This window comes from Thalassospira lucentensis, assembly GCF_050516545.1.
GTDB classification, from domain to species: Bacteria; Pseudomonadota; Alphaproteobacteria; order Rhodospirillales; family Thalassospiraceae; genus Thalassospira; species Thalassospira lucentensis_C.
Genome location: NZ_CP191544.1, coordinates 1,079,214 through 1,194,556, shown reverse-complemented (window position 1 = coordinate 1,194,556; position 115,343 = coordinate 1,079,214). Strand labels below are relative to the sequence as shown.

Here is a 115,343-nt window from a genome sequence, read left to right as displayed (position 1 = left end):
TCACGGTTGATGTCACCGAAATGATCAACGAGTTGGTGAAATAGGTCAGCACAGGAACACTGCCCTCGCCAATCCCGCCAAACATAGCACGATAATGATCAAGATTAAGATCATTGGGAATCCAGACCGGTGGCTTTGCCATGATTTCCACAGTCGGGCGGAATGAGTTCAAAACGACCCACAGACCGGGAACACATAGCACCATCATGGCCAGAAACAGACCAACGGAATGCATCCATTTAAGGGCAACACGGCGCGTTTGATGACTGGTATTGGTTGCCATGGCTTACACCCCCATCCCAAGCTCTTTGCGAGCTGCGGTCAGTTTCTTGAAAAAATAGATGGTGAAGAAAATCGCCAGAAAGATGGAGATATAACCCATCGCATTGGCATACCCCATGCGTGCATCGACATAGCCGGTTCGTCCGATCAACGTCCAAAGAAGTTCCGTCCGTCGCGCCGGACCACCGTTGGTCATGATCTGCACGATGTCATATGCACGTGCGACATCCAGCGAACGAATAGCCATCGCGATGTAGATAAACGGCATCAGGAACGGCAGGGTGACGAACCGAAAGGATTGGAACGGTGTGCATCCATCGACCTTTGCAGCCTCCAGCGGGTCACGCGGGATCGCATACAGACCAGCCAGGATAAGAATCCCGAAAACGGATGTGGACGTCCAAACCTCTGCAAAGATAATTGAAAACATTGCAAGGTTCCCGTCCACCAGCCACGGAATGGCGGTATCGGTAATGCCCAGTGACTGCAACGCATTGTTCACCAGACCGACATTGTCGTTAAAGATGAACTTGAACTGGAAACCGACAAGGATTGGTGAAAACATCATCGGGAACATCATCATCGTGCGCAATGCACGTTGCCCGCGTGTCACCTTTGAAATCATCACTGCCAGACCAAGACCAAACAGCATTTCCAGATTAAGGGCCACGGCAAGCAACAGAACCGTCCGTCCGAATGCGGCCCAGAACTTCACATCGGTTACAGCTTTTTCATAGTTAAACAATCCGACCCAGTTAAACAGGCTGTCAGGCCGGGTCAATCTGTAGGATGTGAAACTGGAATACAGTGACAATAACAGCGGAATCAGCACGACGGCCGATAGGATGATAATGGCAGGCATCAACAGAACCAGCCATGGCGGCAGCTTCAAACGCTTCATCAGAATGTCCCGTGGATCGGCATGGAGGACCCCATGCAGTGCGTTCTGATTGGATGGATCGGATGGCGCAAATCCCTGTTTGCACCATCCGTTTGCGATGAAGAGGCGTTTTAATAAACGCCTTCTTCCTGCATCAGTTCGTCAACTGCTTCTGCCGCGTCGCTCAGAGCTTCATCAACAGTCTTGTCACCAAGAATTGCAGCCTGCAGTTCCGGATAGATCAGGTTGGTCGACTCAATCCAATAGGGTGTCGGCGGCACGGCAAAGGCTGTTGCTGCCGTTTCCTTGAAGGCGGCAAGCACCTCGCTGCGATACGCATCACCTTTCGCCTGCTCAGAGACATGATCCCAAACCGCGGTGCGCGATGGCAGCGGCCCGGCAGAACTTTCAAGCTTTTGGCTGTCTTCATTGGTCAGGAAATCGACCAGGGATGCTGCGGCTTCTTTGTTTTCGCAGTCCTCTGTCACAGAAAAGCCGTGAAAACCGGACCAACCGGTACGGACACCTGCGGACCCTTTTGGTGCCGGTGCGACACCGACATTACCCGCAACTTTTGATGACGACGGGTCGTTAAAGAACCCGGCCCAACCCGGCCAATCCAGATTAAGTGCAATCGTACCGGACGCAAACCCGTTGCCAAGATCATCCCAAAGATAGTTGGTCGTCCCGGCCGGCACAGCATCGGCCTGATAAAGATCTACAAACCACTGAAGCGCTCGTTTGCCGGCATCGGAATTGAACGCCGGGGAGAAATTATCGTTAAACAGCGCACCGCCTTCAGCGACGACCATCTCGTAAAAACGACCGACGATGGCTTCATCCTTGCCCGCATATTGGGTGCCATAGAAGTTCGGCGGATCAGCAAAGAACACCGACTGATCTTTTACCTGTTCCCAGGTTTCCGGCACGGCAAGCGCATAGCCATATTCTGCTTCAAACGCCTTGGCGTTCTCAGGGTCGTCATAAAGATCTTTCTGATAATACAATGCAGAAACGTCAAACTGTGCACGCGGCAACATGACAAGTCTGCCATCAAAAGTCGCAGCCTTGATATTGGCCTGAACAAACTCATCAACAACATCCTGACCGATCAGCCCTGTCAGGTCCGTGTAAAGCGACGGATACTGTGACGCAAAGGATGAATGGTTCGATCCGACACACCAGTCGGTTGTCCCTGCAGCAATGTCAGACTTGAATTCCTTATCAAGTTCGAAGTGATTCTTTTTCGAAATGACTTCAACGCTTGCCCCGGTTGCCTCTTCCCATTCCGGAATACGGGCATAAAGCGCCTCATACTGCTGACCACCAATAAGCTTGGCCTCAATGGTGACACCGTCAAATTCACCTGCCTTCACTGCATCTGGCAAGGCAAGGACTGTTGTCGAAGCAAGGGCTGCGACAAGTACGGCACAAGATGCACCGCTCAACAACGTTTTCATTCTATCCTCCCTGAATGAAAGGCCACTTTCGGCCGATTGCTATTTCCGGTGCCATTTCGATAAGCTTTTATATCCGGAATCATCTTTTATATTTAAACTTGACTTGATCGATGAGTCAAGGTGAACTCCAAAAGAAATCAATCGCAACGCGAAAACAGGTATGCAATTCCAATTGCACCGCCGTCGTCAGCCACCTAATCAGGCGTGATAACGTAAAAGGAGGAAGCCCATGTTCATCGACACTCATCTCCATCTGGTCGCACGCAAACGTATCCCGTACCCGTGGCTCAAGGACGTTCCGGCACTGAATCGCGACTGGTCCTATGAAGATTACGAAGTTTCTGCCCGACGCATCGGCATTACGGGCGTGCTGCATATGGAAGTCGATTGCGCACCGGAATATATTGCAACGGAAAACACGTGGGTTTCCGAACTGATGTCGCACCCCGACAGTCTGATGCGCGGCGCCATTTCATCAGCACGCCCCGAAGACGAGAATTTCGACGCTTTTCTCGATACGCTTGACCTTTCAATCGTCAAAGGCATCCGGCGCGTTCTGCACGTTGTGCCCGATGACGTCTCGCAGACGGACCGGTTTCGCGAAAATGTCCGTAAAATCGGGAAAAAAGGCCTACCCTTTGACATCTGTGTGCTGCAAAGGCAGCTCGACATTGCCACTGCTCTGGTCGATGCCTGCCCTGATACTGTCTTTGTACTTGATCATTGCGGGGTACCGGACATTGCCAGGGATGGATTTGCCGATTGGTCAAAATCCATAACCGACCTCGCCAAACGCCAAAACGTGAATGCCAAGATTTCCGGTATTTCGGCCTATGCAAAACCGGATTGGACGCTTGACACTCTTCGTCCCTATGTCGAACACATTATCGAAAACTTCGGCTGGAAACGTGTCGTCTGGGGATCGGACAGCCCGGTCTGCACTTTGAATTCTTCGCTTGATCAATGGATGGCCGCAACACAGGCCCTGATCGCAAACGTTTCAGAAACAGAAAAGGCAGCTTTTGCGTCTGAGAATGCCAAACGGATATGGTCTTTGCAGTGACCTGAGATACCTCGGTACACACGTCTTGCGAACTGATGTGATGCTGTTCCTCCTTCCCGATGACGATAAAGGTCATTCGAGCGTTTCGACTGTGATAGCATTTCCCGGGCGGTCCGTTCGGAGGCATGCTCTTCAATGCACTTCACAATTTCGCTGTGCTCCCGGAGGGGTACATCTTCCTTGACCTGACCAGATCAACAAGTCGGTATGGTAATTGAACATCCAGTTCAGCATCGCTTCACTGACGACTTGAAAAATCGGGTTGCCGAGATGCTCAATGTCATGATGTGAAAGACCATATTTCTCTTGATAGAGGCCGCCGCACCTCCAAGCTTTTCGCGCTGTGCTTCAACCAAATCTTTTAGATCTTCAACGTCATCCGCCGTCGTATAGCGCGCAGCAGGTTTACCCGAAGACTTTACTCGATACGCAGCGGCAACGCGCCTTAAAGAACTCGGCCTTTCATGAGAAGAGATTGCATACATCGTTGCTGACGAAACAGCGTCGATGGTCCAGAAATATACACGCCAGCACTGAAACGCGAGAATGGCCATTGACAAAATCAACTGCGCCGATCAAGGCGGACAAGTTACTAACTCTGGCTTCGAAAATCAGCGCCCACACAACAACTTATTGTTTTTATTAAAGAAAAATGGCGATCCCTGCAGGACTCGAACCTGCAACCTACAGATTAGAAGTCTGTTGCTCTATCCAGTTGAGCTAAGGGACCGCTGGGTGGGGTGGTTTGCTGTACCCCGGGGCATGGCATTGGACGCCTGCCCGATATGAAGTCAGAGTTTAACGTCCCCTGTCAGACGAAACGGGGCGGAAATCCGCCCCGGTGGTAGGTCAAGCCATCAGGCAATCAACAGATCAGACGACGCGTTTAAACGCGAAGTTATCAGCATATGCTTTGATCTGGATTTTACGTGGCTTGGGCATTTCGATATCCGCAATCAGCTTATGCTTCGCAGCAAAGGCCTGTGCTTCTTCGAGGGTTTCGAAATACATGCGTACCTGACCACGGGTATCGGTAGACCCGATCCATCCCATCAGCTGATCTGCGACTTTTTTCGCACCCGGTTCAAATTCCATAACCCAGTGCTTGGTCGCAGCCTGACCGGACTGCATGGCGTTCTTGGCAGGTTTATAAACACGGACCTTCATCGGGACCCTCGCCTTGATCGTCGGGATAAGATGGTGATGGCAGTGAATTGGGTTTCTTTACCCCCTGCAATCAAATCATCTTTTACACCTTTTGTCGTGAATTGGAAATCCCGTTGGATAACCGGTCGAACAACAAAAGGGGAAGATGGTCGGGAAGGCGAGATTCGAACTCGCGACCCCCTGCTCCCAAAGCAGGTACGCTACCAGGCTGCGCTACTCCCCGAACGAGGGAGGGTTTAGCACCACACTCTCGACTGGGCAAGCCTGTATTGTGCCTTTTTGCAGAAAAAATTGCAGAAAAACCAAAGGCCGCAGATATCCTCTGCGGCCTTGCTATTCCTGATTGATCTTTTGCGCCCCAAAGGCGGCCTGATATCGCGCCTAACGCGGCAGGCCTTCTACCTTTTCACCGACTTCAAAGCCCATTTTGTCCGACGCACCACCATTTAGCTCCAAAACAAAGCGAACAGGCTTGGGCGATGCGATGATGGCTTCTGATTGCGGGACGGTGCGTTTTTCAATGCCAATAATCATGCCGTTGGAATCGATGAACAGCATATCAAGCGAGATAAAGGTGTTCTTCATCCACATTGAAATATCGCGTGGCCCGCCGAAATCAAACAGCATTCCGGCATCATTGGCCATTTCAGTGCGGAACATCAATCCGCGCGACCGTTCTTCGGGCGAGATGGCCAGTTCGACATTATATACTTCGCCATCGACCAGAATGCGCGATCGTTCAAACCCGGTTGCCTTCGCGTTCAGCCCCGCAACAACTGCTGCGCTGATAAAGCAAACAACCAAAGCCATCTGAAAGAACGACTTCATACCCCATACCCCTTTAGTCTTTTGACGCGTTCCCGAACCTCGTTCCGGATTGCGCCACCGCGCCATGGATCCGCCAATGTCGTAAACAACGTGTCTGCGGGTTTTCTTCCACGGCTATGCGTCCATCTTATGACACGCAGGATATTTTCCGCTGTGATAGGTAACACAGGGGGTATTTCGATCCCGTTAATGGTCGCCCACACCCCGGACCAACAGCGTGCCACCCCAAATGGACTATATCCTCCGCCACCCAAAACCAGACATCTTGGCGCCAACTGGCTCATCGTCCCCACGACTTCCCAGATTGATTGGTTGCCCAAAAGCTGTTTTGACAGTGGATCTTCCAAAAGTGTATCACAACCACATTGTAAAACAATAGCTTGCGGCTCAAAAGTTAATGCAAGATTAATCAAATATTCATTCAGGACATAGCACATCTCATCATCATGCATCCCGGCAGGGATCGGCAGGTTCCGCGCCATACCGCCCGCAATGTCATCAATTGCGCCGGTCTTGGGCCACAGGTCTTCCTGGTGCATCGAAAACGTCAGAACCCGGTCATCATCGGCAAAAGCAATTTGAACCCCGTCGCCGTGATGGGCGTCAATATCGACATAAAGCACGCGATCCAGCCCCGAATCGAGCAACGCATAGATCCCCAGAACCGGATCATTAAAATAACAGAACCCGGATGCCCGGTTGCGCAACCCGTGATGTGTCCCGCCGGCAGGATGATGAATAATCCCGCCATCGGCGATAAGCTGTGCGGCCTTGATCGACGATCCGGCAGCGGTCGCCGGTCGCCGGAAAATTTCCGGGTAAATCGGATTGCCGTTTTTGCCCAACCCGAATTTGACCATCATCTCTTCGGGTAAAATCTGATCGCGCTCGGCCTGTATGACGGCATTGATATAATCAGGATCATGGAAACGGGCCAATTGATCGGGCGTTGCCACCGGCCCGGTCAGATAGGTTTCTTCATCCACCCACCCCATCGCATGGACCATATCGACCACCAGCGACACACGCGGGATCGCAAGCGGATGTTTCGGGCCATAACTGGACCCACGATAAATCTCGGCCGCGATCATGCGCGGGTTTATGGCTGGAGCACGGCAATCAGGAAGTGTCACTATAAACGCCAGACGGAATGTGGTGGATAAAACGGCTCAAAGAATTGACCGTTTCATCCAGGGCTTTCAAGTTCTGATTTGAATGACACGTTGTCGCAGCAAAGATCAAAAGCCAACGCCACGTGACGAGCATGTGATTACGACAAGATCAAACGGTGTCTCATCACATAGCGACAGGACGCAGCGGATTGACCAGACTTGTGACTTGCCGCACTCTTTGACTGTCAATTCACGCCCTCATGCCGAAACCGGAAAGCTCCAAACGTGCGCCAACAACACAGCCCCGACCAACGTCGCAAACGCATTGTGATGCTGATCGTCCTTGCCATCGGCATCGCCTTTCCAGTTGGTTTTGCCTTGAATGGACTGAACGATTTCGATTTATCTGATCGCCATGTCACAGAACTCGGCTTTGTCCATGATCAGGATAGACTTTTCGGCAGTCTTGTTCTTCCCGATGAAAGTCATGACGGCCCAGTTGCCCTGATTGTGCACGGTGATGGTCCACAAAATCGATTTTCAAATGATACATATCTGCCGCTGATCAATACTCTGCTTGATCGCGGGATTGGCATCTATAGCTGGGACAAACCAGGGATAGAGCAAAGTTCGGGGAACTGGCTTGATCAATCAATGTCAGATCGGGCTTCCGAAGCCTTGGCAGCATATGCGAAAGTCACGGATCAATACCCAGCCTTACGTGACAAGACCGGTTTCATCGGGTTCTCTCAAGCCGGGTGGGTTGTTCCAAAAGTTCTGGGCGACCATGATGATGTTGCTTTTGGCGTAATGATCGGTGGCGCGATCAATTGGCAGGATCAGGGAGCCTATTACACACGCAAACGCATGCAACGCGACGGCATCCCAGAAGATGAGATCGTCCGTACCATCACCAAAGATCAATCACGCGACGCTAAAACATTCGCGCCCGACGCGCTGTATGAAGACTATCTGGCGGCCATCCAACATGAAAACATCCCCGTAATGAGTGCCGCGCGCTTTGGCTTTGTGAAGCGTAATATCACCTCGGACGCACAGTCCGGTTTGCAAAAGATCGACCAACCATTTCTCGCTCTTTTTGGCGAAGATGACCTCAATGTTGATGCCCGAAAAGATTCCGAGGTTTACCGAGAAAACCTCAATACCCGTCATCAACAAACACAAGTCACCCTGATCCCCGATGCCACGCACGGCCTCTTGCGAAGTGGTTTGTTTAACTATCAGCGTGCATCTGAAATGCCCGTCACCCGCCAGTTGTTATTTACCATCATGGGCCGATACGCCTATGCGCCCGATGCAATTGAAGTTTTGGCAAACTGGATCCTGCAAACCACCACAAATCGCTAAGACCCTGCCTTGCCTGCCCGAGGATTCTCGGAGCGCAAATCAAGGTGCATCGTCGCGAACGATTGAAATCCGAATACATGTTTGAACAGGCCGATATGTTGCGTATCCACAGCATGAAATCCGTTGCGTTCATACAATTCTCTGGCGCGTGTATTGGTGTTAATCACATCCAATCGGACTTTGGCCAGTCCATGCTCCAAAGCCCTACACGCAACAGCATCCAGAAGGGCAGTTCCAATCCCCTGCCCGCGCGCATCCGGATCAACAAAAATGCCATCCATCAGCAAGGTATTGTCTTCTAGGTCGCGTTCCAAAACCTCTAGCACGACACCGCGCCACAGCCCGCCCCAAAAACCATAGACCGAAAATAGATCGGACAATCCACCACCTACAAAAGCACCGTCCGCCGTTTTAAAACCGGCAATGCCGAGCAACCTTCCATCACTGGAAACTGCGCTGATGGCATGATCGGATTTCATCACGCGTGCTAAAAAAGCCAATACCTTGTCGCGTGGGTTCATAACCGGGGCAAGCTTTTGGCGGAAGGCCTCCCAAAACAGGAGACAGGCCGCATCCCGATGGGAATCGCTTAAACCCGGCAGAATTTGAAAATTTTGCTCTGTCATGATTTGGGCCGGATGTTGAGAATGAGTGACCAATCAAAATAGGCCTTAAAAAAGAATAGACTACAAGTGATGTAGCTCACCGAGGCAATTTCATCACGCCGCAACACATGGCAATACACAAAAATCAAAGCCAACATCTTGCGATCTGAAAAGTGTGATCAATTGTTACAAAACTTGACGCAGGCAAAATGTCTGCGCATAGTCCCGTCATCTCCGGGGGGGCCGATCGTAAATCGGCTGAGAGGTTTGGTGTTGCCAAACGACCCTTTGAACCTGAACCGGTTAAGACCGGCGTAGGAAGGATCGTATGACTAACACCAAACAACCGACCCGTTCGGCATCCAATCCCACCCAGTTCGATATTCACCTGCGCGGTGCCCGTGTGGCATTTGGCGGTGCTGATATTTTCCATGACCTTGACCTGACCTTACAAGCGGGAAGTTTTACCTGCTTGCTGGGCCCCAGTGGCGTTGGAAAAAGCACGCTTTTGCGATATCTCGCAGGGCTGGAACAAGGCGATGTTAGCGGTAACATCACCTGTTCAGATGGCTTTCCCTTGGCCGGGCGGGTCGCCTATATGGCCCAGCAGGACTTATTGCTGCCATGGCGCAGTATGCGTGAAAATGTTGAACTTGGTGCGGTCCTCCGCGGCGAACGCCCGGATCATGAACGGTCTGAACGGCTCATTGCCGATGTCGGCTTAACCGATGCTGCACATCTGCGCCCGGCCAAACTTTCTGGCGGCATGAAACAACGCGCAGCCCTTGCCCGAACCCTGATGGAAGACCGCCCGATTGTCCTGATGGATGAACCGTTTTCGGCCCTTGATCCGATCAATCGTCTGCGTCTCCAGGAACTTGCCGCCAAGGTCTTGCGTGGTAAAACGGTCTTGCTGGTCACCCATGACCCGTTAGAAGCCCTTCGTCTTGGCGATCATGTCCATGTGTTATCGGGCACCCCGGCAAACTTGCGAAATGCGGTAACCCCAACGGGCCAAAGCCCGCGCAACATCGCCGACCCGGCGATATTGGCACAGCAGGCAGAATTGCTGCGTCAACTGGGTGCGGACATGGCGGAGGCCGCGATATGAGCCCGCTTTTAAATCCTCATACAAAATCAAAACCGCTTTCCGAACGGCGCTGGCTTAAGCTTGCCCGACCGTTCATCATTATCTTTGCGTTGATTGCAACTTGGCAGTTGATCGTTACCCTTACGGGGGCGCCAAAATACATGCTGCCAACCCCGGCGGATGTTTGGGTCACCTTGATCAAACGCCATGCGGTTCTGTTTGATCATGCGCAATATACCATTGCCGAAACCGTGATTGGCCTGTTTGCCGGGGCGGCCCTAGGCACCTTGGCCGCCATTCCCATGGCGCTGTTTACGCCGGTTCGGTTCTGGTTAATGCCGATCTTGCTGGTATCCCAGGCCATTCCGTTCTTTGCCCTAGCACCGCTTTTAGTACTTTGGCTTGGCTTTGGGTTGGCATCCAAAATCGCCATGGCCGCCCTGATCATATTCTTTCCCGTCACCGTCGCCTTTTTTGATGGCTTGGCCCGGACGGAACCGGGCTGGATTGATCTCGCACGGACCATGGGGGCAAGTCGCTGGCGGCTTTTAACCCACATTCGTCTTCCCGCCGCCTTGCCTGCCTTTGCATCGGGTTTTCGCGTTGCTACCGCCGTTGCCCCGATCGGGGCTGTGATTGGCGAATGGGTCGGGTCAAGTCACGGGCTTGGATATTTGATGCTGCACGCCAATGCCCGGGTTCAGATTGATATGGTTTTTGCCTGTCTTTTGATCCTGTGTGCGTTTTCGATCACGCAATATTTCATTGTCGATCGTGTGTTGCGTGCGGCACTTCCTTGGCAACCCGACAGCTTGAAACCTGTTCGATAAACACAATCGTCCTGCCAATCTGGCAGCGAAATAAATCCTCATACAAATACCAAAGTAACGCAGTCATACGGAGCTTCATTGATGTTACCCCTGAAATCCATGATCAAAGCAGCAACCCTCGGTGCCGCAATGACGGCAAGCCTTATCGGTACGGCAACCCCGGCCTTTGCCGCGGACAAGCTGGTCATTCTTCTGGACTGGTTTGTGAACCCCGACCATGCGCCATTGATTGTCGCTAAGGAAAAGGGCTTCTTTGCCAAGCATGATCTGGATGTTGAATTGATCGAACCATCTGATCCGTCCGCCCCACCGCGCCTTGTTGCCGCCGGTCAGGGTGATGTTGCGGTGAATTATCAGCCACAGCTTCATGTTCAAGCCGCCCAAGGCCTGCCCTTGACCCGGATCGGAACATTGGTGGCGACTCCGCTTAACAGCCTGATTGTTCTTCAAGACGGCCCGATCAAGGAAATTGCCGATCTTAAGGGCAAGAAAATCGGCTATTCACTGGCCGGTTTTGAAGATGCGCTTTTGGGTACCATGCTGGCCAATCACGGGGTGTCGATTGACGAGGTAGAGCTGATCAATGTGAACTTCTCGCTCTCGCCATCACTTTATTCCGGTCAGGTCGATGCCATCATTGGCGGCTATCGCAATTTTGAACTGAACCAGATGGAAATCGAAGGCAAACCGGGCAAGGCATTCTTCGTCGAAGAAGAAGGTGTGCCGCCTTATGACGAACTGATCCTGACAGTGCGCAATGACAAAACAGATGACCCGCGCTTTGCCCGCATGATGGAAGCCCTTGAAGAAGGCGTTCAGTATCTGATCAACCATCCTGATGACAGCTGGAAATCCTTTATCGCGGCTTACCCAAACCTTGATGACGAACTAAACATCAAGGCATGGGCAGATACCCTGCCGCGCTTTGCCCTGCGCCCGGCTGCCCTTGATAAGAAACGCTATGAACGCTTTGCCGATTACATGGTCAAACAAGGGTTGATCGAAGAAAGCCCGGCCCTGGAAACTTATGCCACGGTCATCGACTAACCCAAAGTTCCCCCTGCTTTCGCACCCCCTGTCCCGGTGGATGCGAAAGTATTGGTCTGTATCCCCATGGATACAGACCGGCCCCGAAGGCCGGAACGTGTAATGCGTTCCGGCCTTTTTCTTGTTTACTAACAAGAAAAAATTCGACCAACTCACGGCTCAGTTAAAATTTTGATTTGCCTAGTCCGCTCCCATTTAAGGGCCTGACTGAATTCCTCGCATGAATTTACAATTGTAGTCAGATTAGACACTGCATGCTCGTGGCGGTGAGCATCGAAATCACCTGATCGGTCATTATTCAGCCGGATAGTTATTCTTTTAAATGCATCAGCAATATTGCTCAAAGCCAGCCAGCAGTCATAGGGAATTTCTCTCTTTAGCTGCAGTTTTTCCTCAACATATCCTTTGTCATAGTGCTCTAGATCACTTTGCGCTCTGTTTGCTGCTTCCCGCATCGTCGGTCCGTTGCCAGAAATGATCGACCACACGTTTATTCCATTAACGGCCTCAACCTTGCTTTCTCCTAACAACTCCAAAACACTCAGATTGTTTGATGCGACAGCTTTGAGGCCGAACAAATAATGATCGACCTCAAAGGCAACAGCAAGATCGCTATCCACTCTTTGCCGTATGCTGTGCCTAATTTGCGTTTTTGCGGACGAAAACACTGCCAAACCTGCGGTTAGACCGAAGAGCCCTGCGGTTACTGTTTCCCACTCAAACCCATTGACGAAATTTGCAAAACCAACCCCCATTGTGGTGCCGACTAACCCCGTTGACGCGTATACACCTGCAAACAGGCATACAAGCGCGACCAGCAACGAGATCCAGAACACTGCGTATTCCCAGTCTTTGAACATGTATTCCCCTCTACAAAACAGTTACCTTGCGGTTACCTTGGATTATGCCACATCTCATTGGCATATTCACAATCAGCGTCAGGAAGCCACGTGCAGATCAAAAACAAACCAGCGCACCACACCGAAACCGGGTTTGAAAACCGCCATCCTTTGCCCGATCCGGTCAAACGGTCGTTCTGGCGTTTTTTGAAACGGCGCTATTTTGGCGATGACAACTGGCCCAAGGCCAGCAAGCAGGCTGGCAAAACCCCGACCGAAACGCCCGATCATGACGCGATCCACAACCCTGATCCGACCCGGCTTCAGGTCACATGGGTTGGACATGCCACGGTTCTGGTGCAATATGGCGGATTGAACATCCTGACCGATCCCGTCTTTTCCAAGCGCGTATCGCCGTTTAAACGCATCGGCCCAAAGCGCTATAGCCAGCCTGGCTTGACCATGGATCAGTTGCCAAAGCTTGATCTGGTGTTGCTGTCACACAATCATTACGATCATTTCGATCTGGAAAGCTTGGCCATTCTTGGCAATGCACCGCGCTATGTCCTGCCGCTTAAAAACGGGGTTTTGTTGGAAAAGGCCGGAATTACGCCGGATCGCTATGACGAAATGGATTGGGATGATCAGCTTTCCCATCCCGGCGTGACCATAACCCATGTCCCATCCAACCATTGGTCAAGCCGTACGACCAAGGACCGCAAGGAAATGCTTTGGGGTGGCTATATCCTTGAATTTTCAGATGGTTACCGGTTCTATTTTGTTGGCGATACCGGCTGGAACGAGGCACTGTTTAATGAACTTGGCGCACAGCATGGCGGGATTGATTTCGGCCTGATCCCGATCGGGGCATATGATCCACGCGATTTCATGCGCAACGCCCATTGCAATCCCGAAGAAGCCGTTCAGATCATGCAGGTGATGGGCGTGAAACAGGCCCTTGCTATTCATTGGGGAACGTTTGTTTTAACGGCTGAACCGGTTGATGAACCACCAATCCGATTGGCATCGGCCTGCAAGGATAGCGGCATCGGGTCGGATGACTTCATCGCCCCGCCAATTGGTGCAACCCGGTTCTTTGAGCGTAAAGCAAAACCCCAACAGACAACATCGCCAAACATCCAGCATACCCCGTCCCCGGCATAGCTGCCCCCATCAGATCAGTTTGGTCGTTTTTCAAACCGCGTGCTAAACATCCGTGATCGCATCACAAAACCGTAACATCTTTCACGGATGCCCCACGATGAGTTTGACCGTCTTTCTTGCCGTAATGGGTGCTGCCCTGATGCATGCCGTTTGGAATGCATTGGTCAAGGGTGGCCCGGACAAATTGATGAGCATGACGGCCATCGTGCTGGGCCATGTGCCAATTGTTCTGATCTTACTTCCATTTGTCGATGTGCCTGCGCGTGAAAGCTGGCCCTATCTGATCGGCTCCATCGGACTTCATATTGGCTATCAGCTGTTTTTAATTCTGGCTTATCGGCTGGGTGATCTTAGTCAGGTCTATCCGATTGCCCGTGGATCATCGCCGTTGATTGTTGCGGCGGTTTCAGTGCTGGTTCTCGGTGTCACGCTGCAAGTCAGTGAATGGATGGCGATTTTCGTGATCGGTGTCGGGATCTTAAGCATGTGCATTACCCGTCAAGCCGATGGTATGCGCAATCGCAATGCGGCGATTGCCGCGATCATCACGGGTTGTTTTATCAGCAGTTATTCACTGGTGGATGGAACCGGTGCGCGACTGGCCGGAAGTGCGCTTGATTACTATGCCTATCAGACCATCGGCGATGTTGTGATCTTTGCCATCATTGCCTGCGTCATGCGCCCGCGCATCATGTTGGATATCGCCAAAAAGGGCAAAAAGGTCTTCTTTGTTGGCGGCACAGCATCCTTTGTTGCCTATGCCACCGTCATGTGGGCCTTTACCCAGGCCCCGATCCCGCTTGTTGTTGCCTTACGCGAAACCGGCATCGTATTTGCCCTGTTGATCGGGGTGTTTTTCATGGGCGAGAAGCTGAACCTTGTGAAGGTGTCCTCAACCATGATGACCTTGGGCGGGGCGATTATCCTGCGTATGAGCCGCAGCCTCTAACCGCCCCTGCCAAAGCCATCCTCAGCCGACCGTCAAACCCGCGTGCGTGGCCGTCTTACAGACCCGTCTTCAAACCGCGACAGCTCCATCCCAGCAAGGCTGATCGATGGTTGTCCGGTTGTGATCCAGTCCGCCAGCACTTTACCAACCACCGGTCCCATAGCAAAACCGTGCCCGGAAAAACCGGTCGCAACAAAGAAATGCTTGGGGTTGTCGAACTGATCAATCACCGGCACGGCATCCGGGGTGACATCAATATCACCCGCCCATTTATCAACGATGCCGACTTTCTTGATTTGCGGGAAAACCTTTTGCAGGTTGGTCATCGCATTGCTGACCCGCACTTCATAGGGTTCCGCCTGATTGGTCCGTCGTCCAATCAAAGGCTGTTTTGCTGCGTCTGATCCCGGCAGGCGATCAACGATATCGTCAAGGAAGCGCTTGTTCAGGTGAAACTTGAACGTCGCCCAATTGTCAAACAGCCCCGGCGCAAACGCCTTGGCATATTTAAACCGCCCCAAGGTCAGATCAATATCGGTCATGAATTCATCGGCGATGTTCATTGACCCGTCGGTCCGTTGCCGAAACGCAAGGCCCGAGGCCAATGTGCCCGCGGCGGAAATGTCGGGGACCGGCGTTGTTCGAATAACCGTGCCACGTGTGGTTTGCTGTGGCAAACGGCGGCCAAGTTGGGCGACGAATTTATGGGTGGCAGCCCCGGCCGCACAAATCACGTATTTGCATTTAATCTCGCCGCGTTCAGACACGACCGAGCTGATTGCGCCCGCCTCTGTTTCAATTGAAAGCGCACCGCATCCCTCGGCAATAACAGCCCCCAATTCACGGGCACGTTTGGCAATCGCCGGTGCGGCCTTTTTCGGTTCTGCCTGACCATCTGATGGGGTGTAAATCCCGCCAACGCCCGGTTTGGTAATGCCCGGCGTAATTTTTGCGACCCCTTTTGGATCAAGAACCTGGGTTTCGATGCCAAATCCCTTGGTTTCTTCGATCCAGTGTTCGAAATCGGACATTTCAGAATCATCACGGGCAACAAACAAAACCCCGCCCTGACGCCATTCTAGGTCGGCATTCAGTTCCTTTTCCAGCCCCTGCCAGATGCGGTTACATTCCATCATCAAGGGCAGTTCGACCGGATCACGGCCTTGTTGGCGCACGAACCCCCATGCGCGACCAGACTGTTGCGAAGCAACGGTGTCCTTTTCCAAAAGAACGACCTTCATGCCCGCCTTGGTCAGGTAATAGGCACTTGAAGCGCCATGAATGCCGCCGCCAATAACAACAACGTCACATTCGCTTGGCAGGGTAATTTCAGGGTAATTCGTCATGTGGGGACTTTCAGAAGCTTGGATATGCGGTTTTCGATTTGGCGTGTGGCGCGAACCAAGTTATGTTGCGCGCCAACAAATCTCAACATAATCAGGTGCCACCATGTCTGATCAGACACAAAAACAATCCCCGGCTACACTTACCGCACAGGCCCTTGGTTGGGTCGATGACGCAACCCGTTCGGTTACACCGCCGCTTTATCCATCGACGACGTTCGAACGCAATACAGACCTTAGCTACCATGACGGGCGTTGCTATACCCGTGCGGACAACCCGACCTATGATCAAACCTGCGAAGTTCTGAATGCCCTTGAAGGCGGGGTTGAAACCCGCCTGTTCGCATCAGGCATGGCAGCCGCCGTTGCCGTTTTGCATGCGCTGAACCCTGGCGATCATGTGGTCGCGCCCAAGGTGATGTATTGGGCGCTGCGCAGCTTCATGCTTGATAGTGGTGTGCGGGCCGGTCTTTTGTTTGATTTTGTCGATAATGGCGATATCGATCAGTGGGATCAGCATATTAAACCCGGCAAGACCAAGATGGTCTGGCTTGAAACCCCGGCCAATCCCGATTGGCAGATCACCGACATTGCCGCAGTTGCCGCCATTGCCCGTAAGGCCGGCGCACAGGTTGTCGTTGATAACACGGTTGCGACCCCGCTTTTGACCCGCCCGATTGATTTTGGTGCTGATATCGTCATGCATTCGGCCACCAAATACCTTAATGGCCACAGTGATGTATTGGCAGGGTCATTGACCACTGCCAAGGATAGCGAATTCTGGCAACGTGTTTGTAAACAGCACGCATCAGGCGGTGCTGTTTTGGGTGTATTTGAAACATGGCTTTTGCTGCGCGGGATGCGCACACTTTCAGTCCGTGTTGAACGCGCCTGTGCGACCGCAATGACGATTGCCAGGCATTTTGAAAACCACCCCGAAATCGAACAGATCCAGTATCCCGGACTTGAAAGCCATGTCGGTCATGACATTGCGAAAAAACAAATGCGTGGTGGATTTGGTGGCATGTTGTCGATCCGGGTTAAAGGCGGTGAAAAACGCGCCGTTGATTTCCATAACCAATGCAAACTGTTCAAACGCGCGACATCGCTTGGCGGGGTTGAAAGCCTGATTGAGCATCGATCCTCCGTCGAAGGGCCAACAAGCCCTGTTCCGGCTGACTTGCTGCGACTGTCTGTGGGCATCGAAGATGTAAATGATCTTGTTAACGACCTGGAAACAGCCCTGCAGTTAAGCAAGTAGCTTACACCTATAAGCAGTCAGGAATTAAACAGTCGATGCCAAAGCAACCTAGCGCGTGGTTCCTTACACGATCATTGCCCTGCAATGTCGGTGTTTGGGTTGTGGCCTCGACTGTCCTTCTGGCGGGAATCCCGCATTTATCCCATGCGGATGAGGTCAAAAGCACAGACCGCGAGATACTGGATTTCAATGCCCTACCCCCGGCACCGGGACTGATTTTTGATGTGCAGGCAGGCGAATACATTCTGTTTGATGAATTTGTCCGCCGCCTGATGGATCGGAAATACATTCTGATCGGAGAAAAGCATGACAACCCGATCCATCATCATCATCAAGCCCAGTTGGTCGCGGCCCTAAGTCAGGCTGATCAACGTCATCGGGCGGTGATCTGGGAAATGTTCACCCGTGATCAGCAAGAGTCCCTTGATCAGAACTGGCAGGAACTTCCGGCATCCGACCTTGGCCCGGCACTTGATTGGGATAATCGCGGATGGCCATTATGGCATGACTACGCCCCAATTGCCCAGGCAGCCAAAGACAACAATCTGCCGATGATTGCCGGAAACCTGCCCGAAGACGTTCTGCGCCCGATGATTTCAGACGGCGTTTCCGCCCTGCCCGATGATCTTTCAAATCAACTGGCTTTGCCGAAAGTCCCCAAGGACATTCTTGAACGCTTTAACGTCGAGATTGCCGAAAATCATTGCAATATGCTGCCCGAAAGCATGCTGGGCGGATTTTCAACCGTGCAATTCGCCCGTGATGCGTCGCTTGCCCGTGCCATGTATGATGCAAGCGAAGTTGAAAACACACAGGGTGCGTTTCTGATTGCCGGGGCCATGCATGTCCGAAATACAATTGCCGTCCCGTGGCACTTGCAACGATTTGATGCGGACCTTGATGACCAAGACATCGCGGTCATCAGCCTGATCGAGGCCGACGACCCAAGCGATACACCATCTAGCATTTCAGATTATGCCATGCGGTTCGGTGCCATTGATGACATTGATTTTATGTGGTTTACCAACGATATTGTGCGCGGTGATCCCTGCACTGACATGACCATCGGGCAATAAACCCCGTTCTTGCGCCACGTTGGGGCACGCAAAACGGTTTTCGGTTTTTCGGAAAGTTTCAGATCTTAAATGCAACATGCTTTAGTTGATCTTATTTGATCCGGCGCGGCAGCCAGTCGGTTGTTGCAACGGGCTTTCCGCTGTGCGAACGCATCACACGTGGGCGCACGACTTCTTTTGCTTCGGGTGTGTTTGCGGTCTTGCGGACCGAGGCATAGAAATCAACCAGTTCGTCATAGGGAATAATCGTTCCCAGCCCTTCTTTATAGGCCTTGGTAAATGGCGGGTGATTGCGCACGGTCATGCTGAGATGTTCGACAGTATGGTGACCAAACTGCGACCAGATGCTTTCAAGGAAGTGGGTGGTTTTCGGATCAATCGCCTTGAGACGGACATCAGGACGGCATTCTTCCATCACCGCATACAGATTGGGTTCAACCGGCCCGAATTCTTCGGCAACAAAAATGGCCGGCATCAGCATATTGCTGTGGTAATTCGCCCCGTAATAGGCTTGGGCAAGATACAACAAACGGTGCAGCTTCTGCGGCTGCAGATATTCGTTGTCGTTCAGGGCAAGGTCGATAAATCTGAAAGCGGCTTCGAATACCGTGTGAAGGACCGGCTTGTTCTGCATGCTATGCCTGATGGTCTGACGTGACGATGATCAGCAATCATACGGCCTATGGCAAATACCAACAAGCATCACAGATAATTTTTCAGAAATTTCGGGATCAGGAACAGCCCGGATGGCGCAGACAAAATGCGCTAGACGCTGGCGTCAAGCTGTGTGCCGCGTATGCCCAAACCATGAGTCACAGCATTCACCACTGCGTAGAACGACGCCCCGCTATTGACCGACAAATTAAACGGGATTGACGGATCAAGCATGCTGGCAAAATCTTCGCCACTTGTTGCCTCGACCGCCCCGTCGCGATCACTTGACCGACGCGCAGCAGACAGATTTCGCTGTTCTGCACGCTGATCTTTCTGATCACCATGATTGCCTTGACCGGGTTGGCGTTTGTTCTTGCCATCGATATAGGCGTTGAACAAAATCCCGTCTTCATCAGGATTATAGGTATAGTGCTGAGAAGATGCTTCGACCGGGCTGTTGCGATCAACCGTCGCCACACCGCGCGCACCAGCAGCCGCAAGACGGCCATACTGGCTGACTTGGGAAACATTCTGTGTGGTCTGGATCGGTGCAATCATCTTTCTCTGCCTTGCCGCCGGGCGGCAAACGGTGAAACCCAATTCAACTCAGGGATTATACATCAAAATCGCACAAAACGGCAGTAAATTCGAAAAACACCAATTTTATGCTGTGATTAATCGCCTTCGAATTCAACCAGATGGAATTCATCAACACCACGATCGCGGATTTTTTTGGCACCACCAAGGTCGGGTAAATCAATGATAAAGGCGCAGCCAGCGACTTCTGCGCCGACTTTTTCAATCAGCTCAATCGCGGCAAGTGCTGTTCCGCCAGTTGCAATCAGGTCATCCATGATTAAAACACGGCTTCCCAGTTTGATCGCATCCTTGTGGATTTCAATGACGTCTGATCCGTATTCCAGATCGTACTCGACACCAATGGTTTCGCCGGGCAATTTGCCCTTTTTGCGGATGGTGACAAACCCGATACCAAGGGCAAGGGCGACTGCCGGACCAATGACAAAGCCACGGGCTTCGATCCCGGCAATCATATCGATCTTCTGGTCCTGAAATTCGGAGGCAAAGCTGTCGATCACGTCCCGCAGACCTTCGGGGTCTTCGAACAGGGTCGTGATATCGCGAAACATGATTCCCTTTTTCGGGTAATCAGGAATGGTACGGATCAACGACTTAATCGACATGGGATACTCCGGCCAGATTTCAGGTGCACACCCGATGCAATCACAAGCCAGCGCTGAGCACAGCCTGCTTACATTCGGCGACACTTGAATGCCTGAAACCGCTCAAGTTGGCAAGGCACATCCGCGTTGGATGCCTTGCTAGACATCCCGATTGAGTTTAAGCCGCGTATAGTGTTGTCCCGCGAACGATTGCCGTTCTGGCGGGCTTCGCAGCAACGACAAAATCATTCGCCAGCTTTTTGCTGATTTCCGCACGACTTCCGCGCGAAAGACCTGACTGTGCGGCCTGTCGGTTTCCCCAGACAGCCCGGTAAAGGCGATAATCATGGTCATTGATTTGACCGAATACTTTTTCGACTTCCATCAGAGTCTGGACATAACTCTTTTCCATGTCAGCCATCCTGTTGCTCGTTTGGTTTTCGGCGGATTATCCCCCGAAAAGTGATGCTCTGTTTTTCAGTGCATCTGTTACAGCAGCCATATAGTCCGATGTTCATGACCACTCAACTGCAGCACGGTGACAAGATCAGGAAGATTTTGTGACAAGCTGCCTAAATTGTAAAACACCGCAAAATTAGAACTTCCTGACATTAGAACAAAACCGCCAAATTAGGTTCTAATATCCATATAAAACGGCCCGCCTTCCTTCACGGATGGCAGGCCGTTGATTTCATCAATCGGGCAGTTTTGCCAAACTCCCTAGTTCAGCTTTTTGGCCGCTTCGACTTTGGCCTGTTCATCGATCTGCTTTTGCAGAGCATCGCCATATTCGCCGTAGATGCGCCCTTCCAAGGACAGTTCGAGAAAGCGGATATAATCGTTCTGGTCCGTGATCTTCGTACGCGCGACTTTGATCACATCAAACGGGCTTGCTGCATCAAGATCATATTTGCGGATCAGCTCGAGCATTTCCGCGGTGACCTGATCAAGCTTTTTACGGGTATCGCTATAGGAAAGCGTCATCACCTTGTCCTGTATATTGGATGTGATTTCGGGCTAAAATTTCCGGGTGGTTATGCCTGTTTGACGGCCTCGTGACAAGTGCCGCCGGAATGCGACGCATCGCAGGAAATCAAACAAATGCTGATCGCGCACCCCCACTGCCAAATCGACCTTGCATGTCGGAATGCTACTTTAGCTGTGAATTGAGCAGAGAATTAACCTCACAGCAATATTTTACAGGCCTATTCTTATGTAAAAATGAAAGACTGCTTATGTATAAACTTGTCGTGAAGATAAATATTCGACACGATGAGGCTTGCGACGACACCGGGGGATTTGGGATACAATGTCGTTTACGACGATTTTGGGCATTATGGTTGGCCTTGGATTGTTCATTGGCTCGATATTCATTTCGACCGATAACTATTTGGTCTTTGTCAGCCTTTCTAGCGCATTGATGGTCATTGGCGGAACACTTGCCGCGACCTTTATTGCCTACGAAGCACGCTATGTGCTGCTTGCTTTAAAACTTATTTTCAAGATTTTTCGTGCCCCCCAGATGGGCCGCGGACAACTGACTGGTGAAGTCGGCCGGGTCGTCAAATGGGGTTACATTCTTCAGAAAAAGGGCATCAATGCCCTGGAACAAGAAGCCGAACGTGTTGGCAAGGACGAGCCATTTCTTGGCTGGGCGATGGAAGTGGTCATCACCGGATATGACGGCGAAGAGACCGCCGAAATGCTCCACAACGCAATTGATAATTCGTTCAGCCGTAACCTCGTACCTGTTTCAATTCTTAAAAGCATGGCGGCTGCCGCACCGGCATTTGGTATGATCGGGACGTTGGTTGGTCTTGTGATCATGCTTGATAAAATGGCCGATGACCCAACATCATTGGGTGCAGGTCTGGCGATTGCGTTGATCACGACCCTTTACGGGATTGTTGCTGCGCGGTTCTTCTTTATGCCGGCTGCCAGCAAGATCCAGCAGCGTGAAGAAATCATGCGGTTTCGCAATTACCTAATCGCCGAAGGTTTAATCATGCTGGCCGACCGCAAGGGTCCGCGCGCCATTCAGGACAGGATGAATTCATTCTTGGACCCGGCCATTCACTTCAATATCGATAAGTCTGCGAAATAAGGGATACCGTCATGGCACGCCGCAATAAAGGCATGCAGCCCGTCAAGGAAGAAGAAGTCAACGAGGATTGGCTGGCAACCTATGCCGATGCCATCACCCTGCTGATGGCCTTTTTCGTCATGCTGGTCAGCTTTTCAAAGGTCGAACTCCCGGTCTTTGAAAAAGTACAAGCCGGTATTGCCGAACAGATCGGGAAACGTGAAATTATTCGCCCGACCCAAATCCTTGAAACCGATCTGCGCGATACTGTTTTCAATATGGCGATGGACAGTGCGGTCAATGTTTCGACCGATGATGAAGGCATTCTGATGGAAATGGGCAGCGGGTCGTTCTTTCAGCCCGGATCGGCCAATCTGATCAAAGACGCCGTACCCTTCCTAAAAGACGTCGCCGACCTTTTAAAGGAACCGCGTTATCTGGGCTTTCAGATTGAAGTTACCGGCCACACCGATGACAGCCCGATCAGCTCGCCACGTTTCCCGTCAAACTGGGAACTGGCATCCGGTCGTGCGATTGCGGTTGTACGGTTCTTTGGTGCCTTGGGCGTTGATCCTGCTCAGAAACGAATGCGGGCCATTTCGTATGGCGACACCAAACCGAAACTACCAAACAACGATGATTTCGGCAATCCGATCCCGGAAAACCGCGAAGTAAACCGGCGAATAGAAATCCGGATATTCCCGAAATATTCCCGCGTCTTCTAATGCTGGCGGCGCGGCCACCCGTTGTCATCTGACAACCGCATTAAGGGGCCATATACTGGCCCCTTAATTCTATTCAATACGCAAAACCATTTCATCGCGGGCGGCAAAGGCACCGGACCAGACTGACCTTGCCTTTTGTTCAATCACGGTCATCGCAGCATCGTTATGATCCGGGTCATGATGGAACAGGGCCAGTTTTTTGGCATTGGCCGCCCGACACAAACGAATACCTTCCTGCCATGTTGAATGGCCCCAGCCGACTTTCTGTGGGAATTCTTCATCGGTGTAGGTGCTGTCATAAATCACCAGATCGGCATTCTGAATGAATTCCAGGATAATCTGATCAGGCTTGTCTGGTTCGTGTTCGGTATCGGTCACAAAACAAACCGCGTTGCCACCATATTCCACGCGAAAGGCAGTTGCCCCATTCGGGTGGCGCAAAGGTGCGGTTTTAATCACGATACCTTCGCCCGGATACAGTTCATCCCCGACCTTGAAATCTTCAAATCTTAGGCGGGATTTCATTGCAGAAAGCGGCACAGGAAATGTCGGATCGGCCATCTGCGCCGAAAACACCCGTTCGACACCACCTTGAGCCGTCAAATGCCCCGCCATCACGCGAAAGGAAGCATCCGGGTTATAGGCGGGCACAAAGAACGGAAAGCCATTAATATGATCCCAATGGGTATGGGTCAGGAAGATGGTCGCCTCGGTCACCTTGCGGCGGATTAGATCCTTGCCAAGGTTACGGATCCCTGTACCCGCATCAAAGATCAGCACCTGATCGTTAATCCGCATTTCAAGGCAGCTTGTATTGCCGCCATACACCACATGATCGGGAGACGGGCACGCAATACTCCCGCGGACTCCCCAGAACTTAACCTCAATCGTCATTCAACAGACCTCGAGCATGCATTGACAGTTCGATATCGATCATTGCTGTAACATCTTTGAAAGATAGCATTTAATCCAGACAATCCAATCATGGATTGTAGATCACTCAATCCCCTATCGAAACCGGTGTTCCGATCACAGCGTCAAAGACCCGATCTGCCCGCCCGCAATTAACTGCGACTTCGCAAAGGCCGATCGAATTACAGTAATGAAAACCTTCCCCCAATTGAACGTCAGAGAATGTACGTGCCTTTGGCAAGACATGATCATGAACGATCAGATTTTCTTGCATGTCTTTGCCACACAACCCGGTCATCAGGTTGCCATAGGTATCGATATAAATCACCTCGGCAAGCGCATCGGGCCAGGATTGACCATCTTTGAACCGTTCTGAAACATCCAAAGGACGCGATGAGTAGTCCCGACCGGTGGCACACCACGCTGCCACCGGACCAAAAATATCGCGCCCATGAAAACTGGCTGATACATCATCAGGCACCCAATCAATGCAGCGCAAGGTGACGTCTTTGCCATTGCGGATAATCATTTCAAACAATCCATTATCCGGGCCGACATAGAAAACCCCGTCCACTTCGACCACAAGCCCCTTGCGGTCACTGCCGACACCGGGATCAACAACAGCCAGCACCACGTCACCGGGCGCGAATTCGCGTTTTAATGCAGCAAGTAAATAGCTTGATGCCTTGGGATTTCGATCCGGGGCATCAACCATTAAATCGACCACTGAAATGTCCGGCGCATTGCGCATCACAACCGATCGCATTGTTCCGCTATAGGGGCCGTTCACACCAAAATCGCTAAAGATAAAAATCATCTCGATCAGGATATCCCAAAGTTTCAGGGGCCAAACCCATTTAGAAACAACAATGCCGGTGGCAACCATTCGTCCCCACCGGCATTGCTTTGATCTTTATATAGGGTCTCTGTTGCCAGTACCCTACTTAACCTCACAGAATTGCCCGCGGCGCTTTAGGTCTGTACAGAGCGAACTTGCGGCACTGTCGCTTAGTCCCGTAGCCATCAGGCGATAATACGTGCCCTTACCCGGAATGTTCGCCCGGGTCACACCATGCTGAAGCGGAGCCAACTGACTATATCGGCCTTGCAACACCTGCCATCCACGTTCGGCCTGCCCTTCGTTGCGATACGATGCCAAATGGACGGATCGACCACCACTTGCCATTGCCGCCCCTGCGCTTGCCGGGGCGGCGGCTTCTTCACCTGCCTGAACCGGTCGACTTGATCCGGTTGCCACCTTACGGACGGGTTCACCTGCATTCAGGGTCATGACATTGCCTTGTGCCGGTTCCACAATTGCCGCTTCAATCGCATCGCGTTCGCGTTTGAATTCGTCAGGCGTCACCAGTTTCATCTTTTGCAGATCTTCGATCCGCGCAATCTGACGGGCGGCGTCCATCAATCCTTGTGGTGCAGGCAACGGGTTGGCACGTTGACGTGGCTGTGCAGGCAAAAGCGCGTCCAAAATTGCAGTGCGTTCCGCAACATGTTCCTGCACGGTGATTGCCCCAATCTGCAAGGCACGGTTCAATTGATTAAGACGCTGCTCGACCTGCGAGCCTTCGGGCGGCGGATTGTTCAAGAATGCCGATGGCGCGGCTTGGCTCATGGGCAACAAAGCACCAAGGTTGGCAGAGCGCCGTGCGGAATATTCTTCTGGTGTCACCAGACCAACAGATTGCAGATTGCGCAAAATAGAGAACCGCTTGGCAATCGCTTCGTCGCCGGCGGACATTGCAGCACCAGGTGGAATATCCATCGCCTTGATCGGCCCGCTGGTCATGGACTGACCCATGTTGTTTCCCGTCATGGCCGATGCAGGTGCGGTATTGCCAAGGCTGGGTGACCCGCTCACAATTTGATCATTGATGCTAAGTGATCCCGGAAGTCCCCGCTGCAATCGCATCAGGTTGAATTCAGCCGCATCGCGCAATGGGCGGGGCTGCGTGCCGGTTGCCGATGACATCAACACCGTGCCCGCCGGGTTCATTGCAATCAATGTATCATAGCCATCTTTGGCGCGATCAGGACGGTTGGTATTTTGATACAGAACAGACCGCCACAACAATGCATGACCGTCTTGTGGATTTTTGCGTAAGGCTTCGTCAAAAAACTTCTCGGCGGACGCATAGTCGCCGGTCGCAAGTTGCTGCAGACCAAGTGCAGTATAATTATCATCGGCAAAGGACGTCGCTTCGTCCCAAAAATCCTGATCCAGCAACGGCGCACAGGCCGACACCCATGAAACCATACCGATCACAGCAATCCCCTTGCTGATTTTCAGCCAGTTTCCGGTCCGCTTTGCGGATACCTGCATGGCGCCAATCCCCTATTCTTTAAAGCCTATTTCTGAAAATCATGCGGTATCGCCTTGGCATATGCCAGCGAAAACCCACATGAACTTCCCCATACCGCATTGATTTTGCATCCTGCTTGCCAATAATTCGTTAAAGTTAATTCGCTTGGTAATTTAAGAGCCAACCCGAACGCCCCCTTGCCCTTCCATATGTATAGTTCATATAAGAATAGAAGATGTTTGGGGCATTAACCCCACCTTCAGAACATTATGATTTGATCATTCTTCGCTCTTGGGTGTATGGAACCAACCCATAACGATGAAAAAATATACTTATCTTTCAGGGGTCGCGCGTGATTGAACCGCAGCAATATGGCCAGCAGGCCCTTCAGGAATACCTGTTGCTGGATTATGTACAACGGCTTGAAACCCGCAAATACGGGCATCGCGCTGTGCAAATCCACCTGTCACGGATGAAACCGTTTCATCGCCGCGATTATCATATCCGCGTTGCGACAAATACCTTCGAAAGCTACGTAAAGCTTTATGTCGGCCGCATCTTTGTGCTGAGCAACAACGACCTGCTGTTTATCTGGAAAGATAAATCAATCGCAGACGTCGAACCGGCCGTTGATACGCTGCGCTATCTTTTCCGTGACGATCCTTTGTCACAGGATGAAAGCGAAGAAACCGGTTTTTGCACCTGGTACAACCTGAATACCGAATTTCAGGAATTCCTGTTGCTGTGCCAGCATCTTGATGAACGCGCTAAGAAGCTGCAGAAAAGCATCAATATGCGCACAGCAATGCAGCGCGAAAAGGACGAAGCGCTTCAACCGCTTGATGCCGAAAACCTCGCCCAGCTTGAAGAAACCATTCACACCGCCGATCTTTCCGAACATATCCGTCAGCAGCCGGTTTGCGTCTTTGCGCATGGCAGCTCAAAGGAACTGCACCCGGTCTTTGACGAGTTTTTTGTCTCGATCACCGATCTGCGTAATGCCTTGATGCCCAGTATCGATCTTGCATCGAACCGCTGGCTGTTCCAGCACATGACCGAAGTGCTTGATAAACGCATGCTCAATTATCTGTGCAAGCGAACCTTCAAGACACATGCAAGTTCGTTCTCGCTTAATTTGAACCTTGGCACGCTGACATCGAAAGATTTCGAAAAATTCGACGAGACCGTTCGCCGTAAATGGCCCGGCAACGTGATTATTGAGCTTAATCAGGTCGATCTGTTCTCCAATCTGGAAACCTATCTGAAGGTCCGCGATGATTTCCACAAGCGCGGTTATCGTATTCTGATTGATAACCTGACGGTGGAATCGCTTTCATTTGTTGATCGCAAAAGCCTGAAAGCCGACTTCATCAAAGTCGCATGGCGCGAAGAAATGACCGATAACGTCATTCGTAAAAAATACGGTGAAATGGACAGTCTGGTGAAAAATTCAGGCCGCGAACGCGTGATCCTGTGCCGTTGCGATTCGCCAACCGCGATCAAGTTTGGTCAGTCACTTGGTATCACCCTGTTCCAGGGGCGCTATATCGATCAAATGATCGCCCGTCAGCGCCGTGCAAAACGCGCCAGCAAAGCGGCTCAGCAACAGAAATAACCAACCGTTTGACCGCTTAAACCAACCAATGACGAAAGCCGGGTGATTTATCCCGGCTTTTTTTATGGCACGCTCCTGACAGGTCCTGACTGGAGCGTGCGGCAAAGCGACATATTGCGTACTTCTACCCTTGGCAAGATCAGAACAAAAAGGGTACAAATAAGCATGCTTTATGCGCTTTGCCCAGACTGCCATCACAAATGGCGACTGCATCTTGATCGACCGCTGCCCAAAAGCGGTGCGGGTTCTTACATGCCCTGCCCGATATGTCGATGCCAACGCGCAATTGCCCATGCCGAGCTTCCGGAACTTTCCATCGGACACCTTGATTGCGATGCGTTTTATGCTTCGATCGAAAAACGTGACCGTCCGGAACTGGCCGAACAACCCGTCATCATTGGCGGGGGCCACCGCGGCGTTGTATCGACCTGCTGTTACGTTGCACGCAAATTTGGCGTGCGATCAGCCATGCCGGCCTTTAAAGCGCGTGAGCTATGCCCAAATGCGGTCTTTTTGCCACCGGATATGAAAAAGTATCAGCGCGAAGGATATCGCGTGCGCGACATGATGCGTGCCCTGACCACCGATATCGAACCGCTTTCCATCGACGAAGCCTTTATGGATCTGACACACGTTCGCGATACCCATGGCAAGTCCGCCGCCGAATGCCTGATTGAGCTACAGGCAACGGTGCTCCGCGAAGTTAGCATCACTGTTTCAATCGGGCTTTCCTATAACAAGTTTCTTGCCAAAATCGCATCCGATCTGAACAAGCCTTTTGGATTTTCCATGATTGGTGCGGCCGAGGCTGTTGATTTTCTGGCCGACAAGCCTGTGCGCATGATGTGGGGGGTCGGGCCGGCAATGGAACGTAAGCTCCATTCCGATGGCATCACCACCATCGGACAGCTTCAGGAAATCGATATCCATACCTTGCAGGGCCACTATGGCAGCATTGGCAAACGGCTTTATTACTTTTCACGCGGCGAAGACAACCGACGCGTGGAACAAAGCAGCGAACGCAAAAGCCTGTCGTCGGAAACCACCTTTAACGAAGATGTCGCTGGCATCACAGAATTGACCGAAATCGCAACCCGCCTGACATCACGGGTCGCCCGCGATCTGGCGCGCAAGGAAATCGCGGGCCATACCGTGGTCCTGAAATTGAAATCATCTGATTTCAAAACCCGCACCCGGAACATGCGCCTGACCTATCCGACATTGCGCGAAGACGTCATCCTTGACGCTGCCCTGACCCTTTTGAAAAAAGAAATCGATGGCACGAAATATCGGCTATTGGGGGTCGGGTTGACGGACTTGTTTGCGGCAGACCAGGCTGATCCGGTGGATTTGTTTGCCGATACGGCGGCTGTCATTGTCGACGACAATGCCTCGACACAGGATGAAGCAGCCCCTGTGCGCAAAATCATCGAACTCCCGCGCCCCACGGCCGAACAACTGCGCGAAAGCCTGACCCGGCGGTATCGTCAGCACAAAGGAAAGTCGCCTCAACGGCGCTTCCAGTTCTAAGTTAAAAACCCTGCCAGCCCGCCATCAGGCATAGCAAGACGCAAAAATATCAAACAATTGACTTGCTCCCATATTGCAATGCAGTTGAGTTCATCCAAAATGAACCCCTATAGAAAAATAAGCATCCGCATTCAAAACAAACAAGGCGTCATGCACAGACCATGAGGGGAGAATAAATGTTTGGCGTTGAATTGGATATCCGCACGCTTGCCTTTATCGCAACCATGTCGGCCGTTGTTCAAGCCATTGCATTCATATCACTTTCACTGGTCGCGCGTCGCGGCGTTTGCACAACCCTTTGGGCCCTTGGCGGGATATCAAACGCTATCGGGTTTATCTTATTGGGCTTTCGCGGGGCCATTCCTGACATCGCGTCGGTTATTGTCGCCAATACCCTGATCACACTCGCGCACGGATTTTACTGGCTCGGGCTGGAAATCTATACCAATCGCAAGCCAAGCTATCTGACGACCGGGGCTATCACCGGCATCGTTGCCATACTGTTCGTCTATTACAGTGAAGTCATCCCCAGTGTCTCGACACGTATTATCGTGATTTCAGCCGCACTCGCCGGATTTTCACTTATTTGTTTTTATATTCTTTGGTTCCAAAAACAGGGCCGCCGGACCGCGCCAGAAACGGTGATGGCGCTAACATTCGCAGTACACGGCCTCTATCATGTTTTCCGTGCTGCCTATACGTGGCTTGCTCATCAGGAAATAGCGAACTTTATGACGGCATCGACCATCCACATGGTCGCTTTCCTTGACGTCATTCTTTTCCTGCTTCTGACAGCCGTCGGCTTTACCGGCATGATTATCATATCGCTCAACACGTCCTTGCATGCCGAAGCCAAAGCCAGGAACCGCCTTTTCGCCGTCCTTGCCCATGACCTTCGAACGCCGTTTCACGGGCTGTCTGGTCTTTCCTTACTCGCCCAACAGGATCTTGTTGCCGGCAATCAGGCGCAGGCATTGGGAAATATTCGCCAGTTGCATTCTTCAACCTCAGAAACGCTCAGGTTTCTTGACGATCTTCTGGTGTGGGGACGTACTCTTTTCGACGAAGGCAAGCCAAGCCGGACTGAAATTGACATTGACCAGCTTATCAAAGACACCATCGCGACTGTGCGCCCCTTGCTTGAGGCAAAATCAGTCACGGTGACTTATATTCCACAAAACCTGGCCGGTTATGGTGTTGCCCCGCATGTACAGATGATTTGCCGCAACCTGCTTGTCAACGCGATCAAGTTTTCCAATCCACGCAGCAGGATTCTGATAGAGACAGCCGTTGTCGGAACCGCAATTCACATCCGTATCATTGACCGTGGGGCGGGTGTTTCCGATAAAATGATCGCTGAGTTCACCAAAGGCACCACGTCATACAAATCGACCGAGGGTACATTTGGCGAAATTGGATCTGGCGTCGGGCTGTCGCTGTGCCGTGATTTGTGCCGGGAAGACGAAGAACATCTGTGGCTGGAACATAATCCAGAAGGCGGCCTGATCGCCACATTCAGCCTATCGGCCGAAATACCTGAAAACACAGCCTGAAAACAGAAAATGCCCGCCAGCCGATTGCTGCGAGCATTCAATAAACCATCTTTATTTGGAAAAGATGGCGTCCCCTAGGGGATTCGAACCCCTGTTGCCGCCGTGAAAGGGCAGTGTCCTAGGCCTCTAGACGAAGGGGACGCAGATCGCAAAGCGATTTTATGTGGACTGTGTTTCGGTGGCGTCCCCTAGGGGATTCGAACCCCTGTTGCCGCCGTGAAAGGGCAGTGTCCTAGGCCTCTAGACGAAGGGGACACGCTCACCAAAAACAGTCTGTGTTAACGAGTGGCGTCCCCTAGGGGATTCGAACCCCTGTTGCCGCCGTGAAAGGGCAGTGTCCTAGGCCTCTAGACGAAGGGGACGCAGCGCGTTAACGAGGCCGGTTTTTAGCGATTGGGTCGGGTCAGGTCAAGCGGCTTTTTCGCCCCTGTGACGTTTTTTTTAATCCCCCACCCAAAATAAGGCCATAACCAGCCAAAACCCGCAAAAACCAAGCCTTGATGTTTAACCGGTTGGTTTATTTTATGCTTGCCCTGCCAAATAAGGCAAGCCCCCCCAATTCTGCGGGCGGGATCATCGGCAAAACCAGTTTGACATCAGCCTCTTTTGCGCCGTGCCCCAAACCAGAAACTGATGCCTGCAACGCCAAGACCGGTTCCCAGAAACACAAACATCCAGCGATACCCGTCGGGCGCGCCCGCATCGAATTGACCGATAATAATGCCTGCAATGCCTTGCAGGACAAACAAACCGGAAAATGTTGCCAGATTGATCGTCGTCAGTGCCCGACCAATCTGATGTTCGGGCACAGCCTGGCGTGAGGCGGCATAATTAAGCGTTGCGCTTGATCCAAGAAAACCGTGCAGCAGAAAGAGTGTCGCAGCCACACCGACGCCTACAGGGCCCAGAAACGCCTGCAAAAGGCACGCCCCTGCCCCGACCATAACAGCAAAGACAATAAGCCCGTGGGTTTTGCCCACCATCTTACGTGATAATTGCCCGTAGGCCGGTGGTCCAAGGATCATCCCAATCGTCATGATCAGCAGGATATTCCCCACTTCAACCGCACCAAGATCAAACACATCGTGCAAATATGGCCCGCCCCAAAGTCCCCGCACGGTCAGGATCGCCGGATAGCTGAAGAAAGCCACCCCGGCCAAAAGCCAGACCTGTCGGTTTTTCCAGACTGAAACCATGCCCTGCAGGGCCTCCATCACGGTTTCGCCCTTTTGATCTGTTGGCGCACGGCCCGGAGGCGTATCGCGCACAAACAAAAGATCAAGCACAACAGCGATCACGGTTAAGCCCGCCAACCCGTAATAAACATTGCGCCAGCCATGGGCTTCGACCAGGGCCGCCAAAGGCGTTGACGATGCCAGAACACCAAGCAGGCTGAATGACACAATCAGACCGGACGCGGCCGCAAACTTTTCCGGTGCCGTCCAACGTGCAGCCAACACCAATGCCGACATAAAGGCCGCCGAACAGCCCAGGCCAATCACCGCCTGGCCGATCATTAACCCCAAGACGCTATGCGCGTTGGCAAAAATGACCACCCCGGCAAATGAAAACATCATCAAAAAACCGTTGGTCAAACGCGGACCATATCGATCCAGCATCACGCCAACCGGAATTTGCATCAAGGCAAAGGCGAAATGAAAACTGCCTGAAATCAGGCCAAGCTGTTCCGGGGTAACCGCAAGCTCATTGCGCAGCGGCTCCGCCAAAAGTGCTTGGGCGGATCTGAAAAACTGGCTGAGCGAAAAGGCAAGAAGGATCGGAGCCAAAACCAGCAAAAAGGCTTTGATCCCATGCGAAGAAGATGAAGGTGGCGTCGTGGAATGGTGTGTCATGATGCATCTGGCATAATCCCATCTTGGGATTACGGCAAGTCTTTGCCACACATGGCAAATATGCGCAGCTTATGACCTACTGTCCGATTGACAGATCACCTTCAAATAGCGGGTATTGATCGCCGATCATGCCATATTTCTCCATGATCATATCAAACTGGCCATTTTCAACAATATGGTCATAGGCTGCTTGCCAAGCCGTCAGGGCCGAAACTGATGTTTGCTTTGAAAACGCCAGATAAAGATCGCCACGGCCAAAACTATAAACCAATTCAAGGTCATCAAGTGTCAGTTCCGTTTTCTTCAATTGTTCGAAAAGCTCGATATCCGATGACACCAGAAGATCAATACGACCAACAGCAAGCATCTGGATACCACTGCTCTGATTGAAGATTGGTTCCAGATTTTCAAAACCATATTCCAGCAATGCCTGCTCATGCGCGCCACCTGCCTGCACCCCAATGGCTTCAACATATCGAAGCCCTTGAACCGAATGCACAAGCGAACGTCGCTCTGTCAATTGATAAAGCCCGACGCGGGCCTTAACAATCGGCCCCACCCACGCATACATCTCTTCACGCTGCGGCGTTCGGGTCATAGAAAAAACACCGATTTCAGCTTCGTCCTCAAGACGCAGCATCACCCGTTTCCATGGCAGGACTTCCATCCTTTTGTGATATCCGATGGCACTCGCCATGGCCTGTATCACATCAGCACCAACCCCGCGCAGTTCGTCAGATTCGATAAAATTATACGGCGGGTAATCTTCGGTCAGAAGGGTAACGTTCTGCGCATTTCTTAAATATTCCGGTCCCAACTCATCAAGGGGGCTGGCCTGAACAACATTTCCAACCACAAAGACACACACAGCGATGACCAAGCCCATGCAACCACGGAACATAACTGGAGTTCTGCAGTAAGTGCGGCTTACATGAAAGCGTTGCAGATCATCAGAATGGATCATCACATGGGGCACTCTGCTCTGTTGCTCGGGAACACGAATGAGCTGAAAATTTCAGGCGGAATAAAGACTAAGATCCTAATATATCAGGAATTTCCGCATCAACCAACAGATCACCGTCAAACCGGCAGCGCCACATCATCAATAATCAGCTGAACGCCATCACGTCCCTGCCATGTATCGCGGCGCAAATGCCCCAGAACATGCAGCGGCCGACCGCCATGCTTGATCAATGTCTGGCCCATGTCATTGTCCAGACATCTAAAGGCAATCGCCTTAAGCCGGCCCTTGCCATTTGCACCGGTCAGAATGCAGCGCACATGATCGGCCCCGACAACATCGGCCTTCACCGCACGGCAATCGACAAAGGCAAATCGCGGCTCCGCATTGCCTGCGCCAAATGGCCCAAGCTTTTCAAGCGCATCAATCAGATCAAGTGTCGCGCCATGGGCATGAAGTGCGCCATCGACCGTGATGGTCGGGCGAATGTCGTTTTCGGCAATGATCTTGGCAAAACGTTCTTCAAGGAAGGCCTCAAAGGCATCGCGCTTTTCCGGATCAAGGCTAAAGCCCGCTGCCATGCCATGCCCGCCACCATTGATCAAAAGCGCCGATTGACGGGCGGCAATGATTGCAGCGCCAAGGTCAATCCCGCGCACAGAACGCGCCGATCCCTTAAAGACCCCGTCGACCATCCCCATCACCAAAGATGGCACGTGATAGCGGTCCTTAAGCCTGCTTGCGACAATACCGATCACGCCGGGATGCCAATCTTCCCCGCCGACCAAAACCATTGATCCGACTTTGGTCTGTCCTTCAACCGCACTGATTGCCTGATCAAGGACGATATCTTCGATCGCCTTGCGTTCACGGTTATATTCATCAAGCTTACGCGCGATATCCAGCGCCTCTGGCGGGTTCTCGCCTGAAAGCAGGGTTGTACCAAGGAAACTCTCGCCAACGCGCCCACCGGCATTCACACGCGGGCCAAGGACATATCCAAGATGATACGCACTTGGTGTTTCATTCACCCCGGCAATATCGGCAAGCGACGCCATGCCGATATTTGATCGGTGGCGCATGACTTTTAAGCCCTGCGTCACAAAGGCCCGGTTCAACCCGCGCAACGGCACAACATCACAGACCGTTCCCAATGCCACCAGATCAAGCCAGTTGCGCAAATCCGGTGCGCGAATACCGGCCTTTTCAAGCCAGCCGCGTTTGCGCAATTCGCGCAACATCGCAACGCATAACAGGAACGCAACCCCGGCAGCACATAAATGCCCAAGGCCGCTTTCATCATCCAGACGGTTGGGATTGACCACTGCAACCGCCGGCGGCAATTCCGGTTCGGCCGCGTGATGATCCACAACAATGATTTCGATCCCGGCATCCTGGGCTTCTTGTAGCGGCGCATAGGCGCTGATACCGCAATCGACCGTCAGGATCAGATTGGCACCTTTGCGCTGCAGCTCCAGCAATGCTGGCGCATTTGGGCCATAGCCCTCTTTCATACGGTCCGGGATGTGCACCGGGACATCGGCACCGACCGCCCGGAAAAACAGTTTTAAAAGTGCGGTGCTGGTGGCGCCATCAACGTCATAATCGCCAAAGACGGCGATCTTTTCGCCGTTCTCAATTGCATCGGCAATGCGCGACGCGGCCTTGTCCATATCCTGCAAGGAAGACGGATCGGGCATCAGATCGCGCAATGTTGGCGACAGGAAACTTTCGGCATCATCAAGCCCGATGCCACGTGATGCCATCACCCGGCCAACAATCTCGGGCACGCCAAAGCGTTGCGAAATTGTCGTTGCCAGACGTTCATCATTCGCGCGTTCACGCCACCATTTACCGGTCGCGGATCGCTCGATCCCCATAAAAGTCGTTTCTTGCGCATGATCTGTCATGCCCAATGAAATAGCGTAATCTTGGTCCTGCTTAAACCGGATAATTTGTCTGTAGCGTGGAAACCAAGTCTGCGGCCAAGTTCACAACTAAGTCCGTGGATTATCCCGGCACCAATTCAAAACGTTTTGCGCATCTGCTGCCGGATCGGGAACGGGGTAAAAAACCTTGGTGATCTTGCCATCGTCAATGATCAGGGTCAGGCGTTTAAACAGCCGCATCGCCGCAATTTCAAAATCGGGCATTGCCATAGCTTCCTTGAAACGATGATCCGCATCCGACAACAGGGCAAATGGCAGATGAAGGCGCTCACCCGCTTCTTTCTGATATTCTGTCGATTGGCTCGACATTCCGAACAGGTTGGCCACGCCAACTGCTTTTAATTCCGCGGCATGATCGCGAAACGAACAGGATTGCGGCGTGCAGCCCTTGGCACCGGGGATTTCATCCCAGCCTTGCGGTGATGGCAATCCGGGCTTGGCCGTACGCGGATAGGCATACACAACCGTGCGCCCGGCAAGGTCGGATAAATCAACAGACTCCCCGTCGGTTGCGGGCAAAGGAAGTGCCGGTACGATCTGCCCGGTCAATCTCTCAATGACGTGCGCTTCGCTTTCCATATTCATCCGCTGTCCTCCCTGTTTTTCAATTACGGACCTTCAAACACCGTTGCCGATTGTGTCCGTTTCGATTGAAGATAGATGTGGTTGAACCAACTGAAAAGAAAGGGCCATTGCGCATGGTGGAACAACCGGGCAAAGAGGCGTCACAAGGGCTAGATAGTTTTCACCTGAGCACGCCTAAGCACTTCGTTTTCCAAAGCTTCGAAGTCAAAGCGACAACTATCTAGCCCAGACGCGCCCTCAAAGTTTGCACTAGCAATATTCAAAGCCCCTCTGAAGTCTGCATTCTGAAAAATAGCATTTTGGAACGAAGTATCAGTTAAATCCGCGTCATGAAATGGACCAAAGTGAATTTGGGTGCTAAATGGTTCTCTTGTGTCAGGGTCTTCTTCGTGAGCGTAAATATCATCTAATGGCTTGTTAGACCAACACAACTCAGCACCATTGAACGAAGAGCCCTTGAGTTTCGCTTGCTCAAAACTGCAATCAAAAAATTGCGCATATAGATTGCTTTTATTGATAAAGGCCTTTAGCGGATTTCCAGGAGAAAATTGCACATACTCACAGTTTACCCAGTTAAACGATACTTTACTAAGCCTAACTCCATGAGGTTTAAATGGCTCTCCCCAAGAGCCATCGTAAAATTTCGATTTCGATATGTTTTTAATCTTGTGATCGGCAAAACTGAAATCAGAGAGTACTAAGCCCGTAAAATCGAAGCTAGTGACCTTCAAAGCATTCAAACGACGAAGTGCGCCAGCGATTCTGAAGCGTGATTCCTCACTATCCCACTTTTTGTAATCTTCAATTGTTTCATGATGACGTTTTATCGTTTCCAGCTCCAAGGCCTTACGCTGAAAAGCAGAATATACAATTAAGATAAAGATGATATCAAAGACGAGCCCCATAAACTCAACTCTGTAATCACTTCCAAAACCGCTGAAAGCCCATCCAAGGGCCCACCAAACACTCCAAACCAAGATACAGAAGAGCAACAGATAAACTGCAGACTTCAAATTACCTTTCTCCCATTCAGCATAAACTTTATCGCAAACACACCGGCACACAGGTTTGTTTAGCAGTTTCACCAATTGCGAGGAAATCTGCACTCTGATTTTAGAAAACATACCATTCCCTTGTTCAAAACCAGAAAGCTTTTGCAACCTCAAGCTACACTTCCAACCATAGAGAGTTGCGAGCAGTCAAACAATCCCCTCATCCGCCGCAATCAACGCCAAACCGTGCGCCACGGACAGGAACGGCTGGCCGATTTCGATGCGGTCCTTGCCAAAACCGTCTTCAAATATTTTGCGAACGGCCGGGACATAGGATGTACCGCCGGTCATAAAGACCTTGGAAACATCACGCGCATCAACACCGGCCTGTGACAGGCAGTTTTTGGCCGCCAGTTCAATTTCGGCCATATCGGGGGCGATGGCGGCTTCAAAATCGGCACGGGTCAGGCGTTCTTCAATTTCGACCCCGCCGTGGGAGAATTGCAAAAGCGCGCTGTCAGAAGATGACAATTCCGCCTTGGCCTTGGACACCGTTTGATAAAGATGGAAGCCCATTTCTTCTTCAATGATCGCCACCAGATCTTCGATATCATCGGGTTTGGTTGACGAACGGATCAGGCTTTTGATTTCGTTGATGGTTTTGGGCTGGTTCATCATGGCAAGTTCATGCCAGCGCGAAAACGCCGTGAAATATTGCCGCGGCACCGGCAAGGTCGCCCCCATCGATTTGTATTCCGACCCGAAACCAAGGCGCGGCCAGACGGCCTTCTGGATGATGCGGTAATCAAACCGATCCCCTGCAACACCAAGGCCGGTATGGGCCAACGGCTGCACCCCGGCAACGCCAAGACCCGGCGTAAAGCGGATCAGTGAAAAGTCACTGGTACCACCACCAAAATCGGCCACCAGCACCGTTTCGGGTTTATCAAGTTCGCGCCCGTAATAATAGGACGCGGCCAAGGGTTCGAACACCATGGCTTCGACATCAAAGCCTGCCTGCTCATAGGCACTGCGCAACCGCATTTCGGCGAAATCATTGTCCGGATTACTACCGGCGAAGGCGACAGGACGGCCCGAAATCACCCGCTGCCCCAACCAGCCAAGGCTATGCTGGGCAAAATGGTGGATTTGCGTCAGGAAGGTTCCGATCAGATCTTCAATCGAATAGGTCGTGCCGAAAATTTCGGTGCCATCAAAATCCTTGGATGCAAGGTATGATTTCATCGACTGGATCAAACGGCAGTCGTGACTTTCCTTAAGGTACTCGTCAATCGCGAACGGCCCCGAACAGCTTTTTGTGAATGTCGGCGCACCGGGCGATGTCAGTTCCTGTTCTTCCCAGAAATACAGGATGGTGCGGTATGTATCGAAACTGTTTGTCCCGACTTCAAACTTTGCCGATTGCACATTGCCCGCACTGTCCGCAACGGCAAGGACAGAGTTGGTCGTACCGAAATCAAGGGCAATAATTTCCGACATTTGGCGGGCTCCGACAAAAGGTGTTCTTGGATGGGGGCGGAGGATGTAACCCAGACCGCCCTGCCCTGCAAGCGATTAGACGACAGTCATAACGAAAAAAGGGAGCACCCGATATGATAACGAGCCCTCCCTTTGCATATTCCGCACAAGCAGATTTTATTTGTACCAGATCTTGCGGCTGAAATCGTGAACCGCACGGACATAGCGTACTGTACCCGACTGCGAACGCATCACGATGCTTTCGGTTTCGGCACCATTGGCGAACCGGCGCACACCGCGCAGCATTGCGCCATCGGTCACACCGGTTGCCGCAAACATCACATTGCCCTTGGCAAGTTCGCCAAGTTTGTATTTGCGACTAAGGTCTTCGATACCCCATTTTTTCGCACGGGCAATTTCGTCATCATTGCGGAAAACCAGACGTCCCTGGAACTGACCACCAATGCAGCGAAGGGCCGCTGCGGCAAGAACACCTTCAGGTGCGCCACCAGTGCCCATATAAAGATCAATGCCCGATGTTTTCTGCGAGGTCGCAATCACACCGGCAACATCGCCATCACCGATCAACATGATGCGCGCACCTGCTTCGCGGGTTTTGGCAATGATGTCCTGATGGCGCGGACGATCAAGGATACAGACCACAAGATCAGCAACATCGCAGCCCTTGGCAGAAGCAAGGCTTTTAAGGTTTTCAAGTGGGCTGGCATCAAGATCAACAACATCTTCCGGAAGACCACCGCCAACAGCGATCTTTTCCATATAGGTATCAGGCGCGTTCAAAAAACCGCCCTTTTCGGCCATGGCAACAACCGCGAGCGAGTTCGGGCCACCGGTCGCACAGATGGTCGTGCCTTCAAGCGGATCAAGGGCGATGTCGATTTCCGGGCCACTGCCGGTACCAACTTCTTCGCCAATGAACAGCATCGGGGCTTCGTCGCGTTCACCTTCGCCGATGACGACCGTGCCTTTGATGTCCATGCTGTTGAGCGCATTGCGCATCGCATCAACAGCAGCCTGATCAGCAGCCTTTTCATCGCCGCGGCCCATCAGGCCCGAGCACGCAAGTGCTGCCGCCTCGGTCACGCGAACGGTTTCAAGCGCTAGATTTCGATCCATTTTGTCTTCCTCGTAGTGTGATGCGGAGTCTGGGGGCTCCGTCTCGTTGTTGTCTTGGTTTTTGTCATTTTTACGTCAGGCATCGCAACCTGACCTTACAACAGCGCCCCGCATCATGACAGGTGCGAGGCGCTTTGAGCTTTAAAGTTTTAAGATGCAAAACTTTCGATCCGCATCAGAACCGGCGGCTGTGAATTGCTTTCGAACGCTGCGATATCATCCACTGCACCCGACATTGCTGATTCGGTTGTTTCGTGGGCAACAATCACCACCGGCACAACCCCGCCTTCGGTTTCGGCCCGACCATGCTGGATCATGGACGCCATCGAAACCCCATGCTTGGCAAGGGTCGCGGTCACTTCGGCCATAACCCCCGGACGATCCCACACCATCAGGCGCAGGTAATAGGCCCCGGTATGTTTCTCAAGCGACGCCCGCACGTTCTTTTTCAACCGGCTTGCCGGCACGCCAAAGACCGGCGCAGTACGACCTGCGGCAATATCAATGATATCGGCCACCACAGCCGACGCAGTCGGACGTTCGCCCGCACCACGACCCTGCAGAACCACCGGCCCGACATAGTCACCTTCAAGGGCAACTGCGTTAAACACGCCTTCGACCTTGGAAATCTGGGTCGCACGATCAACCATAACCGGCGATACGCGCTGCTCGATGCCTTCGGGGGTTTGCTTGGCAATGCCCAAAAGTTTGATGCGATAGCCAAGTTCTTCGGCCAGTTGAATATCAAGGGCCGATACGCTGCGAATGCCTTCGACCGCCACTGCATCGAAATCAACTTCAACGCCGAAGGCAAGACTGGCAAGGATGGCAAGCTTATGCGCGGCATCAATGCCATCAACGTCAAAAGTCGGGTCGGCTTCGGCGTAGCCCAATTTCTGGGCTTCGTTCAAAACATCGGCAAAATCACGGCCCTGCTCACGCATGGTGGTCAGGATAAAGTTACACGTCCCGTTCAGGATGCCTGTCACGCGCGTAATGGCATTGCCTGCCAAACCTTCGCGCAATGCCTTGACCACCGGAATACCGCCTGCAACCGCCGCCTCATAGGCGATGGTGACATTGTTGGCATCAGCAATCTGGGCAAGTTCAACACCCTTAAGGGCGATCAGTGCCTTGTTTGCGGTGACAACATGCTTGCCGTTTTCAAGGGCCGTTTTGCAAACGTCATACGCAATGCCGTCCGAACCACCGATCAGTTCAACCAGAATGTCGACGTTTTTATCAACAGCAAGATCACGGGCATCGTCGTACCAAGTCAGGCCATCTGTCGAAAAACCACGATCGCGAGTTCGATCACGCGCCGATACCGCTGTAACAACAATCTGGCGACCCGAACGGTCGGTCAGAATGTCGCGATGTTCACTCAGCAGTTTAACGGTTCCGGCACCGACCGTACCCAGGCCTGCCACACCGATTTTGACGACGTCTTTCACGATAACTCCTTAGCACGTGGTTAGAACTCAAAGCGCGTATATACCCAAAATTTGGTCACCGTGCCCTGATAAAATAACGCCCGGGACATGTCCCGGGCGAAACACAGAATGCTTTATGAGATATCAGACAGATTTCTTCAACAGTTCACGTGCAGATTCTGCATCAGGACATTTTTGGAAGAACTGTTTGATATTGCGATTGGCCTGACGGATGCGGTGTTTGTTTTCAACCAGCGCAATACGCACATGGCGATCACCATACTCGCCAAAACCAAGCCCCGGCGCGACGGCAACACCTGCTTCTTGCAAAAGAAGCTTGGAAAAATCAAGCGACCCCAACTCGGCAAATGCATCAGGGATCGGTGCCCACGCAAACATGGTTGCCGCCGGACTTGGAATTTCCCAACCCGCACTTTGCGCACCTTCGATAAAGATATCGCGGCGATCACGGTAAAGATTGCGGAATTCCTCGACACAATCTTGCGGACCATTAAGGGCGGCTGTTGCTGCGACCTGCACCGGGGTAAACGCCCCGTAATCAAGATATGATTTAATGCGGGTCAGCGCATTGATCAGTTTCTTGTTGCCGGTGGCAAAACCAATACGCCAGCCTGCCATCGAATAGGTTTTCGACAACGAATAAAATTCCACCGCAATATCCTTCGCCCCTTTGCATTGCAGGATCGAGGGCGGCGGATTGCCATCAAAATAAATCTCGGAATAGGCAATATCAGACAGGACATAGATTTCATGCTTGCGGCAGAAATCAACGACCTCCTGATAAAACGCCAGATCAACCACAAGCGATGTCGGGTTGGCCGGGAAGTTCAACACAACCGCACTTGGCTTTGGCACAGAATGTTTCACCGCGCGGTGAAGCTGCTCCATAAAGCTTTCGGTGTTGAATGATCCCTGATCATCATGCCCAATCGGAATATGGCGCAAGGCCGCACCGGCAATGATGAAGCCAAATGCATGGATCGGATAGGACGGGTTGGGCACCAAAAAGATATCGCCGGGGCTGGTGATCGCTGCGGCCAGATTGGCAAGACCTTCCTTGGAGCCAAGGGTAACAACCGTTTCGGTTTCAGGATCAACATCCACACCAAAACGACGGCCGTAATAAGCAGCCAATGCCTTGCGAAGGCCCGGAATGCCGCGCGACATGGAATAGCCATGTGTGCGCGGGTTCTGAACCGTTTCAACCAGTTTATCGACAATATGCTGCGGGGTGGCCGGGTCCGGATTGCCCATACCAAAATCGATAATGTCCTCACCCGCTCGCCGTGCCGCCGCTTTCATCGCATTTACTTCTGCGAATACATAAGGCGGGAGACGTTTTATGCGGTGGAAGTCTTGGGACATTATCCTTCATCCTCATCAAATTGCCGATTTTCGAATTTTATGCGAAAAGCACATCCTCGAATTTACAAAAATTGCGTAAGCACCCTTAAAACAGGCACTTCACAGCGTACAATTCGAAGGATTTACCTTTTATGGGAAGCGGACTCAACGAATTAATGCGCTTAAAACCAGCTTAAGTATTATTTGCGGCAATGAAACGGCGCGAATTCGTCAATATTTATCACGATCTGAACCACCCCACCCAACGGGCAAACGAAAACAGCGCGAAAGGATTGCTCCTTTCGCGCTGCGAAAAACCATCTGCAAGAATGTTTCAGCCGCTTATAACCGGCCAGATCATCACGCAATCAGTATTCCAGATAAATCTCAACACGGCGGTTTCCTGCTTCACCGGCTGGAATACCTTCATAATAGCGTGGATCGGCTGCACCATCGGCCCCGACAAAGATCGCATCCGGGCTGACACCAAGCGAAAGCAACCGCGAAACGACTGCCGATGCACGGCCTTCGGAAACGCGGCGATTGACTGCTAGGTGCTGTTCAAGCGACATATCGCCCGTACGCATTGACGCATGGCCAATCACGCGAAGGATACCGCCGGTCTGCTGCCAGGTGTTTGCCACCTGTGACAAAACCGAATTATCCGTGCCGCCAAGATTGGTTGACCCATGCATGAACTGAATTTGCGCGATCTGTTCTGCATTAATCGCCGGTGCAAGTTGATCAATTGACCGCACACCAAGACGCGATGCCATCGCATCGTTGGTCACCGTCATATCGACCACAGCGGATTCGCCATAAACCGATCCACCGCCGCCCAACTGACTTTCATCAACCGTAACCGAACCATTGTCGGAATAAAGCGAGTAATCAAAGGACTGCCCTTGGGCCACCTGCACAGCAGGTTCGTTCGCAAAAACGCCTGCACCTTCAGCAAGGCGGCGCTGATATTGATCCATAACCGGATCATTCCCCGATGAGGACGCCATCGCGGGTGCCTCAGATACGTTTACCGAACTTGCTTCGCTGGCCTGTGCTGCGTCATATGCTGCAAGTTGCTGCGCCTTGGCAGCATCAGTTGCCATCGCTGCTGGTCGTTCAGGTGCTGCTTGCGGGGTTGGAACCGGACCAGATACAGGCGACTTGGCGCTCCATTCATCGGCAATCGTCGATCCCGACGGGGCCGAGGTCACAGCGCGCGTGGTCGCAGTAGCTGCAGCACTCGCAGTTGTCTCTGCCGCCGCGGCGCTAGAGGTCACTTCAGCCATCGCAGTGCTACTGACTGGAGTGGACGGTGCTGGTGCAATGACCGGCTGGGACACGACAGGTTCTGGTGCCGCTTGCAATGCATTGACTGGTGCGCTGCTTTGACGGCGTCCGGTCTGGGAATATTGTGCATTGGCACGGTCGGCCGCCAAACCGGCAATCAAGGCATCACGTTCCTGATCGCCAGTGACAATCGGTTTGGCCGGTGTATCGGCCAAGTTCGGATATTCGCCGTCTTCACCGGGAATCGCTTCGTCGGATTTCGCAGCGGCGGCGTCTTCGTCACCGTCAAACATTTCACCGACGGATTTGCCCCATTCAACCGGGTTGATCGCGTCAGGAACAGACGAACAGGCGCCCAATGCCAGTACCACGGCCAGTGCAGATCCGGTCTGCAGAACCAACCGCAGCTTCCCCCTTGCAGTTTCCTGCCACGACCACTGCCCTGTCGTCGATTTCAGAACGCCCATTTGTTTTCGCTGCTCCAAATTCAGTTGGATGACTTCTGCGTTGAAAATTACCGCAGAATCGTCACCTTATAATTCTTGTACTACCCCTTAACGACGCGCTAGGCTAAGACCATGATAAGCTTGGGATCAAGCAGAGTTTCAACCCGGAACGTCATTTAGATACCTGCAACATCAAACGTTAAAAGTCTTGCGATAATGCAAACAAGCTTAAAACGTTTTGAAATAACAAAGTATCTGCGGCGGTATCATAAGGGAATGCCCCATGAGCGATCAACAGGCCATCGAAACCCAAATCACCCATCCCGATCCCGAAAAACTATCTTCAGCAATGGCAGAGATAGCCGAGAGAAGTCAACGACTTGTATCTGACTTCCTTGCCAGACAGGCAGAAGACCCGGAAATTTCGGACCCGGATCCGCTTAATATCGGCTCGGCCTTTGCGGAACTCACCAACCAGATTATGCAAAATCCGGCCAAACTGGTCGACGCACAAATCGACCTTTGGCAGCAATATTACACGCTATGGCATAACACCACACTGCGTTTAATGGGCGAAGAATCCGAACCTGTGGCCTCCCCCCTCAAAGGCGACCGTCGATTCAAGGATGAAGCATGGGAAAACAATGAACTGTTTGACTTTATCAAGCAGTCCTATCTTCTGTCCTCGCAATGGATGCAAAATGTTGTTCATGATGTCGATGGGCTCGATGACCGGACCGCACAAAAAGTCGAATTCTATACCCGTCAATTTGTCGATGCGATTTCGCCAACAAACTTCCTGATGACCAACCCGGAAGTTCTGCGCACCACCCTTGAATCCGGTGGCGAGAACCTGCTGAAGGGGCTTCAGAACCTTTTGGGCGATCTCGAACGCGGCAAGGGTAAACTGCAAATCCGCATGACTGATCTGGATGCCTTCAAGATAGGCGAAAATGTCGCCACAAGCGAAGGATCGGTTGTCGGCAGAACGCCTTTGATGGAACTGCAACAATACACACCCAGCACCGACAAGGTCGCCAAACGCCCGCTTATGATCGTCCCGCCCTGGATCAACAAATACTACATCCTTGATCTGCGCCCGGAAAACTCGTTCATCAAATGGGCGGTGGATCAGGGCCACACAGTGTTTGTTCTGTCGTGGGTGAACCCTGATAGCGAACTGGCCGAAAAGTCGTTCGAAGATTATGCCAAGGACGGGATTCTTGCCGCCCTTGATCTGATCGAACAGGCGACCGGTGAAAAAGAAGTCAACGCGATTGGCTATTGCCTTGGTGGAACGCTTTTAAGCTCCACCTTGGCCTATATGGCCAAAACCGGTGATGACCGGATCAAATCGGCCACCTTCTTCACCACCCTGATGGATTTTGAAAAATCCGGTGAATTGTCGGTCTTTGTCGATGATGAACAAATCAAAAGCCTTGAAAACAAGATGTCCAAGGACGGTTATCTTGATGGCCGGGATATGTCGATGTCATTCAATATGCTGCGCGCCAATGACCTGATCTGGTCCTTTGTCGTCAGCAATTATATGCTGGGCAAAGACCCCTTCCCGTTTGATTTGCTGTATTGGAATTCCGATTCCACGCGCATGCCCAAGGCAATGCACAGTTTCTATATGCGCAATATGTATAACAAGAACCTGTTGCGCGAACCGGGCGGCATTTCGATCCTTGGCGAACCGATTGACCTGCGTGATATCAAAATTCCGGCCTATTTCCTGTCCACCCGCGAAGACCATATCGCACCTTGGCAGGCAACCTATGCCGGAACGCAACTCTTGTCCGGTCAGGTGAAATTTGTTCTCTCTGCGTCAGGTCACATTGCCGGTGTGGTCAACCCGCCCGCGGCGAACAAATATTGCCATTGGACCTATAACCGCACCCCGGCCAATCCCGAAGACTGGATGGCCAAAGCCACCCAGCATGAAGGATCGTGGTGGACCGATTGGCAAAACTGGATCAGCCGCCGTTCCGGTGGCAAGGTCGATGCCCGCAAGCCCGGCGATGGCAAGCTCAAGGTGATTGGCCCGGCACCGGGTGATTACGTAAAAGTCAGGTTGTCCTGATCCAGCATCATCGCGATCATCACACACACAAAAAACGCGCTGTGTTTTCCACAGCGCGTTTTTTTACGGGATCAAATAGGCCTCACACCCCTCAAGCGGCAGATCAATATCATATACTTGCGCATTGATATTAAATCTGAAAACCGCATCCAACTGGCATGCCGGGTCCGGTGTTTGCACCATGGTCTGTTTGCCGTCCACGGGCCGGGTATTTGAGTCCGTTGTCAAATCCGCGTTGGGCGGGAACTTGCTGGCACCTGCCATATAATGCAGTGACGGCATCGTTCCTCCCCCCACATTCGCATCCGAAACCGGAGTGATCTCCGCCGTAAAATCATATGTGTCATGGCACAATTGATTGCGATCGATCATGTCCTGTTCGCTAAAGCAGGCCCTGATCATTTTCGATGCTTCCCACGGGAATGTTGCAACCATGTCGAGTTTCGGTGGCATTCCCAATTGCGGATCAACCCGGATCAGCGACAACATCGCAACAGACGCCCCACCGCCGGAATATCCAACCGATGTGGTCGTCACAATCCCCATCAGGAATGCGCCACTGTTGTCGGGGTCATGAACCCATTGCGGCCAAATGCCGGTTTTGCGCCAACTGACCACATCATCATCGCTGCTTTTGGGCTGAATGATTTCCTGACGGGTGACTTCCTTGCCCGCACGCAAAACAAGAAGAACCGGGGTATCAACCGCGTCGCTGTCCTTTGCACCGCTCGATGTTTGCGCAATACCAAAGCACCATTCCATCGCGTCACCGCAATAAAACTGGCCGCTGGGATCAGCTTTGAGATCGCCTTGCACAAAATCGGCAGATGCGCCAAACGGGCACAGCATGGTCAGTCCCGCCAGAACCGCCGCGTAATAAGCCTTGATACCGGTCACGTCATTTTCCTGCTTTTGCTCTGTCACATGCACAATCGCCTTTATTCAAGGGCTTGGCGTGTTACATTCATGGCAAATTGTGGCACAGCCAATCGCAAATTGCTGCCCAAAAGCATAATTTAAAATACGGAACGAACCCCATCATGACCAAAACAATCGGATTTCTCGGTGCCGGCCGCATGGCTGCGGCAATGATCAAACGCCTTCTGTCAAAAGGCTATGCCGTTCAGGTCTGGAACAGAAGTACGGCCAAGATTGAACCGCTTGTGGCCCTTGGCGCAACCGCCTGCGCAACACCGGCGGATGCCGCGCGCAATGTCGATGTTGTGATATCCTTTATGTCCGATGATGCAGCGGCACAGGCCGTCTGGCTGGGCGATGATGGCGCGCTTGCGGCCATGACCAAGGGCACGGTGGCAATTGAATGTTCTACCCTGTCCCATGAATTTGTTTTGGGATTATCACAACAGATCGAAGCCGCCGGCTGCCCCTATATCGATTCTCCGGTCACCGGCGTTCCGTCCGACATTGAAGCCGGTAATACAATCTTCCTGATCGGGGCGAGCACCGATGTGCTTGATCGCGTGCGTCCGATCCTGAATGACACCGGCAAAAAGATTGTTCATTTCGGCCCGATCGGGTCCGGCACGGTTTACAAATTAATGCATAATCTGCTTGGTGCGGTTCATATCGCCGCTGCTGCCGAACTGGTGGCTGTTGCCCAGCGTGCGGGGCTGGATGGCAACATCGTGGCAGAAACATTTACCATCGGTGCCAACGCCAGCGCATCGGGCCTGATGACGGTGCCTGACATGGTCCGCAGCAATCACACTGAAAACATCCATTTCACCACCGCCCTTCGCGCCAAGGATGCGGGTTATGCCCTAAAATTGGCCGAAGAATTCAAAATGACCCTGCCCGTCGGCGATGCGGCGTTCAATGTGTTTGCACAGGCAACCAAAGACGGATTTGGCGATCTGGCGCAAAGTGCCGTGATTGAAACGCTGAAAAGCTAGGGCAACAGCCGAGCAAATAACTAGGGTTTGAACCCTAGTTCTTTGCCGCAGCTTCCTGTTCTGCCAGAAGCGTTTCATACCGCGCATCGGTCAGGGTTTTTAAAAACGCGACAATGGCTTTGATGCGTTTGGTATCAAGCGCATCGCCTTCTTCAAGCTCGGCAAGCGAAATGGTGTCTGGCACTTCGGCATCGCCCCAGGATTCGCCGGTTTCCGGGTTGGTCTGGTTGGCTTTGGCCTTGCTGTTGAACTTGTTATAGAACCGAACCACGGTTTCAAGTTCTGAAAACACGCCGTTATGCATATAGGGGCCGGTCACCGCGACATTGCGAAGTGACGGCGTTTTGTATTTACCGCGATAGGCCGGGTCATCAATGGCCGGATGATCCAGCAATCCGTTATCAGTGAAATCGACATCCTTGTCATTGGCATGACGGGTCGCAACATTGCGCGGCACACCGATATTGTGGAATTCGTAATTGGTGAAGGTTTCGCCTTCTGCCGTCGGGCTGGTTTTCAGCATGTGGCAGGTATTGCAGTTGGTAAATTGCTGCGAGAAAAACAAAACCCGCCCCAATTCTTCCTGCGGCGTCATTTTATAATCACCACGTAGAAACCGGTCATATTTGCTATCGAACGGGGCGAACTGATCACCCTGTTCAAAGGTTGCAATCGCCTGTGTCATCGCGCCGTACGCACCATCGCTATCAGACCAGACATCGTCACCAAACAATGCCTTGAACCCGGCAACGTAATCTTCGTCTTCCTGCAATCGGGACACCACAGAAGCCTTATCAGGCATCCCCATTTCAATCGGGTTTAGCGGCGGTCCCCCGGCCTGTTCGGCCAGATCAACTGCGCGCCCGTCCCAGAATTGCCCGCCAACCGCAACGCCGTCTTCGCGCACATGAAATGGCGGAGAAAACTTCGCATAGGCCGCCATTGGCGTATTGCGATCCCCAAGACTTTTGCCATCATCGCCCAGCGAAAATGCGCCCCCCGCAACATCAATGCGCGGATCACGGAATGCGGTTGAGGGTTCATGGCATGTCGCACAGGCCATGGTTCGATTGGCCGACAAGTTGGGATCGAAATAAAGCGCCTCACCCAGAGCACTTAGATCGGCAAAGGGAGATACTGATGCGGCGGCAACTTCATTTACAGATTTGCCAGACTGCGCGAGCAGTCCCTTTAAAAAATCGGTTCGATCTTCGGCTTTTGCCCCATAGCCAAGCCCGAAACCAATTGTCACGGCGCATGACGCCGCAACAACCAATCGGGCAATGCTGCCCGACTTGATAAAATCGGGGGAAATGTGGCTTGGGTGACGCATGAAAGGCACTTTGATCTGATCGCTGAATGGGCAAGGTCGCGTACAGCACATTATCGCGAACGCAACGCATTTACACTGAAAGACTTGAACCCTGCCTTGATAAAAGTCAATGGCAGGGCCAATCATCAGACCGCGATCTGTGGTCTGCGGCGCATCATCGGAATCAGCTGAACGCCAATGATCGCGGCCAGAATAACACCACATCCGGTATATTCCGCCGGTGCCAACCGTTCGCCAAGGAACCACGCCCCGGCAATTGCGGCAAAAACCGCCTCGGCACTCATAATGATCGCCGCATCGGATGCCTCGGTGTAATTCTGCGCAACGGCCTGCAGGGTAAAGGCGATCCCTGCTGACATGATCCCGGCATACAGAATTTCAAAACCGGCATTATAGATATCGGCAAAGCTGAACGTTTCGGTAAACGCCCCCATCACCATGCCAAGAATGCCGGTAATCAGGAACTGGGATGCCGCAACCAAGGCCGGTGCGTTCGTCCGTGTCACCATAACACCGATCAAGACAACCTGTGTCGCCCAGAAAAATGCACTGCCCATCACCCAGAAATCACCGGTTCCGAGCCCTGCAAGATCACCACCGCTGAGCAAATAGGTGCCGTAAACACACATTGCCCCACCCGGCCAAACCGACCAATGCGGACGGGTCCGAAACACCAGATAGGCCAGAACAGGAACCGCAGGAACGTAAAACGCGGTCAGGAAGGCCGCATTGGTTACTGTCGTCTGCATGATGCCGATTTGCTGCAAAATACTGGCGAGATACATCGAAACGCCAAGCACGAGAAGCCCGACATGGTCCATCCGATTAAGCGGACGGCCAACACCTTTTAATCTACGCAAATCGCGCAGCGCAAACGGCAAAACCGCCAAAGTCCCCAACAGGAAACGGACACCCGTAAAATATTGCGGTCCGATATTTTCCATGCTGGTTTGCTGAACAACAAAAGTCGTGCCCCAAATAAGGGCAACAAAGACGATCATAGCATTCGCCTGCCAACGCGTCATTTTTCCGGTCCGTTTCGTGCTGGGCCGGCGTGGTGGCGCGCGGCATGTTATTTTCGGATTAACTGGCGGTCTTGCTAACGCAAGCGTGGGAAACAGGCAAGAAGATCGTACTGCAATTTAGTTCTCGGAAATTGCGTCCAATGCATCAAGGCCATAAAGGTCTTGATAGACTGACGTCCCGATGGCCTGCGTCAAAACATCATTGATACGATCCACCAGTTTTTGGGAGATCGACTTGCGCGAATACATAAGATGGATTGGGTCGGAGCCGAATATAAATGAATGGGCAATCAGGTTGTCGGCGATTCCCATCCTTTCGGCATGTGCCAAGGTAACAGCAGGAATACCGACCAGCCCGTCGATACGTTTTTTAAGCAACAGGTTAAAGCCGATCTCTGAAATGCTGACATCTGTTAACTGCATTGGTGCACCGGGCAATTTTTGAAACTGTTCAAACAATTCCCCGCGATAGGCACCGCGCACATGACCAAGTTTCATATCATAGAGAATGATGTCATCGATCGTTTGGAGAAGAAACCGCCCCTCATCCTCTTTGCGAACCACAAGGCCGGAAACCTCATTGCGATATGGTTGCGAAAAAAGCGCATAAACTTGCCGCTCAGGGGTGATCGACGCGGACGGCAGAATATCAAGATGTCCCTGTTCAAGCTCAAGCAAGGCCCGTTTCCACGGCAAGAATACGAACGTAACCTCACACCCAAGATCAGCCATAATCTGGCTGATCAAGGCGACATCCTTACCAGCAGCAGCACCTAGTTCATTCTTGAAACTGAACGGGATATAGGTTTCAGAAACCCGGACGGTCAAAGGGCGTTCGCAGGTCTGCATGGGGTTGGCATATGACGGATGTGCCGTCGCGATCAAGCCAAGCAGCACCCAAAACCCGACATAAATCCGCCAAGGCCCCGTCACACCAAATCTTCCAAGTTTATCTTCTAACCTGCGTTTTATAATTTTTTGCCATCTCTGTAGAAGGACAGCACTGACCCAGCACCTGCCTGAAAACATGCCCACCCGACAAACGGAATTCAAGGCCGCATATCAGCGCAGCTTTTAACCATTGGCTTTAAGGTCGGCAGGAATAGACACGCAATATTCCTGCGCAAGATCGGCATAACGATCCGCAGATACCTTAAAGAATTCAATTTCTTCCTGTGTCAGATCACGCACTTTGCGCGCCGGAACCCCGGCCCATAATTCACCTGCCGGAATGCGTTTACCCGGTGCCAGCAAGGCATTGGCACCCAGCATCCCACCCTGTTCAATCACGCACCCATCCATGACGGTTGCGCCCATCCCGACAAAGCTTCGGTCTTCAAGCGTGCAGGCATGAATGATCGCCGCATGGCCAATGGTAACGTCATCCCCGATATAGGTGCCAAATTTGCCCTTGGCGACATGCACCATCGTCAGGTCCTGAATATTAGTGCGCGATCCGATCCGGATTTCATGAACATCACCGCGAATGACACAGCCAAACCAGATACCGGTTTCGGCACCGATTTCGACATCGCCAATGATTGTTGCATTCGGGGCGATAAACGCGGTTTCGTCGATGGTGGGCATTACCCCGCGATAAGACAGACGCATGGTCAGAAGACCTTTCGTAATGGGTGTTCAAATATTTTGGGGTGCATATTGGCTTTGATCAACCGCCACATCATCCCTTGATTTGGAAATTTAAATTCTAACATGACAGATCAGGAAACCTTGTCGTAACAATTCTTGATCATGGTTGCATCAATCACAGCAAACATCATACACAAATTGTTCCCGAAATATCTGGCGCATGCAGCTCTCACAGCGGCTGTTGCCATATCTGCCACACTTGGTTCCATCCATGCAACAACGGCTCAGGAAACATCCCCCGTCCGATCACAAAGCGGGATTCTGGTTGCCGCTTTTTCGATATGGGAACCCTTCGGCATTGAAGACGAGGATGGCACGCGTCACGGCATTGATGTTGCCCTTCTGACTGAAGTCGCCAACCGATTGGATCTGGAACTACACCTTTATGCCTGTCCGTAGCGGCGCTGCCTTAAAACGCTTGAAGATGGACATATCGATGTCCTGACCAGCTTTGCCTATACCGAAGACCGCGAAGAATACGCCTTCTACATCAAACCCGCCTATAGTCAGGTAACGCCGGTATTTTACATCACCCGCAACAACCCTGTTTCCATAGAAGACTACCGCGACCTTCAAAATTTGACAGTCGGGGCTGTGGTCGATTCCCTTTATTTTGAACCGTTTGACAGCGATAGATCATTGGATAAATTCGAAGCAAGCAGTGAAATCATCTTACTACGTATGCTTGCGGTTGAACGGCTTGATGCCATTGTCGGATCAGACTCCAACGCAGATTTTTAAATTCGCCGCAATCATCTCTAAGATACAATCACCAAGGCACCGTTTCGCACGGGGCACGACAATGAAATACATATGGTAATCTCACGCAAATCCCTCATGATGTCGCGCAGAGATCAAATCGCCCGCATCATGCAAGACCTTATCGACGAGGGTTTTGTCGATCAATTGCACCAGCAATACTGGCCTGACAAAAACCCCCATCGCCCCTTACACAGCGACTAAAAAACCAAAGATCATGCAAACCGTTTGGCCCCGGCCACACAGGCAACCACACCAACGGTGACCACAATCATCGACCAGCCAACCGGCTCCGCCAAAATCAAGGATGCCAACATCAATCCGAAAAACGGTTGCAGCAATTGCAACTGTCCCACGGCTGCGATCCCGCCAATCGCCAATCCGCGATACCAGAAGAAAAACCCGATCAGCATGCTAAAGACCGATACATAGCCAAGGCCGATCCACGCCCGAAACCCAATAGCGGCGGCACTGTCAGGCAACATCACCACGCTTAGGATCGCCATTGGCACCAACGAAATCACCAGTGCCCAGCAGATCACTTGCCAGCCGCCCATATGGCGCGAAAGTTTCCCGCCTTCGGCATAGCCAAGCCCGCAGACAACAATCGCGCCCAGCATATACAGATCACCACGCAGTGAACCGGCATCACTGCCACTTATGGCAAAGCCTGCAACAAGGGCGCTTCCAAGGATCGAAAACACCCAAAATATGCCGCTTGGCCGTTCGCCACCGCGCAGCATTCCGAAAATGGCCGTCGCCAACGGCAACAACCCGATAAACACAATTGATCTGGCCGAACTGATATGTTCAAGCGCAAGTGCGGTTAACAATGGAAAGCCAACCACCACACCACCGGCAACCACAAAAAGCGATACCCGGTCGGTTTTTCGCGGCCGCGCTGTTTTCGATACAATCAAAATCATAAGGGCCAGCACACCGGCAATAGTCGCCCGCGCCACGGTTAGAAAAAGCGGATCAAAATCCATAACCGCAACTCTGGTAGCCGGTAACGAACCGCTAAAAATCAAAATCCCTACCAGCCCGCTGATCCAGCCATTGCGTGATTGTGATTGTGTTTCTGTCCGTGCAATTGCCACTATCGCCTCCATCATGATTGTTGGCGTATCTTTGGCTTGCCTCCCGGATCGACACCAGACACAATGAAGTACAATTTGATCAAACTGTACTCATATCAAAGGCAATACAGTGGTGGCTATTCAGGCAAAAACCATGATCGGGGACGGCACCCTCGTCACACAGGTCATGGCGGGCATTCGCGACCGGATCAATGCGCGAAGCCTTCTGTCAGGCGACCGTTTGCCGTCCATTCGGGCCTGTGCGAAACAGATGTCTGTTTCAAATTCAACCGTGGTTGAGGCCTATGACCGTCTGGTTGCCGATGGCGTTATCCAGTCACGTCGTGGATCGGGGTTTTATGTATCTGGGCACACCGCCCCGCTTTCGATTGCGCAGATCGGCCCTAAACTTGATCGTGCGATTGATCCGTTCTGGGTATCGCGCCAATCTCTTGATGCACGCTCCGATATGCTCAAACCCGGCTGTGGGTGGCTCCCGCCAAGCTGGATGCCTGAAACATCCATCCGTAAGGCCTTGCGCAATCTGTCGCGTGCGCAAGATGACGTTCTGACGGACTATGGCACCCCTCTTGGCCTGGCCCCTTTGCGCCAAGTATTGTCGCGCCGCATGGTACAACACGGCATTGAAGCCGGTCCCGATCAAATTATCTTAACCGAGTCCGGCACACACGCGATTGATATGCTGTGTCGCTTTCTGATCGAACCGGGTGACACGGTTTTGATTGATGATCCGTGTTACTTTAATTTTCAGGCCCTGCTCCGTGCCCATCGCGCCAACATCATCAGCGTACCATTTACGCAAAACGGCCCCGATCCCGATGCCTTTGCAAACGTTGTCGCCCGCGAAAAGCCCCGTCTTTATATCACCAATTCCGGGCTGCATAATCCGACCGGGGCGTCACTTTCGCCCAATGTTGCGCATCGTGTTCTTAAAATTGCCGAACAACATGATCTGATCGTGATCGAAGACGATATCTTTGCCGATTTTGAAAACACGCCTGCACCCCGCCTTGCTGCACTTGGCGGGATAGACCGGGTGATCCATATCGGAAGTTTTTCCAAAACACTTTCGGCCTCAATACGATGCGGATATATCGCTGCCTCCACCGACTGGATCGACGGGCTTACCGACCTTAAAATCGCAACCGGTTTTTCAAGTGGCAATCTGGCCCCTGAACTGATCCACGCGGTCTTAAAAGACGGCACCTATCGCAAACATATGGTGGGCCTCCGGGACCGGCTGGCAAAAAGCATGACCACAATAGCAAACCGCCTCCAATCCCTTGGCATCACGCCAGAAATCATGCCCGATGCAGGTCTTTTCCTGTGGTGCCGCTTGCCCGATGGCATTGATGCGGCACAAACCGCACGCGTTGCCTTGGCCGAAGGCATCGTTCTGGCCCCCGGCAACGTTTTTAGCCTGTCGCAATCGGCAGGCAACCTGATGCGGTTTAACGTCGCACAATGTGAAAACCCCAAGGTGTTTGAGGTTCTCGAACGCGCGATGAAGCCATAAGAAAAGGCGCAAAACCAATTCTGGTTGCGCCTTTTCAACTCTTTGGATGGTGTCTTGAGGCCTATGGGAACAGTGGTTCGATCTCAAGCCCCATGGTTTCTGGCAGACCCAGCATGACATTCATGTTCTGAACGGCCTGACCCGATGCGCCTTTTACAAGGTTATCTTCAACCGCAACAATGATCACGCGGCCCGGAACGCGGTCCTTGACCACGCCCATCAAAACGTAATTCGATCCGCGCACATGGCGGGTTTGCGGCGTCACACCAAATGGCAAAACGCGGACAAACGGCTCATTGGCAAACCGTTTTGCCAATGCTGCCTGAATGTCTTCGGCCGTGGTGCCATAGGTCATTTTGACATAGATGGATTCCAGAATACCGCGACTCATTGGCATCAGATGCGGCGAAAAGTTCACAACCACATCCTGCCCCGACGCCCATGCCAAGCCCTGTTCGATTTCAGGCGCATGGCGATGCCCGCCCGTACCATAGGCATGAATGCCTTCAGTCACTTCGGCATAAAGGGTCATTTCCTTGGGCGAACGCCCCGCACCGGTTACGCCGGATTTGGCATCAATGATGATGTCATCGGCATGCACCAGTTTGCTTTCCAGAAGCGGGGTCAGGGCCAGCTGCACCGGGGTTGGATAGCAGCCCGGATTGGCAACAATACGCGCTGATTTGATCTTTTCACGGTGCAGTTCGGTCAGGCCATAGACCACTTCTTTCTGCAAATCCTGTGCGACATGCTCCGCCCCGTACCATTCTTTATAGGTCGCGGCATCAAACAGGCGGAAATCGGCCGACAAATCGACGACCTTTACATGATCCGGCAAACCGGCAATCACTTCTTGCGTCGTGCCATGCGGCAGCGCACAGAAAATCAGATCAACTGTCGACCAGTCGGCATCGTCAATCTTGATCATGGTTGGCAGATCAATATGGGCAAGATGCGGGAAAACTTCCCCGAAAGGACGTCCGGCGCGTCGGTCTGCGGTCAACAGGGTGATTTCCGCGGCAGCATGGTGCGCAAGAATACGAACCAATTCCGCCCCGGTATAGCCACTGGCACCGAGAATTCCGACTTTGACCTTAACGTCACTCATTTAAATCTTGCTCCTAAAGGCTCACCCGCAAGTTTGCAGGCATTGATAACGGGCGGATGTTGGCAAACAAGCCCATCAGATGCAAGCTATTAGACGACAAATATCCCTGATAAACCGCAATGTCCCCATGCGTTTTCAACATACGGTACATTGACACCCGGTTATGGCTTGCGCGCACGCCGAACTGTGGATGGACAAGCCCGTTTGTCTTCGGGCAGCACGGTATAGAATTTTTCGATTTTCTCATACCCGGTCGGGGCAGCAACCGGGTATCCCGCGACATATCGCCGATCAGACAGGCCAAAATCACTGGCCTTCAGGCCGGATCGATGCAACCACATTCGTCGATGGGCATCGGACACCACAACATCCGGGTCATCAACCAAGAAAATCGCATCGCGGGCCAGACGGTCATTATATTTATGATGGCTTGGCAGCCAGGCGGCAAGCTGTTTGCGCAGCTCCCCCGGACTTGGCGCATCCCGCGTCCGGCTTGCGAATTTGGTCATGCGGTCGACCAGTTGGCTGATATCGCCGGGCGGGACGGATCCATGGGTTGCGCGGTCAATGAAAAATGCCAGATCAATTTCGGTCGGATCACGTTTTATGACTGGTTTTATAGCATTATACAGTTTGAAAAATCGCGCTATCTTGCCGCCATCGGCATTGGCAGCATCATACACCCGGCGATAGGATGCCTGCACTTCCGGCCGGGCGCCATAGGCGGCAAACCGCCGTGAAAATTCGTTGCGGTTTTGATCATCGACCCAGATCGCACACAGCACATCAAAGGCCGCATCATTATTGCCAAGCGCCAGTCTGTGCATGTCTTCGGTAAAGGGCCCAAAAACCGTGCTAAGCAATCCGGGATTGGCCCGTTCAGCGGCAAATAATATCTGTTGAATTTCTGCCCCGGCCCCTGCCGTTGCTCCACGCGGCCCCCATGTCAAATAGGCGCGCGGATCGTTGGTATGGCAATACGGATCACCTTCCAGAAACGTCTTACTACTGCGCGGGTTTTTCGACTGGCAAAAATTGAACTGAATAACGTCGTAATCCGTGCCCTCAAGGGCAAAGGTCAAATGATTGGCCCGTTCAATCGCATCGGGCGGCGGCATGTTGGCGGGCATCAACAACCGCCACAGCCCAACCGTAATCGCCCCATAACTTTCCGCCCCGACCGCGGCCCGCACGGCAGAATTCAGGCATGGTTGCAGATCGACAATGGCCTGGCGTGTTTTGCCCCCGACAATACCATCCGCCCGACCATAACTATTTGCCGGTTTGGATGCACACTGCGATGCCTGCACAAACAACTTTTGCTGAAAGGTCGCCACCGTGCCATATCGCCCAAGGTTCAAGGCACGATTTTCAAACCGATAAAGAACCTGCGAAAGATCAATACGTTCACCTTGCGCCCATGCACCACCAAACAAAGACGCAGGCATACTTGTTCCTGCCAAAACGATCAGAACCGTTGGCAGGAACAATTTGGCAATCACACACGATAACAGGCTGCGTATCAAAGCAGGCCCCGATCCGGTTTAAGGTTGGGTTTCAAGCATCTGCGCAAGCTTAACCGGGGTTTTCAAAAGGGCCAAGCGATAGCGCCCGATCTTGCTAAAACCAAGCGCCTCATACGCCTTTGCCGCGGCTTCGCTATCTGTTGACAAGATTGCATTCGCAACCCCGCGCGATCGTATGGCAAGCAGGGTCTTTGCCACCAGAATACGGGCATAACCATTTGATCGATGTTCTGGCGGGGTCCAGACCGGTCCGACCTGAACCATATCAGGCAATTGGGCATTGAAACCCGAAAGACTGACCGGCTTGCCATCGACAATCAACGCCCACAAATTGCGCGCATCAAGGGCATGCACCAGACGCGATGCGATTTTGCTATCAAGTCCGGGGGTGTCTTGCGCGCCCAAAGCTTCGATTTCATAGGCGCGCAACCACCGCAACAAGGTGCTGCGATCAACCTGGTTTGCATCAACCATCTGAAAATCGTCGGCCCGCGCATTCACCGGCACGATCAGATCAGAAAGTCTGAGCTGATAAAGAATATCCGACGCATTGATATTGAATTCCGCATCGAGAAGACCAAGCTGATCCAGCATATCGGCGGCCTGATCGGCATCCCCAAACACACCGGCAACTGGACCAAGAGGATCAGCCGAAAATGCCTTTGTCAGGTCAGCCGGGATGGTTCCATGATCGCCCGATTGGACAAAGACATTACCATTTCCAAACTGCGCAATGACCGCACTGATCGCACCATCTTCGGCCACTTCACCAAAATAGCTTCCAGAAAGCGGATGACGACGTCGCTCGATACCGACAGTTCGCAAATTCCCGCGCAGGATCATGCTGGTGGCAGCATGATTGGCAAGGAATACGGTTGCGGCATCAAGGTCAGCGTCGCGCAGCTTTCTGTACTGCATATCGGTGGTCCCTTTCAAATCGGGGGGGTTAAGCAGTGCCTTATCTGGGAAAAAGACACAAAAAAAGATGGCCCGCTGAACCAGCGGGCCATCTTGAAATCGCGTATTGCGTAAGCGTGCCGGTTTAGCGCTTCGAGAACTGGAAGCTACGACGGGCTTTAGCGCGACCATATTTCTTACGTTCAACTGCACGGGAGTCACGGGTGAGGAACCCACCGGACTTAAGTGCAGGACGCAGTGCTGGCTCATAAGTGATCAGAGCGCGCGAGATACCGTGACGAACGGCACCGGCCTGACCAGAAAGGCCACCACCGTTAACGGTGCAAACAACGTCAAACTGGTCTTTACGATCAGCAGCGCCGAACGGCTGGTTGATCACCATGCGCAGAACCGGACGACCGAAGTAATCCTCGAATTCGCGGCCATTGACGGTGACTTTGCCTGAGCCCGGTTTAATCCAGACACGTGCAATTGCGTTCTTACGACGGCCAGTTGCATAGGAACGGCCCTGTGCGTCGATCTTCGGCTCCGGCAAGGTGCCTTCTGCTGCTGCAGAAACGGTTTCGCCGCCCTGTGCCAGATCCTTGAGATCTTCAAGAGTTTTAGTTTCGGCCATTACTTAGCACTCCGCTTATTCTTTTCGTTCATAGCCGCAACGTCGAGTACTGCAGGCTGCTGAGCATCATGCGGATGCTCGGTACCGGCATAAACGTGCAACTTGGAAAGAACCTGGCTACGCAGCGGACCACGGGACATCATACGCTCAACAGCTTTGATGATCACACGTTCCGGGTGCTCACCATTGAGGAGCTTGTCCATGGTGCGTTCTTTGATGCCGCCCGGATAACCGGTGTGCCAGTAAAACTTCTTGTTCTGAAGTTTACGGCCAGTCAATTTGACTTTTTCGGCATTGACGATGACGATGTGATCGCCACAATCCATGTGCGGGGTAAACATAGCTTTATGCTTACCACGAAGACGGTTGGCAACAACAGCAGCAAGGCGGCCAAGGACGACGTCTTCAGCGTCGACCACGAACCATTTGCGCTCGATGTCGCTCGGTGTCGCAGTGAAGGTTTTCATTATTTCTATACTCGAAAACTGGGTTCCACGGAGGGAAACGTCCCTCGTTGAAAGTCGGCGCATTATGCCAGCATTCAACAAGAAAACAACAGGAATATTTCGTTATAAATCAATAACTTATGTAAAGCGGTATTATTTTACCACACGATTTTCGATTATTTTTCTGCCGGTGGCATCGCGTAAGTCCCGATCACATGCGCACACAGACTGTTATCAACGCAGGATCGAATATGGCATTCCGCAATCAACAGCCGCCTGCCCGCCTTTAATATCTTTGCCTCGGCAATCAGATCCCCGGGCTTGGCGCCTGACAGGAAATGCACGGTGGCCTCGGTTGTCACGGCAAGGTCAGCTTGCGGCACGACCAACCACGCCACAGCATAAAGGGCGATATCGGCAAGCCCAAAGATCGCGGGCCCGCACACCACATTTCCCGGCCGAAGATATCGTTCATTGAACGGCAACCGCAATATGGCGGTGTCATTTTCCAGACTTTCGGTCATCACCCCCATATCGCCAACGAACGGGACTTTTTCGCGCATGATGGCGTCAAAATCCGCCGACGTTATCCCGCTCCGGGTCTGTGACTTGGTCATTATTGGTTGGCCTCCCATGGGTGCTGCTTTGATGCAGCATCTTTCATACAGGAAGACAGCCTGACATAACGTTTACGTTAACGTCAATAATTTGCGCCACTCCGGCCCAAATTCATACACCTGACGATAATCTATAGTCCTCGTTTGGCGGGCCCAGACGGCAAAACACTGTCCCCGCAAACCCTCATCACTCTTTAAACGGGGTCATCTCAAAACAATCCCGGCCAAGTCGGTATAAAGGGCGACCACCACACACAGAACCACAATCACGACAATTGCTGTTGATCCGATTTGCGGCAGGTTTTCTCGCATCCATTCCCCGGCCGACAATGTGGGTCCGGTCTTCGTTTTGCGCTTGAAGCGCATATGAACGGGCCCGCGGGTAAGATCAACCGCGGGCTTTCCGACTTCATCATTGGATGCCCAGTGATGTCGGTTTTCTGGAAGATAAACAGGTTGGTGGTCTTCCTGACCATTTTCGTCACGCATCATGGCGATATAACAGCGTCAAGCACTGCCTCCTGCAACAAGGGTAAACACAAAACGTCCGCCATTCTCTTGATATGCCTACCTGCATATCCTGATCATGACGCCCCCTTGTCGTCTGGTCTTACGCGCACAACCCCGTTTTAGTCATTCTTGATGGTCTCGCTTGTTTTGGCGAATTAGCAAACCAAGCGTTCCTTTTTCATCTTCAGGCTGCCATTCCCCATACAACCACCTCGAAAGCCCAAAACACTGCGCTTCCACGATTGTTTATATGGGGATTGTGGCACGGGTTCGGCAAGGATACGTCAAGAGATTGGTACAAGAGGCCGCAACCTCGTCTGCCCTGTTTCGATCTATGAACTGGACTCTAGTTACCCAAAATCGACGAAAATTCATTCACGGTCAGAACCAAAACATATCCCACCGCCACGGCCGCAATCATATATGCGGCAAAACGTGCAATTATCTTGTTCCAGTTTAGGGGCGCGCTGTTGTTCCGCGTGGTCGTCTTTGCCCGGGCTTTCTCCTGCTTTGCAAGCATCGCACTACGTTTTTCATCAAGTGCGTCACGTGCCGCCCAGTTTGACGTATTTTCCGGCAAGTCAATCCGGGACTGGCGAGCTTCTTTTTCTTTGAAGTCATCAACGCGGCCTTTGATATCGCCCGTCTCGCTCTTGCCCGAACTGTCACGATCATCGCCCACGCTATCAAGCAATCTCGGCGCCCCGTTCAGGCTTTCAACATATTCTTCATAGGCCGTTTTTTCCCGGGCAACGGCAGCAGACTGTGCTGTCGGCGCAGTACCACCCCCCTGCGATTTGGCTTGCACATGAACATGGCGGCTTGGCTTGGCACCCTCCCCGTTACTTCCAGAGAAACCACCAGAAGATGCACTACCACTACGCGCCAGTGGTGCCGGTTTCGGCCCCGCCATCACAGCACTTCGAATTTCACGCTGCGCATCCGGATCCATCACCGGATCCTCGTCACCCTCAAGTTCATCTTCAGAAGGTTTGGGCTTTGGCATCAGAAATGGCGGAATATCGAACCCGTTTTGCAGCAAACGCGCACGTGCCTCGGCACGGTATCTTTCCAGATCACGTTCCATAACATCTTTGCGGTCAAAACGCTTGATCGGCGTTGCCCGCACAGGTTTTACTGGCTTGGTGGATTCCAGAACTGCCCGGGTAGAAACAAAACGCCCCGGTGCCCGTCCGGGCTTCCGCGTATGATTTTCGCTCATCCACAACCACTTGGTCGAATTATAACGCACATACCGTTTACGGCACCGCCCAACGCTGTACTTGCATAGGGTTTTCTTGACTTAACCCCTTGCGTGCAATTCTACTACGTCAGTTGGTAGAAGAAAATAAAAAACGCTGCCCCCATACGGGCAGACGGGAGGATACAATATGACCGCGACTGACACAGAAAAGCCCCTTGTCATCCGCACCGATGATAATGGCTGCGCCACAGTGACCCTGAACAACCCGGAACGTCGCAATGCGCTTTCGGGTGCAATGATGGCCGCCCTTCATAGCGCTTTTGATGCCATCGCCGATGACAGCACCATTCGATGCGTCATTCTTGCCGCCGAAGGCCCGGTCTTTTGTGCCGGTCATGACCTTAAGGAAATGAACGGCATTTCCCAGTGTGATCAGCACGCAGCCCTGTTTGCCCAATGTAGTGCCCTGATGATGCGGATCGTCACCCTGCCCCAACCGGTCATTGCACGCGTTCGCGGAATGGCAACAGCGGCCGGATGTCAGCTTGTCGCCAGTTGTGACTTGGCGGTTGCCAGCCAGTCGGCAAAATTCGCCACACCTGGGGTCAATATCGGCCTGTTTTGTTCGACCCCGATGGTCGCCCTCAGCCGTAACATCGCGCGCAAACATGCGATGCGGATGTTGCTGACCGGCGACCCGATCAATGCCGAAACCGCCTTTTCGATGGGATTGGTTTCCGATGTCGTTTCGGATGACACACTTGAAGATGCCACCAGTGCCCTTGCGGCAGGTATTGCAGCACGGTCGGGCATGACGGTTCAGCTTGGCAAGCAGGCCTTTTACCGCCAACTCGAAATGCCGCTGTCGGATGCCTATCCCTATGCTTCGGGTGTCATGACCGACAATATGCAAAAACACGATGCCCGCGAAGGGATCGGTGCCTTTGTTGAAAAACGCCACCCGACATGGCGTCATGAGTAGACTGTGAAATATCGACCCTCTTCCCGATCACCAAAACTCTCACCCGCTTTGTAAACCGGGTGACTTACGTCAATGTGTTGAGATAACCCATTCTACGGAGCGCACCATGCCCATTGAAATCTGGCTTGCTTTTGCCCTTGCATGCACCATTGTTCTGGCCATTCCCGGCCCGACAATCATGCTTGTTGTCAGTTACGCACTGGGCAAAGGTCGCCAAACGGCCTGGGCCACCGTTCCGGGGGTTGCGCTGGGGGATTTAACCGCGATGACGATATCGCTGGCCGGTGCGGGTGCGCTTCTTGCGACCTCGGCCGAAGCCTTTACCGTGCTGAAGCTGGTCGGGGCCGGTTATCTGATTTATCTCGGCGTGAAGATGTGGCGTGAAAAGCCCGGCGCGCTTGAAGATAACCCGGATGCAAAACGCAACCGCCCGTCGCGCATGTTCCTGCAGGCTTACGTTGTTACCGCATTGAACCCCAAGGGGATCGTGTTTTTCATTGCGTTCGTGCCGCAATTTGTCACCGCAAACAGCCCGCTTCTGCCCCAGTTCATCATTATGACCGCAACCTTTGTCATTCTGGCTGCGATCAATGTAACGATCTGGGCGATCATGGCGGCCGCCTTGCGCGAACGGTTCCGCAATCCGTCTGCCATGCGCCGCCTGACGCGTATCGGGGGTGGGGTTATGATTGGTGCCGGGTTGCTAACCGCCCTTACTCGGCGCGCGAGTGCTGCGGTTTAAACCGTACACTGGTCATGACATTGCCAATCAACACACGGCCTACGCCATCGCGCCCGAACTGACAGACAATGATCATGCCAATCCCGCTTAGGAAAACATTCCAGGCCGGACGCATTGGCCACATCCATTCCAGATTGGCCGAGGCCACCCGATCTGCCGGAACACCGGTTGCCAGCGCATACCACGCATATTCAATGCCTGCCGTGCTTAAACCGGCAACAATCGCAATTCCCAGCAATGTCGTTACGGACCGCAGGGACCAGCCACGCCAATGGGCAAAGCGATACAGCATCAAGGTCACAAACAATCCGGCCATCAGGGTTGCTTCGCTGACATCGATTTTGGACTGCATGAAGAAATGCACAACACCCAGAATGGCGATCGGATAGACGATCTTATGAAGCTTCGTCCATTTGGCCCCAAGCTTGCGCATCGCAGACTTGGTCGATGTCGCGGCCAAAACCGCCAATCCCAACAAGGCCACGAACCCGATGGTCAGATAGATGCGCAAGACGATCTCGCTTGCGATCCGCACCACATCAAGATTCTGGCTGATGGCATAAAGGGCGAAATGAATAATCACATAGCAAAATGCCGCCACCCCGACCTGACGGCGGACTTGCACCAGTTTTGAAAACCGGGTGATCCGCCGCAACGGCGTGATCAAAAGCGTGATCAGCAAAATTCGGATGGTCCAATCGCCGCTTTGAAGGATCGCTTCCTTAACCGGAATTGTCGCCCCACCCTCTAAAATCACCGGCCACAGCAAAAAGGCCCCGGGTATCAGCAGCGCGACAAAAACGGTCAGCTTGAAAACAGAAAAGCGTCCGGACGGATCAAGCCATGGATACATGCAAAAGCAGCCTATAAAGTTTAGATTTCTATCTTACACAAAGCGCATTTGAGTGCCCGCGTCATTTAAACTTGCCATCAACTTTCCGCGAGGGCTGGCTCATCAGAGGCTGATCCCAACGGATCAGAGTTGCGATCAATCGGCAATCATATAACTATCCATATATAATGCGCCCCAACATGGATGGAACAGATGACACAGTTTGAAAATCCCGATGATCTACAGTTAAAGCAATTGCTGGAAACGACCAAAACAATCGCGCTGGTTGGCGCAAGCCCCAAACCGGAACGCCCGTCAAACGGCGTTATGAAGTTTCTGCTGGGTCGCGGATACCATGTCATTCCGGTCAATCCGGGTCAGGCGGGCAATAAAATCCATGGTCAAACCGTCGTTGCCCAACTTTCCGACATAACCGAACCGGTCGATATGGTTGATATCTTTCGCAACAGCGACGATGCCGCCGGTGTGGTTGATGACGCCATTGCCATAGGTGCCAAATCGGTCTGGATGCAGCTTGGCGTGATCAATCCCGATGCGGCTGCCAAGGCACAGCGGCATGGACTGATCGCGGTGATGGATCGCTGCCCTGCCATTGAAATCCCGCGGATTTTTTAAAATCTGCCCCCACGCAATCCACAGCCGACATTCAGTGTGCCGTCCTAAAATAAGTTGACGATTTTTCATGGAGCCAGCGGATATATTCCGCTGGCTTTTTGATGCACTTGATCTGACGTTTGCATAGCCAGAGCGAGGTGCGGTCTCACTGTATTATAAGTCTGCACAGCTTCCTTGACCAGTTGTCTGAGATCTTCAAACGTTTTGCAGCGATGAACCAGGAATTCCTGTTTGAGAATTCCGTTCACCCGCTCGGCCAAAGCATTCTGATAGCAATCATATCCATCGGTCATCGACGCGGTGATGTTGTTGTTCTTCAATACCGATTGATAAAGCCCGGAACAATATTGCAGCCCCCGGTCAGAATGATGGATCAGGGGATGGGTTGTCATCCGGTTGCGCACCGCCTGTTTCAGGGCCTTGACCACGTCGGATGCTTTCATTTCATGACTGAGAACATGTCCCATGATTTTACGCGAGAAGGCATCGGTGACCAGAGACAGGTAATGGACCCCCTGATCTGTTTCGACATAGGTGATGTCGCTGACAAACACCTCCTCAGGGCGAACGGGCTTACGCTCGGTCAACAGGTTGGGATGCTTTCTCATCCAGTGCCGACTGTTGGTTGTCCTGGTGAAATTCTTGCGGGGCCGAACCAGCAAGCGATGCTCTCTGAGCCAGTCAAACAAGCCATCCCGTCCCAGCTTGATCCCAAGACGACGCAAATCATCGGCCAGCAGATAATAGAGCTTGCGCGCACCGAGCCGGGGCATTTTCTGGCGTAGACGCATCACACAGACCCGCAGAGGCTCAAGCTCCAACTGTCGTTGCCGACGACGTTGCAGCAATTGGTAAACCGATTGCCTCGACAGACCAAAGCAACGACAGCTTTCACTCAGACTGACTTTGCCTTGCGCCTGTAATGTTCTTGCAGTTCGGATAAATACTTTTTTCGCAGGCCTGCTCCGTATTCCTCATCCATGATCGTGATCATGCCATCAAGGACCATGATGCGGATCCGCTCATCTTCAAGTTCCTTTTCAAGCCGCTTGATCTTTTGTTCCGGGGTTTCTTCTGATTTCGACATGGCACTGTGCCTCGTTGTGGACCAGTCAAACTTACCATGTTTGCGTAGCCAGTTCAGGACCGTACTTCTTCCCTGAATGCCATAACGATCCTGCGCCTGTTTATAGGTCAGCTCGCCTTTTTCAACCTGATCAACAACCGATAATTTAAAGCCCATGTTGTAATCACATTGTGTGCGCGTACGCCGCTCTGTGCCTGAACTAGACATTGTCGTCTCCTATGGGTGACAACGTATTTCAGGACGAGACACAGACAAAATAAAAGGCACCGAAATTTCGGTGCCTTCTTGCTTTCTAGATGTCCGCAGATCTTAACCGCGTCCGCATTTCGCGATGAGTTCCGGCATCAAGCCCTGATTACCAATAAACACCGATTGAACCGCACTGGTCACGCTATAGGTCGTGGTATGTTCATCAACAAGCGCATCAAACATGCCTGACGTTTCAAGAACCAGCGACAGGACACCATCAGGTTTAATCCGAAGGGCGGCAAAACCATTGGCATATTCGGTTCGGGCGCATTCGCGGCCCAAAATCGAATCAAACCGGCTCACCAACGCATAACGCGGATTTTCCATCAAATGGTCGCGGTTCGCAATACCACCAGGATGAACGCCGGCTTTCGGAATGTATTTTCCAAACCGGGTCTGGGATTGAACGATATAACCATCGGGGAAATACACAGCGACATCTTCTGCAAGAAGAACACGGTCACCAATAACCTGGCCGGACCGCAAAAGCGCCTTGATACGCTTACCGGGGATGTCACCGGAAAATGCATTGAAACGGAGATACTTGCCATCGCCACGCTGATCAGCGAAGTATTTTTCAAATGGTACAACCGGCGTAATATCCGCCGATTGGGCCGCTGGTGTCAGCGTGATCAACCCAACTGCCAGTGCAAGTACGACGCCCCCTGCGCGCCGTAAAAAGACCGTCTTGATGGCCTTCATCATGTGTCCCCGCCTCTCACTTTATATATCAATACCAAGCAGACATTATGCGGTTTGAAACGAAATTCAACTGCAATTACTGCGAAAATATCTGCCTTAGACAAAAGCACATATAAAAACAACGAGGTGGCATAATGCCACCTCGTTGCCAAAGATTTGGTAAATGACGGTGATTAATCGACCGAAATCGTCACACGACGGTTACGCGGCTCACGAACCCCATCCGGAGTCGGGATAAGAAGTTCGCCTTCACCGACTGCGTCACTACCGATCATGTCACCTTTGATGCCACGGTTGGTCAACTGACCCAAAGCAGCCGCAGCACGACGCTCAGACAGTTTCAGGTTATATGCAGCCGAACCGGATGCATCGGCGTGACCAACGATGGAAACATCGCCCATGCTCGAAGCCCACTGTTCAGCAGCGGCGTCAAGAACACGCTCGGAAACCGGTGTGATTGCAACACTGTCAAAGTCAAAGAAGATCGTGAACAAACGGGCTTCTTTTGCAACAATTGGCGCTGCCATCGGCTCTGGTTCTACAGCACGAAGCTCTGCCATTGCTGCTTCGAAGTCTTTCCAGCACTGGCTGATCAGCTCAGTCTGCCAACCTTCTTCGCTTTCCTCGACCCAGCAATCAAAGCGTGCCTGCGCAATCGCTGCTGTATCAGGCTTTTCTTCGCGCTTTCCATCGTCCAGCAACGCAATCAGCTCATCACGAACTGAACGTTTCTGTGCGATTTCTTCAGCATCGAAACGCCAGTTGGCCGGATCTTCTGGAAGAATATTTTCGTCAGTGGCTACTTTGCCTGCTTTCTTCGCAAAGAAATCGGCATCAAAGTAATCGTACCACTCATCGGCTTCACGCTGTGCATAAGCAATATACTCAGCTTTCAGCGCTTTACCGAATGCAGTGGTTGGTTCCTGACCAGCCATTGCTGAGGAAACCGAGCTGCTATAGGTCAGCGGGTTACCACCATAGCCAAGAGCGGTACCGGAATTATCTACACTGCTACATGCGCTCAGGAGGGCAACGCCACCAAGAGCACAAAGAAGAGACGGACGAAGCTGCATGTCTTAACCCCTGTCGTTAAGGTTGTTATTCGGATAATACTTTATCACCAAAGATGGTGAGATTATGTCTCTAAACGATCCAAAACGTATTTTGTTCCATACCCTACAATGAATTGGTTATCCTTGCACACTTTTCAAGGACGCCTAAACCTGCAATGCTTATTGTTCCATACTGACGTATAAGTAGCAATCACTAGGGTCAAGATCTACTAATTTGATTTGGATGGCAGACGTTATATTTGCGAAATACATGGAAACCCGTAGTGTGCAGAGTTTCCTTGGGCAAAAAATTTGACGCAGGAATTGGCAAATATAACGCCTGCCTCAAGAAGTCAGCCGGATATTACGCACAGATATGTCACAAAAGCTTAAAAGATATATATTTTTTGTGCCCTTGTGTCGCGTATTCGCACAATCTGATTGACCATTCGAACCAAATTACTAGGTCTTGCCCCTAAAACAATGACACAGAGCGGACGAGGTTGAAATGATCGACACTGAAGTATCGACAATCACAGAAATGCTGAAGGAATTTGCGCTGGGCTTTGGCATGGACCTGCTAGGCGCAATTCTTATTCTTATTGTTGGCTGGTGGGTTGCCGGTCGCGCCGCCGCTTTAGTGCGTCATTCTCTTAAAAATGTAAAATTTGTTGATTCGACCCTAAAACCGCTGGCCTCAAGTATTGTACGCTATGCGATTTTGGTATTTGTCCTTGTCGCCGTTCTTTCAAACTTCGGCGTCGAAACAACCAGCATCATCGCAGTTCTCGGTGCCGCCGGCCTCGCGATTGGTCTGGCATTGCAGGGAACGCTGTCAAACATTGCCGCTGGCGTGATGATCTTGATCCTGCGCCCGCTTAAAATCGACGAATTTGTCGAAGCCGGATCGGTTTCAGGAACCGTTGTTGAAATCACCCTGTTCACCACTCTCTTTAAAACACCAGATGGTGTCTTCATTTCTGCGCCAAACTCGCAGATCTGGAACAGTGCGATCAAAAACTATTCCCGCAACCCGACCCGTCGTCTCGATATCAAAGTGGGTATCTCCTATGACGATGATGTCGATGCAGCACTCGCATTCCTGACGAAACTGGTCGCATCTGACCCACGCGTTCTCAAAGACCCGGAACCCATGAGCTTCGTTGCCACCCTTGGTGAAAGCTCCGTTGATCTGACCGCACGTGGCTGGGTTGCCACGGCTGACTTCTGGCCTGCCTTCTTTGATCTGACCCGCAAATCAAAAACGGAACTTGAAGCTGCCGGCTTCTCGATCCCGTTCCCGCAGCGCGATCTTCACATCAAGGAAACGCCGGAAACCGCCAGTGCTACGAAAATAGCAGCAAAACCTGCTGCAAAAGCACCAGCCAAGAAACCGGCCACCCGTTCGCGCGCATCTACAGCGAAATCAGCGACCAAAACAGCCCCCAAATCAACATCTGCAAAATCCACCCCCACAGCCAAAAGCTGATTGGTCAAAACCACCTGATTTTAAAAAGAGGTCCGCTTGGGCCTCTTTTTTTTATGCTCAATCACAACGGTCTTTGATCAAATTTATCGGTACTTTGCCCACGTAGTACCCCGCTGTTACCCACCCTCTATCAACAAGGCGTATAGTTCCATCGCCCTTGAATGGCACTTCATAACAAGCGGGAGGATCTAAAATGTCTGCTAAAAAAATTCTCATGATTACCGGCGACTATGCCGAAGATTACGAAACCATGGTTCCGTTCCAGACGTTGCTTGCTGTCGGCCATCACGTTGATGCCGTCTGCCCGGATAAAAAGTCCGGCGATACCATCGCAACCGCCATCCATGATTTCGAAGGCGACCAAACCTACAGCGAAAAGCGCGGCCATAATTTTGCACTGAATGCCGATTTTTCATCGGCACGCGCAGAAAACTATGACGCGCTTGTCATCCCGGGCGGCCGTGCCCCGGAATATCTGCGCCTGAACGAAGACGTTATTCGTCTGGTCCGTGATTTCAACGATGCTGGCAAACCGATTGCCGCGGTTTGCCATGGCGCACAGCTGTTGGCCGCAGCCGACGTGATCAAGGGACGCCGTGTATCGGCCTATCCTGCCTGCGCCCCCGAAGTAAAACTGGGTGGTGGCATCTATGCCGATATCGCCATTGATGATGCCTGCACCGATGCAAACCTTGTCACCGCGCCGGCATGGCCAGCACATCCGAAATGGATGGCTGCTTTCCTAGTCGTGCTTGGCACCAAAATCACTTTGTGATCCTGTGTCGCCCAATCGCTGATTGCGTTTGGGCGACATTTGTCTGACCATGGTCCTGCCCATTACAGAAAGCTGTTGGCTGCTTGCGCCTCAGTGATGACAGGAAAGGCCGTCCAAATGTGTCAAATCTATTCCGGGACCGAACCAGAACTTTATCAATGTGTCAGCCGGTCCATCCGTATCCACGGTATGGTAACCAGCCTGCGTCTTGAACTGCGCTTCTGGCAAATTCTTGATGAAATCGCGTCTGGTGAAGGCTTCACCACCCCGCAGTTTCTTGGCAAAATCCACGATGAAGTCGTTACCCAACGCGGCGACATTCCAAATTTCGCATCGCTGTTGCGCGTGATCTGCACTGTGTATCTGGAAAAGCAGGCAGGGCGCCTTAAAGATGTTCCGGCTCCCACGGCAACACAGCAAAATTCCGCATCGTCGCGCAAAGCAGGCTGAGTTTTTTACGCCACGGCATTTAATCACGAACCGAAGATGCGTATATGCTAACAGGATCAGCCTCCCCGTACGGGTTAAGTCTGAGCTCCCGCATCCAACATTTTCGGAGCCTCAGTGAAACAATTTGTCGTCCTCATATGCTTTTTGATGTCCCTGAGCTCGGCTCTTCAGGCTGGCGAGTCCTTACATATCTTTGCCGACGACAATGCACTACCGAAAAACTGGCTGGATGCTGATGGCGCGCCGCAAGGTGTGAATATCGAAGTTTTGAACGAAGTCACTCGGCGCACCGGTATTGAATTCACCTATTCCTTCGTACCCTGGAACCGGGCGTATGAATCTGCCCGCAAGGGCATGGGTGCCATCATCGGACTGTCAAAAACCCAGGAACGCCAAATTACTTTCGATTACAGCGAACCGATGTATTTCGATGAACTGGTTTTTGTCACCAACCGGGAAAGCGCCTTTTTGTTTGAAGGGCTCGACAGCATGCGCGGCTACACCATTGGCGTAAAGCGCGGTGCTTCATATGGCGATGATTTTGAACATGCCCGAACTCTGGGATTGCTAAATGTGCTTGAGTCCTCCGACAGAACCGGACAGATGCTGATGCTGGCACAAGGGCGGGTTGATGCTGTCCTTCTCAGCCCGGGGAAAATCGCCTTTGCCAGTGTCATGGCAAGCAATAACTGGTTAACCCGCCATAAGGATGATTTTGTCATCATCTCACCAGCCTACAAACTTGACGCAAACTATATTGGCATCCCCAAGACACTGGGCAAGAGCCATCTGCTCACTCCGATCAACAATGCGCTGGCCGATATTTTTGAAGATGGAACGCACGAACGTATCGTCAAACGGGTGATCAAAGACGCTGTCCGCGATATCGAATCAACAGAACAGCAGATCAACTAGGATCAGGACAATTTCGTTTTGACCGGATGGGTTTGGTTGGATCAGTTCAGCCAGGAAGAAAGCTCGCGCGAGCTAAATCCACCGCTGCGCATAATCGGTGGATTGGCGGCATACCGGTTTAAGGACGGCTCTGCTGGCTTGATCACGCTGTTGCGGCGATGCATTCCCGCTGCCGCCCCAAAATCAATCTGTGAACGGCTCATCAGATCGGCAGCAGACGGGTGCGATGCCGTTGCTTTGGTCGATGCTTGCGGATTTTGCTGTTTTTGCTTGGCATCATAGATCCAGCGCAATTCCTGCTTTAACGTCAGATATTCCGGCGTCTCGGGGGCAGAGTTAACTTCGTTAACAATCTGCAGCTTCACCATCTGCGGGAAACGGTCAAGCCGTTCAAGAAGCATGAATTTCACACTCGGACGCACTGCGTCAGAGCGCATCAATTTCATCACCAGCCGACGATAAATATCAATCCGCAAATTGCCGTTGGATGCCAGTTCGATAAATTCTTCAACGAATTCACGTGCCGCCATTTTGCCATCAAGCAAAGCCCGCAAATTGCCCGCCATCGCCCGGCGATAAGCTTCGCGAATTTCGACAACATGGTTCGATGCACGCGTGCGGACGAGGTGGAAGGCTTCGGGGCTAAAGGCGTTCTTGGTCAGAAGCTTGGCGCAATCGGCTACCAGTTCATGCTTGGTTGCATCAGACACAACTTCAAAGACGCCGGTAATCAGTTCCTTGCATTTGGCATGCGGCCCCATTCGAATGGCCGCGGCAAGCGCCATCGGGCTTTCAGGATCGCGGGTTGCAATCACGGCCAAGGCCAAAGGATCATCATATTGCATCAAGGCAAGATCATTGCTCAGCAGGTGCTCAGGCATCAAAAGGCGCGGCTGTTTGGCTGCCCCCATGACGGTAAGCGGCTCGCCGCTTTGATAGCTTTCCTTGATGTTCAGGGCATATTTCAGCCCGTCATATGAGATGCCGTGATGTCTGTTCATGGCACTCAGTCTCCTTTAAGACCCTTGGGTCTTTTGTCAGAGACCAGTCCTTCAAGACCACCATTATTGCGGCCTGCACGCGGACGAATATTCTGTGTCCGTTTTGGCGTGACGGTTTCTTTTTCAACACGGGTCCGTGCGGTTGCAGGCTTCATATCGTTAAAGAAATCGATATACCAATCCATATCCGCAGAGGACATGGCAAAGCGCCCACCCGCAGCCGGGCTTTCGATATTGGCTTCCGGGATACCGTTGCTGATCTGCAAGACCACCGCAGACGGTGCCGTCATGCCCGCACGCCATGCAAGGGCGGTTATTGCCCGTGCACTACCGGAATCAAGGATTTTTGACACTGCATTGATCGGAATCTGCGCGTAATGCGCAAGTGACTGCACCACCAGCGCGTCATCATTTCGCGACACCGCATCAAGAATGTACTGATCAATCGTCATCTTCTCGTTTGATGCCGCTGTACTGTCCTGATCCATCATCACATCATCTGTGACATCGATCGACATACCGTCATCCATCGCATGAATTGGTGTCCGGTTTTCAAACCGGGCCTTTTCAATCCGCTGACGTACAGACTGGCGCAAGGCACGCGCAACTTCGGTACGCATACGGCCCTGCTCAACCAGAGTATCAAACAAGGATGCCATAATGAAATGTGCGATCCGGCGCTGCGCCTGTCGCGAGGTACGATTTTGCCCGCCTAACAGATCATTGGCTGGTGCTTTTGGCTTATCTAATTTGCGTTCAGCAAAATGCGGTGCCATCGACACAACATTGCGCGGTGCATCGTCAGAAGACAGCAATCGGTTCAGCAAGCTGCTTTTTTCTTTTTCAGCTTGCTGTTCAATCAATCGTGCATTGGCAGCCGCTTCAAGTTCGGCGCGCGCACGTTCGGCGGCGGTTTGAACAAACTCACCACGCCCACGCATGATATCAAGGAAATCGGAATCACTTAAAAGCTCGACATATTCACCAATCGACACACGACCAATCGCCTGAATATCCTGACGCAGGCGCGTTGCAGCCTGACGGGTCATATACGGCGTATGGCCAAGTTCCTGTTCGATCAGTGTAATGACCTGCGGGCGGAAACAATCGCTCATATTGGCAATGGCGGCGACGAATTCGTCGACCATTTCAAGTCGATCAGACGGGCTCACATCATTTAGATGGCGGCGCAGGCGCCGGGCCACATCCATACGAACGTCGCTGTCGAAATCTGGTGCGTCGTCGTCTTCATCCTCGGCATATGCCATTTCAGTGGAAAGACGCGCTGCATGTTCAAGACCCGATGGGTCTGCCATTTCATCAGAAGATTTTTTGCGCGGGATCGAACGACCACGGGTTCCACTAGCATCTGAGCCAAATGCATCAGGTGCGACTGTACGGACGGCGTCCGCAAGATCACGAAGCTTCGCTGTGGCTTTATCATCAAGCCCCGCGTCGCCTGTGTTTTTCTGCCGATTGAACATCCAACTCAGCATTATCGCAGCTATTCCCCTGGTCCCGTGCCTGGCGGCATATAAGCATCAGTTTAAACTGACACGATCATTTTTATGTTTTGTCAGAACAGTTTAACCGGAACTGACAGTGATACACAACCAGACAAGACGTCTAAATTTAAGTCCCCAACATCAAAACTGAATCCATTAGATACAGCCTTGATCACCGATAGACTATCAACGCAAAGACTCAAAAAAACATTAACAATACAGAGCCCGCCCTATGCCAACCAAGTCTATTCCGCCCTCACCTGCCCCTTAATGCGGCTGAATTAACGCGGCCCCATGCATCGCGCGCCACACGCGCCAAAAGAAACGGGCGACCAAATGGCCGCCCGTTGCAAAACATAAATGTATCGATTGTGCGCCAATGGCTTAGTTCGACAGCCACGCAATGCGCAAAATATTGGTCGCACCCGGCGTCCCGAACGGCACACCTGCAGTAATCACCAACGAATCGCCTGTCTTGGCAAACTCTTCGCGCTGGGCAACTTCACATGCAATACCAACCATTTCGGCAAAGTTGGTCGCATCGCGGGTAAACACCGCATGCACGCCCCAGCACAATGTCATCCGACGCGCAGTCTGGATTTTCGGAGTCAGACCCAAAATCGGCACTTCCGGGCGTTCGCGCGCTGCACGAAGCGATGTCGACCCAGACGTAGTATAGGTCACAACCGCTTTGGCACCAATGGTTCCTGCAACCTGACGGGCCGCAGCACTGATCGCATCCGGGGCGTTATGTTCCGGATCAGGACGGTTGGCATCGCGCATGCGGTAATACAGCTCATCCTGTTCAACACGCACCATGATGCGGTCCATGATCGAAACGGTTTCAAGCGGGTATTTACCAACAGCACTTTCCGCCGACAACATTACCGCATCGGCACCGTCATAAATGGCGGTCGCAACGTCGGATGCTTCTGCACGGGTTGGTGCCGGGTTTGACACCATCGAATCAAGCATCTGGGTCGCAACGATCACGGGTTTGCCAGCTTCGCGGCACGCCTTGATAATGCGTTTCTGCAAGATCGGCACATCTTCTGGCGGGCATTCAACACCCAGATCGCCACGGGCAACCATGATCATGTCAGACAGATCGACAATCTCGTTAAGATGTTCGATCGCCTGCGGCTTTTCCAGTTTGGAAACAATGGCCGCACGGCCCTGAATAATCTTGCGGGCTTCTGCAACGTCTTCGGGACGCTGAACGAATGAAAGGGCTACAAAATCAACCCCCATTTCCAGGCCGTAATCAAGATCGATACGGTCCTTTTCGGTCAGCGGCGACATCGGCAACATGACGTCCGGAAGATTTACACCCTTACGGTTGGACAATGGCCCACCGGTAATGACGGTGCATTCTGCGGATTTATCATCGCATTTTTCAACGCGCATACGCAGCTTGCCATCATCAAGCAACAGGTTTGCGCCCGGTTTCAGGGCTGCGTAAACCTCGGGATGGGGCAAGGCAACGCGCTTGTTGTCGCCCGGCGTCTTATCCATATCGAATTTGAACGTGTCGCCTGCTTCAAGCACGATTTCTTCATCGGCAAAGGTGCCGACACGGATTTTGGGGCCCTGAAGGTCCATCAAAATCCCGATTGGGCGGCCAAGCTTCTGTTCGACAGCACGGATGGCTTCAAACCGGGCCAGATGTTCTGAGTGTTCCCCATGCGAGAAATTCAGGCGGAACACATCCACACCTGTCTGTACGATTTTCTCAAGGATCTCTGGCTTTGAACTTGCCGGCCCCAGGGTCGCGATGATTTTCGCCTTACGTTGACGGCGCATCGGCTGCTACCTCTTGTTATTTGGTTTACACATCAGCCCTTGCCACATCGGCCTGCATCTGCGGCGAGGCGTCAAGAGCGTCCTGATATTTTTCTGGGGGTACCCCCTTAATAATCAATCAGCCTCTATTTGAACAGGAACTTTTCATTAAAAGCCTTTACAAAAATGTGATTTTTCACTGGACAATGACAAGAAGCACCCTCTTTAAAGAACAAAAGCCGCGCATGAAACGCATGTCGAACGGCTACGCACACTGATCTATTACATTGACGCAGACAGGGCCCCTTTCAATGAATAAATGGCATCATCGTTTTCTTGGTCTTGCGGCCCACATCGCAGACTGGTCAAAAGATCGCAGCACGCAGGTCGGTGCCGTCGTCATCGGCCCGAAAAAAGAAATCCGCGCTGTTGGCTATAACGGGTTTCCCCGCGGCGTTGATGATGAGGTCGAAAGCCGCCATCAGCGTCCTGAAAAATACGCCTATACCGAACATGCCGAACGCAACGCGATCTATAACGCCAGCTATACCGGAACGTCCCTTGATGGCTGTGCGCTGTATGTGACACATTTCCCGTGCTGCGATTGCGCACGCGCCATCATTCAGGCCGGGATCGGCGAAGTCTTCGTCGATAGAAGCAAACTGACCAACGATTTTCTTGAACGCTGGGAACAGGATATGAAAATCTCGACCGAAATGTTCGAGGAGTCAGGTGTTGCCGTACAAGTCATTGATGGTGATGGAACAACCGAACCAATGAAATAAAATATCTGCCCCTTTACTATTGCCCATTCCTCCCAATATAGGTGGGCTAATAGCCGGACACGAGCACCAATAAAAACAAGACTAAAACGTCAATTGTTCAATACTACCAACTGGCTGAACGTCAGTATTTGTCAGATTTCCAATCCAAGCCGGATACGGTTTGATCTTGCTGGAAACCAGACAAAGGTATAAGGGTTTATACAACAGCAATATATGTGATTTGCTGCTGTTGGGGGCCTGAACAGCGACGCAATTCGTTATGATGCTCAGGAAACGAGGCCGGATGAACGCGAAAATCGACTTTAGTAAAATCAGTTTTCTGATCGTTGACGGGGACAAGATTTCAGCTCAGGTAGTTTACGACACACTGGCATATCTCGGTGCCAGTCACATTCAGCGTGTCAAAACGCCGAATGATGCCTTTGAGATTCTGCGCAGCGAGAAAATCGATATTGTAGTCTGTGAATGGCGACTGCGTGGCATGGACGGTCTTGAGTTCCTTGACGTCATGCGCAATTCGACCAATTCACCGAACCGGTTTGTTCCGGTGATTATGCTTACCGCACACTCGGAACATAAATATGTGACGACCGCGCGCGACCTTGGCGTTACGGAATTTCTTGCCAAACCGTTTAATGCCAAGGCACTTTATAGCCGATTGGTTTCGGTCATTGCCCGGCCGCGCGTTTTTGTGAACACCGGAACGTATTTCGGTCCCGATCGACGTCGCAGACAGGTCCAGTTTGATGGCCCTGATCGTAGGAGCCTATAATGACCCACTTTGACTGGGGAAGCGGAGCAATCGTGAAGCCGGAAGAACCGAAGAAAAAGAAACACGTTCAGATTATCCCTGCTCAGACTGATTTAAAGCAGCGGGCTGTCAATTTCATCAATGGTTTTGACATTAATCTGTCGCCAGAACAGCTTGAAGAACTTGAACAGGTTGTTCAACGCAGTTCCGAAACGTTTGTCCGCGACGTCGGCAAAGATCTGATGGATTGCCGCCGCTTGGTCATTCAGGCACTAGGCGACAAAAGCAAACGACCTGATGCCGTTACGGCCTGTTCCGATCTGGCCTATTCGGTCAAGGCCCTTGGCGGGACCTTCCAGTATCCGCTGATGACCCAGATCGCCAAATCGATGGAAAATTTCGTCGCAGATCGCACAACAGCAAACGAAAAACAGCTGCTTGTTTCCCAGCTCCATATTGACTCGCTCTACGTCATTCTGGCGGGCCGCGTGACCGGCTTTGGCTCGACCGTTGAACAGGCAACCGTTGCCGCCCTGACCAAATTGGCAGAGCGCTACGAAAAGCCCCGCGAATAGACATTTAAACGCAAGGAGAGCCTCCTTGCGCTATCCCTCCCCCCAAAATTCCCGCTCCTCATTCAATCGCGGCCTCTGCTCTGCGCTGCGATGTTTAACGGCGTCCGGGCCGCTACCCCGGAACCCTGACGCACCAAACCGCGCAACAGGTTCTACCCATGGAAGAACATCGAAAGAAATTTATATTCCTGCTGAAAAACCGCTTGCGCCCCTAGTGACCGGCTGCTAAAAACCGCGCCACGCACCATGCGGGTGTAGCTCAGTTGGTTAGAGCGCCGGCCTGTCACGCCGGAGGCCGCGAGTTCAAGTCTCGTCACTCGCGCCATTCCCTCCCAATGGGAATGACGTACAAAAAGAAGCGCCGCGGTTTTCCGCTGGCGCTTTTTTTGTCTCAAAAATCAGCCGTCATGACCGGCTTGGTTCATGACCGCGCCCCTCCCTTGGCAACCCCTCGGTAAAACCCGTAACATCGGCCAAAACCAATCTTGGAATGGGCGCGAAAAATCTTCAATTTCTGCCCCCGTGTTTAAAAGCATAACCATTTGTTATCAGAGGATATTTTTTGATTCCTTGCCGCACGAAATACACAGGTTCTTTTTTTTTGCAAAAAAGCCCTTGCCAGAGTGTGCCACCCCTTATATAAACCGCGCCACACACCATGCGGGTGTAGCTCAGTTGGTTAGAGCGCCGGCCTGTCACGCCGGAGGCCGCGAGTTCAAGTCTCGTCACTCGCGCCATTCCCTCCCGATGGGAATGAAACAAAAAAGCACCACGGTTTTTCCGCTGGTGCTTTTTTGTTTTTCAAATATCCCCCACCAAATCCGAGACCACATTCCGTGATGTATTTTTCTTTGGAAAATCTGTCAGAAAACACTTGCCAGCTTTGGGTGGTCTTTATATAAACCGCGCCACGCACCATGCGGGTGTAGCTCAGTTGGTTAGAGCGCCGGCCTGTCACGCCGGAGGCCGCGAGTTCAAGTCTCGTCACTCGCGCCATTCCCTCCCAATGGGAATGACGTACAAAAAGAAGCGCCGCGGTTTTCCGCTGGCGCTTTTTTTGTCTCAAAAATCATTCCCCCACCCTTGCCATCTTCATAAAGACCAACCCGACAGCACGATTACAATGCATGCGCACAACTGTTGGCAGTTAATCAACTTTTCCGATTTGTAATTCAGATAAAATCTGGCATTTGGGCATTTTTGCAGCATTCCTGACCGTCTGGTCATTGATTAATCGTATAAATTATGCTCACCTTTACACGCATTAAACGAAGTACTTGCAGGCCGCCCCACTTTTGGGCCTGTGGGCATGAACCGGCAAACTGCGTGGCTGATTGATATTTACCCTTTCACCAGTGGGTTGTTGTTTCCTTCCCTACAGTCCTCGCCTTGGCCTGCAGTCCCACAACAACAAAACGGGAGGCGCATCATGCGCAAACTAATTGCAGGGCTGGTCATGGGGACCGCACTCGCGACTGCTCCAATGGCGGCACAGGCTGAAACGCCTAAAAATGCCCTTGTCATGGCATTCGCGATTGATGACATCATCACACTTGATCCGGCCCAGATTTTCGAATTCTCGGGCGCGGAATATGCCGGCAACACTTATGACCGCCTGATTGGTTTCGATAATGACGACGTATCGAAAATCTATGGCGTTCTGGCAGAAAGCTGGGAAGTTTCCGAAGACGGCAAGACCTTCACCTTTAAAATCCGTGACGGCGTTGAATTCGCATCGGGCAATGACCTGACTGCCGAAGACGCGGCCTTCTCGCTACAGCGCGTGATTTTGCTCGATCAGTCTCCGGCCTTCATTCTTGGACAGTTCGGCCTGACGGCTGACAACGTCAAAGAAAAAATCCGTGCGACCGATGAGTCGACCCTGGTCATGGAACTCGACAAACCATACGCACCAAGCTTCGTTCTGTATTGCCTGACCGCAGGTGTCGGTGCCGTTGTCGACAAAGAAGAAGTTCTTGCCCATGAAGTTGATGGCGACCTTGGTCATGAATGGCTGAAAACCAACTATGCCGGTTCCGGCCCGTTCAAACTGAACAAATGGACCGCGGGTGAAAGCCTCAGCCTGACCGCAAATGACGATTACTGGGACGGCGCACCAGCTATGAAGCGCGTCATCATCCGTAGCGTCAAAGAAGCAGCATCGCAGCAGCTTCTTCTGGAAAAAGGCGACATTGATATTGCCCGTAACCTTGAAGCTGACCAGTTGGCATCGATCAAGGGCGACGACGACATCAAATTGATGTCCAAGGGTAAAGGTGCACTTTGGTATCTTGGCCTGTCGCAGAAAAATGAATATCTGTCGAACCCGAAAGTCCGCGAAGCTCTGAAATATCTTGTCGATTACAAAGGTATTTCTGAAACCATTCTCGCCGGTCGTTCGCAAATCCATCAGGCCTTCCTGCCTGAAGGCTTCCTTGGTGCCTATAACGAAAACCCATACAGCCTTGATATCGAAAAAGCCAAATCGCTTCTCGCAGAAGCAGGCCTGGCTGACGGTTTCAGCGTGACCATGGATACGCGTAACACCACCGCGATCATGGCAATGGCGCAGTCGATTCAGGCAACCTGGGCACAGGCTGGCATCAATCTGGAAATCATTCCGGGCGATGGCAAACAGACCCTGACCAAATACCGCGCACGTCAGCACGACATCTATATCGGTCGCTGGGGCCCGGATTATCAGGATCCGCACACCAACGCATCGACCTTTGCGTGGAACCCGGATAACTCCGACGATGCATCTGCAAAACCGCTTGCATGGCGTAATGCGTGGGATGCTGGTGCTCTGACCGCAGAAACCGATGCAGCAACCCTTGAACGTGACGATGCAAAACGTGCTGCCATGTATGTTGACCTGCAGAAACAGGTTCTCGAAAACGGTCCGTTTGTTGTGATGTTCCAGGAAACTGAAATCGCGTCCATGCGCGGTAACGTCAACAACTTCGTCCTCGGCCCGTCGTTCGATAACAACTATTATCGTTTTGTGACCAAAGACTAATTTTTGACGAAGGAGACAACGGTCGTAATGTCCGCTGTTACACGCAAAAACCGAGACGGGCGCACACGCGCCCGTCTCTCTTCTGGCAAAGCTGCAAGCTTCCTGCGCATTGTCTTTTCGCTGGCCATCACATTTTTTGGCCTGCTTCTGGTTACATTCCTGATTGGTCGCGTTCTACCGATCGATCCGGTATTGGCCGCCGTCGGTGATCGTGCCCCACAAGCGGTCTATGACCGGGTGCGCGAAGAAATGGGGCTTAACCTGCCACTTTGGCAGCAATTCTTTATTTATATTTCCAATGTCCTTCAGGGAAATTTCGGTCAGTCGGTTTTAACCGCCAACCCGGTGATCGAAGACATTAAACGCGTCTTCCCCGCCACCCTTGAACTGGCAACCATTGCGACCATTATGGGTGTCATCATCGGCATTCCGGCCGGTGTTTTTGCCGCGATCAACAAAGGTAAATGGCCAGACCATTTGGTCCGTGTCATTGGCCTTGCCGGTTATTCCATGCCGATCTTCTGGCTCGGTCTGATGGGGCTTCTGGTCTTTTACATGAAGCTTGATTGGGTCGCTGGTCCGGGACGTCTTGATTCGTTCTATATGGATTTCATTGAACCGACCACGGGCCTGATGCTGGTTGATACCCTGATCGAAGGCGACATGGACCTGTTCTGGAATGCGGTGTCACATATTGTTCTGCCCGCCTCCATCCTTGCCTATTTCTCGCTGGCCTATATTGCCCGCATGACCCGGTCCTTCATGCTTGAACAGCTTAGTCAGGAATACATTCTGACCGCACGGGTCAAAGGTATATCCGAACATCGCATCATCTGGCGGCATGCATTGGGCAACGTCATGGTGCCCTTGGTCACCGTGATTGCATTGTCTTATGCCAACCTGCTCGAAGGGTCGGTTCTGACCGAAATCATCTTTGCCTGGCCGGGCCTTGGTCTTTACATCACCAACTCGTTGCTCAATGCCGACATGAATGCGGTTCTGGGTGGCACGGTTGTCGTTGGTGCGGTCTTTATCAGTGTAAATATGCTTTCAGACGTGCTGTATCGCCTGCTTGATCCACGGGCGCGGAGATAAGAAGATGACCACACAAACAGATATCTCCAAATCCGCAAAACCCGGTCTGAAACAATGGCTGACCTCGGATACACCCCATTCGCGCTTTCAGGCCAAATGTGGCCGTGCGTGGCTGGGCTGGATCAAGTTTTCGGAAAACAAACTGGCCATGATCGGCCTTTCGGTCGTCATGGGCTTGATCTTGGTGACGATCTTCGCCCCGTTGCTTGCCCCCTATGATCCGCTGGCAGCCGATCTTACCAACCGCATTCAACCGCCAAGTGTCGAACACTGGTTCGGAACCGATCAATTGGGCCGCGATATTCTGTCGCGTCTGATTTACGGTGCGCAATATACCTTGCTGATTGTCGGGCTTGTCGCCATTACCGCCGCCCCGCTTGGCCTTCTGGTTGGAACGGCTGCCGGATTCTTTGGCGGTTGGGTTGATTCGGTTTTGATGCGCATCACCGATATCTTTCTCGCTTTCCCGAAACTGATTTTGGCACTGGCCTTTGTCTCGGCCCTCGGACCGGGCATTGAAAACGCCATTTTGGCCATCGCGATTACCGCATGGCCGCCCTATGCCCGTATTGCCCGGGCGGAAACCATCACCGTTCGCAAATCAGACTTTATCGAAGCCGCCCGCCTTCAGGGCACATCGAACTTTGCCCTGATCATTGGTCACATCACACCGATGTGCATGAGTTCGCTTGTCGTGCGTGTCACCCTTGATATGGCCGGGATGATCCTGATTGCGGCCGGTCTTGGTTTCCTGGGTCTTGGCGCACAGCCACCGATGCCAGAATGGGGCGCTATGGTCTCTGATGGTCGTCAGTTCTTGCTTGAACAGTGGTGGGTTGCCACCGTTCCCGGCCTTGCCATTTTCGTCGTCAGCCTGGGCTTCAACCTTCTGGGTGATGGCCTGCGTGATGTTCTTGATCCACGCGGCGGAGATTGATCCATGAGCAACGAAACCCTTCTATCGGTCAAAAACCTCGAAGTGACCTTTGATACACCCAAGGGCACGGTCAATGCTGTGCGCGGTGTGTCCTTTGAACTTGGCCGTGAACGTCTTGGCATTGTTGGCGAATCCGGTTCGGGCAAATCCCAGACCGGGCGGGCCATCCTTGGCCTGACCGCGGCCAATGGCCGCATCACCGCCGATGAAATGAAGTTCCACGACCTTGATCTGGCGACCCTGACGCCAAAACAATGGCGCAAGGTCCGTGGTGCGCGCATTTCCATGATCATGCAGGACCCGAAATATTCGCTAAACCCTGTCATGACCATTGGCGATCAAATCATCGAGGCCTACCGCGAACATCACAAGGTCAACGCCAAAGAAGCCAAACGCCGCGCGTTAGAGATGCTTGAAGCCGTTAAAATCCGCGACCCGGAACGCGTCTTTAACGCCTATCCGCACGAAACATCGGGCGGCATGGGCCAACGCGTCATGATCGCGATGATGCTGATCCCAGATCCGGAATTGATCATTGCCGATGAACCGACATCCGCATTGGACGTCACGGTTCAGCTTCAAGTCATGGCGATTTTGGATGATCTGGTGCGTGATCGCGGCATGGCATTGATTTTCATCAGCCATGATTTGCAGCTGGTTTCAAGTTTCTGCGACCGGGTTCTGGTGATGTATCAGGGCCATGTTGTCGAAGAAATCCGTGCATCCGAACTGCACAATGCCAAACACCCCTATACCAAGGGCCTTTTGAACTGCTTGCCGAAAATGGATGGTGATCATTCCGATCTGCCGATCCTTGAACGCGAAGCAAGCTGGGCAGAGGGATAAGAAAACACCATGATCGAAATTAGTAAGTTGAATGCTTGGTTCGATGACAATCACGTCCTCAAAGATGTTGATATCAAAGTCCCTGAAAACGGATCATTTGGTCTGGTCGGCGAATCCGGTTCGGGCAAATCGACGGTCCTTCGCACCATCACCGGTCTTGTCGATGACTGGGAAGGCGACATTGTCGTCAATAACAAGCAACTGGGCGATAAGCGCGACAAGTCCTTTTACCGTCTGGTGCAAATGGTGTTTCAGGACCCGTTTGGTTCCCTCCATCCCCGCCATACCATCGACCGCATTCTGACCGAACCGGTTGATATTCACGGGCTTGGCAATTCCGATTCCCGCGTGGTCGAGGCGCTAAATCAGGTCGGGCTCGATAACGCATTTCGTTTCCGCTATCCCCATCAGTTATCGGGTGGTCAACGCCAACGTGTGGCGATTGCGCGTGCGCTTATTCTGGAACCAAAAATCCTGCTCCTCGATGAACCGACATCGGCACTGGATGTCTCTATTCAGGCCGAAGTCCTTAATCTTCTGGGGCGTTTGCGCCGTGAACTTGGCCTAACCTATGTCATGGTTAGTCACGATCTCGCCGTGGTTGCCCACATGTGCGACGATATCGCCATCATGAACCATGGCCGCATTGTCGAACGGGCCACCGCCGAACAGCTTGCCGAGGGAACGCTTGAACACCCCTATTCCCAACAGCTTTATAAAGCCGCTGGCGGCTATGACCGCGCCGTGGTCGATACCTTTGTTGATTGGGACTGAACGGAGATACCATGACAAACGCCACCGCCCACAGCTTTGCAACGCCCTTCGCCCCTGCCGACAGCAACCTTACCAATTACCAGCGCAAGCATATCCCGGCCTTCACCTGGGATGCCCATGCCTGTCTGCCGCTTGATCAAAAGACACCGATCGACCTGCTTGATACCTATGTCGCAGGCAAGATTGATTATGTCTGCGTCAATGTCGGCATGGATATGAACTCTGTTGCGCACATCCTGCGCGTGATCGCCGCTTTCCGTGCCAAGATCGCAGCCCACCCCGACAAATACATGCAGATCGAAAGTTTCGATGATCTGGCCATTGCCAAATCCAAGGGGCTGCTGGGTGTCGGGTTTGATCTTGAAGGCTCGGTGATGCTCCAAGATATGCCCGAAATGGTGCCGGTCTTTGCCAAGTTGGGCGTCAAACAAATCCACTTTGCCTATAACCGCAACAATTCGGTCGCGGGCGGCTGTCACGATGTTGATATCCCGCTGACCGATCTTGGCGTTGAAATGGTCAAATCGGTCAATGCCAGTGGCATGATTATGGATTGTTCGCACACCGGACGGCAAAGCTCGCTTGATATCATGCGCGTATCGACCAAACCGGTCGTATTCAGCCACGCCAACCCCAAGGTGCTTGGGGGGCATGAACGCTGCGTTGATGATGAACAGATCAAGGCTTGCGCCGATACCGGCGGGGTAATCGGCATTTGCGGGTTCCAGCGGTTTATCAAATCGCACAACGCGCCGGAAGTCCCCGATATGATCAAACATATCGACTATGCCGTGAAACTGGTCGGGATCGATCATGTCGGCATCGGGCTTGATACCATGCCGTCCGTCGCCGGATGTGATGACTTCCCCGATGGCGTCGACCGCGCCCATTACTGGCCGGTCACAAGCGGCTATGGCCCCGGTGCAGGCGGTGCTGCCGTGTTTGACCCGCGCAAGCTCCCTGCCCTTGCCGACGCCTTGATATCAATCGGCTACTCAACCGATGACGTCGACAAAATCATGGGTGAAAACTTCGTCCGTGTGGCCAAGGCAAGCTGGTAGACACACGCACACCGCCAAAATCAATTAAACCTAAACCGGCCGGGGCAGTTCACGTCTGAACTGCCCCGGTGACGTTCCGGTCATAGATTTAAAACCACGGCTAAATGCAGAAAGCTCGCTATAGCCAAGATGTTCGGCAATGTCGGGGATCGGAAAACTGGTTAGGCGCAGCATGTCGCTTGCGATCCCACCGCGCACTTCATCACGAATAGACCTGAAACTTGTTCCAGCCATATCCAACTCCCGCTGAAAACTGCGCAGGCTCATGGAAAATTCGTCGGCAGCGTCGTGAACATCAATCTGACAATGACGACACAGGGTCGCGACAATCCATGCCTTGGTGGCCGTCGGCAAATCAACATTCTGCTGCAAGTTACTGGCACATGATTGCAGTGCATTGACCAACTGCCAGTGCCGTTCTGAATTGGCCTGCTTCATTGGCTTATTTAAAAGTTCTGCTGGCAGGAAAATCGCGTTCTCGCGCTGCCCCAATCGCACCTGACAGCCAAAGTGATGGCGAAAAGTGCTTAATCCACGGTCATTTCGGTGTTCAAAATCAATGCAGTTAGGCTGCCAATCGTGTCCAAGTGCTGCCAACAGTAACGAATGAAATGATGCTTCGCTGAAAATTGCATCCTGTGTTCGGGTCCGAACCGCGTGCTCGGCAATGCGGTAGGATAGCTTTGCCTGACCATCTTCGACCGACAAACTACAAGATGTGCTGCCCTGCAAGGTTGGAAAGAAACGCGCAAATTTTTCAAGCCCGTGGCCAAGTGTCTGGGCGGTCAAAACCATCTCGGCATGTTTACCAAGCCCCCGGTAACCCCATGTATCTCCAAGCATTAATCCCAATGCCGGATCATTGGTCGCATCCGATGCCAGTTCCAACATGGTGGTAAAAATCATCAAGGGTGTTGATTGCGGCGAGATAAAAAGCCCAGCCCCACCCAACCCTGCGCGCGCAGAAAGCCCGACGTGATCAATGCCCGATTTCCCAAGCATCCCCATCACGCTGTTTAGAACCGAACGGTCAATGGCACCCGAAACACGTTTCATGGGTTATCCATTCCATGGCTTTTCCTAAAGACCTGCATTCAATTGACGTGCCAATTGAATGACAATCCGCCCTGCAACACCAGTGCTGCGGTTCATTTTGGCACCAAATGTCAAATACAGCCGGTCTGCATTTGGGTAGCGTTCTGGAAATAGAAAAATACAAAACTGCCGATCAGGGAACTCGCGACATTCGACATCCCCCGATGGTCAAAACGCGTTTTTCGGCAATTGCCTGAAGTCTAGGAAACAACGTCCATTCAAAGCCCTCCGCGCGCCACCAACGCGGAATTTAAACAGCCATGCCCGATCAATTCGGTTGAGCAGGCGTGTTTACCACCCATAACAGGGAGAAAAAGAATGGATAAATGTTGCAGCAGTGAAAAGGCCGAAGTCACCCACCCGCTTCAGCCCCTGACCGCCGATGAAATCACCAAGGTCGCCGACATCGTCCGCGCAGACCCGCCATATGGTGACAATACCCGCTTTGAAACCATCGAGCTGATGGAACCGGAAAAGGCGGAATTGGCTTACTTCACCCCCGGCGACCCGATCAAGCGCAAGGCGCGGGTCAATGTATTTGACGCCACCAAGGTCAGCGTCACCAAACTCGTGATCAGTATTGATGATGAAAAGATCATTTCAGCAAAAGAACTGCCGGGCAAACGCCCGATGATCCAGCTTGAACAGTTTGTCGAAATCGAAGACATCGTCTGTTCTGACCCGACTTTTATCGCTGCGTGTAAAAAACGCGGTATTACCGATATGTCGATGGTGTGCGTTGATCCGTGGTCAGCGGGTAATTTCGATAAACCCGGCGAAGAAGGCCGCCATCTGGCCCATATTTTCTGCTGGCTGCGCAAACGCGAAAACAGCAACTTCTACGCCAACCCGATCGAAGGCCTAAACGCGGTTGTTGATCTTCTGTCCAAGGAAGTCATCCGGGTTGATGATTATGGTGGCGCGCCAATTCCCGAGGCCGAAGTTAATTACGAAGCCGATTTCTTCACCGAAGACGAATTCCAACCCAAAGCCAAACCGATCAATGTTGTTCAGCCCGAAGGTGTTAATTTCACCCTTGATGGCAACAAAATCAAATGGCGCAATTGGGAATTGGTGATTGGCTTTAACGCCCGTGAATCCCTGACCCTCCATGACATTAAATTCAATGATCGCCCAATCATTCACCGGGCATCAATTGTTGAAATGACGGTGCCTTATGGCAGCCCCGACAACGGCCATTACCGCAAAAACGTCTTTGACATTGGTGAATACGGCATTGGCAAACTGGCCAATTCTTTGACCCTTGGCTGTGACTGTCTTGGCGTGATCAAATATCTTGATGTCACGCTGAACACCATGAACGGTGAACCTTGGACGATTGAAAACGCCATCTGCATCCACGAAGAAGATTCCGGTCTTTTGTGGAAACACATGGATTTTCGCACCGAACGCACCGAAACCCGTCGCGGGGCAAAGCTTGTTATTTCAACCATCTGCACGGTCGGGAATTATGAATATGCCCTGTATTGGTATCTGTTCCTTGATGGCATGATCGAATTTGAAGTCAAGGCAACCGGCATCATCAATACGGCTGCTTGCCTTCCGGGCGAACCGGGCAAATACGCGGTTGAAGTATCGCCCGGTGTGGCTGGTCAAATCCATCAACACATCTTGTGTGCAAGGCTTGATATGGCGATTGATGGCTATGCCAATAGTGCGGTTGAATGTAACACCTTTGCCGATGAACCCGGCCCCGCCAACCCGTATGGCAATGCCTTTTATGAAACCGAAACCGTGCTTGAAACCGAACTTGCCGCCGCGCGCAAGGCCAACCCACCGACCCAGCGATATTGGAAAGTCGTCAATCCCAACAAACTTGGCAAAACCGGTCGCCCCGTGGGCTACAAGCTTGATGCCACCCATTGCGTCACACCGTTCATCAACCCGGATTATCCATCGGGCAAACGGGCAAGTTTCATCCAGAACCATGTCTGGTTCACCGCCTATGACAGCGAAGAACGCTTCCCTGCCGGTGATTTCATGAACCATTCCGATGGCAAAGATGCCCTGTCTGAAATCGTCAAACAGGACCGACCGCTTGCCAACAGCGATCTTGTGATGTGGCATGTCTTTGGCCTGCATCATCAGGTCCGCATGGAAGATTTCCCGGTTCAGCCCTGTGTCACCACCGGTTTCAAACTGATGCCGATGGGCTTCTTTGATGGTAATCCGGCAATTAACCTGCCGCCTGAAAAGAACAAGGCAAGCTGCCCGGCAAACGCCTGATAGCGCCCTGTCAACAAGGCAAGGCATCAAACCATGTCGATCAGCTACGTGATCATAAGCGGGCTTTTAATGGGGCTTGCCAGTAGCCTGCATTGCGCGGGGATGTGCGGGGCAATTGCCGCAAGCATCCTCGCGGCAGGCAACCGCAACACAGCCCCTCACCAACACCCGTTTCGCACCCTGTTATTGATGCAGGCCGGGCGCAGCATGACCTATATCCTTGCCGGTATGCTCGTCGGTGGGTTGGGTGGTTTGTTTGACAGCCTGCTTTTAACCGCTGGCTTTCAACCCGTGATGCGGGTGCTGGCAGGCGGCTTTGTCATTTATGCCGGTTTGGCCGTCATCGGCATTGCCCCGGCCCTTGCCCGGCTGGATCGTTATTTGCCAACCACAGTGTTTCAAACCGCCATGCGACCTGCATTTGTGGGCGATCCCAACGCGGTTAAAGCACCGGCAGGACGCAGAACACCGCATCGCAGCCAAACTCAGTTTCGCAATGGATTGGGGAAATTTTCCATCGGTGCGGCATTGGGCTTAACGCCCTGTGCTATGGTTTATAATGCGCTGTTAACCGCCATGATGGCCGGTTCAAGCACCAAGGCCGGATTGTTTATGGCAAGCTTTGCGATTGCGGCTTTGCCCGCGGTTATCTTTGCCGCCCTTGGCATCAATTTTCTGCGTGGGCGGGCCAACCAAAATCAACTCACCAGTATTGCGCGCACGGCAATCGCGGTTGGCTTAGTCTCTATTGGGCTTTTTACGATGGTAGAACCGGCAAGCAGCCTTATTGCACTTTGCCTAACATTCTAAATCAGCCTGCAATCAATTCGGAACCGATGTTGATTGCCCAACAGTCTTGGGAAGTTCAAGCATCACCTCCGCCCCGCCATAGTCATGCACCAAATCACGGGCTCGAATGGTAACGCTGTGAACATTATCAGGAATTCTCACGCCCGATAAGCCACGGGTAAAGGGCTGCTCATTGACATGCGGGTGCAAAAGTTCCCGCACGCCCAGAACCGCGCCATCCGGTCCCACCACGTCCCACGCATTGGCATAGTGGTCCCAACCGGTATCATCATGCTTAACGCTGATTGTGAACCGAAAAGTCCCGTCTGACGACTTTGTCGCACTTGCCGTAACTACATCGGCTTCGCCAGCGTGGGCCACGGGTAAACCCGACAAAGCCCCACCAGCAAACACCAAACTGACCATTGCGGTAACAAGGTATTGGAATTTCATCGGCGGGGCTCCTGTCATTATAAAACTGCCGGTTCTCTGTGAACTTGTAGCACAATCACCTTGATGTCGTTTTATACATCGGCCTCATCTACCCGCACCGGCCGCGGACGGCCTTCGGCGTCAATGGCGACAAAGGTAAAGGTTGCTTCGGTGACCTTGATGCGGGGTGGCTGATTGCGGCGCAGCACCCAGCTTTCCAGATGCAGAACGATTGATGTATTGCCGATCCGTTCGATATCGCCATACACACATACCGTATCCCCGACATAGACCGGGCGCAGGAATGTCATGCCATCAACGGCGATGGTTGCGATACGGCCTTCGGCGATCTGGCTTGCCAAAACACCACCGGCAATATCCATCTGCGACATCAGCCAACCACCAAAAATATCCCCGCTTGGGTTGGTGTCAGCAGGCATGGCCAAGGTTCGGGTACATAGATCACCGCGCGGCATGGAATTTTCGACCGCTTTTGTTTGCTCATTCTCAATCGCCATCAGGCTCACTCCTGTTTTCGACATGCACAATATAGCATGTCATTTTTTTATTGGACCTCCCGGTCACGGTTTTCTGCGCCTTGCCAGGAAAATGTGATCGCATTGAAAGACCACCCCTTGCATTGGACGTGAAAACACATTTTTATGGGCTGTGTTAACCGACATATGGCACAGACCAGTAACTATATGGTACTCGTTTAACGTCGAGGCATCCAACCCCTCAATATCGATAAACAGATATGCGGCGATGGACCTTGTTTTAAAACAATAAAAGAAGTTGCGTTCCGGGGCATGACCGACCTTTTTGAAGATTCAAACCAATCCACAGATCAAGCTTATTCCGCCAAGGATATCGAAGTTCTTGAAGGCCTAGAGCCTGTCCGACGCCGCCCCGGTATGTATATCGGTGGCACGGATGATGCGGCATTGCATCATCTGGTCGCAGAGATCCTTGATAACTCGATGGATGAAGCTGTCGCAGGGCACGCTGACTGGATCGAACTGGAACTGAAACCGGACAACACCGTTCTTGTCCGCGATAACGGGCGTGGTATTCCAACCGACCCGCATCCGAAGTTTCCAGATAAATCGGCCCTTGAAGTGATCCTGACCACGCTGCATTCAGGCGGTAAGTTTTCGGGCAAGGCATATGAAACATCGGGCGGTTTGCACGGTGTGGGTATGTCTGTCGTGAACGCACTGACCGATATGTTCCGCGTCGAAGTTGCGCGTGATCGCAAACTGGTGTTTCAGGAATATTCCAAAGGCACCCCTTTGGGCCCCCTTCAGGATGGCGGTACGGTTTCCAACCGCCGCGGGACGACGGTTATTTTCCGCCCGGACCCGGAAATTTTCGGCTCGCGCTTAAAGCTTAAAGCCGCGACCATTTTCCGCATGGCCCGATCCAAGGCCTATTTGTATAAGGGTGTTGAAATCCGCTGGTCGGTTGATCCGTCCTTGCTCACAAGCGACGACCCGACCCCGCAGCAAGAAGTCCTGAAATTCCCCAACGGTATTCTCGATTACCTTGAGATGACGTTGCAAGGCCGCGAGCTGATCACCGAGCGTCCCTTTGCCGGTGAAGCAAAATTCAGTGAAAGTGCTGGACGGGTGGAATGGGCAATTGGCTGGCCCGAAAGCGGCGAAGGCTATTTCCATTCTTACTGTAACACCGTCCCGACCCCGCTTGGCGGCACGCACGAAGCCGGTTTCCGCTATGCCCTGACCAAGGCCATCAAATCATATGGCGACATGACCGGTCAGAAAAAAGCCGCCGCCATCACCGCCGAAGATATCTTTGGTGGCGGTTTTGTCATGCTGTCGCTGTTCATTCCCGATCCGCAGTTCCAGGGCCAGACCAAGGAAAAACTGGGCACACAGGGTGCGACCAAACTGGTTGAAACCGCTGTTCGTGACCATTTTGACCATTGGCTGACCGGCGATACGGAAAACGCCAAAAAGCTACTTGAACGCATTATCCTTCGCGCAGAAGACCGCCTGCGCCGCAAGGAAAAGAAAGAAACCAAACGTCAGTCGGCCACTCGCCGCCTGCGTCTTCCGGGCAAGCTTGCCGACTGTTCGCGCTCCATTGCGGCCGGCACTGAAATCTTCCTGGTCGAGGGTGATTCTGCAGGTGGTTCTGCCAAGCAGGCCCGCGATCGCGAAACACAGGCTGTCTTGCCGCTGCGCGGTAAAATTCTGAACGTAGCGTCTGCGACCTACGAAAAGATGATGGCCAATCAGGAAATCAAAGACATGATCGAGGCCTTTGGCTGCGGTTCAGGGTCTGATTTCCGCATCAGTGATCTGCGCTACGAACGCGTTATCATCATGACCGATGCAGACGTCGATGGCGCGCATATCGCATCCCTTCTGATGACTTTCTTCTATCAGGAAATGCCGGGATTGATCGAAAGCGGCCATCTTTACCTTGCCATGCCACCGCTGTATCGCCTGACCCAGGGCGGGAAATCGATCTATGCAATGGATGACGCGGAAAAAGAAACCATCTTGCACGGCGAATTTAAAAACCCGTCCAAGGTCGAAATCTCCCGATTTAAGGGTCTGGGTGAAATGCCCCCGCAGCAGCTTCGTGAAACCACGATGGCGCATAAAAAACGCACCTTGCTGCGTGTGACATTGCCTGATGCGGCTCTGCCCGATGAACGCGGTCAAACCAAGGATCTGGTCACCCGATTGATGGGTAAAAAGCCGGAACTTCGTTTCCAGTTCATTCAGGAACATGCCCGCTTCGTCGAAGATATCGATGTTTAATCTCAGACAGACACCAAATTCAAAACCCGGCCAATGTGCCGGGTTTTTTATGTGCTGGACCTGTGCGCCCAAGATGGTCACATTGACGTGACTTCACGTTTTTTGTCATCCATCTTTGACCTTGCGACCGTAAGATAAGAAAAACCCGTCAAAGGAGAAATCCAATGATCACGCGCAGACTGCTTAATCTTCGTAAAATGTCGTCGCTTGCTGCTTTCGGCGCGGTGTCACTGCTAAGTGCATGTAGTACTGCCCTTATCGAGGCCCCGTTTTACGATGTCAGTGAAGTTCAAAGCTTCAAGGTCGCGGGCGCTCCAAGCCAGATCATGATGCTTGAAATCGTCGATCAGGATGACACCTTTCCCGATGAGACATGGACAACCGCCCTTTCCAATCACGGCTATGCGCCGCGTCTGACCTATGTCACCGACACCACAGACATCGCCGACAATCAGACGATCAAACCCGAAAACCGTCTTGTCGTTGTCGTAAGCCCGACCCAAAGCACCATGCGCGATGGTCTTTGCACCGATCCGCAATCGACTGGCACGGATGGCACTGCGGATCGGGTGATTGTCCGGTTCGGTTTCTGTTCGGGCGACGATATCATTTCGGGAACCCGCGCACGCTTCGTTCAGGCTGACTTCGAACAGCAACTTAGAAACAGTGCTGACACCATCAGCTATCAGCTCTTCCCGATGCATTTTCGCAAGAATAACGACAGATACTGCTCCCCGATGATGGCGGTTTGCTAACGGCGACACTCGGGCTTAACGCGCCAAAAGATCGCTCAGACTGCGCGCAAATACCTTTGGGGTTTCAAGCGGCACATAATGTCCTGCACCGGGCACCGTGATAAACGATGCCCCATTGATGGCATTGGCCATATCACGGTGGCTTTCCGGGCTGATGACGCGGTCCGCTTCGCCCACCATGACACAGCATGGCACGGTGATATCGACCAAGACCGGCATGCTGTCGGGTCTTTCGGCCACAGCTTTGCTTTGACGTTTAAACACATCCGGCCCGCATGCATCGGCCATCTCGGTCAAAAGCCGGATCAGATCGTCATCATTCCGGTTATCGGAATGGATCAAGTCATCCAGCATCGCGTCATTTACCCCCTTAAACGGGGTATTTTCCGCCACCAGATGCGCCAATAACATCCGCCGCCGCCGAATTGCCGGGGCATCTTCGGTTGCGCGGGTGTTGACCAGCATCAAATGACTGACTCGCCCCGGGGCCCGTCGCAGAATTTCAAACGCGACATAGCCACCCATCGACATGCCAACCAGCGCAAACCGCTTTGGCGCAGCCGCCAAAACCGCCTGCGCCATATCAGCAATCGTGTCTTGGTCAAACAACTCACAAAAAACCGGCGATACAGCGTTATGGGAACCGTCGAGCTCGTCATATGCCGTAAGGGCGGGCTGCCACATCTGTCGATCGGCCAGCATGCCTGATAAAAACACAACCGGCACACCATCGGCTGAAACCGGCCCATCAACGTGACCAGACACCTGATCTGTCATTGGCGTCATTTGATCAGCGCGCTCAGTTCCTTAAATTCCGGAGTCCCGGCAACGCGCAGCCATTCAAACATGACACTTTCGCGTGTGACGATCTTGGCCCCGGCATCGCGCATCCGCTCCAATCCGAAAATCTTATCATGCATACTGCGCGACGTTACCGCATCTGCCACAACGTAAACCTCCCGGCCACGCTCGATCAGTTCCATCACCGTTTGCAAAACACAGACATGGGTTTCCATACCGACAACAACGACCTGATCACGACCGGCATTTTCTTCCATCTTTTCAATGAAACCATCAGCCGGAATGGCGGAAAATGCGATTTTGCTCACGACATTGCCGCCATCTGCCGCATCGCTTGGTTTTTCAAGCAGATCAAGAATGGGCTTTGCCGTATGGCCAAGTCCCCTAGGATACTGTTCGGTGACAATCACCGGAACGCCAAGCCGATTGGCACATGTCACCAAAAAACGGCAATTGGCAATTGTTTGTTCGGGTTCCTGACAGGCAGGATAGAGTTTTTCCTGAACATCGATGATAAGCAAACTTGAACGCGCGGCATCCATCAGCACGGCTTTTCTCCCCTAATCTTTATGTATTTTTGCAGGTTACGCTGCCAAACTGTTGCGAACAAGCCTCTCGGCGGGTGCGAAATCGGTTTTCAACACGTTTTTTACGGCGTTTTTCTTGACTTAATTAAGTCTTCGCTTTACGACCCAAACAGCTTTTATAGCACTCGATTAACTTCAACGCATATCATTGCGGGAAAACGAACCATATGAATTTCGCCGATCTCGGTCTGAGCGAAGATATCCTCAAAGCCGTTGCAGACGCCGGCTACGACACCCCGACCCCCATTCAGGCACAAGCAATTCCGTCGGTGCTTATGGCACGCGACATTCTGGGCTGTGCACAAACAGGGACGGGCAAGACAGCCAGCTTCACCCTGCCGATGCTTGATATCTTGCATCACGGCCGGGCGCGCATGCGGATGCCACGGTCCATCATTCTGGAACCGACCCGCGAACTTGCGACCCAAGTGGCGGCAAACTTCGACACCTATGGCAAATATTTGTCACTGTCCAAAGCATTGATTATCGGTGGCGAGTCCGCTTCCGAGCAGGGCAAAATTCTGGAAAAAGGCGCTGATGTGATCATCGCGACGCCAGGACGCCTGATTGATACGTTTGAACGGGGCAAGCTTCTGCTCTCTGATTGCAAATTGCTTGTGATTGACGAAGCCGACCGCATGCTTGATATGGGCTTCATTCCCGATATTGAAAAAATCGTCAGCATGCTGCCCAAGCAACGCCAGACGCTTTTCTTCTCGGCGACCATGCCCAAAGAAATCAAACGCCTTGCGGACAAATTCCTGTCCAATCCAAAAGAAATCACCGTATCGCCGCCTTCGACCATGGCGACCACGGTCGAACACAAACTTCTTGTCATTGACGACATGGACAAGCGCGAAGCCCTTCGCCGCCTGATCCGTGCCGAAGACGTCAAGAACGCCTTTGTGTTCTGCAACCGTAAAAAAGACGTCGACATTCTGTTCAAATCGCTGACCAAGCACGGCTTTAATGCCGGTCGCATGCATGGCGATCTGGCACAAAGCGAACGTACCGAAACGCTGGCCAAATTCAAATCCGGCGAAATCACGCTGCTGATTTGCTCGGACGTTGCCGCACGCGGTATTGACGTTGCCGACGTATCGCACGTGTTTAACTTCGACGTCCCGTTCAATGCCGAAGACTACGTTCACCGTACCGGTCGTACCGGCCGCGCAGGTCGTGCAGGTAAGGCCTACAGCCTTGCCGTGCCCGAAGACGGCAAACTGGTCGCAGCGATCAATAAATCCATCAATATGGATATTCCGCTGACCGAACTTGACGGCATTGAAACGCTTGAGCTCGACTTTACCGGCAAAAAACGCCGCAACAAGAAAAGCCGCAAGCCTGCCGGACGTGATGACAAACCAGAACGTTCTGCCCGCCCGGCACGGCCACAGCGTGACCGCGATGCATCTGCGTCAACGCAACCTTCTTCTGCACCGCAGGAACCGGCCAAGGCCGCGCCTGCTGCACCAAGCGCACCTGCACCCGCTGCTCCGGCACAGGCACCGGCACGGGCTGAACCACAAAAGGCCGCAGCCCCGGCAGCGCGCGAAACACGCAACAACAATGACCGCAACGATCGGTATGAGCGTAATGATCGCAATGACCGTTCAAACCGTAATAATAATAACCGCCGTGATCGCGATGACCGCGATGACAAACCGGGTATCGGATTTGGCGATCATGTTCCGGCGTTTTTGCTGACCCCGGTTCCGGCATCAAGCCTTGGCCGCAAGCCATCTGATGACGTCGAGGAACCTGTAAAGGCGCCGACACGTAAACCGGCGGCAAAGTCACCACGCTCTACCCGCGCAAAAACACCGCGCCGTCCGGCCAAAAAGGCCGCTGATACGGCACCGGTCGAAAACGCAAGTCTGACTGAGGACACTGCTGCACCTGCTGCACCAGAATCGGTTGACGCAGCACCGGCACCGGCCAAGAGCGAAGAAAAGAAACAACGTGCGCCACGCCGCCCACGCAAGAAAGCAGCCCCCAAGGCTGCTGCTGCGGATACCAGCGACGCATCGGAAACAGCTTCAGCCTCTAGCGAAAGCTAAGCTGCCTGTTTCAAACCTGTGCTGTCCTAAAATACGTTGACGGTTTTACTTGAGCCAGCGGATGATCATCCGCTGGCTTTTTGATGCACATTTTCTGGAGTTTGCATTTCCAGAGAGATGTGCGGTCGGATGGTATTGTAAGTATCAACGGCCTCTTTGACCAGTTTACGGAGATCCTCGAAAGTTTTGCACCGGTGTAAGAGGAACTCCTGTTTGAGAATACCGTTCATGCGCTCGGCCAAGGCATTCTGATAACAATCATAGCCATCGGTCATTGACGGTGTAATTTGATGTTTTCTCAACACCTCCTGATAACAGCCTGAACAATATTGGAGCCCCCGATCAGAATGGTGGATCAGCGGCTCTTTGGTGATCCGGTTTTTGATTGCTTGCTTCAAGGCTCCGACAACCTCAGAAGCGGCCATGCTGTGGCTCAGCACATGCCCCATGATCTTGCGCGAGAAGGCGTCTGTCACCAGTGACAGATAATGCACACCTTCATCACTCTCGATATAGGTGATGTCGCTGACAAACACTTGCTCAGGGCGGCTTGGCTTGTGCCCTGCCAACAGGTTCGGATGCTTTCTCATCCAGTGTTTGCTGTGGGTGGTTTTGGTGTAATTCTTTCGTGGCTGTACCAGAAGACGATGCTCTCTGAGCCAGTCAAACAAACGGTCACGCCCCATCTTGATGCCAAGACGACGCAAGTCATCCTGCAGCAAATGATAGAGTTTACGTGCGCCAATCCGGGGCATATGCTGGCGCAAGCGCATGACGCAATCATAAAGTGGTGCGAGCTGTTCCTGTCGTCGGCAACGGCGTTGCAACAACTGGTAAACCGACTGCCTTGAAAGACCAAAACATCGACAGGTCCGGCTCAGACTGACTTGCCCTTGCGCCTGTAATGTTCTCGCAGTTCGGATAAGTACTTTTTTCGCAGACCCGCTCCATATTCCTCATCCATGATGGTGATCATGCCATCCATCACCATGACGCGGATCCGTTCGTCTTCAAGCTCCCTTTCAAGGCGCTTGATCTTCTGTTCAGGCGTTTCTTTCAATGGGGACATGGCTTTGTGCCTCGTTGTCGACCAGTCAAGCTTACCATGTTTGCGCAACCACTTCAGGACAGTACTACGGCCCTGTATGCCATACCGCATCTGTGCCTGCTTGTAGGTCATTTCGCCCTTTTCGACCTGATCTACAACAGCCAGCTTAAAGCCCATATTGTAATCACGTTGTGTGCGCTTACGGCGCTCTATGCCTGACATCGACATTGTCATCTCCTATAGGTGACAACGTATTTCAGGACGAGACAACCAAATCAAAAAGGCCGTCAGATTTTTCTGACGGCCTTTTTGCTGTTAAAACAGATTGTTGTGCTGCGTTATACTGCGCGGAACAATCCGGTCGAAGTTGGTTTTTGCTTTTCCGGGCGACGCTTGCGCATCAGTTTAAGCATGGTTTCAATCGTAATCGACAGCAACGTGGCATGGGTGATCTCTTCGATCTCGTCCATCACCAATGCCAAGGCCGAACCGGCATTGGTATTTTGCACAATGCTGTTTGACGGGCCGGTGCCGACTTCTTCAAACAGTTGCACCACATCCAACAATGTGGTGCGCTTGGCATTGCCACAGAAACGATAGCCCCCACCGGCACCGCGCACCGATTCAACCAGTCCCGCCCGGCCAAGATCGCGCAGAACCTTTGCCAGATGGTTTGTCGATATGCTGTAGCGTTCGGCAATTTCCGATGCTGAAAGCTGACGGTCAGTGTCTTCGGCCAGTTCCAGGACGGCATAAAGGGCAAACAAGGTTGCCTTTTGCAAAGACATCATAGCTTAAGCCCCCTCTTCCATATCGGTTTCAAGCTGAATGAACGGGCCTGCCATCATGCCTTGAGACCGGAAGAACGACATAAGGTCGGTGGCATCACGCGGGATCATGGTACGGATTTTCGTCACACCCGCCTTGCGGAAGCAGCGGCAAAGCTCGTTATACAAAATCGTGCCAATACCGCCCATACGCAGGTTCGGCTCAACACTTACCGTCCCGACCCAGCCACAGGGAACCGAATTGAACTCCCAGGAACGCACTTCGCCGAAAATACAGCCAAGCAACTTGCCGTCTTCTTCTGCAATCAGGAAGAAACGGGAATCTTTGCGGTTGCCATATCGGGTGAACAGATCGTCCCAATATTCCGGTTTTCGCAAACCCGTTGTCCGGTCATCAAGACCAACGACATTTTGCAAGTCCGCAACAACTGCCGGACGGATATTGATTTTATGCTCGCCAATCGTGACCAGGTTATATCCCGGCGTATTTTGCGCAGCGTCCACCATATGTGCCTTTCCATAACGTGGCTGGCTTTGGCCAACCTCTCCCAACTCCCGACAGGAGAATAACCACAATCAAAATAAGTAAATTGGTACGATTATACTATACTGCGAAGGTAGGACACGGCAATGATAAGTTCCGCTGCGACTGCTCACAAAGCCAAGCATTCCAAGGAATTGAACGACATACTGGCATTCATCTGCTCTGGCAAGTGCAATACAGATATTTGCCGTAAGCGCAGCGCCCGCTCAACAACACATAGACAATGTAAAAAATGTGGTCTTGAACGACGCAAAGATTGACAGAAACGCCAAGTCATGGCTTATCGCGCAGCAGAAAACACTTACAGATAATTGTAATTTTGGCAAAAGATGCCAACAATTATCTGATGTAAGCGGGCTTGATTTTCGGCCAGTATTTTATCGTCCAAAGGAGTGTGGCACGCCATGGCGCGCAACGGTTTCGACGCAATTGATCGCAAAATTCTTCGTGAAATTCAGGAAGATGGGCGAATCTCCATGGTCGAATTGGCTGACAAGGTTGGCCTGTCCGTTTCCCCCTGCCTACGGCGTCTGCGCAAGCTTGAAGAAAGCGGCGTCATCCGCAAATATGTCGCCCTTCTCAACCCGTCACACCTTCATCTTGGTGTGAATGTCTTTGTCACGGTATCCCTGACCCAGCACGATGAACCCTCACTCCGCCGATTTGAAACCGCCGTGCAGGAACATCCGGAAATCGTTGATTGCTATGCCATGGTCGGCAATCAGGATTATATGATGCGCATCGTCGTGCCCGATCCGGCGTCTTATCAGCGCTTCCTGTCCGAAGTCATGATGAAGCTACCCGGTGTCGCCAACATGAAATCAAGCTTCACCCTGCATGAAGTCAAAAACAGCACGACACTTCCCGTCGCTGAAACCGACTAACTCCCCGCACCAACGCCCATTGCCATATCATCTGAATGCCGCCCAATACGGGTCGGCAAACGTGATCTGATATGCCGTCTCAGACAACTTTCTGACGACGGTCCGGAATGATCGTCGGGAACAGCGCGGCCAAGGTCACCCCGCGCAGCAAGAAGAATCCGTTAAACGCTGCCCACAGCATGTGATTGCTGCCCATGCTGACCGCGACCCACGCAAACACCCCGTAAATCGCGACTGATAGCAACATCATGTTGCGCCATTGCTTGGTCTGCATGGCGCCTAAAAACACGCCATCAAACTGAAAACCAAGCACACCCGTGATGGGCAGAATGACCGCCCACAGCAAATATTCATACGATGCCGCACGGACGTCTTCGATGCTGGTCAGGGCATCAATCACCCATGGGCCAGCAAGCGCAAACACAACCGCCATCGCCAAGGCCGACACAATGCCCCAGATCGTTGTTTTGCGGACCGCCCACAAGAACTGCTTGCGCCGCTCCGCACCATAAGCCTGCCCGACAAGGGTTTCGGCCGCATGGGCAAATCCATCCAGCGCAAAGGACCCGAACATCAAAAAGTTCTGCAAAACTGCATTGGCCGCCAAGGTGACTTCGCCAAACCGGGCGGAAAAACTGGTAAACAGCGCAAAGGCCGATGTCAGCGCCATGGTGCGGATAAAGATATCGCCATTGATCTTCATCAGTTTGGCAAGCTGCACCCGATCCAGAATGCCAATCCCGCGCCAACTGCCGCCAAGACGCTTGAGATGCTTCTGCATCAGGAACCATCCCAACACCACACCGGAATAATCGGCAATAACGGTTGCCCCCGCCACCCCGCGCACATCCCAGCCAAATCCTTGGACAAACAAGATATCAAGGATGATGTTGAGCGAGTTTAAAACCACCTGAAAGATAAACACCGCTTTGCTGTCACGCATGGCAAGCAACCAGCCCAGCATGCAATATTGCATCAAGGTCGCAGGCGATGCCCAAATGCGCACATGGAAATAGTCCCGTGCCGCGGCTTCGACTGCCGGGGTCGGCGCAATCAGCGACATGGCCAATTCAATGATCGGCCATTGCAAAACCATCACGGCAAACCCGGCAACAATTGCAATCAGCGCGGCACGGGCGAAAACTGCGCGCACCCCGTTGGGATCACGGCGGCCATAGGCCTGTGCCGCCAGACCCGTCGTTGCCATGCGTAAAAAGCCGAAACTCCAGAACACATAGGAAAAGATCAAAGCACCAATCGCAACCGCGCCAAGGTAATGCGGGCTGTCAAGATGACCGACAACAGCCGTATCAACGGCACCCAGCAGGGGAACCGTTGCATTGGAAAGAATAATCGGCAGGGTCAACGCAAGAACACGTCGATCCCCTTTGCCGAACCAGCGGCGCATGCGGTTCATCTCGGTCTCTCATCAAATCGATGCTGTGGGGCATTCCGGTGAACCGGAAGATTTCTTGTTACATAGATTAAGGCAAGGCAAAAGACGGGTTTTTTGCCTTCCGGTATTCAAAAAATCCACATCGTTGAATTTCCCGATGTCCTGCCCCTACCTTTTCGCGGAATTCGGCTTCCATTTTTCGACGATCAAAAAGTCATTTTGAAATACCAGATGGCACGCCCCCTCGAAACATCATTGTAACATTTTGTTTTTAATGACTATTTTCATTTTCACAGATTTAACACCGCGTAATAGGGAGAATTCGAAATCCCTATACCAAGGCATAGCCAACTCATCACAAAGTAGAAAAACACCCGGAAATATTTCGTAATTCTTATTATACCTCGCGATCCATCCACAATTTTATCCACAGGCTGAGCATTCAAACACGCCCGAACAATGCTTCTCTCAAATCACTCCGATGCGGTGCAGTGCAAAAATTGCTGGTGGTCTACCCATTGCATTGCTAAGCAGGGACAAAGGAATAATCAGGAAAGTCATAATGAGCACCAACACATTACTGTCCGGACCGACATTGCCCACCACATCGGGCACCACCAAAAGCGTGGTAATTTTGCTGCACGGCTACGGCGCCGACGGGAATGATTTGATTGGCCTGGCACCGCATTTCGCACGCGCCCTGCCCTACACAACATTCTATTCGCCAAACGCGCCCTTCCCGTGCGAAATGTCGCCGTTTGGTCGCCAATGGTTCAGCCTTGCCGAATATGATCCTGAATTTTTGCGCCGCGCACCTGAAACCATGTCCGGTGCCCTTGCTGCAATGGCTGAAGGGGCCAATAAAAATGCATCCTACATCCATGATTTCATCGATCATGTGATGGAAACCCATGGCATCACCGAAGACAAGATTGCCCTGATCGGGTTTTCACAAGGCACCATGATGTCGCTGCAAGCCGCCCCGCGCCGTGAAAAACAGATTGCGGGCGTCGTCGGTTTTTCCGGTGCCCTTCTGGGCGAAGCCGCCTTTGCTGCTGAGCTAAAATCACGCCCGCCGATGGTTCTGATCCATGGCACCGCGGATCCGGTTGTCCCGATTGAAGCATCGCGCCTTGCAACGGAAACCTTGCGTGCCAACGACATTGACGTTGCCTTGCATGAACGCCCCAATTTGCAGCACGGCATTGACGAAGACGGCATCATGATTGCCGTCAAATTCCTTAAAACCCGACTGGGTTAATTGCGCGGCCCATCGCACGCGATTTTGCGCTGATGCAATTTGCGGAATGCCAACGCTCTTAAACCGTTCGATCTAAACCCAAAAAACGCCTGCATCACATTCTGATGTCAGGCGTTTTTTGGGTTATGGCACGTGTTTATTTTCGACATCTTATTGAAACTTACAGTCCAGATCGCCAATTGGGTTACACCCCTTCCTACGTATAGAATCATATACTTAAGGGTGTTTTTATCGAATGTCGTCTGAAACGGGCGACATTTCCAGCCCCAAGGCTGAGTTCTTCGGAGAAACGTCGATGCTACAACAAATAAAAATCGGTCATAAGATCACTATTCTTTCGGTTTTTGCATTAATCGGCCTGATCGGTATTACCGCGTTTGAACTTTTAAGCCTGCGCACCATCCTGCTTGAAGACCGCAAAGAAAAAATTCAGTCTCTTACAGAATTTACGGTCTCCTTGGCCGACGATTACCAAGCCAAGGTCACGGCAAAGGAAATGGATCAGGACGCTGCAATCGCCGCCTTCTACGCCGAAGTAGCAGCGGGGCGCTATGATGATGGCACGGGGTATTTCTTTGCTCTTGATAAAGACAGCGTCATGGTCATGCATGGCGCAAACGCCGCACTGACCAACAAACCCATGGGCGACACCAAAGATCCGACCGGGACGTTTTTCATCCGCAATCTGGTTGAAGTCGGCCTCAAACCCGGCGGCGGTTTCTCATCCTATTTCTGGCCAAAACCGGGCGAGGACAAGGACCTTACATTTGAAAAACTGTCCTTCTCTCAAACGCTGCCGTGGGGGCATGTCATTGGAACCGGTATCTATATCGACGATGTTGACGAAATCTTCTATCAAAGCGCGACAAAACTGATCGCCATCAGTGCTGGCATCATCCTTCTCATTGCCTGTATCGGCATGCTGATCGGACGCGATATTACATCGGGCCTGCGCAAACTATCTGCCCGCATGACCCATATTGCTGACGGAAACCTTGATGGCGAGATCGAAGGTCAGGACCGCCGCGATGAAGTCGGTGACATGGCAAAAACGGTTGTCGCCTTCCGCAAACAGGCGCAACAAAACCATGACCTGCAATCGCGTCAAAAACAGCTTGAAGCAGATGCCGATGAAAAGCGCCGTTCGAGCGTGCTGGACATGGCCAACAGCCTTGAACAACGTGTCAAAGGTCTGATCAAGGCGATCTCTGCCTCGATCTCCGAGATGAAACAGGCCACTGCCAATATGGAAGAAGCCAGCAACACAAATAGCAGCCTTTCTGCTGCCGTTGCTTCGGCCACCACCCAGACATCGGCCAATGTTCAAACAGTTTCGGCCGCAACCGAAGAACTCACCGCGTCTTCTGACGAGATCGCTCATCAAATCTCGCAGTCTGCCGATATTGCAAACCGGGCCAATCAAGAAGCGGCACGCACCAATGAAACGGTGACCGGCCTTGCCGAAGCTGCCCAGAAAATTGGTGATGTTGCCAAACTGATCGGTGATATTGCTGAACAGACCAACCTGCTGGCACTGAACGCCACGATCGAAGCCGCCCGTGCCGGTGATGCGGGCAAAGGCTTTGCCGTGGTCGCATCCGAGGTTAAAAACCTTGCCAACCAGACCGCCAAAGCAACCGAAGAAATCAATCAGCAAATCCTCTCGGTGCAAAATGAAACCGGTGAAGCGGTCGAAGCCATCCGACTGATTTCCGAAACCATCGCACAAGTCGCTGATAGCTCAACCGCAATTGCCGCCGCTGTCGAAGAACAGCATGCCGCCATTGGCGAAATCTCGCGCAGTGTCTCGCAAGCAGCAAGCGGCACCAGCGAAGTTTCCCAGCGGATCGCAACGGTGAATGAAAATGCGGGTCGCGTAACATCTGGCACCACTCAGCTGGCCCATTCGGCTGAGAAGTTGGTCGACGAAGCCCGCTCGCTTGACGAAGCCGTTGAAAGCTTCCTTGCCGACCTTCGTAAAAGTGCCACGGCCTAAAAACCTGTTCTAAAAATCGGACCACAGCAAACACCAACAAAAAAAGCCGCCCCATATATCACGGGGCGGCTTTTGCTTTGAGTTATCTCGCTATTCGGGCTTGGTTATTTACGATCCGCTTCGATATCAATTTCAATCGTGACATCATCGCCGACTTGCGCGGTATCGCTCCATTGGCCTTGGCCAACGCCAAAATCGGTCCGCTTGATGGTAACTTCGCCTTTGGCCTCGGCCTTATCGCCGGTGATTTCAAGATCAAATGGCAACGTGACTTCGCGCGTCACATCACGGATCGTAAGGTCGGCTACCGCCTGATACTTGCCCGGCGAAATTTCGCTAAACGACTTTGTCACGAACTGCGCCGTTGGCCATTGCCCGGCATCAAACCAGTCGGGCGAAACGATTTGACTATCGCGATCACCATTCTGCGTATCGACCGACGCAATATCGATCAATACACTGACCGATGATCCGGCAAGATCATCTGGAGAAAACACGACGGTCGCAGTGAAGGCCTTAAATTCACCTTCGAACTCGGCACCAAGCTGGGTTCCCTTAAATTCGATCTCGCTATCAGTGGCATCGACACCCCATTCATCAGCAGCCTGCGCGGAACCGGCAAAGCCAAGGGCGCTGGCCATCACACCTGCTGCCAGAATGTTTTTCAAGTTGTTAGACATTGCGTTGGTCCTCTGACAGGTTGGCGCTTCCTTTAGTGGCAGCACCGTGTGGCAACATGCGGCGCAATGTCGCGTCGCGGTCGATGAAATGATGTTTCAGGGCTGCGGCAATGTGGGTGCCAACAAGGCCGACAATCGCCCACGACAATCCCCAATGCACGGTTCGCAAAGTTTCAAACAGCTCTTTATTGGGGGCAACAAGGTTTGGCAGGGTGAACAGGCCAAAGACACTGACCGGGAAATTTGCCGCCGATGACATGATCCAGCCGGAAAGCGGCATCGCGATCATCACGCCATATAACCCAAGATGGCCAAGCTTCGCTGCCAGACGTTCGAGTTTGTGATTACCAAGGGCTTTTGGGGTTGGCTCGCACAACCGCCAGACAATGCGCAATACAGCAAGGCTAAGGACCGTTACACCCAATGATTTATGGCGTGACATCCATTCAAGCTTGGCCAGACCCAGCGGCAGTAAATCCATATACCAGCCAATGGAAAACACTGTAATGACCAATGCCGCCATCACCCAATGCAGGCTTTTGGTCACAACGCCAAAACCCTTTTCGTGACTTTTAATCACCATCGAAACCGTCCTTTAGACCGACAAAGACAAAATGGCGGGTGACTTTATCCAAGCCAGTCCCGCCATTCATCTGCATATCGAACTTATTTCTGAAGCAGGAACTCAGAAGAAATCTGCAAGGTGACGTCGTCGCCAACGGCCGGAACCAGATAGGTCATGCCATATTCCGAACGGGTCACAATACCATTGGCAGCAAAACCAAGAATATGATCACCGGTCATCGGATGGTCGCCTTCACCGGTCAGGGTCACGTCAAGAACCAGTGGTTTGGACTGACCAAGAAGGGTCAGATCACCCGTGATTTTGGCGGTGTTGTCACCGGTAAGCTCGACAGAGGTGCTTTTGAAGGTTGCCGTTCCGTGATTTTCAACATCAAAGAAATCAGCTGTTTTCATGTGGTTATCAAGCCCCTCAAAACCGCTATCAACCTGGGTCAGATCGATGGTGATTTCGGCTGATGATGCGGCCAGATCTTCGCGATCAATCGTTACTTCGCCCGATGCGCCACCAAAACGTCCCTGATAATTTGAAAAACCAAGATGGTTCACAATGAAGATGACGCTGGTATGTGACGGATCAAGTTTATAGGTTTCTGCCGCCTGTGCGGAAACAGCCGCACCCGTAAGGCCCGCGGTAATTGCCAGAACAACACCGGCTTTTTTAAGTACGTTCAACATTATCTTTTCCCTCATGTTCATGTCGCGACCTGCAATGCTGCATCGCAAAATATGTGGGATGAGAATGACAGTCTGCGCGGCGGCTCTCAAGCCGGTGCTGGGGCAACACACATATTCTTATTTGGAAACAATATAATGTCGATTTGCCATATTTACGACAATATAAGGACAGTTAGATATATTGGGAACATATCGAGTTTCGGCAGGAATGCTTAGAAAATGCTAAGAAAAAAGCTGACCGCCCCGTGGGTGTCAGCTTTTAGGGTCAAGACCTAATCACTCTGTCGCAAGCCGCGTTTTTGCGCGATTGTTTCTAAGGCTGCTCTGGTGCGGGTTGCCCCTGCCCTGCCTGTGGTGCGGCATCAGTTTCGGCTGCGTCTTGCGGGTTCAGACATTCTTTCAACCAAACGTCATAAACCGGGTGTTCAAGAGCAGACAATCCGGGGCTTGATGCAAACATCCAGCCGGAAAAAATCTGATCCCGCGCCGCACGGCCATCATCGGGCACATCGGCGATATCAAGGAAGGTCGCACTTTCGGGCAATTCTTCTGGCGGTGTGCGGTAACAGGCATCGACCCGGATCGACAATGTGCCGAATTTGGTCGTTTGACCAACCGGCACGTCAAAGGTCGAAATCCGCGCGGTGATTTTATCAAGCCCTTGTAGCTGGGCAACCTGGGCCGGACGATAATCAAGTGCGGCATAACCCGTTCCGATCATTGCACATGTCGAACAAATCGCGGCAATCGCAAAGGATCGTTTCATCTGGCTCTTCAGTCCTGTTTGTCGCTTTTATCATAGGGATTGTGCAGTTCAGCGACCACTTCGCGCATTACAGTGCGAAATTGCTCTTCATCGCAGCCCATCAAAAGCGCGTCTTCAAGCGCATCCTGCATCATTTCGCGCAATTCGCCGAAATTGTCATTCAGGACTTTGATCTTTTCCACACAAGATAACGGCGAACCATCGGTTGCCTGCCATGTTGGAAAATGCTGCATGTTTTCGGTCTTCTTCATCAACCGCTCCGACAGTGCTGATACGAAGGGATATCATTTCCAATCCGCATCACGTCATAGGCCAAACCACATACCCCAAACCATATTTCGCACATTCGCGCGCAAAACCGGCAAAATCATGGCCGTCTGGTCTTTTCCCGGTGGGCCAACAATTCCTGATGGCCGATACCGGGACGTTTGATCACTCGTTGCTGCTGGTGGACGAATAAATAACCTGACCGATCAGATCTTCAAGATTGACCGATCCTTGAGTGTATTCAATTTCGCCACCCTCTTCGATCATATCAATATCGCCACCCGGTTCGAGGGCGACAAACTTGCCACCCAACAACCCGTCAGACGCAATTTTCGCCGAACTATCCAGCGGCAAGGTCAGATCAGAACGCACCGACATTTTAACAACAGCCATATAGGTTTTCGGATCAAGATCCTGTGCGGTGACACTTCCGACTTTCACACCTGAAATGCGCACATCATTGCCAACAACCAGACCGTCAATGCGGTTAAAGCTGGCTTTAAGTTCATATCCCTCGACGGTATCAAGGCCCGCACGGGAATAGGAATAGCCCGCAAATACAACCGCAACTGCGATTACAGCAGCACCAGCAAGGGTTTCAATCAGTCTGTTGCTCATGGACCTTATCCGTCTTGTATTTCTTTGTTCTACATATTGGATTGCACAGCACTAAAACACAACCGTACAAACGAAACCGCTTAAGACAAAAACAGGCGCGAGTTGCCCCGCGCCCGCTCTATATTTTGATCTTGCTTGGCCAATCAGCCTTCCGGCGACCATGCCTGATAGTCACCCGTCGCTTTCGCGCGCTTGCCACCACTATATTCATGGCCGGCCGGGCGATAGGCATGTTTGGTCCCGGTCAGGTTCGGCAGATGTTCTTTCTGCCAGTCATACCGGTCTTCCGCCTTGTCTGACAGCGGCGCATCAACGGTGTGATGCAGCCATGCATGCCATTCAGCCGGAACTTTGGACCCTTCCGCAATACCTTTGTAAACGACCCAACGTTTGGTGCGGCGGCCGTTGGCCGGAGTCTTTTCGGTGTAATAGATATTGCCGAAACGGTCTTCGCCAACGCGCTTGCCAAACAGCGCAGTATAAATACGGGTGCCGACGGTGGCCATGTTGGGTCTCTCTCCAGATTTGGTTTGTCCGCCAAACGCGGCGCAAGTCACACGCGGGTGCGCCTGCGGTCAACAAGGCTCTTATATGTCGTGATGTGTGCGCAAAGTCAATAATTCAAGGCCGTACTGGTTGCTTAAAATAGTCTGGCACCATCAATCTGATCGCATGCGGCGCAAGAATCACATTGCAGGGTAGTTTACCGGCAAGGTCGCCATCAATCTGCAATGGCATCCCGGCCCCCTTATGGTCCTGCGCACCCGCACAGGTAAGCGTCATCTCCGTCCCAGAAACAACATGGACGTCGGGTTGCTGGGCAAGCTTGCCCACCACAAGACACACGGCATACCGCAACAAATCCCCGACCCTGTTTGACGTCAACAAGACGACAACAAGCTTGGACGTCAAAAGCCCGGCATCCGGTGAAAGAACGTAAGGCCCTCCATAATGTCGTGCACGGGTCACGATCACACCGGCTGTTCGGTGTATATCATCCCCTATTTTCACATCAATCATGGTGTCTGGTGGTCGCATGATCGTACATACCCCTTGCCACACATACGCCCATTTTCCCAACACCGTCTTTAACCGCGCCGAAACATTGGCAACGGTCACCGCATCTGGCCCTGCACCTGCCATCAACATGAAGGCAGAACCATTCGCCATGCCGGGGGAAACATCAACTTCCACCTGAGCATGGATGTAATCAACAATGCCCTGCAAACTGTTTTTGATTTGAAGTTCATGGGCAAGAACATTGGCTGTCCCAATCGGAATAATCCCCATCGCGGGAATGGCCCGGTCAAGTGTCCTGGCATCCATCAGGCCATTGACCACTTCATTGATCGTGCCATCACCGCCTGCAACAAAAACCGGGATGCCCGGGGATAAATCGCGGACAATTGCGCGGGCATGCCCGGGAAACCCGGTCTCAATGATGTTAACCGGCATCTCCAGTCGGGCCAGAATGCGATCCATCCTCTTGCGACTGAAACCACCTGCTTTGGGATTAACGATGATCGTGACCGGACTTTGATTTTCGCAGCGCGACGGGGTCTTAGCGCCGCGCATATCGATCTCCCTTCTGCACGCAAGCCGCCAGAATATCCGACGTGCGGTCGTATATGGATGTTTCGACCTGCATCAATCCTAACGTCGTGGAAAACAGATTATCGTGTGAAAAGGCCCCTGTGCGCGCAAGCCCGTCAAGGCAACCACGATCGATCTTTTGGTCCTGCGCAAGCCCCGAAGACATCCAGAACATCATCGGCACATGCGTTTGTTCTGCCGGTGCAAGGAAATACGGCGCCCCATGTAGGTAAAGTCCACTTTCCCCAAGGGATTCCCCATGGTCGGATACATAGAGAAGTGCAGTATTGTAGTGCTCTGATTGTTCTTTCAGTGCATCGACCAGCCGGGCAATGACAAAATCGGTATAGCGGATGGTGTTGTCATAGGTATTGACCAGTTCCTGCTGGGTGCAATTCTCGATGTCGCTTTGCTGACAATCGGGCATGAAATGGCGGAAATTATCGGGATAACGTTCGTAATATGTCGGTCCGTGACTTCCATTAAGGTGCAGAACAATGAGCCTGTCTTTACCGACATCACCTTTTTCATCCCCGGTTTCAGCGCCGGTTTCAGCGCCGAGTTCCTGCCCGACAGCGTCAATCATCGTTTCATCAAAACAAAGCCCGCCCGCACACATACCCGGGAATTCCTTGTCCGATATCGTCCGGTTCGCAATGCGGTCACATACCCCCTTGCAGCCACCATCATTCTCATTCCAGAAAACATCGACACCGGCTTTGGCTAAAACATCTAAAAGATTTTCACTGTTATCGGCGATACCCTCATTATACGTGCTGTGGGTCATCGGTGAAAACATGCACGGCACCGAAACCGCCGTTGCCGTCCCGCACGAGGTCACATTCTGAAAGGCGACAAGGTCGGGTATTTTCCCGGTGAATTCCGATGTTGGGCGGTCATATCCGTTGGCCGCAACACTTGCCGCACGTGCTGTTTCTCCGACCACAAGAAACATCAAGGTCGGCTTCCCCGTCGTCGGCGTCATCCGGGCATCATTGCCGATGGTACGGAACGGAATTTGTGTCGCACGTAAACGATGTTTTGCATATTGGATACTCGCCGCAATGTAATTGACGGGGACCACTTCTTTACCAAGGATTTTGTTGTTGCGCCCGACCGACGCATAATCCTTGAAATAGCCAAACCCGATACCGCCCAAACATGAAAGTGAGATAACAACAATCAGCATTTTCTGACCGAGACCACGCAAGAATGACGGCGCATACCGCACGGGCATAAATGCCAGAATCCCAACGGGCAACATCCCGGTCACGGCAAACAGCAAAACGGATCGAACATTCAGGTACGACGCAGCCTCGCTCGGGTTTGTCTCAGCGAAATTCGTAATCATGCTGCGATCAAACACGATCCCGTAATGGGTCATGGCAAAACTGACCACCGCTGATGTCAGGATCAAAAATACAAAAAACGGTTTGAAAAACGGTCGAAAGGAAAAAATCGGAAAAATCGCCATCAGGCCGAAAAACAAAACAAACGGCGCACTTGCGGCAAACACCGGATCGAACGCTTCAAGCCCACCAAGAATTGCGTAGAAATGACCCAGAACTTTCCAGTTGAAGACCAAAATGAAATAAACCGTGATCAGGCACAGCACAACCCGATAGTCGAAAACCAGATCGCGACCACGCCTCAGAAATTGTGACTTCAAAAAGTTTTGCATCAGGAATTATGTCCGTATCGTGTGATGAAATGTCACAAGGGCCCGCGCAGATGACGCCGTAAAGACACACTGGGAGAACCCTGCGCGCCGTGACAAAAAAGGAGGAAAGTGAAAACAGTGCGTTACGTGATGTCGTCACTGCTGGGGCGACGTTTGCGACCACTGATCATTGCCCGCACCAGATTTTCGCCATGTCGCATGGATGCAAGAACAACCCCGGCGACATGGACCACCACAAGTATGATCAAACCATTGGCAAAGAATTCGTGGGTTTCCATTACCCACCCCACGCCCCAGAAACGGTCCGTTGTGAAAAGCCAGCCGGAAAATGCCGTGGCTGCCATGACAGCAATCAAAACAAGGATCATGACGGCACCGACCGGATTGTGACCGATATAGCGTGCTTCACGCCGCTGCCAAATGTCGCGCACATAGCCCACAACATCGGACGGCCCGCGCACAAACTGTGCAAACCTGGCGTAATGCGGCCCGAATGCCCCCCACAAAAGACGAAAAGCAACCAGTCCTGCTGCACAATATCCGGCGGCCTCATGCGCGCTATTCCATTGCTTGGCGCTTATCCACGCCACCAGAAAACTGGCAACAAGGCCCCAGTGAAAAACACGCACCAGCGGATCCCATACTTTGACGGTGGCGACCATGATCAATCCTCCGTCGGCGTAACCGCCTCAAGGCTTTCTGGATTGAAATAGGCCTCAACATGCTCGCCATCTTTCGTAATGGCATAGACTTCATAACAACCGTCATCCGTCGTGACCTTTTTGACCTGCCAGCCCTCAGCTTCAAGTTTGGCTTGCAGGTTCTCGCGCGGCTGCCACTGATCCATCGGCACATTGCACATATCGTCACCCGCCAATGCTGGCACGGCACCAGAAACAACAAGCAACCCGGTAACGAATGCAATCGCGGTATTCTTTTTCATGATGTAACCCCCGTTCGGATATGAAAAACTCAACCCGACGGAAAATGCCGTTTCTTGCTGACAGCAAGCTGAACATTGCCCCATCATGCATTCAGCCTGATGTCAGGAGACCGTGCTAGTCTGTTTGGATTTGACCATCAACCGCCCAGGAAAGACACCCGATGCGACTGCTTCTGATCGAAGATGAAAAAGTTCTCGGCAATGCCCTGTGCGATAACCTGAGCAGCCAGGGTCATGCCACGGACTGGGTGGAAAACATCCATGACGCACAGGGGGCCGTTATCAACACGCCCTACGACGTCATGTTGCTTGATCTCAATCTTCCCGATGGTTACGGGGTCGATTTTCTACGCAGCTTGCGCAAACAAGGCAACGTAACCCCTTGCATTATCCTGACTGCACAAGATCAGATTACCGACCGGATCGAAGGATTGAATGCCGGGGCGGATGACTATCTGGTCAAACCGTTTGATCTTGGTGAACTGGCCGCACGGCTGTCATCGGTCTCGCGGCGCTATGCAGGCAATCCAAATCCATTGCTCTGCATCGCAGATGTTGAAATTGATCTGGCAAAACGACAGGTCTTTGTTGCCGGGAACATGGTTGATCTCACGGCACGCGAATGGGCGCTGCTTGATCAGTTTTCCCGCCGTCCCGGTGCGATATTATCGAAACATCAGCTTGAAGAAGCCCTGTATGAATTCGGTGCCGAAATCGAAAGCAACACTGTCGAAGTTTATATCAGTCGCCTGCGCAAAAAGATCGGTACCACCCTGATCCGCACATTGCGCGGTGTTGGCTACAGGCTTGAGGGATAACACCATGTCGGCCTTTTTCAGCAACAGCCTGACCGGGCGGATTGTCCGTCGCGTGACATTATGTGTCTTTACGCTCTGGCTGGTCGGATCTGTGCTGGCCGCCTTTGTGATTCATGACGAACTGGGCGAGGCCTTCGACAGCGGGCTACAGGAAACCGCCCGGCGCACCTTGCCGCTTGCCGTACAATTTCATATGAACCGTTCTGGGCAAGACCGTCCAGCCCGTATGCCTGCTTTCACGTCGTCCGAGGGCGGTAAAACCAGTAACAAACTGGATGAAAGCCGGATTTCCGGTGAATATCTGATTTATCAATTGCGGGATGGCACGGGGAACGTCCTGCTCAGATCACACGACACGACAGACACCCCCTTTGATGCCCCCCTGCAAGCAGGTTTCTGGGAAGACAGCAATTACCGCTATTATACAGAATCCAGCGTCAGCAGCAGC

General features: G+C 52.3%; 113 protein-coding genes, 8 tRNA genes and 1 riboswitch (2 of these 122 cut by a window edge). Of the genes, 47 read left to right on the top strand and 74 right to left on the bottom strand.

Going from position 1 to position 115,343, the window contains the following annotated elements:
- The 3 genes from ACQ0MK_RS05535 to ACQ0MK_RS05525 form a co-directional block, all read right to left on the bottom strand.
- Positions 1-283: the start of a carbohydrate ABC transporter permease gene (locus ACQ0MK_RS05535; RefSeq protein WP_430475169.1), read on the bottom strand. Its footprint begins 584 nt before the window's first position; 283 of the gene's 867 nt are visible here — the first part of the coding sequence; the start codon lies at positions 281-283; its stop codon lies beyond the left edge, outside the window.
- Between the two features lie 3 nt (positions 284-286).
- Complete coding sequence (locus tag ACQ0MK_RS05530) at positions 287-1,183, bottom strand: carbohydrate ABC transporter permease (RefSeq protein WP_430475168.1); 897 nt, start codon at positions 1,181-1,183, stop codon at positions 287-289.
- Positions 1,184-1,293: 110 nt separating this feature from the next.
- Entirely contained in the window at positions 1,294-2,622 is a 1,329-nt protein-coding gene (locus ACQ0MK_RS05525) for an ABC transporter substrate-binding protein (protein ID WP_430475167.1), read from the bottom strand.
- A 229-nt stretch (positions 2,623-2,851) separates the two neighbouring features.
- Between ACQ0MK_RS05525 and ACQ0MK_RS05520 the strand changes: the two genes are divergently transcribed.
- Positions 2,852-3,685, top strand: coding sequence for an amidohydrolase family protein (locus ACQ0MK_RS05520; protein ID WP_430475166.1), 834 nt, complete (start codon positions 2,852-2,854; stop codon positions 3,683-3,685).
- A 227-nt stretch (positions 3,686-3,912) separates the two neighbouring features.
- Here the strand turns inward: ACQ0MK_RS05520 and ACQ0MK_RS05515 are convergent, their stop codons facing one another.
- The 6 genes from ACQ0MK_RS05515 to ACQ0MK_RS05490 all read right to left on the bottom strand — a co-directional run bounded on the left by ACQ0MK_RS05515 (position 3,913) and on the right by ACQ0MK_RS05490 (position 6,813).
- Complete coding sequence (locus ACQ0MK_RS05515; protein WP_430475165.1) at positions 3,913-4,239, bottom strand: hypothetical protein; 327 nt, start codon at positions 4,237-4,239, stop codon at positions 3,913-3,915.
- Positions 4,240-4,338: 99 nt separating this feature from the next.
- Positions 4,339-4,415, bottom strand: a tRNA-Arg gene (locus ACQ0MK_RS05510).
- 143 nt (positions 4,416-4,558) lie between these two features.
- Entirely contained in the window at positions 4,559-4,852 is a 294-nt protein-coding gene (locus ACQ0MK_RS05505; RefSeq protein ID WP_350043686.1) for an ETC complex I subunit, read from the bottom strand.
- A 146-nt stretch (positions 4,853-4,998) separates the two neighbouring features.
- Positions 4,999-5,075, bottom strand: a tRNA-Pro gene (locus ACQ0MK_RS05500).
- Positions 5,076-5,233: 158 nt separating this feature from the next.
- A complete protein-coding gene (locus ACQ0MK_RS05495; protein ID WP_350043685.1) occupies positions 5,234-5,680 on the bottom strand; it encodes a DUF192 domain-containing protein in 447 nt (148 codons plus the stop codon).
- Positions 5,677-6,813, bottom strand: coding sequence for an acetoin utilization protein AcuC (locus ACQ0MK_RS05490; protein ID WP_430475164.1), 1,137 nt, complete (start codon positions 6,811-6,813; stop codon positions 5,677-5,679). Before ACQ0MK_RS05490 ends, ACQ0MK_RS05495 begins: the two co-directional genes overlap by 4 nt.
- A 264-nt stretch (positions 6,814-7,077) precedes the next feature.
- On the opposite strand from ACQ0MK_RS05490, the gene ACQ0MK_RS05485 reads away from it, so the two are divergent.
- On the top strand, positions 7,078-8,160 hold the full coding sequence (locus ACQ0MK_RS05485; RefSeq protein ID WP_430475163.1) for an alpha/beta hydrolase family protein: 1,083 nt from the start codon (positions 7,078-7,080) through the stop codon (positions 8,158-8,160).
- Here ACQ0MK_RS05485 and ACQ0MK_RS05480 read toward each other — a convergent pair.
- The gene (locus ACQ0MK_RS05480; protein ID WP_430475162.1) at positions 8,157-8,786 is read right to left on the bottom strand and encodes a GNAT family N-acetyltransferase; all 630 of its coding nucleotides are present in this window, start codon (positions 8,784-8,786) and stop codon (positions 8,157-8,159) included. The two genes, ACQ0MK_RS05485 and ACQ0MK_RS05480, sit on opposite strands and share 4 nt — an antisense overlap.
- Positions 8,787-8,991: 205 nt before the next feature.
- Positions 8,992-9,103, top strand: a riboswitch (TPP riboswitch).
- Between ACQ0MK_RS05480 and ACQ0MK_RS05475 the strand changes: the two genes are divergently transcribed.
- The 3 genes from ACQ0MK_RS05475 (at position 9,094) to ACQ0MK_RS05465 (ending at position 11,732) form a co-directional block, all read left to right on the top strand.
- The gene (locus ACQ0MK_RS05475) at positions 9,094-9,876 is read left to right on the top strand and encodes an ABC transporter ATP-binding protein (RefSeq protein ID WP_430475161.1); all 783 of its coding nucleotides are present in this window, start codon (positions 9,094-9,096) and stop codon (positions 9,874-9,876) included. Its footprint overlaps the riboswitch before it by 10 nt.
- The gene (locus tag ACQ0MK_RS05470; protein WP_430475160.1) at positions 9,873-10,685 is read left to right on the top strand and encodes an ABC transporter permease; all 813 of its coding nucleotides are present in this window, start codon (positions 9,873-9,875) and stop codon (positions 10,683-10,685) included. Before ACQ0MK_RS05475 ends, ACQ0MK_RS05470 begins: the two co-directional genes overlap by 4 nt.
- 81 nt (positions 10,686-10,766) lie before the next feature.
- Positions 10,767-11,732: an ABC transporter substrate-binding protein gene (locus ACQ0MK_RS05465; RefSeq protein ID WP_430475159.1), complete on the top strand. Its 966-nt coding sequence runs from the start codon at positions 10,767-10,769 to the stop codon at positions 11,730-11,732.
- A 152-nt stretch (positions 11,733-11,884) separates the two neighbouring features.
- Here the strand turns inward: ACQ0MK_RS05465 and ACQ0MK_RS05460 are convergent, their stop codons facing one another.
- Complete coding sequence (locus ACQ0MK_RS05460) at positions 11,885-12,592, bottom strand: hypothetical protein (protein ID WP_430475158.1); 708 nt, start codon at positions 12,590-12,592, stop codon at positions 11,885-11,887.
- Between the two features lie 90 nt (positions 12,593-12,682).
- Between ACQ0MK_RS05460 and ACQ0MK_RS05455 the strand changes: the two genes are divergently transcribed.
- The gene (locus ACQ0MK_RS05455) at positions 12,683-13,735 is read left to right on the top strand and encodes an MBL fold metallo-hydrolase (protein ID WP_430475157.1); all 1,053 of its coding nucleotides are present in this window, start codon (positions 12,683-12,685) and stop codon (positions 13,733-13,735) included.
- A 97-nt stretch (positions 13,736-13,832) separates the two neighbouring features.
- A complete protein-coding gene (locus ACQ0MK_RS05450) occupies positions 13,833-14,684 on the top strand; it encodes an EamA family transporter (RefSeq protein WP_430475156.1) in 852 nt (283 codons plus the stop codon).
- Between the two features lie 32 nt (positions 14,685-14,716).
- Here ACQ0MK_RS05450 and ACQ0MK_RS05445 read toward each other — a convergent pair whose 3' ends face one another.
- A complete protein-coding gene (locus ACQ0MK_RS05445) occupies positions 14,717-16,030 on the bottom strand; it encodes an NAD(P)/FAD-dependent oxidoreductase (protein ID WP_430475155.1) in 1,314 nt (437 codons plus the stop codon).
- A gap of 103 nt (positions 16,031-16,133) precedes the next feature.
- Between ACQ0MK_RS05445 and ACQ0MK_RS05440 the strand changes: the two genes are divergently transcribed.
- Positions 16,134-17,288, top strand: a complete 1,155-nt coding sequence (locus ACQ0MK_RS05440; protein WP_430475154.1) for a trans-sulfuration enzyme family protein — start codon at positions 16,134-16,136, stop codon at positions 17,286-17,288.
- A gap of 35 nt (positions 17,289-17,323) precedes the next feature.
- Positions 17,324-18,364, top strand: a complete 1,041-nt coding sequence (locus ACQ0MK_RS05435; RefSeq protein ID WP_430475153.1) for a ChaN family lipoprotein — start codon at positions 17,324-17,326, stop codon at positions 18,362-18,364.
- A 91-nt stretch (positions 18,365-18,455) separates the two neighbouring features.
- Here the strand turns inward: ACQ0MK_RS05435 and ACQ0MK_RS05430 are convergent, their stop codons facing one another.
- The 5 genes from ACQ0MK_RS05430 to ACQ0MK_RS05410 form a co-directional block, all read right to left on the bottom strand.
- Positions 18,456-18,998 carry a Panacea domain-containing protein gene (locus ACQ0MK_RS05430; RefSeq protein WP_430475152.1) on the bottom strand — a complete coding sequence of 181 codons (543 nt, stop codon included), beginning with the start codon at positions 18,996-18,998 and terminating at the stop codon, positions 18,456-18,458.
- Positions 18,999-19,129: 131 nt separating this feature from the next.
- Positions 19,130-19,576, bottom strand: coding sequence for a hypothetical protein (locus ACQ0MK_RS05425; protein ID WP_430475151.1), 447 nt, complete (start codon positions 19,574-19,576; stop codon positions 19,130-19,132).
- 116 nt (positions 19,577-19,692) lie between these two features.
- Positions 19,693-20,220, bottom strand: a complete 528-nt coding sequence (locus ACQ0MK_RS05420; RefSeq protein ID WP_430475150.1) for an adenine phosphoribosyltransferase — start codon at positions 20,218-20,220, stop codon at positions 19,693-19,695.
- Between the two features lie 157 nt (positions 20,221-20,377).
- Positions 20,378-20,611, bottom strand: coding sequence for a hypothetical protein (locus ACQ0MK_RS05415; RefSeq protein WP_350042294.1), 234 nt, complete (start codon positions 20,609-20,611; stop codon positions 20,378-20,380).
- 308 nt (positions 20,612-20,919) lie between these two features.
- Positions 20,920-21,183, bottom strand: coding sequence for a hypothetical protein (locus ACQ0MK_RS05410; RefSeq protein WP_430475149.1), 264 nt, complete (start codon positions 21,181-21,183; stop codon positions 20,920-20,922).
- Positions 21,184-21,508: 325 nt separating this feature from the next.
- On the opposite strand from ACQ0MK_RS05410, the gene ACQ0MK_RS05405 reads away from it, so the two are divergent.
- The gene (locus ACQ0MK_RS05405; protein WP_430475148.1) at positions 21,509-22,303 is read left to right on the top strand and encodes a motility protein A; all 795 of its coding nucleotides are present in this window, start codon (positions 21,509-21,511) and stop codon (positions 22,301-22,303) included.
- An 11-nt stretch (positions 22,304-22,314) separates the two neighbouring features.
- On the top strand, positions 22,315-23,007 hold the full coding sequence (locus tag ACQ0MK_RS05400) for an OmpA/MotB family protein (RefSeq protein WP_430475147.1): 693 nt from the start codon (positions 22,315-22,317) through the stop codon (positions 23,005-23,007).
- Between the two features lie 69 nt (positions 23,008-23,076).
- Here ACQ0MK_RS05400 and ACQ0MK_RS05395 read toward each other — a convergent pair whose 3' ends face one another.
- The 3 genes from ACQ0MK_RS05395 to ACQ0MK_RS05385 all read right to left on the bottom strand — a co-directional run bounded on the left by ACQ0MK_RS05395 (position 23,077) and on the right by ACQ0MK_RS05385 (position 26,257).
- Positions 23,077-23,901, bottom strand: a complete 825-nt coding sequence (locus ACQ0MK_RS05395; RefSeq protein ID WP_430475146.1) for an MBL fold metallo-hydrolase — start codon at positions 23,899-23,901, stop codon at positions 23,077-23,079.
- Between the two features lie 106 nt (positions 23,902-24,007).
- Entirely contained in the window at positions 24,008-24,805 is a 798-nt protein-coding gene (locus ACQ0MK_RS05390) for an SAM hydrolase/SAM-dependent halogenase family protein (protein WP_430475145.1), read from the bottom strand.
- A 54-nt stretch (positions 24,806-24,859) separates the two neighbouring features.
- Positions 24,860-26,257, bottom strand: a complete 1,398-nt coding sequence (locus ACQ0MK_RS05385) for a tetratricopeptide repeat protein (protein WP_430475144.1) — start codon at positions 26,255-26,257, stop codon at positions 24,860-24,862.
- A gap of 332 nt (positions 26,258-26,589) precedes the next feature.
- On the opposite strand from ACQ0MK_RS05385, the gene ACQ0MK_RS05380 reads away from it, so the two are divergent.
- From ACQ0MK_RS05380 to ACQ0MK_RS05370, 3 genes are all read left to right on the top strand, one after another.
- A complete protein-coding gene (locus tag ACQ0MK_RS05380; RefSeq protein WP_350042301.1) occupies positions 26,590-27,852 on the top strand; it encodes an EAL domain-containing protein in 1,263 nt (420 codons plus the stop codon).
- A gap of 165 nt (positions 27,853-28,017) precedes the next feature.
- Positions 28,018-29,382, top strand: a complete 1,365-nt coding sequence (locus ACQ0MK_RS05375) for a DNA polymerase IV (RefSeq protein ID WP_430475143.1) — start codon at positions 28,018-28,020, stop codon at positions 29,380-29,382.
- 176 nt (positions 29,383-29,558) lie between these two features.
- The gene (locus ACQ0MK_RS05370; RefSeq protein WP_430475142.1) at positions 29,559-30,935 is read left to right on the top strand and encodes a sensor histidine kinase; all 1,377 of its coding nucleotides are present in this window, start codon (positions 29,559-29,561) and stop codon (positions 30,933-30,935) included.
- A 65-nt stretch (positions 30,936-31,000) separates the two neighbouring features.
- On the opposite strand, the gene ACQ0MK_RS05365 is transcribed toward ACQ0MK_RS05370, so the two are convergent.
- From ACQ0MK_RS05365 to ACQ0MK_RS05305, 13 genes are all read right to left on the bottom strand, one after another.
- Positions 31,001-31,076, bottom strand: a tRNA-Glu gene (locus tag ACQ0MK_RS05365).
- A 38-nt stretch (positions 31,077-31,114) separates the two neighbouring features.
- Positions 31,115-31,190: transfer RNA gene (locus tag ACQ0MK_RS05360), tRNA-Glu, on the bottom strand.
- Between the two features lie 31 nt (positions 31,191-31,221).
- A tRNA-Glu gene (locus tag ACQ0MK_RS05355) sits at positions 31,222-31,297 on the bottom strand.
- 234 nt (positions 31,298-31,531) lie between these two features.
- Positions 31,532-32,788, bottom strand: a complete 1,257-nt coding sequence (locus ACQ0MK_RS05350) for an MFS transporter (protein ID WP_430475141.1) — start codon at positions 32,786-32,788, stop codon at positions 31,532-31,534.
- 76 nt (positions 32,789-32,864) lie between these two features.
- Entirely contained in the window at positions 32,865-33,689 is an 825-nt protein-coding gene (locus tag ACQ0MK_RS05345; protein ID WP_430475140.1) for a substrate-binding periplasmic protein, read from the bottom strand.
- Positions 33,690-33,868: 179 nt separating this feature from the next.
- Positions 33,869-35,629 (bottom strand): single-stranded-DNA-specific exonuclease RecJ, encoded by a 1,761-nt coding sequence (gene recJ, locus ACQ0MK_RS05340; protein WP_430475139.1) that lies wholly within the window; start codon positions 35,627-35,629, stop codon positions 33,869-33,871.
- Between the two features lie 117 nt (positions 35,630-35,746).
- Entirely contained in the window at positions 35,747-36,283 is a 537-nt protein-coding gene (locus tag ACQ0MK_RS05335) for a peroxiredoxin (RefSeq protein ID WP_430475138.1), read from the bottom strand.
- A 149-nt stretch (positions 36,284-36,432) separates the two neighbouring features.
- Positions 36,433-37,449, bottom strand: a complete 1,017-nt coding sequence (locus ACQ0MK_RS05330; RefSeq protein WP_430475137.1) for a pentapeptide repeat-containing protein — start codon at positions 37,447-37,449, stop codon at positions 36,433-36,435.
- Between the two features lie 33 nt (positions 37,450-37,482).
- Positions 37,483-38,775: an Hsp70 family protein gene (locus ACQ0MK_RS05325; protein ID WP_430475136.1), complete on the bottom strand. Its 1,293-nt coding sequence runs from the start codon at positions 38,773-38,775 to the stop codon at positions 37,483-37,485.
- Between the two features lie 156 nt (positions 38,776-38,931).
- Entirely contained in the window at positions 38,932-39,891 is a 960-nt protein-coding gene (gene glpX, locus ACQ0MK_RS05320; RefSeq protein WP_430475135.1) for a class II fructose-bisphosphatase, read from the bottom strand.
- 149 nt (positions 39,892-40,040) lie between these two features.
- Positions 40,041-41,345, bottom strand: coding sequence for a homoserine dehydrogenase (locus ACQ0MK_RS05315; RefSeq protein ID WP_430475134.1), 1,305 nt, complete (start codon positions 41,343-41,345; stop codon positions 40,041-40,043).
- Between the two features lie 123 nt (positions 41,346-41,468).
- Positions 41,469-42,710, bottom strand: a complete 1,242-nt coding sequence (locus ACQ0MK_RS05310; RefSeq protein ID WP_430475133.1) for an LL-diaminopimelate aminotransferase — start codon at positions 42,708-42,710, stop codon at positions 41,469-41,471.
- A gap of 347 nt (positions 42,711-43,057) precedes the next feature.
- The gene (locus ACQ0MK_RS05305; protein ID WP_430475132.1) at positions 43,058-44,446 is read right to left on the bottom strand and encodes an OmpA family protein; all 1,389 of its coding nucleotides are present in this window, start codon (positions 44,444-44,446) and stop codon (positions 43,058-43,060) included.
- A 262-nt stretch (positions 44,447-44,708) separates the two neighbouring features.
- Here ACQ0MK_RS05305 and ACQ0MK_RS05300 point away from each other — a divergent pair, with 262 nt between their 5' ends.
- Positions 44,709-46,511 carry a PHA/PHB synthase family protein gene (locus ACQ0MK_RS05300; RefSeq protein ID WP_430475131.1) on the top strand — a complete coding sequence of 601 codons (1,803 nt, stop codon included), beginning with the start codon at positions 44,709-44,711 and terminating at the stop codon, positions 46,509-46,511.
- A gap of 63 nt (positions 46,512-46,574) precedes the next feature.
- Here the strand turns inward: ACQ0MK_RS05300 and ACQ0MK_RS05295 are convergent, their stop codons facing one another.
- Entirely contained in the window at positions 46,575-47,435 is an 861-nt protein-coding gene (locus ACQ0MK_RS05295) for a hypothetical protein (RefSeq protein ID WP_430475130.1), read from the bottom strand.
- 26 nt (positions 47,436-47,461) lie between these two features.
- Here ACQ0MK_RS05295 and ACQ0MK_RS05290 point away from each other — a divergent pair, with 26 nt between their 5' ends.
- Positions 47,462-48,424 carry an NAD(P)-dependent oxidoreductase gene (locus ACQ0MK_RS05290; protein WP_430475129.1) on the top strand — a complete coding sequence of 321 codons (963 nt, stop codon included), beginning with the start codon at positions 47,462-47,464 and terminating at the stop codon, positions 48,422-48,424.
- A 34-nt stretch (positions 48,425-48,458) separates the two neighbouring features.
- On the opposite strand, the gene ACQ0MK_RS05285 is transcribed toward ACQ0MK_RS05290, so the two are convergent.
- The 4 genes from ACQ0MK_RS05285 to ACQ0MK_RS05270 all read right to left on the bottom strand — a co-directional run bounded on the left by ACQ0MK_RS05285 (position 48,459) and on the right by ACQ0MK_RS05270 (position 52,393).
- Entirely contained in the window at positions 48,459-49,757 is a 1,299-nt protein-coding gene (locus tag ACQ0MK_RS05285; RefSeq protein ID WP_430475128.1) for a cytochrome-c peroxidase, read from the bottom strand.
- Positions 49,758-49,882: 125 nt separating this feature from the next.
- A complete protein-coding gene (locus ACQ0MK_RS05280) occupies positions 49,883-50,782 on the bottom strand; it encodes a DMT family transporter (RefSeq protein ID WP_430475127.1) in 900 nt (299 codons plus the stop codon).
- Positions 50,783-50,899: 117 nt separating this feature from the next.
- Positions 50,900-51,715 carry a substrate-binding periplasmic protein gene (locus ACQ0MK_RS05275; RefSeq protein ID WP_430475126.1) on the bottom strand — a complete coding sequence of 272 codons (816 nt, stop codon included), beginning with the start codon at positions 51,713-51,715 and terminating at the stop codon, positions 50,900-50,902.
- 141 nt (positions 51,716-51,856) lie between these two features.
- Complete coding sequence (locus tag ACQ0MK_RS05270) at positions 51,857-52,393, bottom strand: gamma carbonic anhydrase family protein (protein ID WP_350046133.1); 537 nt, start codon at positions 52,391-52,393, stop codon at positions 51,857-51,859.
- A gap of 141 nt (positions 52,394-52,534) precedes the next feature.
- Between ACQ0MK_RS05270 and ACQ0MK_RS05265 the strand changes: the two genes are divergently transcribed.
- Complete coding sequence (locus tag ACQ0MK_RS05265) at positions 52,535-52,831, top strand: hypothetical protein (protein WP_430475125.1); 297 nt, start codon at positions 52,535-52,537, stop codon at positions 52,829-52,831.
- A gap of 575 nt (positions 52,832-53,406) precedes the next feature.
- On the opposite strand, the gene ACQ0MK_RS05260 is transcribed toward ACQ0MK_RS05265, so the two are convergent.
- The gene (locus tag ACQ0MK_RS05260; RefSeq protein WP_430476004.1) at positions 53,407-54,303 is read right to left on the bottom strand and encodes a DMT family transporter; all 897 of its coding nucleotides are present in this window, start codon (positions 54,301-54,303) and stop codon (positions 53,407-53,409) included.
- 100 nt (positions 54,304-54,403) lie between these two features.
- Between ACQ0MK_RS05260 and ACQ0MK_RS05255 the strand changes: the two genes are divergently transcribed.
- Positions 54,404-55,807, top strand: coding sequence for a PLP-dependent aminotransferase family protein (locus ACQ0MK_RS05255; protein ID WP_430475124.1), 1,404 nt, complete (start codon positions 54,404-54,406; stop codon positions 55,805-55,807).
- A 61-nt stretch (positions 55,808-55,868) separates the two neighbouring features.
- On the opposite strand, the gene argC is transcribed toward ACQ0MK_RS05255, so the two are convergent.
- The 8 genes from argC to ACQ0MK_RS05215 form a co-directional block, all read right to left on the bottom strand.
- Positions 55,869-56,915, bottom strand: a complete 1,047-nt coding sequence (argC, locus tag ACQ0MK_RS05250) for an N-acetyl-gamma-glutamyl-phosphate reductase (protein ID WP_430475123.1) — start codon at positions 56,913-56,915, stop codon at positions 55,869-55,871.
- A gap of 161 nt (positions 56,916-57,076) precedes the next feature.
- A complete protein-coding gene (locus ACQ0MK_RS05245) occupies positions 57,077-58,363 on the bottom strand; it encodes a hypothetical protein (protein WP_430475122.1) in 1,287 nt (428 codons plus the stop codon).
- A 96-nt stretch (positions 58,364-58,459) separates the two neighbouring features.
- On the bottom strand, positions 58,460-59,359 hold the full coding sequence (locus ACQ0MK_RS05240) for a GNAT family N-acetyltransferase (RefSeq protein WP_430475121.1): 900 nt from the start codon (positions 59,357-59,359) through the stop codon (positions 58,460-58,462).
- Positions 59,360-59,483: 124 nt separating this feature from the next.
- The gene (gene rpsI, locus ACQ0MK_RS05235) at positions 59,484-59,975 is read right to left on the bottom strand and encodes a 30S ribosomal protein S9 (protein WP_430475120.1); all 492 of its coding nucleotides are present in this window, start codon (positions 59,973-59,975) and stop codon (positions 59,484-59,486) included.
- Positions 59,975-60,442 carry a 50S ribosomal protein L13 gene (rplM, locus tag ACQ0MK_RS05230; protein ID WP_350042577.1) on the bottom strand — a complete coding sequence of 156 codons (468 nt, stop codon included), beginning with the start codon at positions 60,440-60,442 and terminating at the stop codon, positions 59,975-59,977. The genes rpsI and rplM overlap by 1 nt, the downstream gene beginning before the upstream one ends.
- Before the next feature lie 155 nt (positions 60,443-60,597).
- A complete protein-coding gene (locus ACQ0MK_RS05225) occupies positions 60,598-61,038 on the bottom strand; it encodes a PaaI family thioesterase (protein WP_430475119.1) in 441 nt (146 codons plus the stop codon).
- Positions 61,039-61,242: 204 nt separating this feature from the next.
- Positions 61,243-61,530 (bottom strand): hypothetical protein, encoded by a 288-nt coding sequence (locus tag ACQ0MK_RS05220; RefSeq protein WP_350042575.1) that lies wholly within the window; start codon positions 61,528-61,530, stop codon positions 61,243-61,245.
- 364 nt (positions 61,531-61,894) lie between these two features.
- Positions 61,895-62,770 (bottom strand): hypothetical protein, encoded by an 876-nt coding sequence (locus ACQ0MK_RS05215; RefSeq protein WP_430475118.1) that lies wholly within the window; start codon positions 62,768-62,770, stop codon positions 61,895-61,897.
- Positions 62,771-62,939: 169 nt separating this feature from the next.
- Between ACQ0MK_RS05215 and ACQ0MK_RS05210 the strand changes: the two genes are divergently transcribed.
- Both ACQ0MK_RS05210 and ACQ0MK_RS05205 read left to right on the top strand, forming a co-directional pair.
- Positions 62,940-63,734 (top strand): enoyl-CoA hydratase, encoded by a 795-nt coding sequence (locus ACQ0MK_RS05210; protein WP_430475117.1) that lies wholly within the window; start codon positions 62,940-62,942, stop codon positions 63,732-63,734.
- A gap of 106 nt (positions 63,735-63,840) precedes the next feature.
- A complete protein-coding gene (locus tag ACQ0MK_RS05205; RefSeq protein WP_430475116.1) occupies positions 63,841-64,476 on the top strand; it encodes a LysE family translocator in 636 nt (211 codons plus the stop codon).
- Here the strand turns inward: ACQ0MK_RS05205 and ACQ0MK_RS05200 are convergent.
- Positions 64,448-65,329, bottom strand: coding sequence for a sulfite oxidase heme-binding subunit YedZ (locus ACQ0MK_RS05200; protein ID WP_430475115.1), 882 nt, complete (start codon positions 65,327-65,329; stop codon positions 64,448-64,450). The two genes, ACQ0MK_RS05205 and ACQ0MK_RS05200, sit on opposite strands and share 29 nt — an antisense overlap.
- Before the next feature lie 192 nt (positions 65,330-65,521).
- On the opposite strand from ACQ0MK_RS05200, the gene ACQ0MK_RS05195 reads away from it, so the two are divergent.
- A complete protein-coding gene (locus ACQ0MK_RS05195; protein WP_430475114.1) occupies positions 65,522-65,944 on the top strand; it encodes a CoA-binding protein in 423 nt (140 codons plus the stop codon).
- 65 nt (positions 65,945-66,009) lie between these two features.
- Here ACQ0MK_RS05195 and ACQ0MK_RS05190 read toward each other — a convergent pair.
- The 3 genes from ACQ0MK_RS05190 to ACQ0MK_RS05180 all read right to left on the bottom strand — a co-directional run bounded on the left by ACQ0MK_RS05190 (position 66,010) and on the right by ACQ0MK_RS05180 (position 69,055).
- Positions 66,010-67,238, bottom strand: a protein-coding gene (locus ACQ0MK_RS05190; protein ID WP_430475113.1) for an IS3 family transposase whose coding sequence is annotated in 2 segments (ribosomal slippage) — positions 66,010-66,884 and positions 66,884-67,238 — 1,230 coding nt in all. Because the reading frame shifts where the segments join, the coding sequence is not laid out codon by codon here.
- Positions 67,239-67,340: 102 nt separating this feature from the next.
- Positions 67,341-67,985 (bottom strand): hypothetical protein, encoded by a 645-nt coding sequence (locus ACQ0MK_RS05185; RefSeq protein WP_430475112.1) that lies wholly within the window; start codon positions 67,983-67,985, stop codon positions 67,341-67,343.
- A 170-nt stretch (positions 67,986-68,155) separates the two neighbouring features.
- Positions 68,156-69,055 carry an OmpA family protein gene (locus ACQ0MK_RS05180; RefSeq protein WP_430475111.1) on the bottom strand — a complete coding sequence of 300 codons (900 nt, stop codon included), beginning with the start codon at positions 69,053-69,055 and terminating at the stop codon, positions 68,156-68,158.
- Positions 69,056-69,542: 487 nt separating this feature from the next.
- Here ACQ0MK_RS05180 and ACQ0MK_RS05175 point away from each other — a divergent pair, with 487 nt between their 5' ends.
- The 4 genes from ACQ0MK_RS05175 to ACQ0MK_RS05160 all read left to right on the top strand — a co-directional run bounded on the left by ACQ0MK_RS05175 (position 69,543) and on the right by ACQ0MK_RS05160 (position 72,663).
- The gene (locus ACQ0MK_RS05175; protein ID WP_430475110.1) at positions 69,543-70,523 is read left to right on the top strand and encodes a mechanosensitive ion channel family protein; all 981 of its coding nucleotides are present in this window, start codon (positions 69,543-69,545) and stop codon (positions 70,521-70,523) included.
- Between the two features lie 193 nt (positions 70,524-70,716).
- The gene (locus ACQ0MK_RS05170; protein ID WP_430475109.1) at positions 70,717-71,298 is read left to right on the top strand and encodes a DJ-1/PfpI family protein; all 582 of its coding nucleotides are present in this window, start codon (positions 70,717-70,719) and stop codon (positions 71,296-71,298) included.
- Between the two features lie 117 nt (positions 71,299-71,415).
- Entirely contained in the window at positions 71,416-71,748 is a 333-nt protein-coding gene (locus ACQ0MK_RS05165; protein WP_350045586.1) for a ribbon-helix-helix domain-containing protein, read from the top strand.
- A 114-nt stretch (positions 71,749-71,862) separates the two neighbouring features.
- Complete coding sequence (locus ACQ0MK_RS05160) at positions 71,863-72,663, top strand: substrate-binding periplasmic protein (RefSeq protein ID WP_430475108.1); 801 nt, start codon at positions 71,863-71,865, stop codon at positions 72,661-72,663.
- A 41-nt stretch (positions 72,664-72,704) separates the two neighbouring features.
- Here ACQ0MK_RS05160 and ACQ0MK_RS05155 read toward each other — a convergent pair whose 3' ends face one another.
- The 3 genes from ACQ0MK_RS05155 to pyk all read right to left on the bottom strand — a co-directional run bounded on the left by ACQ0MK_RS05155 (position 72,705) and on the right by pyk (position 76,972).
- On the bottom strand, positions 72,705-73,664 hold the full coding sequence (locus ACQ0MK_RS05155; protein WP_430475107.1) for a hypothetical protein: 960 nt from the start codon (positions 73,662-73,664) through the stop codon (positions 72,705-72,707).
- 5 nt (positions 73,665-73,669) lie between these two features.
- Positions 73,670-75,160: a DUF2336 domain-containing protein gene (locus ACQ0MK_RS05150; RefSeq protein ID WP_430475106.1), complete on the bottom strand. Its 1,491-nt coding sequence runs from the start codon at positions 75,158-75,160 to the stop codon at positions 73,670-73,672.
- 393 nt (positions 75,161-75,553) lie between these two features.
- Complete coding sequence (pyk, locus tag ACQ0MK_RS05145) at positions 75,554-76,972, bottom strand: pyruvate kinase (RefSeq protein WP_430475105.1); 1,419 nt, start codon at positions 76,970-76,972, stop codon at positions 75,554-75,556.
- 290 nt (positions 76,973-77,262) lie between these two features.
- Here pyk and ACQ0MK_RS05140 point away from each other — a divergent pair, with 290 nt between their 5' ends.
- From ACQ0MK_RS05140 to ACQ0MK_RS05085, 12 genes are all read left to right on the top strand, one after another.
- Positions 77,263-77,736, top strand: a complete 474-nt coding sequence (locus ACQ0MK_RS05140; RefSeq protein WP_430475104.1) for a deoxycytidylate deaminase — start codon at positions 77,263-77,265, stop codon at positions 77,734-77,736.
- A gap of 283 nt (positions 77,737-78,019) precedes the next feature.
- Positions 78,020-78,508, top strand: coding sequence for a response regulator (locus ACQ0MK_RS05135; protein WP_350042558.1), 489 nt, complete (start codon positions 78,020-78,022; stop codon positions 78,506-78,508).
- Positions 78,508-79,062, top strand: coding sequence for a transcriptional regulator (locus tag ACQ0MK_RS05130; RefSeq protein WP_430475103.1), 555 nt, complete (start codon positions 78,508-78,510; stop codon positions 79,060-79,062). Before ACQ0MK_RS05135 ends, ACQ0MK_RS05130 begins: the two co-directional genes overlap by 1 nt.
- A gap of 248 nt (positions 79,063-79,310) precedes the next feature.
- Positions 79,311-79,387 (top strand) — tRNA-Asp (locus ACQ0MK_RS05125).
- A gap of 335 nt (positions 79,388-79,722) precedes the next feature.
- Positions 79,723-79,799, top strand: a tRNA-Asp gene (locus tag ACQ0MK_RS05120).
- 182 nt (positions 79,800-79,981) lie between these two features.
- Positions 79,982-80,058 (top strand) — tRNA-Asp (locus ACQ0MK_RS05115).
- A gap of 433 nt (positions 80,059-80,491) precedes the next feature.
- Positions 80,492-82,081: an ABC transporter substrate-binding protein gene (locus ACQ0MK_RS05110; RefSeq protein ID WP_430475102.1), complete on the top strand. Its 1,590-nt coding sequence runs from the start codon at positions 80,492-80,494 to the stop codon at positions 82,079-82,081.
- 27 nt (positions 82,082-82,108) lie between these two features.
- Positions 82,109-83,176 (top strand): ABC transporter permease, encoded by a 1,068-nt coding sequence (locus ACQ0MK_RS05105; protein WP_350161298.1) that lies wholly within the window; start codon positions 82,109-82,111, stop codon positions 83,174-83,176.
- Between the two features lie 4 nt (positions 83,177-83,180).
- Entirely contained in the window at positions 83,181-84,113 is a 933-nt protein-coding gene (gene nikC, locus ACQ0MK_RS05100; RefSeq protein ID WP_430475101.1) for a nickel transporter permease, read from the top strand.
- A gap of 3 nt (positions 84,114-84,116) precedes the next feature.
- Positions 84,117-84,959, top strand: coding sequence for an ABC transporter ATP-binding protein (locus ACQ0MK_RS05095; protein WP_430475100.1), 843 nt, complete (start codon positions 84,117-84,119; stop codon positions 84,957-84,959).
- Positions 84,960-84,968: 9 nt separating this feature from the next.
- On the top strand, positions 84,969-85,733 hold the full coding sequence (locus ACQ0MK_RS05090; RefSeq protein WP_430475099.1) for an ABC transporter ATP-binding protein: 765 nt from the start codon (positions 84,969-84,971) through the stop codon (positions 85,731-85,733).
- An 11-nt stretch (positions 85,734-85,744) separates the two neighbouring features.
- Positions 85,745-86,794 (top strand): dipeptidase, encoded by a 1,050-nt coding sequence (locus tag ACQ0MK_RS05085; protein ID WP_430475098.1) that lies wholly within the window; start codon positions 85,745-85,747, stop codon positions 86,792-86,794.
- A gap of 30 nt (positions 86,795-86,824) precedes the next feature.
- Here ACQ0MK_RS05085 and ACQ0MK_RS05080 read toward each other — a convergent pair whose 3' ends face one another.
- On the bottom strand, positions 86,825-87,850 hold the full coding sequence (locus ACQ0MK_RS05080; protein WP_430475097.1) for an AraC family transcriptional regulator ligand-binding domain-containing protein: 1,026 nt from the start codon (positions 87,848-87,850) through the stop codon (positions 86,825-86,827).
- A gap of 357 nt (positions 87,851-88,207) precedes the next feature.
- Here ACQ0MK_RS05080 and ACQ0MK_RS05075 point away from each other — a divergent pair, with 357 nt between their 5' ends.
- Both ACQ0MK_RS05075 and ACQ0MK_RS05070 read left to right on the top strand, forming a co-directional pair.
- Complete coding sequence (locus ACQ0MK_RS05075; protein ID WP_430475096.1) at positions 88,208-90,136, top strand: primary-amine oxidase; 1,929 nt, start codon at positions 88,208-88,210, stop codon at positions 90,134-90,136.
- A 33-nt stretch (positions 90,137-90,169) separates the two neighbouring features.
- Positions 90,170-90,946, top strand: a complete 777-nt coding sequence (locus ACQ0MK_RS05070; protein WP_430475095.1) for a sulfite exporter TauE/SafE family protein — start codon at positions 90,170-90,172, stop codon at positions 90,944-90,946.
- 12 nt (positions 90,947-90,958) lie between these two features.
- Here ACQ0MK_RS05070 and ACQ0MK_RS05065 read toward each other — a convergent pair whose 3' ends face one another.
- Both ACQ0MK_RS05065 and ACQ0MK_RS05060 read right to left on the bottom strand, forming a co-directional pair.
- A complete protein-coding gene (locus ACQ0MK_RS05065) occupies positions 90,959-91,378 on the bottom strand; it encodes a hypothetical protein (protein ID WP_430475094.1) in 420 nt (139 codons plus the stop codon).
- A 71-nt stretch (positions 91,379-91,449) separates the two neighbouring features.
- Entirely contained in the window at positions 91,450-91,875 is a 426-nt protein-coding gene (locus ACQ0MK_RS05060; RefSeq protein WP_430475093.1) for an acyl-CoA thioesterase, read from the bottom strand.
- Positions 91,876-92,166: 291 nt separating this feature from the next.
- Here ACQ0MK_RS05060 and parE point away from each other — a divergent pair, with 291 nt between their 5' ends.
- Positions 92,167-94,149: a DNA topoisomerase IV subunit B gene (gene parE / locus ACQ0MK_RS05055; RefSeq protein WP_350041270.1), complete on the top strand. Its 1,983-nt coding sequence runs from the start codon at positions 92,167-92,169 to the stop codon at positions 94,147-94,149.
- A gap of 164 nt (positions 94,150-94,313) precedes the next feature.
- Entirely contained in the window at positions 94,314-94,904 is a 591-nt protein-coding gene (locus ACQ0MK_RS05050) for a hypothetical protein (RefSeq protein WP_430475092.1), read from the top strand.
- 15 nt (positions 94,905-94,919) lie between these two features.
- Here the strand turns inward: ACQ0MK_RS05050 and ACQ0MK_RS05045 are convergent, their stop codons facing one another.
- Both ACQ0MK_RS05045 and ACQ0MK_RS05040 read right to left on the bottom strand, forming a co-directional pair.
- Positions 94,920-95,690, bottom strand: a complete 771-nt coding sequence (locus ACQ0MK_RS05045; RefSeq protein ID WP_430475091.1) for an alpha/beta fold hydrolase — start codon at positions 95,688-95,690, stop codon at positions 94,920-94,922.
- On the bottom strand, positions 95,687-96,247 hold the full coding sequence (locus tag ACQ0MK_RS05040) for a hydrolase (protein ID WP_430476003.1): 561 nt from the start codon (positions 96,245-96,247) through the stop codon (positions 95,687-95,689). The genes ACQ0MK_RS05045 and ACQ0MK_RS05040 overlap by 4 nt, the downstream gene beginning before the upstream one ends.
- A 212-nt stretch (positions 96,248-96,459) precedes the next feature.
- Between ACQ0MK_RS05040 and ACQ0MK_RS05035 the strand changes: the two genes are divergently transcribed.
- Positions 96,460-98,352 (top strand): DEAD/DEAH box helicase, encoded by a 1,893-nt coding sequence (locus ACQ0MK_RS05035; RefSeq protein WP_430475090.1) that lies wholly within the window; start codon positions 96,460-96,462, stop codon positions 98,350-98,352.
- Between the two features lie 65 nt (positions 98,353-98,417).
- On the opposite strand, the gene ACQ0MK_RS05030 is transcribed toward ACQ0MK_RS05035, so the two are convergent.
- The 3 genes from ACQ0MK_RS05030 to ACQ0MK_RS05020 form a co-directional block, all read right to left on the bottom strand.
- A protein-coding gene (locus ACQ0MK_RS05030) for an IS3 family transposase (protein WP_430474919.1) occupies positions 98,418-99,628 on the bottom strand; the annotation gives its coding sequence in 2 pieces (ribosomal slippage) (positions 98,418-99,289 and positions 99,289-99,628; 1,212 coding nt in all).
- A 110-nt stretch (positions 99,629-99,738) separates the two neighbouring features.
- A complete protein-coding gene (locus ACQ0MK_RS05025) occupies positions 99,739-100,191 on the bottom strand; it encodes an Rrf2 family transcriptional regulator (RefSeq protein WP_350041275.1) in 453 nt (150 codons plus the stop codon).
- Between the two features lie 3 nt (positions 100,192-100,194).
- Complete coding sequence (locus ACQ0MK_RS05020; RefSeq protein ID WP_430475089.1) at positions 100,195-100,695, bottom strand: GNAT family N-acetyltransferase; 501 nt, start codon at positions 100,693-100,695, stop codon at positions 100,195-100,197.
- Positions 100,696-101,136: 441 nt separating this feature from the next.
- Between ACQ0MK_RS05020 and ACQ0MK_RS05015 the strand changes: the two genes are divergently transcribed.
- Entirely contained in the window at positions 101,137-101,616 is a 480-nt protein-coding gene (locus tag ACQ0MK_RS05015; protein ID WP_350041277.1) for an Lrp/AsnC family transcriptional regulator, read from the top strand.
- A gap of 79 nt (positions 101,617-101,695) precedes the next feature.
- Here the strand turns inward: ACQ0MK_RS05015 and ACQ0MK_RS05010 are convergent, their stop codons facing one another.
- Positions 101,696-103,033 carry an MATE family efflux transporter gene (locus ACQ0MK_RS05010; RefSeq protein WP_430475088.1) on the bottom strand — a complete coding sequence of 446 codons (1,338 nt, stop codon included), beginning with the start codon at positions 103,031-103,033 and terminating at the stop codon, positions 101,696-101,698.
- 541 nt (positions 103,034-103,574) lie between these two features.
- On the opposite strand from ACQ0MK_RS05010, the gene ACQ0MK_RS05005 reads away from it, so the two are divergent.
- On the top strand, positions 103,575-104,273 hold the full coding sequence (locus ACQ0MK_RS05005; RefSeq protein WP_430475087.1) for an alpha/beta hydrolase: 699 nt from the start codon (positions 103,575-103,577) through the stop codon (positions 104,271-104,273).
- Between the two features lie 295 nt (positions 104,274-104,568).
- The gene (locus ACQ0MK_RS05000) at positions 104,569-106,269 is read left to right on the top strand and encodes a methyl-accepting chemotaxis protein (RefSeq protein ID WP_430475086.1); all 1,701 of its coding nucleotides are present in this window, start codon (positions 104,569-104,571) and stop codon (positions 106,267-106,269) included.
- A 104-nt stretch (positions 106,270-106,373) separates the two neighbouring features.
- On the opposite strand, the gene ACQ0MK_RS04995 is transcribed toward ACQ0MK_RS05000, so the two are convergent.
- From ACQ0MK_RS04995 to ACQ0MK_RS04945, 11 genes are all read right to left on the bottom strand, one after another.
- Complete coding sequence (locus ACQ0MK_RS04995; RefSeq protein WP_430475085.1) at positions 106,374-106,949, bottom strand: YceI family protein; 576 nt, start codon at positions 106,947-106,949, stop codon at positions 106,374-106,376.
- On the bottom strand, positions 106,942-107,532 hold the full coding sequence (locus tag ACQ0MK_RS04990) for a cytochrome b (RefSeq protein WP_430475084.1): 591 nt from the start codon (positions 107,530-107,532) through the stop codon (positions 106,942-106,944). The genes ACQ0MK_RS04995 and ACQ0MK_RS04990 overlap by 8 nt, the downstream gene beginning before the upstream one ends.
- Positions 107,533-107,615: 83 nt before the next feature.
- Positions 107,616-108,209, bottom strand: coding sequence for a YceI family protein (locus ACQ0MK_RS04985; RefSeq protein ID WP_430475083.1), 594 nt, complete (start codon positions 108,207-108,209; stop codon positions 107,616-107,618).
- Positions 108,210-108,522: 313 nt separating this feature from the next.
- Complete coding sequence (locus ACQ0MK_RS04980) at positions 108,523-108,975, bottom strand: DUF2155 domain-containing protein (protein ID WP_430475082.1); 453 nt, start codon at positions 108,973-108,975, stop codon at positions 108,523-108,525.
- 8 nt (positions 108,976-108,983) lie between these two features.
- Positions 108,984-109,226, bottom strand: coding sequence for a hypothetical protein (locus ACQ0MK_RS04975; protein ID WP_350041285.1), 243 nt, complete (start codon positions 109,224-109,226; stop codon positions 108,984-108,986).
- Positions 109,227-109,407: 181 nt separating this feature from the next.
- On the bottom strand, positions 109,408-109,860 hold the full coding sequence (gene mlaD, locus ACQ0MK_RS04970) for an outer membrane lipid asymmetry maintenance protein MlaD (RefSeq protein ID WP_430475081.1): 453 nt from the start codon (positions 109,858-109,860) through the stop codon (positions 109,408-109,410).
- 143 nt (positions 109,861-110,003) lie between these two features.
- Entirely contained in the window at positions 110,004-110,366 is a 363-nt protein-coding gene (locus tag ACQ0MK_RS04965) for an NADH:ubiquinone oxidoreductase subunit NDUFA12 (protein WP_430475080.1), read from the bottom strand.
- Between the two features lie 115 nt (positions 110,367-110,481).
- A complete protein-coding gene (locus ACQ0MK_RS04960; RefSeq protein WP_430475079.1) occupies positions 110,482-111,435 on the bottom strand; it encodes a diacylglycerol/lipid kinase family protein in 954 nt (317 codons plus the stop codon).
- Positions 111,422-113,134, bottom strand: coding sequence for a phosphoethanolamine transferase (locus ACQ0MK_RS04955; RefSeq protein ID WP_430475078.1), 1,713 nt, complete (start codon positions 113,132-113,134; stop codon positions 111,422-111,424). Before ACQ0MK_RS04955 ends, ACQ0MK_RS04960 begins: the two co-directional genes overlap by 14 nt.
- 122 nt (positions 113,135-113,256) lie before the next feature.
- A complete protein-coding gene (locus ACQ0MK_RS04950) occupies positions 113,257-113,796 on the bottom strand; it encodes a cytochrome b/b6 domain-containing protein (protein ID WP_430475077.1) in 540 nt (179 codons plus the stop codon).
- A gap of 2 nt (positions 113,797-113,798) precedes the next feature.
- Positions 113,799-114,077: a PepSY domain-containing protein gene (locus ACQ0MK_RS04945; protein WP_430475076.1), complete on the bottom strand. Its 279-nt coding sequence runs from the start codon at positions 114,075-114,077 to the stop codon at positions 113,799-113,801.
- A 161-nt stretch (positions 114,078-114,238) separates the two neighbouring features.
- Here ACQ0MK_RS04945 and ACQ0MK_RS04940 point away from each other — a divergent pair, with 161 nt between their 5' ends.
- Both ACQ0MK_RS04940 and ACQ0MK_RS04935 read left to right on the top strand, forming a co-directional pair.
- Positions 114,239-114,895, top strand: coding sequence for a response regulator transcription factor (locus ACQ0MK_RS04940; RefSeq protein WP_430475075.1), 657 nt, complete (start codon positions 114,239-114,241; stop codon positions 114,893-114,895).
- 4 nt (positions 114,896-114,899) lie between these two features.
- Positions 114,900-115,343 carry the beginning of a sensor histidine kinase gene (locus ACQ0MK_RS04935; RefSeq protein WP_430475074.1) on the top strand. The gene runs 936 nt beyond the window's last position, so the window shows 444 of its 1,380 coding nt (coding positions 1-444); the start codon lies at positions 114,900-114,902; its stop codon lies beyond the right edge, outside the window.

Bases quoted from the DNA above. Each gene is read 5' to 3' on its own strand.
- ACQ0MK_RS05530 (WP_430475168.1), bottom strand. From the start codon at position 1,183: ATGAAGCGTTTGAAGCTGCCGCCATGGCTGGTTCTGTTGATGCCTGCC.
- ACQ0MK_RS05525 (WP_430475167.1), bottom strand. From the start codon at position 2,622: ATGAAAACGTTGTTGAGCGGTGCATCTTGTGCCGTACTTGTCGCAGCC.
- ACQ0MK_RS05520 (WP_430475166.1), top strand. From the start codon at position 2,852: ATGTTCATCGACACTCATCTCCATCTGGTCGCACGCAAACGTATCCCG.
- ACQ0MK_RS05515 (WP_430475165.1), bottom strand. From the start codon at position 4,239: ATGGCCATTCTCGCGTTTCAGTGCTGGCGTGTATATTTCTGGACCATC.
- ACQ0MK_RS05505 (WP_350043686.1), bottom strand. From the start codon at position 4,852: ATGAAGGTCCGTGTTTATAAACCTGCCAAGAACGCCATGCAGTCCGGT.
- ACQ0MK_RS05495 (WP_350043685.1), bottom strand. From the start codon at position 5,680: ATGAAGTCGTTCTTTCAGATGGCTTTGGTTGTTTGCTTTATCAGCGCA.
- ACQ0MK_RS05480 (WP_430475162.1), bottom strand. From the start codon at position 8,786: ATGACAGAGCAAAATTTTCAAATTCTGCCGGGTTTAAGCGATTCCCAT.
- ACQ0MK_RS05475 (WP_430475161.1), top strand. From the start codon at position 9,094: ATGACTAACACCAAACAACCGACCCGTTCGGCATCCAATCCCACCCAG.
- ACQ0MK_RS05470 (WP_430475160.1), top strand. From the start codon at position 9,873: ATGAGCCCGCTTTTAAATCCTCATACAAAATCAAAACCGCTTTCCGAA.
- ACQ0MK_RS05465 (WP_430475159.1), top strand. From the start codon at position 10,767: ATGTTACCCCTGAAATCCATGATCAAAGCAGCAACCCTCGGTGCCGCA.
- ACQ0MK_RS05460 (WP_430475158.1), bottom strand. From the start codon at position 12,592: ATGTTCAAAGACTGGGAATACGCAGTGTTCTGGATCTCGTTGCTGGTC.
- ACQ0MK_RS05450 (WP_430475156.1), top strand. From the start codon at position 13,833: ATGAGTTTGACCGTCTTTCTTGCCGTAATGGGTGCTGCCCTGATGCAT.
- ACQ0MK_RS05445 (WP_430475155.1), bottom strand. From the start codon at position 16,030: ATGACGAATTACCCTGAAATTACCCTGCCAAGCGAATGTGACGTTGTT.
- ACQ0MK_RS05440 (WP_430475154.1), top strand. From the start codon at position 16,134: ATGTCTGATCAGACACAAAAACAATCCCCGGCTACACTTACCGCACAG.
- ACQ0MK_RS05435 (WP_430475153.1), top strand. From the start codon at position 17,324: ATGCCAAAGCAACCTAGCGCGTGGTTCCTTACACGATCATTGCCCTGC.
- ACQ0MK_RS05430 (WP_430475152.1), bottom strand. From the start codon at position 18,998: ATGCAGAACAAGCCGGTCCTTCACACGGTATTCGAAGCCGCTTTCAGA.
- ACQ0MK_RS05425 (WP_430475151.1), bottom strand. From the start codon at position 19,576: ATGATTGCACCGATCCAGACCACACAGAATGTTTCCCAAGTCAGCCAG.
- ACQ0MK_RS05420 (WP_430475150.1), bottom strand. From the start codon at position 20,220: ATGTCGATTAAGTCGTTGATCCGTACCATTCCTGATTACCCGAAAAAG.
- ACQ0MK_RS05415 (WP_350042294.1), bottom strand. From the start codon at position 20,611: ATGGAAAAGAGTTATGTCCAGACTCTGATGGAAGTCGAAAAAGTATTC.
- ACQ0MK_RS05410 (WP_430475149.1), bottom strand. From the start codon at position 21,183: ATGACGCTTTCCTATAGCGATACCCGTAAAAAGCTTGATCAGGTCACC.
- ACQ0MK_RS05405 (WP_430475148.1), top strand. From the start codon at position 21,509: ATGTCGTTTACGACGATTTTGGGCATTATGGTTGGCCTTGGATTGTTC.
- ACQ0MK_RS05400 (WP_430475147.1), top strand. From the start codon at position 22,315: ATGGCACGCCGCAATAAAGGCATGCAGCCCGTCAAGGAAGAAGAAGTC.
- ACQ0MK_RS05395 (WP_430475146.1), bottom strand. From the start codon at position 23,901: ATGACGATTGAGGTTAAGTTCTGGGGAGTCCGCGGGAGTATTGCGTGC.
- ACQ0MK_RS05390 (WP_430475145.1), bottom strand. From the start codon at position 24,805: ATGGTTGCCACCGGCATTGTTGTTTCTAAATGGGTTTGGCCCCTGAAA.
- ACQ0MK_RS05385 (WP_430475144.1), bottom strand. From the start codon at position 26,257: ATGCAGGTATCCGCAAAGCGGACCGGAAACTGGCTGAAAATCAGCAAG.
- ACQ0MK_RS05375 (WP_430475143.1), top strand. From the start codon at position 28,018: ATGCTTTATGCGCTTTGCCCAGACTGCCATCACAAATGGCGACTGCAT.
- ACQ0MK_RS05370 (WP_430475142.1), top strand. From the start codon at position 29,559: ATGTTTGGCGTTGAATTGGATATCCGCACGCTTGCCTTTATCGCAACC.
- ACQ0MK_RS05350 (WP_430475141.1), bottom strand. From the start codon at position 32,788: ATGACACACCATTCCACGACGCCACCTTCATCTTCTTCGCATGGGATC.
- ACQ0MK_RS05345 (WP_430475140.1), bottom strand. From the start codon at position 33,689: ATGTTCCGTGGTTGCATGGGCTTGGTCATCGCTGTGTGTGTCTTTGTG.
- recJ (WP_430475139.1), bottom strand. From the start codon at position 35,629: ATGGGGATCGAGCGATCCGCGACCGGTAAATGGTGGCGTGAACGCGCG.
- ACQ0MK_RS05335 (WP_430475138.1), bottom strand. From the start codon at position 36,283: ATGAATATGGAAAGCGAAGCGCACGTCATTGAGAGATTGACCGGGCAG.
- ACQ0MK_RS05325 (WP_430475136.1), bottom strand. From the start codon at position 38,775: ATGTCGGAAATTATTGCCCTTGATTTCGGTACGACCAACTCTGTCCTT.
- glpX (WP_430475135.1), bottom strand. From the start codon at position 39,891: ATGGATCGAAATCTAGCGCTTGAAACCGTTCGCGTGACCGAGGCGGCA.
- ACQ0MK_RS05310 (WP_430475133.1), bottom strand. From the start codon at position 42,710: ATGTCCCAAGACTTCCACCGCATAAAACGTCTCCCGCCTTATGTATTC.
- ACQ0MK_RS05305 (WP_430475132.1), bottom strand. From the start codon at position 44,446: ATGGGCGTTCTGAAATCGACGACAGGGCAGTGGTCGTGGCAGGAAACT.
- ACQ0MK_RS05300 (WP_430475131.1), top strand. From the start codon at position 44,709: ATGAGCGATCAACAGGCCATCGAAACCCAAATCACCCATCCCGATCCC.
- ACQ0MK_RS05285 (WP_430475128.1), bottom strand. From the start codon at position 49,757: ATGCGTCACCCAAGCCACATTTCCCCCGATTTTATCAAGTCGGGCAGC.
- ACQ0MK_RS05280 (WP_430475127.1), bottom strand. From the start codon at position 50,782: ATGACGCGTTGGCAGGCGAATGCTATGATCGTCTTTGTTGCCCTTATT.
- ACQ0MK_RS05270 (WP_350046133.1), bottom strand. From the start codon at position 52,393: ATGCGTCTGTCTTATCGCGGGGTAATGCCCACCATCGACGAAACCGCG.
- ACQ0MK_RS05265 (WP_430475125.1), top strand. From the start codon at position 52,535: ATGGTTGCATCAATCACAGCAAACATCATACACAAATTGTTCCCGAAA.
- ACQ0MK_RS05260 (WP_430476004.1), bottom strand. From the start codon at position 54,303: ATGGAGGCGATAGTGGCAATTGCACGGACAGAAACACAATCACAATCA.
- argC (WP_430475123.1), bottom strand. From the start codon at position 56,915: ATGAGTGACGTTAAGGTCAAAGTCGGAATTCTCGGTGCCAGTGGCTAT.
- ACQ0MK_RS05245 (WP_430475122.1), bottom strand. From the start codon at position 58,363: ATGCCTGCGTCTTTGTTTGGTGGTGCATGGGCGCAAGGTGAACGTATT.
- ACQ0MK_RS05240 (WP_430475121.1), bottom strand. From the start codon at position 59,359: ATGCAGTACAGAAAGCTGCGCGACGCTGACCTTGATGCCGCAACCGTA.
- rpsI (WP_430475120.1), bottom strand. From the start codon at position 59,975: ATGGCCGAAACTAAAACTCTTGAAGATCTCAAGGATCTGGCACAGGGC.
- rplM (WP_350042577.1), bottom strand. From the start codon at position 60,442: ATGAAAACCTTCACTGCGACACCGAGCGACATCGAGCGCAAATGGTTC.
- ACQ0MK_RS05225 (WP_430475119.1), bottom strand. From the start codon at position 61,038: ATGACCAAGTCACAGACCCGGAGCGGGATAACGTCGGCGGATTTTGAC.
- ACQ0MK_RS05220 (WP_350042575.1), bottom strand. From the start codon at position 61,530: ATGATGCGTGACGAAAATGGTCAGGAAGACCACCAACCTGTTTATCTT.
- ACQ0MK_RS05215 (WP_430475118.1), bottom strand. From the start codon at position 62,770: ATGAGCGAAAATCATACGCGGAAGCCCGGACGGGCACCGGGGCGTTTT.
- ACQ0MK_RS05210 (WP_430475117.1), top strand. From the start codon at position 62,940: ATGACCGCGACTGACACAGAAAAGCCCCTTGTCATCCGCACCGATGAT.
- ACQ0MK_RS05205 (WP_430475116.1), top strand. From the start codon at position 63,841: ATGCCCATTGAAATCTGGCTTGCTTTTGCCCTTGCATGCACCATTGTT.
- ACQ0MK_RS05200 (WP_430475115.1), bottom strand. From the start codon at position 65,329: ATGTATCCATGGCTTGATCCGTCCGGACGCTTTTCTGTTTTCAAGCTG.
- ACQ0MK_RS05195 (WP_430475114.1), top strand. From the start codon at position 65,522: ATGACACAGTTTGAAAATCCCGATGATCTACAGTTAAAGCAATTGCTG.
- ACQ0MK_RS05185 (WP_430475112.1), bottom strand. From the start codon at position 67,985: ATGATGAAGGCCATCAAGACGGTCTTTTTACGGCGCGCAGGGGGCGTC.
- ACQ0MK_RS05180 (WP_430475111.1), bottom strand. From the start codon at position 69,055: ATGCAGCTTCGTCCGTCTCTTCTTTGTGCTCTTGGTGGCGTTGCCCTC.
- ACQ0MK_RS05175 (WP_430475110.1), top strand. From the start codon at position 69,543: ATGATCGACACTGAAGTATCGACAATCACAGAAATGCTGAAGGAATTT.
- ACQ0MK_RS05170 (WP_430475109.1), top strand. From the start codon at position 70,717: ATGTCTGCTAAAAAAATTCTCATGATTACCGGCGACTATGCCGAAGAT.
- ACQ0MK_RS05165 (WP_350045586.1), top strand. From the start codon at position 71,416: ATGTGTCAAATCTATTCCGGGACCGAACCAGAACTTTATCAATGTGTC.
- ACQ0MK_RS05155 (WP_430475107.1), bottom strand. From the start codon at position 73,664: ATGAACAGACATCACGGCATCTCATATGACGGGCTGAAATATGCCCTG.
- ACQ0MK_RS05150 (WP_430475106.1), bottom strand. From the start codon at position 75,160: ATGCTGAGTTGGATGTTCAATCGGCAGAAAAACACAGGCGACGCGGGG.
- pyk (WP_430475105.1), bottom strand. From the start codon at position 76,972: ATGCGCCGTCAACGTAAGGCGAAAATCATCGCGACCCTGGGGCCGGCA.
- ACQ0MK_RS05140 (WP_430475104.1), top strand. From the start codon at position 77,263: ATGAATAAATGGCATCATCGTTTTCTTGGTCTTGCGGCCCACATCGCA.
- ACQ0MK_RS05135 (WP_350042558.1), top strand. From the start codon at position 78,020: ATGAACGCGAAAATCGACTTTAGTAAAATCAGTTTTCTGATCGTTGAC.
- ACQ0MK_RS05130 (WP_430475103.1), top strand. From the start codon at position 78,508: ATGACCCACTTTGACTGGGGAAGCGGAGCAATCGTGAAGCCGGAAGAA.
- ACQ0MK_RS05110 (WP_430475102.1), top strand. From the start codon at position 80,492: ATGCGCAAACTAATTGCAGGGCTGGTCATGGGGACCGCACTCGCGACT.
- ACQ0MK_RS05105 (WP_350161298.1), top strand. From the start codon at position 82,109: ATGTCCGCTGTTACACGCAAAAACCGAGACGGGCGCACACGCGCCCGT.
- nikC (WP_430475101.1), top strand. From the start codon at position 83,181: ATGACCACACAAACAGATATCTCCAAATCCGCAAAACCCGGTCTGAAA.
- ACQ0MK_RS05095 (WP_430475100.1), top strand. From the start codon at position 84,117: ATGAGCAACGAAACCCTTCTATCGGTCAAAAACCTCGAAGTGACCTTT.
- ACQ0MK_RS05090 (WP_430475099.1), top strand. From the start codon at position 84,969: ATGATCGAAATTAGTAAGTTGAATGCTTGGTTCGATGACAATCACGTC.
- ACQ0MK_RS05085 (WP_430475098.1), top strand. From the start codon at position 85,745: ATGACAAACGCCACCGCCCACAGCTTTGCAACGCCCTTCGCCCCTGCC.
- ACQ0MK_RS05080 (WP_430475097.1), bottom strand. From the start codon at position 87,850: ATGAAACGTGTTTCGGGTGCCATTGACCGTTCGGTTCTAAACAGCGTG.
- ACQ0MK_RS05075 (WP_430475096.1), top strand. From the start codon at position 88,208: ATGGATAAATGTTGCAGCAGTGAAAAGGCCGAAGTCACCCACCCGCTT.
- ACQ0MK_RS05070 (WP_430475095.1), top strand. From the start codon at position 90,170: ATGTCGATCAGCTACGTGATCATAAGCGGGCTTTTAATGGGGCTTGCC.
- ACQ0MK_RS05065 (WP_430475094.1), bottom strand. From the start codon at position 91,378: ATGAAATTCCAATACCTTGTTACCGCAATGGTCAGTTTGGTGTTTGCT.
- ACQ0MK_RS05060 (WP_430475093.1), bottom strand. From the start codon at position 91,875: ATGGCGATTGAGAATGAGCAAACAAAAGCGGTCGAAAATTCCATGCCG.
- parE (WP_350041270.1), top strand. From the start codon at position 92,167: ATGACCGACCTTTTTGAAGATTCAAACCAATCCACAGATCAAGCTTAT.
- ACQ0MK_RS05050 (WP_430475092.1), top strand. From the start codon at position 94,314: ATGATCACGCGCAGACTGCTTAATCTTCGTAAAATGTCGTCGCTTGCT.
- ACQ0MK_RS05045 (WP_430475091.1), bottom strand. From the start codon at position 95,690: ATGACGCCAATGACAGATCAGGTGTCTGGTCACGTTGATGGGCCGGTT.
- ACQ0MK_RS05040 (WP_430476003.1), bottom strand. From the start codon at position 96,247: ATGGATGCCGCGCGTTCAAGTTTGCTTATCATCGATGTTCAGGAAAAA.
- ACQ0MK_RS05035 (WP_430475090.1), top strand. From the start codon at position 96,460: ATGAATTTCGCCGATCTCGGTCTGAGCGAAGATATCCTCAAAGCCGTT.
- ACQ0MK_RS05025 (WP_350041275.1), bottom strand. From the start codon at position 100,191: ATGATGTCTTTGCAAAAGGCAACCTTGTTTGCCCTTTATGCCGTCCTG.
- ACQ0MK_RS05020 (WP_430475089.1), bottom strand. From the start codon at position 100,695: ATGGTGGACGCTGCGCAAAATACGCCGGGATATAACCTGGTCACGATT.
- ACQ0MK_RS05015 (WP_350041277.1), top strand. From the start codon at position 101,137: ATGGCGCGCAACGGTTTCGACGCAATTGATCGCAAAATTCTTCGTGAA.
- ACQ0MK_RS05010 (WP_430475088.1), bottom strand. From the start codon at position 103,033: ATGAACCGCATGCGCCGCTGGTTCGGCAAAGGGGATCGACGTGTTCTT.
- ACQ0MK_RS05005 (WP_430475087.1), top strand. From the start codon at position 103,575: ATGAGCACCAACACATTACTGTCCGGACCGACATTGCCCACCACATCG.
- ACQ0MK_RS05000 (WP_430475086.1), top strand. From the start codon at position 104,569: ATGCTACAACAAATAAAAATCGGTCATAAGATCACTATTCTTTCGGTT.
- ACQ0MK_RS04995 (WP_430475085.1), bottom strand. From the start codon at position 106,949: ATGTCTAACAACTTGAAAAACATTCTGGCAGCAGGTGTGATGGCCAGC.
- ACQ0MK_RS04990 (WP_430475084.1), bottom strand. From the start codon at position 107,532: ATGGTGATTAAAAGTCACGAAAAGGGTTTTGGCGTTGTGACCAAAAGC.
- ACQ0MK_RS04985 (WP_430475083.1), bottom strand. From the start codon at position 108,209: ATGTTGAACGTACTTAAAAAAGCCGGTGTTGTTCTGGCAATTACCGCG.
- ACQ0MK_RS04980 (WP_430475082.1), bottom strand. From the start codon at position 108,975: ATGAAACGATCCTTTGCGATTGCCGCGATTTGTTCGACATGTGCAATG.
- ACQ0MK_RS04975 (WP_350041285.1), bottom strand. From the start codon at position 109,226: ATGAAGAAGACCGAAAACATGCAGCATTTTCCAACATGGCAGGCAACC.
- mlaD (WP_430475081.1), bottom strand. From the start codon at position 109,860: ATGAGCAACAGACTGATTGAAACCCTTGCTGGTGCTGCTGTAATCGCA.
- ACQ0MK_RS04965 (WP_430475080.1), bottom strand. From the start codon at position 110,366: ATGGCCACCGTCGGCACCCGTATTTATACTGCGCTGTTTGGCAAGCGC.
- ACQ0MK_RS04960 (WP_430475079.1), bottom strand. From the start codon at position 111,435: ATGCGCGGCGCTAAGACCCCGTCGCGCTGCGAAAATCAAAGTCCGGTC.
- ACQ0MK_RS04955 (WP_430475078.1), bottom strand. From the start codon at position 113,134: ATGCAAAACTTTTTGAAGTCACAATTTCTGAGGCGTGGTCGCGATCTG.
- ACQ0MK_RS04950 (WP_430475077.1), bottom strand. From the start codon at position 113,796: ATGGTCGCCACCGTCAAAGTATGGGATCCGCTGGTGCGTGTTTTTCAC.
- ACQ0MK_RS04945 (WP_430475076.1), bottom strand. From the start codon at position 114,077: ATGAAAAAGAATACCGCGATTGCATTCGTTACCGGGTTGCTTGTTGTT.
- ACQ0MK_RS04940 (WP_430475075.1), top strand. From the start codon at position 114,239: ATGCGACTGCTTCTGATCGAAGATGAAAAAGTTCTCGGCAATGCCCTG.